General features: G+C 67.2%; 105 protein-coding genes. 53 read left to right on the top strand and 52 right to left on the bottom strand.

What is annotated here, in order from left to right; genetic code table 11:
* Positions 1-115 precede the first annotated feature (115 nt).
* Positions 116-1,987 (bottom strand): ABC-F family ATP-binding cassette domain-containing protein, encoded by a 1,872-nt coding sequence (locus ODR01_RS09555; RefSeq protein WP_316977467.1) that lies wholly within the window; start codon positions 1,985-1,987, stop codon positions 116-118.
* A 385-nt stretch (positions 1,988-2,372) separates the two neighbouring features.
* Between ODR01_RS09555 and ndk the strand changes: the two genes are divergently transcribed.
* Positions 2,373-2,795, top strand: a complete 423-nt coding sequence (gene ndk, locus ODR01_RS09550; RefSeq protein ID WP_316977410.1) for a nucleoside-diphosphate kinase — start codon at positions 2,373-2,375, stop codon at positions 2,793-2,795.
* A gap of 91 nt (positions 2,796-2,886) precedes the next feature.
* Here the strand turns inward: ndk and ODR01_RS09545 are convergent, their stop codons facing one another.
* Positions 2,887-3,912, bottom strand: a complete 1,026-nt coding sequence (locus ODR01_RS09545; protein WP_316977409.1) for a diguanylate cyclase — start codon at positions 3,910-3,912, stop codon at positions 2,887-2,889.
* 290 nt (positions 3,913-4,202) lie between these two features.
* On the bottom strand, positions 4,203-5,012 hold the full coding sequence (locus ODR01_RS09540; RefSeq protein ID WP_316977408.1) for a DUF2189 domain-containing protein: 810 nt from the start codon (positions 5,010-5,012) through the stop codon (positions 4,203-4,205).
* A 449-nt stretch (positions 5,013-5,461) separates the two neighbouring features.
* Here ODR01_RS09540 and ODR01_RS09535 point away from each other — a divergent pair, with 449 nt between their 5' ends.
* From ODR01_RS09535 to ODR01_RS09515, 5 genes are read left to right on the top strand one after another with little or no spacing between them, the layout of a single operon-like run.
* Positions 5,462-6,364 carry a cytochrome c oxidase subunit II gene (locus ODR01_RS09535; RefSeq protein ID WP_316977407.1) on the top strand — a complete coding sequence of 301 codons (903 nt, stop codon included), beginning with the start codon at positions 5,462-5,464 and terminating at the stop codon, positions 6,362-6,364.
* Positions 6,365-6,380: 16 nt separating this feature from the next.
* Positions 6,381-8,168: a cytochrome c oxidase subunit I gene (locus ODR01_RS09530; protein ID WP_316977406.1), complete on the top strand. Its 1,788-nt coding sequence runs from the start codon at positions 6,381-6,383 to the stop codon at positions 8,166-8,168.
* Positions 8,169-8,179: 11 nt separating this feature from the next.
* On the top strand, positions 8,180-8,839 hold the full coding sequence (locus ODR01_RS09525) for a cytochrome c oxidase subunit 3 (protein ID WP_316977405.1): 660 nt from the start codon (positions 8,180-8,182) through the stop codon (positions 8,837-8,839).
* A 13-nt stretch (positions 8,840-8,852) separates the two neighbouring features.
* Positions 8,853-9,578 (top strand): heme-copper oxidase subunit III family protein, encoded by a 726-nt coding sequence (locus ODR01_RS09520; RefSeq protein WP_316977404.1) that lies wholly within the window; start codon positions 8,853-8,855, stop codon positions 9,576-9,578.
* Positions 9,579-9,624: 46 nt separating this feature from the next.
* Positions 9,625-9,963, top strand: a complete 339-nt coding sequence (locus ODR01_RS09515; RefSeq protein WP_316977403.1) for a cytochrome C oxidase subunit IV family protein — start codon at positions 9,625-9,627, stop codon at positions 9,961-9,963.
* Between the two features lie 195 nt (positions 9,964-10,158).
* On the opposite strand, the gene purN is transcribed toward ODR01_RS09515, so the two are convergent.
* Both purN and purM read right to left on the bottom strand, forming a co-directional pair.
* Positions 10,159-10,809, bottom strand: a complete 651-nt coding sequence (gene purN, locus ODR01_RS09510; protein WP_316977402.1) for a phosphoribosylglycinamide formyltransferase — start codon at positions 10,807-10,809, stop codon at positions 10,159-10,161.
* Positions 10,782-11,873 (bottom strand): phosphoribosylformylglycinamidine cyclo-ligase, encoded by a 1,092-nt coding sequence (gene purM / locus ODR01_RS09505; RefSeq protein WP_316977401.1) that lies wholly within the window; start codon positions 11,871-11,873, stop codon positions 10,782-10,784. Before purM ends, purN begins: the two co-directional genes overlap by 28 nt.
* Positions 11,874-11,938: 65 nt before the next feature.
* On the opposite strand from purM, the gene ODR01_RS09500 reads away from it, so the two are divergent.
* The 4 genes from ODR01_RS09500 to ODR01_RS09485 are packed head-to-tail and all read left to right on the top strand — an operon-like array spanning position 11,939 to position 15,369.
* Positions 11,939-13,063, top strand: a complete 1,125-nt coding sequence (locus tag ODR01_RS09500) for a DUF2066 domain-containing protein (protein WP_316977400.1) — start codon at positions 11,939-11,941, stop codon at positions 13,061-13,063.
* A 4-nt stretch (positions 13,064-13,067) separates the two neighbouring features.
* Positions 13,068-13,613 carry a CDP-alcohol phosphatidyltransferase family protein gene (locus tag ODR01_RS09495; RefSeq protein WP_316977399.1) on the top strand — a complete coding sequence of 182 codons (546 nt, stop codon included), beginning with the start codon at positions 13,068-13,070 and terminating at the stop codon, positions 13,611-13,613.
* Complete coding sequence (locus tag ODR01_RS09490; RefSeq protein WP_316977398.1) at positions 13,613-14,680, top strand: AI-2E family transporter; 1,068 nt, start codon at positions 13,613-13,615, stop codon at positions 14,678-14,680. Before ODR01_RS09495 ends, ODR01_RS09490 begins: the two co-directional genes overlap by 1 nt.
* Positions 14,677-15,369, top strand: a complete 693-nt coding sequence (locus ODR01_RS09485; protein WP_316977397.1) for an HdaA/DnaA family protein — start codon at positions 14,677-14,679, stop codon at positions 15,367-15,369. The genes ODR01_RS09490 and ODR01_RS09485 overlap by 4 nt, the downstream gene beginning before the upstream one ends.
* Before the next feature lie 82 nt (positions 15,370-15,451).
* Here the strand turns inward: ODR01_RS09485 and ODR01_RS09480 are convergent, their stop codons facing one another.
* From ODR01_RS09480 to ODR01_RS09470, 3 genes are read right to left on the bottom strand one after another with little or no spacing between them, the layout of a single operon-like run.
* A complete protein-coding gene (locus tag ODR01_RS09480; protein WP_316977396.1) occupies positions 15,452-15,937 on the bottom strand; it encodes a periplasmic heavy metal sensor in 486 nt (161 codons plus the stop codon).
* Positions 15,937-16,380, bottom strand: a complete 444-nt coding sequence (locus ODR01_RS09475) for a hypothetical protein (RefSeq protein ID WP_316977395.1) — start codon at positions 16,378-16,380, stop codon at positions 15,937-15,939. The genes ODR01_RS09480 and ODR01_RS09475 overlap by 1 nt, the downstream gene beginning before the upstream one ends.
* A complete protein-coding gene (locus ODR01_RS09470) occupies positions 16,377-16,913 on the bottom strand; it encodes a sigma-70 family RNA polymerase sigma factor (RefSeq protein ID WP_316977394.1) in 537 nt (178 codons plus the stop codon). Before ODR01_RS09470 ends, ODR01_RS09475 begins: the two co-directional genes overlap by 4 nt.
* 401 nt (positions 16,914-17,314) lie before the next feature.
* Here ODR01_RS09470 and ODR01_RS09465 point away from each other — a divergent pair, with 401 nt between their 5' ends.
* The 3 genes from ODR01_RS09465 to ODR01_RS09455 are packed head-to-tail and all read left to right on the top strand — an operon-like array spanning position 17,315 to position 21,142.
* Positions 17,315-17,635 carry a cysteine rich repeat-containing protein gene (locus ODR01_RS09465; RefSeq protein WP_316977393.1) on the top strand — a complete coding sequence of 107 codons (321 nt, stop codon included), beginning with the start codon at positions 17,315-17,317 and terminating at the stop codon, positions 17,633-17,635.
* Positions 17,541-18,968, top strand: a complete 1,428-nt coding sequence (locus tag ODR01_RS09460) for an efflux RND transporter periplasmic adaptor subunit (protein WP_449441448.1) — start codon at positions 17,541-17,543, stop codon at positions 18,966-18,968. Before ODR01_RS09465 ends, ODR01_RS09460 begins: the two co-directional genes overlap by 95 nt.
* 56 nt (positions 18,969-19,024) lie before the next feature.
* Entirely contained in the window at positions 19,025-21,142 is a 2,118-nt protein-coding gene (locus ODR01_RS09455) for an ABC transporter permease (RefSeq protein ID WP_316977391.1), read from the top strand.
* Between the two features lie 112 nt (positions 21,143-21,254).
* Here the strand turns inward: ODR01_RS09455 and ODR01_RS09450 are convergent, their stop codons facing one another.
* The gene (locus ODR01_RS09450) at positions 21,255-21,347 is read right to left on the bottom strand and encodes a dodecin domain-containing protein (protein WP_316977466.1); all 93 of its coding nucleotides are present in this window, start codon (positions 21,345-21,347) and stop codon (positions 21,255-21,257) included.
* Between the two features lie 102 nt (positions 21,348-21,449).
* Between ODR01_RS09450 and ODR01_RS09445 the strand changes: the two genes are divergently transcribed.
* The 5 genes from ODR01_RS09445 to ODR01_RS09425 all read left to right on the top strand — a co-directional run bounded on the left by ODR01_RS09445 (position 21,450) and on the right by ODR01_RS09425 (position 26,276).
* Entirely contained in the window at positions 21,450-22,208 is a 759-nt protein-coding gene (locus ODR01_RS09445; RefSeq protein ID WP_316977390.1) for a FadR/GntR family transcriptional regulator, read from the top strand.
* A gap of 14 nt (positions 22,209-22,222) precedes the next feature.
* Entirely contained in the window at positions 22,223-23,050 is an 828-nt protein-coding gene (locus ODR01_RS09440) for an MBL fold metallo-hydrolase (RefSeq protein WP_316977389.1), read from the top strand.
* Between the two features lie 86 nt (positions 23,051-23,136).
* A complete protein-coding gene (gene dctP, locus ODR01_RS09435; RefSeq protein ID WP_316977388.1) occupies positions 23,137-24,186 on the top strand; it encodes a TRAP transporter substrate-binding protein DctP in 1,050 nt (349 codons plus the stop codon).
* Positions 24,187-24,418: 232 nt separating this feature from the next.
* A complete protein-coding gene (locus ODR01_RS09430) occupies positions 24,419-24,937 on the top strand; it encodes a TRAP transporter small permease subunit (protein ID WP_316977387.1) in 519 nt (172 codons plus the stop codon).
* Positions 24,930-26,276, top strand: coding sequence for a TRAP transporter large permease (locus ODR01_RS09425; RefSeq protein WP_316977386.1), 1,347 nt, complete (start codon positions 24,930-24,932; stop codon positions 26,274-26,276). The genes ODR01_RS09430 and ODR01_RS09425 overlap by 8 nt, the downstream gene beginning before the upstream one ends.
* A 51-nt stretch (positions 26,277-26,327) precedes the next feature.
* Here the strand turns inward: ODR01_RS09425 and ODR01_RS09420 are convergent, their stop codons facing one another.
* Positions 26,328-26,543, bottom strand: coding sequence for a dodecin family protein (locus ODR01_RS09420; RefSeq protein ID WP_316977385.1), 216 nt, complete (start codon positions 26,541-26,543; stop codon positions 26,328-26,330).
* A 322-nt stretch (positions 26,544-26,865) separates the two neighbouring features.
* Positions 26,866-27,702 carry an LD-carboxypeptidase gene (locus ODR01_RS09415; RefSeq protein WP_316977384.1) on the bottom strand — a complete coding sequence of 279 codons (837 nt, stop codon included), beginning with the start codon at positions 27,700-27,702 and terminating at the stop codon, positions 26,866-26,868.
* 78 nt (positions 27,703-27,780) lie between these two features.
* Between ODR01_RS09415 and ODR01_RS09410 the strand changes: the two genes are divergently transcribed.
* Positions 27,781-29,187 carry a UDP-N-acetylmuramate--L-alanine ligase gene (locus ODR01_RS09410; RefSeq protein ID WP_316977383.1) on the top strand — a complete coding sequence of 469 codons (1,407 nt, stop codon included), beginning with the start codon at positions 27,781-27,783 and terminating at the stop codon, positions 29,185-29,187.
* A gap of 210 nt (positions 29,188-29,397) precedes the next feature.
* A complete protein-coding gene (locus tag ODR01_RS09405; protein ID WP_316977382.1) occupies positions 29,398-30,027 on the top strand; it encodes a LysE family translocator in 630 nt (209 codons plus the stop codon).
* Positions 30,028-30,070: 43 nt separating this feature from the next.
* Here the strand turns inward: ODR01_RS09405 and ODR01_RS09400 are convergent, their stop codons facing one another.
* On the bottom strand, positions 30,071-30,700 hold the full coding sequence (locus ODR01_RS09400) for a TetR/AcrR family transcriptional regulator (protein ID WP_316977381.1): 630 nt from the start codon (positions 30,698-30,700) through the stop codon (positions 30,071-30,073).
* Between the two features lie 76 nt (positions 30,701-30,776).
* Between ODR01_RS09400 and ODR01_RS09395 the strand changes: the two genes are divergently transcribed.
* Positions 30,777-31,598 (top strand): MipA/OmpV family protein, encoded by an 822-nt coding sequence (locus ODR01_RS09395; protein WP_316977380.1) that lies wholly within the window; start codon positions 30,777-30,779, stop codon positions 31,596-31,598.
* Positions 31,599-31,812: 214 nt separating this feature from the next.
* On the opposite strand, the gene ODR01_RS09390 is transcribed toward ODR01_RS09395, so the two are convergent.
* The 5 genes from ODR01_RS09390 to ODR01_RS09370 form a co-directional block, all read right to left on the bottom strand.
* Positions 31,813-32,328, bottom strand: coding sequence for a SixA phosphatase family protein (locus tag ODR01_RS09390; RefSeq protein ID WP_316977379.1), 516 nt, complete (start codon positions 32,326-32,328; stop codon positions 31,813-31,815).
* Positions 32,329-32,359: 31 nt separating this feature from the next.
* Positions 32,360-34,678, bottom strand: coding sequence for a polyphosphate kinase 1 (gene ppk1 / locus ODR01_RS09385; RefSeq protein WP_316977378.1), 2,319 nt, complete (start codon positions 34,676-34,678; stop codon positions 32,360-32,362).
* The gene (locus ODR01_RS09380) at positions 34,675-36,300 is read right to left on the bottom strand and encodes a polyphosphate kinase (protein ID WP_316977377.1); all 1,626 of its coding nucleotides are present in this window, start codon (positions 36,298-36,300) and stop codon (positions 34,675-34,677) included. Before ODR01_RS09380 ends, ppk1 begins: the two co-directional genes overlap by 4 nt.
* A gap of 224 nt (positions 36,301-36,524) precedes the next feature.
* Positions 36,525-37,160 (bottom strand): ParA family protein, encoded by a 636-nt coding sequence (locus tag ODR01_RS09375; RefSeq protein ID WP_316977376.1) that lies wholly within the window; start codon positions 37,158-37,160, stop codon positions 36,525-36,527.
* Positions 37,154-38,743 carry a CYTH and CHAD domain-containing protein gene (locus tag ODR01_RS09370; protein WP_316977375.1) on the bottom strand — a complete coding sequence of 530 codons (1,590 nt, stop codon included), beginning with the start codon at positions 38,741-38,743 and terminating at the stop codon, positions 37,154-37,156. Before ODR01_RS09370 ends, ODR01_RS09375 begins: the two co-directional genes overlap by 7 nt.
* A gap of 130 nt (positions 38,744-38,873) precedes the next feature.
* Between ODR01_RS09370 and ODR01_RS09365 the strand changes: the two genes are divergently transcribed.
* Positions 38,874-40,394, top strand: coding sequence for a Ppx/GppA phosphatase family protein (locus ODR01_RS09365; protein ID WP_316977374.1), 1,521 nt, complete (start codon positions 38,874-38,876; stop codon positions 40,392-40,394).
* Positions 40,395-40,403: 9 nt separating this feature from the next.
* Here the strand turns inward: ODR01_RS09365 and rnd are convergent, their stop codons facing one another.
* Together rnd and ODR01_RS09355 are read right to left on the bottom strand one after the other, a co-directional pair.
* The gene (rnd, locus tag ODR01_RS09360) at positions 40,404-41,564 is read right to left on the bottom strand and encodes a ribonuclease D (RefSeq protein WP_316977373.1); all 1,161 of its coding nucleotides are present in this window, start codon (positions 41,562-41,564) and stop codon (positions 40,404-40,406) included.
* 537 nt (positions 41,565-42,101) lie between these two features.
* Complete coding sequence (locus tag ODR01_RS09355) at positions 42,102-43,007, bottom strand: LysR family transcriptional regulator (RefSeq protein ID WP_316977372.1); 906 nt, start codon at positions 43,005-43,007, stop codon at positions 42,102-42,104.
* A gap of 151 nt (positions 43,008-43,158) precedes the next feature.
* On the opposite strand from ODR01_RS09355, the gene gstA reads away from it, so the two are divergent.
* Entirely contained in the window at positions 43,159-43,800 is a 642-nt protein-coding gene (gene gstA / locus ODR01_RS09350; protein WP_316977371.1) for a glutathione transferase GstA, read from the top strand.
* Between the two features lie 33 nt (positions 43,801-43,833).
* A complete protein-coding gene (locus ODR01_RS09345; protein WP_316977370.1) occupies positions 43,834-44,259 on the top strand; it encodes a YybH family protein in 426 nt (141 codons plus the stop codon).
* A gap of 49 nt (positions 44,260-44,308) precedes the next feature.
* Here the strand turns inward: ODR01_RS09345 and ODR01_RS09340 are convergent, their stop codons facing one another.
* Positions 44,309-46,816 (bottom strand): PAS domain S-box protein, encoded by a 2,508-nt coding sequence (locus ODR01_RS09340; protein ID WP_316977369.1) that lies wholly within the window; start codon positions 46,814-46,816, stop codon positions 44,309-44,311.
* A 302-nt stretch (positions 46,817-47,118) separates the two neighbouring features.
* Between ODR01_RS09340 and aspS the strand changes: the two genes are divergently transcribed.
* The gene (gene aspS / locus ODR01_RS09335) at positions 47,119-48,921 is read left to right on the top strand and encodes an aspartate--tRNA ligase (RefSeq protein WP_316977368.1); all 1,803 of its coding nucleotides are present in this window, start codon (positions 47,119-47,121) and stop codon (positions 48,919-48,921) included.
* Between the two features lie 150 nt (positions 48,922-49,071).
* Here aspS and ODR01_RS09330 read toward each other — a convergent pair whose 3' ends face one another.
* Positions 49,072-49,557, bottom strand: coding sequence for a hypothetical protein (locus ODR01_RS09330; protein ID WP_316977367.1), 486 nt, complete (start codon positions 49,555-49,557; stop codon positions 49,072-49,074).
* Positions 49,558-49,590: 33 nt separating this feature from the next.
* A complete protein-coding gene (locus tag ODR01_RS09325) occupies positions 49,591-50,325 on the bottom strand; it encodes a GGDEF domain-containing protein (RefSeq protein ID WP_316977366.1) in 735 nt (244 codons plus the stop codon).
* Positions 50,326-50,559: 234 nt separating this feature from the next.
* Between ODR01_RS09325 and ODR01_RS09320 the strand changes: the two genes are divergently transcribed.
* The gene (locus ODR01_RS09320; protein ID WP_316977365.1) at positions 50,560-51,408 is read left to right on the top strand and encodes an EipB family protein; all 849 of its coding nucleotides are present in this window, start codon (positions 50,560-50,562) and stop codon (positions 51,406-51,408) included.
* Between the two features lie 152 nt (positions 51,409-51,560).
* On the opposite strand, the gene ODR01_RS09315 is transcribed toward ODR01_RS09320, so the two are convergent.
* The 4 genes from ODR01_RS09315 to ODR01_RS09300 all read right to left on the bottom strand — a co-directional run bounded on the left by ODR01_RS09315 (position 51,561) and on the right by ODR01_RS09300 (position 56,396).
* The gene (locus ODR01_RS09315) at positions 51,561-52,922 is read right to left on the bottom strand and encodes an alanine/glycine:cation symporter family protein (RefSeq protein WP_316977364.1); all 1,362 of its coding nucleotides are present in this window, start codon (positions 52,920-52,922) and stop codon (positions 51,561-51,563) included.
* Between the two features lie 179 nt (positions 52,923-53,101).
* Positions 53,102-54,547, bottom strand: coding sequence for an alanine/glycine:cation symporter family protein (locus ODR01_RS09310; protein ID WP_316977363.1), 1,446 nt, complete (start codon positions 54,545-54,547; stop codon positions 53,102-53,104).
* A 300-nt stretch (positions 54,548-54,847) separates the two neighbouring features.
* Positions 54,848-55,741, bottom strand: coding sequence for an ROK family protein (locus ODR01_RS09305; protein ID WP_316977362.1), 894 nt, complete (start codon positions 55,739-55,741; stop codon positions 54,848-54,850).
* 73 nt (positions 55,742-55,814) lie between these two features.
* A complete protein-coding gene (locus ODR01_RS09300; RefSeq protein ID WP_316977361.1) occupies positions 55,815-56,396 on the bottom strand; it encodes an SIS domain-containing protein in 582 nt (193 codons plus the stop codon).
* 163 nt (positions 56,397-56,559) lie between these two features.
* Between ODR01_RS09300 and ODR01_RS09295 the strand changes: the two genes are divergently transcribed.
* The 3 genes from ODR01_RS09295 to ODR01_RS09285 all read left to right on the top strand — a co-directional run bounded on the left by ODR01_RS09295 (position 56,560) and on the right by ODR01_RS09285 (position 58,236).
* Positions 56,560-57,393 (top strand): hypothetical protein, encoded by an 834-nt coding sequence (locus tag ODR01_RS09295; protein ID WP_316977360.1) that lies wholly within the window; start codon positions 56,560-56,562, stop codon positions 57,391-57,393.
* 25 nt (positions 57,394-57,418) lie between these two features.
* On the top strand, positions 57,419-57,799 hold the full coding sequence (locus ODR01_RS09290) for a VOC family protein (RefSeq protein WP_316977359.1): 381 nt from the start codon (positions 57,419-57,421) through the stop codon (positions 57,797-57,799).
* A 131-nt stretch (positions 57,800-57,930) separates the two neighbouring features.
* Positions 57,931-58,236, top strand: coding sequence for a GIY-YIG nuclease family protein (locus tag ODR01_RS09285; RefSeq protein WP_316977358.1), 306 nt, complete (start codon positions 57,931-57,933; stop codon positions 58,234-58,236).
* Between the two features lie 225 nt (positions 58,237-58,461).
* On the opposite strand, the gene ODR01_RS09280 is transcribed toward ODR01_RS09285, so the two are convergent.
* Entirely contained in the window at positions 58,462-58,809 is a 348-nt protein-coding gene (locus tag ODR01_RS09280; protein WP_316977357.1) for an ArsR/SmtB family transcription factor, read from the bottom strand.
* Positions 58,810-59,118: 309 nt separating this feature from the next.
* Here ODR01_RS09280 and ODR01_RS09275 point away from each other — a divergent pair, with 309 nt between their 5' ends.
* The 9 genes from ODR01_RS09275 to ODR01_RS09235 all read left to right on the top strand — a co-directional run bounded on the left by ODR01_RS09275 (position 59,119) and on the right by ODR01_RS09235 (position 68,505).
* Positions 59,119-60,045, top strand: coding sequence for a histone deacetylase family protein (locus ODR01_RS09275; protein WP_316977356.1), 927 nt, complete (start codon positions 59,119-59,121; stop codon positions 60,043-60,045).
* Positions 60,046-60,123: 78 nt separating this feature from the next.
* Positions 60,124-60,375: an exodeoxyribonuclease VII small subunit gene (locus tag ODR01_RS09270; RefSeq protein WP_316977355.1), complete on the top strand. Its 252-nt coding sequence runs from the start codon at positions 60,124-60,126 to the stop codon at positions 60,373-60,375.
* A gap of 8 nt (positions 60,376-60,383) precedes the next feature.
* Entirely contained in the window at positions 60,384-61,271 is an 888-nt protein-coding gene (locus tag ODR01_RS09265; RefSeq protein WP_394356815.1) for a polyprenyl synthetase family protein, read from the top strand.
* A gap of 39 nt (positions 61,272-61,310) precedes the next feature.
* Entirely contained in the window at positions 61,311-63,236 is a 1,926-nt protein-coding gene (gene dxs / locus ODR01_RS09260; RefSeq protein WP_316977354.1) for a 1-deoxy-D-xylulose-5-phosphate synthase, read from the top strand.
* A gap of 168 nt (positions 63,237-63,404) precedes the next feature.
* Positions 63,405-64,742: an MATE family efflux transporter gene (locus ODR01_RS09255; protein WP_316977353.1), complete on the top strand. Its 1,338-nt coding sequence runs from the start codon at positions 63,405-63,407 to the stop codon at positions 64,740-64,742.
* A gap of 23 nt (positions 64,743-64,765) precedes the next feature.
* The gene (locus tag ODR01_RS09250) at positions 64,766-65,182 is read left to right on the top strand and encodes a transketolase C-terminal domain-containing protein (RefSeq protein WP_316977352.1); all 417 of its coding nucleotides are present in this window, start codon (positions 64,766-64,768) and stop codon (positions 65,180-65,182) included.
* 168 nt (positions 65,183-65,350) lie between these two features.
* On the top strand, positions 65,351-66,688 hold the full coding sequence (locus ODR01_RS09245; RefSeq protein WP_316977351.1) for an MATE family efflux transporter: 1,338 nt from the start codon (positions 65,351-65,353) through the stop codon (positions 66,686-66,688).
* 66 nt (positions 66,689-66,754) lie between these two features.
* Positions 66,755-67,498: a TlyA family RNA methyltransferase gene (locus tag ODR01_RS09240; RefSeq protein WP_316977350.1), complete on the top strand. Its 744-nt coding sequence runs from the start codon at positions 66,755-66,757 to the stop codon at positions 67,496-67,498.
* A 137-nt stretch (positions 67,499-67,635) separates the two neighbouring features.
* Positions 67,636-68,505: a nucleoside deaminase gene (locus ODR01_RS09235; RefSeq protein ID WP_316977349.1), complete on the top strand. Its 870-nt coding sequence runs from the start codon at positions 67,636-67,638 to the stop codon at positions 68,503-68,505.
* Here the strand turns inward: ODR01_RS09235 and aroC are convergent.
* A complete protein-coding gene (aroC, locus tag ODR01_RS09230; RefSeq protein WP_316977348.1) occupies positions 68,502-69,578 on the bottom strand; it encodes a chorismate synthase in 1,077 nt (358 codons plus the stop codon). The two genes, ODR01_RS09235 and aroC, sit on opposite strands and share 4 nt — an antisense overlap.
* Before the next feature lie 181 nt (positions 69,579-69,759).
* Complete coding sequence (gene fabI / locus ODR01_RS09225) at positions 69,760-70,572, bottom strand: enoyl-ACP reductase FabI (RefSeq protein ID WP_316977347.1); 813 nt, start codon at positions 70,570-70,572, stop codon at positions 69,760-69,762.
* Between the two features lie 287 nt (positions 70,573-70,859).
* Here fabI and ODR01_RS09220 point away from each other — a divergent pair, with 287 nt between their 5' ends.
* On the top strand, positions 70,860-72,245 hold the full coding sequence (locus tag ODR01_RS09220) for a globin-coupled sensor protein (protein WP_316977346.1): 1,386 nt from the start codon (positions 70,860-70,862) through the stop codon (positions 72,243-72,245).
* A 245-nt stretch (positions 72,246-72,490) separates the two neighbouring features.
* Entirely contained in the window at positions 72,491-73,816 is a 1,326-nt protein-coding gene (locus tag ODR01_RS09215; protein WP_316977345.1) for a YihY family inner membrane protein, read from the top strand.
* A gap of 21 nt (positions 73,817-73,837) precedes the next feature.
* On the opposite strand, the gene ODR01_RS09210 is transcribed toward ODR01_RS09215, so the two are convergent.
* A complete protein-coding gene (locus ODR01_RS09210; RefSeq protein WP_316977344.1) occupies positions 73,838-74,314 on the bottom strand; it encodes an RT0821/Lpp0805 family surface protein in 477 nt (158 codons plus the stop codon).
* Between the two features lie 126 nt (positions 74,315-74,440).
* Here ODR01_RS09210 and pdxH point away from each other — a divergent pair, with 126 nt between their 5' ends.
* Together pdxH and ODR01_RS09200 are read left to right on the top strand one after the other, a co-directional pair.
* A complete protein-coding gene (pdxH, locus tag ODR01_RS09205) occupies positions 74,441-75,079 on the top strand; it encodes a pyridoxamine 5'-phosphate oxidase (protein WP_316977343.1) in 639 nt (212 codons plus the stop codon).
* A 7-nt stretch (positions 75,080-75,086) separates the two neighbouring features.
* Positions 75,087-76,025, top strand: coding sequence for a cation diffusion facilitator family transporter (locus ODR01_RS09200; RefSeq protein WP_316977342.1), 939 nt, complete (start codon positions 75,087-75,089; stop codon positions 76,023-76,025).
* A gap of 133 nt (positions 76,026-76,158) precedes the next feature.
* On the opposite strand, the gene ODR01_RS09195 is transcribed toward ODR01_RS09200, so the two are convergent.
* Both ODR01_RS09195 and ODR01_RS09190 read right to left on the bottom strand, forming a co-directional pair.
* Positions 76,159-76,962: a carbon-nitrogen hydrolase family protein gene (locus ODR01_RS09195; RefSeq protein ID WP_316977341.1), complete on the bottom strand. Its 804-nt coding sequence runs from the start codon at positions 76,960-76,962 to the stop codon at positions 76,159-76,161.
* 202 nt (positions 76,963-77,164) lie between these two features.
* Positions 77,165-77,368: a YgaP family membrane protein gene (locus ODR01_RS09190; RefSeq protein ID WP_316977340.1), complete on the bottom strand. Its 204-nt coding sequence runs from the start codon at positions 77,366-77,368 to the stop codon at positions 77,165-77,167.
* 126 nt (positions 77,369-77,494) lie between these two features.
* Here ODR01_RS09190 and ODR01_RS09185 point away from each other — a divergent pair, with 126 nt between their 5' ends.
* Both ODR01_RS09185 and ODR01_RS09180 read left to right on the top strand, forming a co-directional pair.
* Positions 77,495-78,511, top strand: a complete 1,017-nt coding sequence (locus tag ODR01_RS09185; RefSeq protein WP_316977339.1) for an efflux RND transporter periplasmic adaptor subunit — start codon at positions 77,495-77,497, stop codon at positions 78,509-78,511.
* A complete protein-coding gene (locus tag ODR01_RS09180) occupies positions 78,508-81,714 on the top strand; it encodes an efflux RND transporter permease subunit (protein WP_316977338.1) in 3,207 nt (1,068 codons plus the stop codon). The genes ODR01_RS09185 and ODR01_RS09180 overlap by 4 nt, the downstream gene beginning before the upstream one ends.
* Positions 81,715-81,837: 123 nt before the next feature.
* Here ODR01_RS09180 and ODR01_RS09175 read toward each other — a convergent pair whose 3' ends face one another.
* Both ODR01_RS09175 and ODR01_RS09170 read right to left on the bottom strand, forming a co-directional pair.
* The gene (locus ODR01_RS09175) at positions 81,838-82,380 is read right to left on the bottom strand and encodes an OmpA family protein (RefSeq protein WP_316977337.1); all 543 of its coding nucleotides are present in this window, start codon (positions 82,378-82,380) and stop codon (positions 81,838-81,840) included.
* A complete protein-coding gene (locus ODR01_RS09170; protein WP_316977336.1) occupies positions 82,377-82,832 on the bottom strand; it encodes a peptidoglycan-binding domain-containing protein in 456 nt (151 codons plus the stop codon). The genes ODR01_RS09175 and ODR01_RS09170 overlap by 4 nt, the downstream gene beginning before the upstream one ends.
* Positions 82,833-82,977: 145 nt before the next feature.
* Between ODR01_RS09170 and ODR01_RS09165 the strand changes: the two genes are divergently transcribed.
* A complete protein-coding gene (locus tag ODR01_RS09165; protein ID WP_316977335.1) occupies positions 82,978-83,193 on the top strand; it encodes a hypothetical protein in 216 nt (71 codons plus the stop codon).
* A gap of 89 nt (positions 83,194-83,282) precedes the next feature.
* On the opposite strand, the gene ODR01_RS09160 is transcribed toward ODR01_RS09165, so the two are convergent.
* Positions 83,283-84,143 (bottom strand): hypothetical protein, encoded by an 861-nt coding sequence (locus ODR01_RS09160; protein WP_316977334.1) that lies wholly within the window; start codon positions 84,141-84,143, stop codon positions 83,283-83,285.
* Between the two features lie 151 nt (positions 84,144-84,294).
* On the opposite strand from ODR01_RS09160, the gene ODR01_RS09155 reads away from it, so the two are divergent.
* From ODR01_RS09155 to ODR01_RS09130, 6 genes are all read left to right on the top strand, one after another.
* On the top strand, positions 84,295-84,726 hold the full coding sequence (locus ODR01_RS09155; protein ID WP_316977333.1) for a DUF488 domain-containing protein: 432 nt from the start codon (positions 84,295-84,297) through the stop codon (positions 84,724-84,726).
* 77 nt (positions 84,727-84,803) lie between these two features.
* On the top strand, positions 84,804-85,079 hold the full coding sequence (locus ODR01_RS09150; RefSeq protein WP_316977332.1) for a ribbon-helix-helix domain-containing protein: 276 nt from the start codon (positions 84,804-84,806) through the stop codon (positions 85,077-85,079).
* Positions 85,063-85,407, top strand: a complete 345-nt coding sequence (locus ODR01_RS09145) for a type II toxin-antitoxin system RelE/ParE family toxin (RefSeq protein WP_316977331.1) — start codon at positions 85,063-85,065, stop codon at positions 85,405-85,407. The genes ODR01_RS09150 and ODR01_RS09145 overlap by 17 nt, the downstream gene beginning before the upstream one ends.
* Positions 85,408-85,784: 377 nt before the next feature.
* Positions 85,785-86,705: a DMT family transporter gene (locus tag ODR01_RS09140; protein WP_316977330.1), complete on the top strand. Its 921-nt coding sequence runs from the start codon at positions 85,785-85,787 to the stop codon at positions 86,703-86,705.
* 217 nt (positions 86,706-86,922) lie between these two features.
* On the top strand, positions 86,923-88,461 hold the full coding sequence (locus ODR01_RS09135; RefSeq protein WP_316977329.1) for a bifunctional aminoglycoside phosphotransferase/ATP-binding protein: 1,539 nt from the start codon (positions 86,923-86,925) through the stop codon (positions 88,459-88,461).
* Positions 88,462-88,692: 231 nt separating this feature from the next.
* Entirely contained in the window at positions 88,693-89,559 is an 867-nt protein-coding gene (locus ODR01_RS09130; protein WP_316977328.1) for a universal stress protein, read from the top strand.
* Between the two features lie 132 nt (positions 89,560-89,691).
* Here ODR01_RS09130 and ODR01_RS09125 read toward each other — a convergent pair whose 3' ends face one another.
* Positions 89,692-90,270: an SOS response-associated peptidase gene (locus ODR01_RS09125; protein WP_316977327.1), complete on the bottom strand. Its 579-nt coding sequence runs from the start codon at positions 90,268-90,270 to the stop codon at positions 89,692-89,694.
* Between the two features lie 68 nt (positions 90,271-90,338).
* The gene (bfr, locus tag ODR01_RS09120) at positions 90,339-90,824 is read right to left on the bottom strand and encodes a bacterioferritin (RefSeq protein ID WP_316977326.1); all 486 of its coding nucleotides are present in this window, start codon (positions 90,822-90,824) and stop codon (positions 90,339-90,341) included.
* Positions 90,825-91,001: 177 nt separating this feature from the next.
* Here bfr and ODR01_RS09115 point away from each other — a divergent pair, with 177 nt between their 5' ends.
* Both ODR01_RS09115 and ODR01_RS09110 read left to right on the top strand, forming a co-directional pair.
* Positions 91,002-91,742, top strand: coding sequence for an SDR family NAD(P)-dependent oxidoreductase (locus ODR01_RS09115; protein ID WP_316977325.1), 741 nt, complete (start codon positions 91,002-91,004; stop codon positions 91,740-91,742).
* 261 nt (positions 91,743-92,003) lie between these two features.
* Complete coding sequence (locus ODR01_RS09110) at positions 92,004-97,934, top strand: hypothetical protein (protein WP_316977324.1); 5,931 nt, start codon at positions 92,004-92,006, stop codon at positions 97,932-97,934.
* A gap of 229 nt (positions 97,935-98,163) precedes the next feature.
* On the opposite strand, the gene ODR01_RS09105 is transcribed toward ODR01_RS09110, so the two are convergent.
* The 15 genes from ODR01_RS09105 to dsrA all read right to left on the bottom strand — a co-directional run bounded on the left by ODR01_RS09105 (position 98,164) and on the right by dsrA (position 112,008).
* Positions 98,164-98,967 carry a CbiX/SirB N-terminal domain-containing protein gene (locus ODR01_RS09105; protein WP_316977323.1) on the bottom strand — a complete coding sequence of 268 codons (804 nt, stop codon included), beginning with the start codon at positions 98,965-98,967 and terminating at the stop codon, positions 98,164-98,166.
* A complete protein-coding gene (gene cobA, locus ODR01_RS09100) occupies positions 98,960-99,742 on the bottom strand; it encodes a uroporphyrinogen-III C-methyltransferase (RefSeq protein ID WP_316977322.1) in 783 nt (260 codons plus the stop codon). Before cobA ends, ODR01_RS09105 begins: the two co-directional genes overlap by 8 nt.
* Before the next feature lie 15 nt (positions 99,743-99,757).
* Positions 99,758-101,146, bottom strand: a complete 1,389-nt coding sequence (locus ODR01_RS09095) for a cobyrinate a,c-diamide synthase (protein WP_316977321.1) — start codon at positions 101,144-101,146, stop codon at positions 99,758-99,760.
* Between the two features lie 124 nt (positions 101,147-101,270).
* Complete coding sequence (gene nrfD, locus ODR01_RS09090; RefSeq protein WP_316977320.1) at positions 101,271-102,521, bottom strand: NrfD/PsrC family molybdoenzyme membrane anchor subunit; 1,251 nt, start codon at positions 102,519-102,521, stop codon at positions 101,271-101,273.
* Positions 102,522-102,538: 17 nt separating this feature from the next.
* Positions 102,539-103,294, bottom strand: coding sequence for a sulfate reduction electron transfer complex DsrMKJOP subunit DsrO (gene dsrO / locus ODR01_RS09085; protein WP_316977319.1), 756 nt, complete (start codon positions 103,292-103,294; stop codon positions 102,539-102,541).
* Positions 103,291-103,791: a hypothetical protein gene (locus tag ODR01_RS09080; protein WP_316977318.1), complete on the bottom strand. Its 501-nt coding sequence runs from the start codon at positions 103,789-103,791 to the stop codon at positions 103,291-103,293. Before ODR01_RS09080 ends, dsrO begins: the two co-directional genes overlap by 4 nt.
* Positions 103,792-103,798: 7 nt before the next feature.
* Positions 103,799-105,730, bottom strand: coding sequence for an NAD(P)-binding protein (locus tag ODR01_RS09075; protein ID WP_316977317.1), 1,932 nt, complete (start codon positions 105,728-105,730; stop codon positions 103,799-103,801).
* Between the two features lie 69 nt (positions 105,731-105,799).
* Entirely contained in the window at positions 105,800-107,296 is a 1,497-nt protein-coding gene (gene dsrK, locus ODR01_RS09070; RefSeq protein ID WP_316977316.1) for a sulfate reduction electron transfer complex DsrMKJOP subunit DsrK, read from the bottom strand.
* A gap of 29 nt (positions 107,297-107,325) precedes the next feature.
* Positions 107,326-108,066, bottom strand: a complete 741-nt coding sequence (locus ODR01_RS09065) for a respiratory nitrate reductase subunit gamma (protein WP_316977315.1) — start codon at positions 108,064-108,066, stop codon at positions 107,326-107,328.
* 66 nt (positions 108,067-108,132) lie between these two features.
* On the bottom strand, positions 108,133-108,465 hold the full coding sequence (locus tag ODR01_RS09060) for a TusE/DsrC/DsvC family sulfur relay protein (RefSeq protein ID WP_316977314.1): 333 nt from the start codon (positions 108,463-108,465) through the stop codon (positions 108,133-108,135).
* A 64-nt stretch (positions 108,466-108,529) separates the two neighbouring features.
* A complete protein-coding gene (gene tusB, locus ODR01_RS09055) occupies positions 108,530-108,832 on the bottom strand; it encodes a sulfurtransferase complex subunit TusB (protein ID WP_316977313.1) in 303 nt (100 codons plus the stop codon).
* 17 nt (positions 108,833-108,849) lie between these two features.
* Positions 108,850-109,254 (bottom strand): sulfurtransferase complex subunit TusC, encoded by a 405-nt coding sequence (gene tusC / locus ODR01_RS09050; protein ID WP_316977312.1) that lies wholly within the window; start codon positions 109,252-109,254, stop codon positions 108,850-108,852.
* 15 nt (positions 109,255-109,269) lie between these two features.
* Complete coding sequence (gene tusD / locus ODR01_RS09045; RefSeq protein WP_316977311.1) at positions 109,270-109,629, bottom strand: sulfurtransferase complex subunit TusD; 360 nt, start codon at positions 109,627-109,629, stop codon at positions 109,270-109,272.
* Positions 109,630-109,641: 12 nt separating this feature from the next.
* Positions 109,642-110,712 carry a dissimilatory-type sulfite reductase subunit beta gene (gene dsrB, locus ODR01_RS09040; RefSeq protein ID WP_316977310.1) on the bottom strand — a complete coding sequence of 357 codons (1,071 nt, stop codon included), beginning with the start codon at positions 110,710-110,712 and terminating at the stop codon, positions 109,642-109,644.
* A 45-nt stretch (positions 110,713-110,757) separates the two neighbouring features.
* Positions 110,758-112,008: a dissimilatory-type sulfite reductase subunit alpha gene (dsrA, locus tag ODR01_RS09035; protein ID WP_316977309.1), complete on the bottom strand. Its 1,251-nt coding sequence runs from the start codon at positions 112,006-112,008 to the stop codon at positions 110,758-110,760.
* Positions 112,009-112,437: the final 429 nt, after the last annotated feature.

Genomic DNA, 112,437 nt, shown 5'->3' with positions numbered 1-112,437 from the left:
CTCCGCTTCTTTTGGATGATGCCCGACCCACGACAGGTCGAGCCCTCCGCACGGGTTGGGCCTTAAGCTAATCCCGCTCGCCCCCGGCTGGCAAACGGGGGAGAGGGAATCGCGCCTACTCTGCCTCGTCCAGCGCGGCGTGGGCGGCGAGCCAGGCTTCCTCGGCGGCCTCCAGCGCGCTTCGCGCCTCGGCCATGGCGATCTGCAGCGCGGTGACGCGCTCGGGCGCCCGCGCATAGGTGGCGGGGTCGGCCAGCTCGGCCTCGAGGCGCTTCTTGCACTCGGTCGCTTCAGCCAGGCGTTTTTCGGCCTGCTGGGCGGCCCGTCTTAGGGGGGCTGCGTCGGCGCGCGCCTGGGCGCGGTTGCGCCTCGCCTCCTTGCGGTCGTTGGCCCCGGCCTCGCCGTCGCCGCGCCGGTTGGCCCGGCGCTGTTCGGCAAGGTGGCGGGCGTAATCCTCGAGGCTGCCCTCGAAGGGGGCGCAGGTGCCGTCCGCCACCAGCCACAGGCGGTCGCACACCAAATCGATCAGGTGGGCATCGTGGCTGACCACGATGACGGCGCCGTCGAAGCCGTTCAGCGCCTCGACCAGGGCCTCCCGGGCGTCGACGTCCAGATGGTTGGTCGGCTCGTCCAAGAGCAGCATGTGCGGGTCGGCCCGGCTCATCATGGCGAACAGCAGGCGGGCCTTTTCGCCGCCGGAGAGCGAGGAAACCTTGACGTCGGCCTTGTCCTGGCCGAAGCCGAAGCGGCCGAGATGGGCGCGCACCGCCGATTCGCGGGCATCCGGCATGAGGGCGGCCAGATGGCTGAAGGCGGTGCCGCCCATGTCCAGCTCCTCGGCCTGGTGCTGGGCGAAATAGCCGATGCGCAGCTTGCCGGGCCGGCGCAGCGTCCCCTCCGTCACGTCGAGCCGGCCGCTCAACAGCTTGACCAGGGTCGACTTGCCGTTGCCGTTGGCGCCGATCAAGGCGATCCGGTCGTCCATGTCGATGCGCAGGTTGAGGCGGGAGAGCACCGGCTTTTCCGGCACGTAGCCGACGGAAACCCCGGTCAACGCGATCAGCGGCGGCGGCATCGGCTCGGGGGCCGGAAACTGGAAGGCGGTGGTGTGCTCCTCGATGACCGCGGCGATCGGCTCCATGCGGGCCAGCATCTTGAGCCGGCTTTGCGCCTGCCGGGCCTTGGTGGCCTTGGCCCGGAAGCGGTCGACGAAGGCCTGGATGCGCTTCTGCTCGGCGACCTGGCGGTCGCGCATCCGGGCCTCGCGCACCAGGTTTTCGCGGCGCACCCGCTCGAAGCGATCGTAGTTGCCGGCATAGCGGGTCAGCGTGCGCTCGCTCAAATGGGCGATTTCCTCGGCGACGCGGTTGAGCAGCCGGCGCTCATGGCTGATCACCAGAAGGGTTCCCGGCCAGGCGGCCAGATAACCCTCCAGCCACAGGGTGGCCTCGAGGTCGAGGTGGTTGGTGGGCTCGTCCAGCAGCAGCAGGTCGGGCCTGGCGAACAGCGCCCCGGCCAGCGCCACGCGCATGCGCCAGCCGCCCGAGAATTCCTGGCAGGGACGAGCCTGGGCCGCCTCGTCGAACCCCAGGCCGGACAGGATGGCGGCGGCCCGGGAGGGCGCGGAATGGGCCTCGATGTCGGTGAGCCGCGTGTGCACCTCGGCGATGCGCAGCGGATCGGCCGTCGTCTCCGCCTCGATCAGCAGGCGGGCCCGTTCCTCGTCGGCGGCCAGCACGGTTTCCAGCAGGCTCGACGGGCCGTCCGGCGCTTCCTGGGCGACGCGGCCCACCCGCGGCCGCCCGGCCAGGGTGACCGACCCGCTGTCGGGGGCCAACTCGCCGGAGATGACTCGAAACAGCGTCGTCTTGCCCGAACCGTTGCGTCCGACCAGGCCCACCTTGTGGCCGGCCGGCACGAACAGGCTGGCACCCTCGAAGAGGACGCGCCCGCCAAGGCGTAGCGTGAGGTCGTTGATCGTCAGCATGGCGGCGTCATAGCACGCCCCGGCCCGCCGGAAAACCACGCCTGTTTCGGCCTATTTTGGGGACACCATACTTAATTCGATTTCATCACTCGCCGCACGAGGGGTAACGTCTTTTGCGAATTAAGTATGGTGTCCCCAAAATAAAAGTATGGTGTCCCCAAAATAAACACCGGCTCCGCCCCACCGGCGGAGAGGGCAGGGTGGCCGCCTTTGCGCCCCCTCGGCGGCGGATGGGACACTTGCGTCGCGCCCACGATCTGTCTATAAGGCGCCGGCTCCGAGGGGAGCCCGATGCCCGCGCCCACGCAAAACGGGAAACCGTCGGGGGGCGGGTCTCTTGAGGGAATGTCAGAGAACAAACGAAGCTATTGGAGGATTTTAGGGCATGGCTGTCGAACGGACTTTGTCCATCATCAAGCCGGACGCCACCCGCCGGAACATCACGGGCCAGATCGTCGCCCGTTTCGAAGAGGCGGGGCTGCGCATCGTCGCCCAGAAGCGCATTCACCTGACCCGCAAGCAGGCGGAAGGCTTCTATGCCGTCCACGCCGAGCGGGCCTTCTTCAACGACCTGTGCGACTACATGTGCTCCGGCCCCATCGTGGTGCAGGTGCTCGAAGGCGACAACGCCATCCAGCGCAACCGCCAGGTGATGGGCGCCACCAACCCGGCCAACGCCGAGGCGGGGACCATCCGCAAGGATCTCGGCGTCAACGTGCAGGAGAATTCCGTGCACGGCTCCGACGCCCCGGAAACGGCGCGCGACGAAATCGCCTATTTCTTCGCGGCGACCGAGCTGGTCGGCTGACCTATTCCGCCGCCGCCCCTTCAAGCGGCACGGCACGTCATCGAAACCCCGTCCCGGGCAACCGGGGCGGGGTTTTCGTTCCCGCGCCACGTCACGCCGTCGCCGAACGCACGCAGTTGCGCCCTGACAGCTTGGCGCTGTAAAGCGCGGAGTCGGCCTGCTGCACCAGATCTTCCGGATTGAGTTGCGCTGACGGCACCAGGCTGGCCACGCCGAGGCTGACGGTGACGATGCCCGTGGGCGCATCCGCGTGCGGCAGGGCCAGCGCCCACACCCCCTGCTGGATGTGGTGGGCGGTTTCCAAGGCGTCGTGCCCGCCGGTATTGGGCAACAGCATGACGAATTCCTCGCCGCCGTAGCGCACCGCCAGTTCCCCGGCCCGCCGCCCCGCCTGGGCCAGCGCCCCGGCCAGCGCCTGCAGGCAGCGGTCACCGGCCGGATGGCCGTAGCGGTCGTTGAACTTCTTGAAGTGGTCGACGTCGAGCATGATCAGGGCCAGCGGCGTGCCGGCGCGTTGTCCGCGTTTCCATTCCTGGGCCAGCATGCCATCGAAGGCGCGGCGGTTGGCGATGCCGGTCAGTCCGTCCGTGTTGCTGAGCGCCTCCAGCCTGGTCTTGGCGTCTTCCAGGGCGGCGGTGCGCTCCTCGACGATGGCTTCAAGCTCGCGGTTGCGCTCGTGCAGGCAATTGATCGGGTAGACCTCGTCGTCGCCGCTTGCCAACAGCTGATAGGGGATGGAGATGCCGCTGTGCGCAATCTTCCACTCCCCGTCTTCACGGCGGAAAACCAGTACCAGCCGCGCCGTCTCCCTGGATAGAATGGAATCGGGGATGGGCAGGTGAATGTGGAAAAAGGCGGTGGTGACGACGACGTCCTCGCTCAAGTCCTGCGTCGAGAGGTCCAGCATCTCGATGCGCAGACGGCCGGGCACCTCTGCGAAGTCCTTGCGGGTGATTCGCGCCCAGTGCTCGCGGTCCTTGACGAGGAAATCGCCGCCGCCGGTGTAGCCGCTGAAATTTTCGCTGAAGCGTTCCGTCAAGAGATCGTCGCGCGCGGCGTACATCTCGATGTACTCATCGAACAGGGAACGGATGAGGTCCTGGCGTTTCTGGCGCATAGGATTGTGATTTAATCGGGATGACCAATAAAACAAACGACAATACTGCCTGAGAATAGCAGTTTTCGCGACGTGGCAGAATTCCAGATGACGCCGATGACGGCCGCCAGGGATCTGCGGCGATGGGATCAAAAGGGAATCGGCAAGCCGGAAGACGAAGATCGGGAACAGATAAAGAATCGAGCAGCCGAAAAACGGCATGGCCGAACGGCTGGTTTCGTCGCGCCAGACGCCGGTCACGGTTTCCGTCTTCCGAAGCCATGGAGACTCGCGCACGGCCTCGCGGCGGTTCAGTACGTCACGACCCGCCGGTAGAGATGCCAGGTCGCATGTCCCAGGACCGGCAAAACGACGGCGAGGCCGACAAAAAGCGGAAGCGCCCCGAGCAACAGGGCGGTCGCGACGACGAGGCCCCAAATCCCCATGGTCAGCGGATTCGCGAGAACGGCGCGGATCGACGTTCTGACCGCCACCGCGACCGGCACGTTGCGATCCAGGATCATCGGGAACGAGACCACGCTCAGCATGAAGACGATGGCGGCGAAGACGAAGCCCACCCCGCAGCCGACGACGATGAGCGCAAAGCCCGCCGGCGTGGTCAGGACGGTGTCGGCGAAGTCGGCCACCGAGTCGGGCAGGGTGCCGATGATCTCGGCATAGAGGACCCAGGCGGCGGCCAGCCAGACGAAATAGAAGAGCATCAGCAGCAGCCCGAGGGCGACGATGCCGCCGAACGCCGGGGAATGGACGACCTCGAGCGCATCCCAGCGCGACACCCGCAGCCCGGCCTCGCGCCGCCGGCTCAACTCGTAGGTGCCGACCGCGATCAGCGGGCCGATCAGCGTATAGCCGGCCAGCAGCGGGAAGACCAGCGGCAGCACCTCGTAGCCGGCATAGATCCTGGCGACGATCAGGGTGACGATGGGATAGGTCAGGCAGAGATAGAACAGGTGGGTCGGCATCGCATCGAAGTCGGCCCAACCCTTGAGCAGGGCGTCCTTCAAATCGGCCGGTCCGATGGTCAGCGCGAACGGCTGGCGGTGTTCTTCCAGCCTTTCGATCTTGGCGCCGGCACCGGCGACGGTGTTTCCTTGCATCATTGCCGTGTCTCCTCAACCGCTGCCGGCAACGGTCGCGAAGCCAGGGTGACGCAACCAAGATGACACAAGGGGCCGATCACGCTGTCGATCGCGCCGTACGGCAACCGACGTGTTCACGAAGCACTGTGCGGATCACCTAATACGGGCAATTATGCACGATTGGTACAAACGTGCAATTTATTATTAGTCGTGTTACAATACTTTTCAGAGAAGGCTTCACGGGAAGCCTATAGGGGAGGTTGTCTTTGTCGAATCCGGGGCCCGGGGTTCCGGAAGGGCGGCCGCAAAGGCCTTCGATCAGGGGAAGGCCGGCGGCACAGCCGGATCGCAAGGACGGCATTTCGGGAACGGCCGAGAGAGCGAGGTGAAGCGCCTGGCGGGCCACCGGATCGCGGCCCGGCTTCGCGCGAGTTCATGCCTGTGGACGCTGGACATGGGGGTGATTGCGGATGCTCGTCGCCGTCGTTCTTATCGTCATCGCGGTCGGCACCGTCGTATTCCACGTCGTGAGCCCGTGGTGGTGGACGCCCATCGCCTCGAATTGGCACAGCATCGATGACGCCACCCTCGTCACCTTCTGGATCACCGGCATCGCCTACGTCGCGGTCATCCTGTTCATGGCCTATTGCGCGGTCCGTTTCCGCTACCGGAAAGGCCGGCGGGCGGCGTACGAACCGGAAAACAAGCGCTTGGAGTGGGGGCTTACCGGGTTGACGTCGCTGGGTGTCATCGGCCTGCTGACGCCCGGCCTTATCGCGTGGAACGAATTCGTCACCGTCCCCGACGACGCGGCCGAGTTCGAGGTCGTCGGCCGCCAGTGGCAGTGGAGCTTTCGCCTGCCCGGCAAGGACGGGGTGTTGGGCGCCTCCGATCCCCGGCTGGTCGGCGGCGACAACACGTTCGGGCTCGATCCCAATGACCCCCGCGGCCAGGACGACGTTTTGATCGAGGGCGACGACCTGCACTTGCCGCTCGGCCGGCCGCTCAAGGTACTGATGCGCTCCGTCGACGTCATCCACGACTTCTACGTGCCTCACTTCCGGGCCAAGATGGACATCATTCCCGGCATGGTCACCCACTTCTGGTTCACCCCGACCCGGACCGGGACCTTCGACATCCTGTGCGCCGAGTTGTGCGGCCTCGGGCATCACACGATGCGCGGCATGGTCGTGGTGGAAGAGGAGACGGAGTATCGGGACTGGCTGCAAGGGCAGTCGACGTTTGCCGAACTGATGGCGCGGGCCGCGCCCGGCGACGCCGTGAAACTGGCCACCAATGACGGGCGGGAGGACGCCGCGGCGAATGGGGGTGCCCGGTCGGCTTCAAACCGACCGCACCCCCTCAACCGATAGCGGAAAGGGTGATCCCATGGCCTATGCCGAACCCGCAATCGTCGACCATGCTCCTCCAGCGGAAGTCCCGGAGGTCGAACTCTACCACGCCAAGACCTGGCTCACGAAATACGTCTTCTCGCAGGACGCCAAGGTCATCGCCATCCAGTACTCGCTGACCGCGATCGCCATCGGCCTGGTCGCCCTGGTGCTGTCGTGGCTGATGCGCCTGCAGCTCGGGTTCCCCGCGACCTTCTCGTTCATCGAGCCGTCGGACTACTACCAGTACGTGACCATGCACGGCATGATCATGGTCATCTACCTGTTGACCGCGCTGTTCCTGGGGGGCTTCGGAAACTATCTGATCCCGCTGATGGTCGGGGCGCGCGACATGGTGTTTCCCTACGTCAACATGCTGAGCTACTGGATCTACCTGGTGGCCGTGCTGGTCCTGGCGGCCAGTTTCCTTGTCCCCGGCGGCCCGAGCGGCGCCGGCTGGACCCTCTATCCGCCGCAGTCCATCCTCTCGGGAACCCCCGGGCAGGAATGGGGGATCATCCTGATGCTGGTCTCCCTCGCCCTCTTCATCATCGGGTTCACCATGGGCGGCCTGAACTATGTGGTGACCGTGCTCCAGGCCCGGGCGCGCGGCATGACGCTGATGCGCCTGCCGCTGACCGTATGGGGCATCTTCGTCGCCACCATCCTGGCCCTGCTGGCCTTTCCCGCGCTCTTCGTCGCCGTCGTCATGAGCCTGCTGGACCGCACCATCGGCACCAGCTTCTTCATGCCCCACATCGTCGAGATGGGGGAACAACTGCCGTATGGCGGGGGCAGCCCGATCCTGTTCCAGCACCTGTTCTGGTTTTTCGGCCATCCCGAGGTCTACATCGTCGCCCTGCCGGCTTTCGGCATCGTCTCCGACCTGATCAGCACGCATGCCAGAAGGAACATCTTCGGCTATCGGATGATGGTGTGGGCGATCATCGCCATCGGCGGCTTAAGCTTCGTGGTGTGGGCGCACCACATGTACGTCAGCGGGATGAACCCCTATTTCGGGTTCTTCTTCGCCACGACCACGCTGGTCATCGCCATCCCCACGGCGATCAAGCTTTACAACTGGGTGCTGACGCTGTGGCGCGGCAACATCCATTTCACCGTGCCGATGCTGTTTTGCATCGCCTTCATCGTGACGTTCCTGAATGGCGGCATCACCGGGCTTTTTCTCGGCAACGTCTCGGTCGACGTGCCGCTGTCCGACACCATGTTCGTGGTCGCCCACTTCCACATGGTGATGGGCGTGGCGCCGATCTTCGTCATCTTCGGGGCGATCTACCACTGGTATCCGCTGATCACCGGGCGGATGCTCAACCAGGCCTTGGGCCTGTTCCATTTCTGGGTCACCTTCATCGGCGCCTATCTGATCTTCCTGCCGCTGCACTATCTGGGCTTCGTGGGCGTGCCCAGGCGCTATTTCGAGATCGGCGAAACCGGCTTCGTCCCGGCATCGGCCGCCACGCTCAATGAATTCGTCACGGTCGTCGCCCTGATCGTCGGTTTCGCTCAGGTGGTGTTCATCGGCAACATGGCGTGGAGCGTCTTCGGCGGCCGTTTGGCCGGGCGCAACCCGTGGCGGGCGGCGACGCTGGAATGGCAGACGGCGGAGGTGCCGCCCGGACACGGCAACTGGGGCCCGGCGCTGCCGGTGGTCTATCGCTGGGCCTACGCCTACAGCGTGCCGGGCGTCGAGGACGACTTCGTGCCGCAAAACGTTCCGCCGAGCCAGGTCAAGGCCGCCGATCCCTCCGCCCGGGCGGCCGAGTAGGGGCGCGCGACATGGGTCTCCTGCGCCAGCTCACGGAAAAACCCTGGTTGCCGCAAGATGCGGTCGAACGACTGCATGCGGAACGCGCCATCGCCGCGCCGGCGGCCAAGATCGGCCTTCGGTTCTTTCTTGCCGTGGTGACCGTCCTCTTCTTTCTCCTGACCGTTGCCTATGCCGAGCGGATGCGGTTCGAGGCCTGGCGTCCGGGGCCGCAACCGGCGCTGCTGTGGCTGAACACGGTCCTGCTGATCCTGGGCAGCGTCGGGCTGCAATGGGCGCGGATGGCGGCGAGCCGAGGGCAGATCGACGGCGTGAGGAGGGGACTGATCGCCGGCGGCTTCTTCACGGTGGCCTTTCTGGCCGGGCAGATCGCGGCGTGGCGCCAGTTGGGCGGAATTCCCTTCTTCGACATGGCGAGCCCGGCCATCGCCTTCTTCTACCTGATTACCGCCATGCACGGCCTGCACATCCTGGGCGGTCTGGTGGCCTGGGGCCGAGCCACCGCCAGGGCGTGGCCGGCGACCGAGGTGGCGCGGGACCTGTACGCGAGCGTCGACCTCTGCGCCGTCTACTGGCATTTCCTGCTGCTGGTCTGGCTGGTTCTTTTCGGCCTGCTGTTCTCGGGGAACGGCAATATCGACCTTTTGTTGGCCCTTTGCGGGTTCAGGTAAGGGGGACGACGCGATGGCACCATCCGAACTTGCATCCACCACCGATCCCCTCGCCCAATCCGGGGGCTGGCCCGGCATCGTCGCCGACTGGTCTTCGGACCAGCGGGCCTTCAAGCAGGTGTCCTGGGGCAAGGCGATGATGTGGATCTTCCTCTTGAGCGACACCTTCGTGTTTGGCTGTTTCCTGCTGTCCTACATGACGGTGCGCATGTCGACGACGGTGCCGTGGCCCAATTCGAGCGAGATTTTCGCCCTGACCATCGCCGGCGAAAGCATCCCCCTCATCCTGATCGCCATCATGACCTTCATCCTGATCACCAGCAGCGGGACGATGGCCATGGCCGTCAACTTCGGCTACCGGCGCGACCGCGTGAAGTCGGCGGTACTGTTGCTGGTGACCGCCGTGTTCGGCGCCATGTTCGTCGGCATGCAGGCCTTCGAGTGGACCAAGCTGATCGTCGAGGAAGGCGTCCGCCCGTGGGGCAATCCCTTCGGCGCCGCCCAGTTCGGGTCGAGCTTTTTCATGATCACCGGCTTTCACGGCTTTCATGTCTCGGTCGGCGTGCTGTTCCTCGTCATCATCGCCCGCAAGGTGTGGCGGGGCGATTTCGACCACGCCCGGCCGGGCTTCTTCACCAGCCGCAAGGGCCACTACGAGGCGGTCGAGATCATGGGCCTCTACTGGCACTTCGTCGACCTGGTGTGGGTCTTCATCTTCGCGGTGTTCTATCTCTGGTAGGGACGAGGCCATGCAGCAAACCGCGCACCAAACCGTTCAGGAACCCATGCCGCAAACCACCCCGCATGCCGCGGGGCAGCAGCAGCACTCGATCGGCGTCTACTTCAAGATCTGGGGCCTGCTCTTCGTGCTGAGCACGTTCTCCTACCTGGTCGACTACTTCCACATCCAGGGCTACCTGCGCTGGACGCTTATCCTGGTGTTCATGGTGCTGAAGGCCGGGCTGATCGTCGCCGTCTTCATGCACATGGTGTGGGAGCGCCTCGCCCTGATCTATGCCATCCTGATCCCGCCGCTGCTGGTGCTGGTGTTTGTCGCCCTGATGGTCTTCGAGGCGGACTACACCTTCGCGACGCGAAACCTGTTCTTCGGCAACGGCAACTGAGGTAAAGCGCCGCACCCGCAGAATTAAGGGCCACCCGGGACTTCCCCACCTCACCTTGCCCCTCTCCGCCCCCAAGGGGTGGCGAGGGAATGTGCGGAATCAGCCCTCTCCGCCCTTCAAAGGGGGGAGAGGGTGGCGCGTCAGCGCCGGGAGAGGTGGGTGCTGCCGTAGCCCGGGATCTCCCAGGGGTGGAGTTCACCCCGCCGGGTTGATCAGCGTGCCTTCGGCTGGGGCGGCGCGTTCGATCAGCACGCGCTCGCCGACCACCCTGACCCGGCCGTCGGCGATCAGGCGGACGGCCAGCGGGTAGATCTTGTGCTCCTGTTCCAGCACGCGCGCCGCCAGCGTATCGGGGGTGTCGTCGGCCCGCACCGGCACGGCGGCCTGCACGATGATGGGGCCGTCGTCCATGGCCGGGCGCACGAAATGGATGGTGCAGCCGGCGAAGCGGGCGCCGGCTTCCAGCACCCGCTCGTGGGTGTGCAGGCCGCGGAAGGCCGGCAGCAGCGAGGGATGGATGTTGATCAGCCGGTTGTTCCAGCGCTTGATGAAGCCGTCGGTCAGGATGCGCATGAAGCCGGCCAGGCACACGAGGTCGGGCCGGGCCCCCAGGATGCGCTCGTGGATGGCGTCCTCGAAGCTTGCGCGGTCGGCGAAATCCCGGTGGCTGATCACCGACGTTTGGATCTTGGCCTTTCTGGCGCGCTCCAGGCCCTGGACGCCTTCCACGTTGGAAAGCACAAGGGCGATCTCGGCTGGAAAATCGGGCGCCGCGCAGGCGTCGATCAGGGATTGGAGATTGCTGCCCCTGCCCGAGATCAGAACCGCCAGTTTCTGGCGTGCCATGTTTCCTCCACGTTTTTGAGGATCACGCGCGGCTCTTCGTCCGCGCTTTCGATCAGGCGGCCGATCGGCGTTACCGTCTCGCCGTTGTCCGCCAGGGCCTGGCTCACCGCCCGCACCCGATCGGGTTCGACCAGGGCGACCATGCCGATGCCGCAGTTGAACGTGCGGGCCATTTCCCCCGTCGGCACTTCGCCCTTGGCGGCCAGCCAGGCGAAGACCGGCGGCAGCGTCCAATTGGCGACGTCGATCTCGACCGCCGTGCGCTTGGGCAGCACGCGCGGGATGTTCTCGACAAGCCCGCCGCCGGTGATGTGGGCGAAGGCCTTGACGCCGCCCGTCGCGATGGCGGCGAGGCAGCTTTTGACGTAGATGCGGGTCGGCCTCAGCAGCGCCTGGCCCAAGGCGGTGCCCGGCTCGAACTCGGCCTCGGCGGCATAGTCGAGGCCGCTCTTCTCGACGATGCGCCTGACCAGCGAGAAGCCGTTGGAATGCAGCCCGTGCGAGGCGATGCCGAGCAGCACGTCGCCGGCCTTGGCCCGGCCGTTGGGCAGGATGGCGTCGCGCTCCACGGCGCCGACGGCGAATCCGGCGAGGTCGTAATCCTCGCGGGCGTACATGCCGGGCATTTCGGCGGTTTCGCCACCGATCAGCGCGCAGTTGGACTGCCGGCAGCCCTCGGCGACGCCGCCGATGACGATGGTGCCGGTCGCCACCTCGAGCCGGCCCATGGCGTAGTAGTCGAGGAAGAACAGCGGCTCGGCGCCCTGGACCACCAGGTCGTTGACGCTCATCGCCACCAGGTCGATGCCGACCGTGTCGTGGATGCCGGCGGCAATCGCGATCTTGAGCTTGGTGCCCACGCCGTCGGTGGCGGCGACCAGCACCGGGTCCCTGTAGCCGCAGGCCTTCAGGTCGAACAGGGCGCCGAACCCGCCCAGGTCCGAAGCGACGCCCGTGCGCGCGGTCGAGGCGGCCAGCGGCCTGATGGCATCCACCAGCGCATCGCCGGCAACGATGTCGACGCCCGCGTCTTTATACGTGAGACCGCTAATGGCTTCCTCCACCCATCCAACGTGCTAACATGCGCGTCCAAATCGAGCGTAACATACCGGATCGGAGACGCTTTGCAATGTTCGATCACCGCCGATGGCGTGCCTGGGGGCACCGCGCCGTTCTTGCCCTCGCCATCTCGCTGGGAGGCGGCGCAGCCCCCCTTCTGGCGGCGATGCCGGACGTCTACGAGGTCGCCGGCGTTGCCGTCGACGTCACTGCCGAAACGGCGGCCAAGGCCCGTGATACCGCCATCGGCGAAGGCCACGCCAAGGCCTTCCGCCAGTTGCTGGCGCGCCTGACGCTCAAGGCCGACCGCGGTCGCCTGCCGGAGCTGACGGTGAATGGAATCGCCGCCTACGTGACCGACTTCTCGGTGGCCAACGAGAAGACCTCGGCGACCCGCTACCTGGCCAGCCTGACCTTCCGCTTCAAGCGCGAGGCCATTCGCCGGCTGCTCACCGATTATCGCCTGCCGTTCGCCGAAACGCCGAGCAAGCCGGTGCTGGTGCTGCCGGTCTTCGAAGAGGCCGGCGCGGTGCTGTTGTGGGACACCCCCAATCCCTGGCGGACCGCCTGGGAGGAGACGCCGGCGCCCGACGGCCTGGTGCCGCTGGCGCTGCCGCTGGGCGACCTTTCCGACATCGCGGCCATCGGGGCCGAACAGGCGGTGCGCGGCGACGCGCAGCGGCTGGCGGCCATCGCCTCGCGCTACGGGGCTGGCGATTCGCTGGTGGCCCACGCCATCAAGACCGTCGAGCCCCGGGCCAACACCATCCGGATCGACGTCTCGACCACCCGCTACGGCCCGACCGGCGGCGGCCAGACGCTGGTCCGCGCCTATGCCTCGGCGGCCGGCGAGACGACGGAGGCCCTGCTGCGACGGGCCGCCGCCGAGATCGCGGTGGAGGTCGAGGACGACTGGAAGCGCGACAACCTGTTGCAGTTCGGCAGGCCCGGCGTCATCGCCGTGACCATTCCCATCGGCGCCTTGAGCGAATGGCTGGCGATCCGCGACCGGATGGCCGGGATGGCGGTGATCCGCTCCACCGACGTGGTTTTTCTGTCGCGGACGGAAGTGCGGGCCAACCTTCAATTCGTCGGCACGACGGAGCAGTTGACCCTGGCGCTGGCCCAGGCCGACCTCGCGCTCGCCCAGGAAGGCGCGGCGTGGGTCCTGCGCTCGCTGCGGAAAGGATCGTAAGGGTTTGAGCCTGCCCAACTTCATTTCCCTCGGCCGGCTGCTGGCGGTGCCGGTGGCGGTGTGGCTGATTCTCTCCGGCAAGTTCGGCTTCGCCTTCTGGGTCTTCATCGCCGCCGGCATCAGCGACGCCGTCGACGGCTTCCTGGCCAAGCGGATGAACGCCCAGACCGAGCTGGGCAAGGTGCTGGACCCGCTGGCCGACAAGGCGCTGCTGGTGGCGGTCTACGTCACCCTGGGCCAGGCCGGGCACCTGCCGGTCTGGCTGGTCATCCTGGTGGTGTTCCGCGACCTTCTGATCGTCGGCGGCATCATCCTTTCCCACACCCTGGGCCGGCCGGTGCGCATGCGCCCGCTGCTGGTCAGCAAGCTCAACACCGGGGCCCAGATCGTGCTGGCGGGCGGTATCCTGGCCGTGCTGGGCTTGGGTCTCAGGGTCGACCAGTTGATCCTGCCGATGGTCTGGCTGGTGGCGGCGACGACGGCGGTTTCGGGCGGCGCCTACTTGGTCACCTGGGCCCGGTTCGTCACCTCGGCGGGGGACGGAAACTGATGCAAAACGCCAAGATTTTGGCCGGCCTGGCCGGAGTGGCCGTCGTCTGCGTCCTCATCTACATGCTGAGCGGCATGCTGACGCCGTTCCTGGCCGGCGCGGCCATCGCCTATTTCCTCGACCCCCTGGCCGACCGCCTGGAACGGCTGGGCTGCTCGCGCACGCTGGCCGTCACCCTCATCATCGCCGCCTTCTTCCTCGTCGTCATCCTGCTCCTGGCGCTCCTGATTCCGATCGTCCAGGTGCAGGTGGCCGGTTTCCTGGAGCGCTTGCCCGGCTATATCGAGGCCCTGCGCGTCCAGGCCGCGCCCCTCATCGACCGCCTGCGCTATGCGTTGCCGGAAGGCCAGATGCAGGAACTGCGCTCGGCCGCCGGCCAGCAGGCCGGCACGGCCATCAAGTGGGTGGGCGGGCTCTTCACCGGCATGCTGACGGGGGGCGTGGCGCTCATCAACCTGATCTCGCTCGTCATCGTCATGCCGCTGGTCGCCTTCTACATGCTGCGCGACTGGGACCGCATGGTGCGGCGCATCGACGAACTGGTGCCCGGCGCCATTCACCAAACGGTGCGCGAACAGGCCGCCGAGATCGACCGCACGCTGTCGGCCTTCGTGCGCGGCCAGGCCCTGGTCTGCCTGCTGCTGGGAACCTTCTACGCCGTCGGGCTTTCCCTGGTCGGGCTGGAATTCGGCATCGTGGTCGGCTTCGGCACCGGGCTGATGTCGTTCATCCCCTATTTCGGCATGGGATTGGGCCTCGTCGTCGGCATGGGCATCGCGGTTGCCCAGTTCTCGGACTGGGTGCCCATCGCGCTCACCGCTGCGGTCTTTGCCGTCGGCCAGTTCATCGAGGGCAACTTCCTCACCCCCCGCCTGGTCGGCGACCGCGTCGGCCTGCACCCGGTGTGGGTGATCTTCGCGGTGATGGCGGGCGGCGCGCTGTTGGGCTTCACCGGGGTGATCCTGGCCATTCCGGTGGCCGCCACCCTCGGCGTGCTGGTGCGCTTCGCGGTGGAACGCTATCGCCAGAGCCAGGTCTACGCCTTGGGCGGAGATGCCGACAGGTGACGCCGCCGGCCCAGCTTCCCCTCGAATTCGGCCACCGGCCGGCGCTTGGCGGCGACGATTTCCTGGTCGCCGCCCCCAACGCCGACGCCGTGGCCTGGCTCGACCGCTGGCCCGACTGGCCGGCCCCGGCGCTGGTCATCCACGGGGCGCCGGGCTGCGGCAAGTCGCACCTCTGCCAGGTGTTCTTGAGCGCCAGCGGCGGCCGCGCGGTTTCCATCGACGCGCTCGGCGCCGCCACGCCGCCCGAAATCGTCGGCACGGCGCCCGCGCTTGTCATCGACGACGTCGACGCGGTGCTGGCCCACGGCCTCGAACGCGAACTCTTCCACCTTTACAATTTCGTCGCCGAAAGCCGCCGCCACCTGCTGATGACGGCCGCCGCCGCGCCTTCCCGCTGGGACGTGAAGCTTCCCGACCTGCGCTCGCGCCTGAATGCCGCCATGGCCTGCGAAATCGGCCCGCCCGACGACCCCCTGATGGCGGCCGTGCTGGTGAAACTGTTCGCCGACCGCCAGCTCAAGATCGACGACGGGGTGCTGGCCTTCCTGCTGGCCCGCATGGAACGCTCCTTCGACGCCGCCCGCCGCGCCGTCGCCGCGCTCGACGCCGCCGCGCTCGCCGAGCGCCGCAACATCACCGTGCCGCTGGCGCGCGAGGTGTTGGGAAGGATGGAGGGGGCGGCTTCTTAGTTGGGTTAAGGTTACGATTACGATCCTGAATTGATTCCTATGAGCGGCTGCAAGAATCCAAAACCGACATCAAGGTTCAACGTCATCGCTGGGGAAGCAGCCGGTACTGGCTGAGGGCAAGCCGCCCTTCGTCGGACATCCGGGGCAGGGCGTCCAACAGGATGCCTTCGATGAGTGGGCTGACCTGCTGGCGTGCCTCGCGGGCCGCCAGCATGTCGGTACGGGTCTTGTCCCCGTCGAACGGCCGTTCCGCGATGTCGGCACGCACCCGTTCCACCGCCTGGAACGATTGCCGCCACAAGGGAACCAACTCCGGGAACTTCCTGGCGAACGCGCCGCGGAGGATGTGGCCGTCGGCGGGCGGCAGTTTCTCCGCTATTTGCCGGAGAATGGCCTGGACGACGACACCCCCGACCGGGCCATCGGCAATGACCTCCGAGAGAAGGCTCTCCGGATGCCGGTGGCGCCAAGCCTGGGCCCCGATGAAGCCGGCGAAGAACAGATTGAAGGCGATCGACAGGCCCACGGCCCAATACGTCCAGCGGAAGCGTCCGTCCTGCCCGCGCATCACAGCCACTCCTCGATGCCCGCCGCGCCATACCCCAGCAGGAGGGCGACGGCCGGCACCCCTAGCTGTGGCGAAGACTGCCAGGCGGGGCTGATGACGACACCCGCAAGCCAACCGGCCAGAGCCGTGGCCGCCAGGATGGCGCCGACGGGCTTCGAGAACAGCCAGCGCCAATCCCAGGATCGCGTTGGCCGGGCGCGGATTTGGCGAAGCGCGGCATCGGTGATTGCGGCGGTCCTGCCGGAATCGGCCCGAACAGTTTGCTCCAGGCGCCTGCGGTCCAACGTGAACAGCGCGTCCAGGCGTTGAGCCGCCTCCCATTTCTCGCGAGCCGCGGGCGATGCGTCGAGCAAGGCCTCGCCGGCCACGCGTTGGGCATCCGGCCAACGCCGGAAATCGGCGCCGAAGGTGTCGAGCAGGCGAATGAACTGTTCAAGATTCATGGGTCGACCTTCATGGATGGACTGAGAGATTCCTGCAAATGCTGCTGCACCGTCTGCCGGGCCCGATGCAGAAGGGACCAGAACGCCCGCAGGCTGACGTGCATGACCGCGGCGGCGTCCTCGCCGCTCAGTTCCTCGTAGTAGAAAAGCGTGACGGCCGCCCGCTGCCGGGGTTGCAGCAACTGCACGGCGGCCGCCAGCCGGCGGGCATCATCCTGCCGCGACAGGGTTTCAAGCGCGCCCGGCGCGGGATCCTCGGCCTCCATGACCAAGTCCAGCGAGACGGTCCGCGACGCGCGCAAACGGTCGAGGCAAAGCCTATAGACGATCGTGTAGATCCAGGTCGTCAGCCGCGAGAGGTCCGCCCGCCAGCTTCCGGCGTTCATCCAAATGCGCAACAGCGCCTCCTGTGCCACGTCGTCCACCTCCGCCGTGGGGCCGAGCATTTTCCGGCCAAGCCTCAAAATCCGCCCCAGATGACGATCCGCCAGAAGCCGGAAGGCCCTTTCGTCTCCGTCCGCGATGCGCTCCATAAGCGCCTCGTCGCCCGTCTCTTCCCCGGTTGTCATCAAGAGACCCTGATTCCATCGCAAGGCGGCTCGCGATGACAGAGAACCCGGCGTGCCACCACCCGCCGCAACGCAGCGGGGAACGGCGCCGCGCCTCGTCTCCGCGTTTTTTCGAAAGCCCCCATCATCCTGAACTGGATCCAGCGTCTCCTTCTCTTCGGTCCGGGCCGCCTGGGACGCCCCCGACCACATCGCCAACGACCATGATACGGCCTAACCCGCGAAAGTTTTCGCGACAACGACAAGGTCGCCGCCGATGCGAAATTCAGGGGCGCGTCGCGGAAACTTGGCAAGCCTTCGCCGTATCAATCCTCGAAGGGCCGTGATGCGGCCGGCTTTTGTTGAGCCCGAATAAGGAGACTACGATGTTTGTTGCCGTTCCGGAAAAGCGCAATCGGTGGGAAGGAAAATTCGCCGCGGCCATTCTTGCCGCCGGCGTCGGCCTATCCGTCTGCACTCCCGTTGCGTGGGCCCAACAGCAGGACGCACCGGCCGAGAAGGCCGTTCGGCAGGCCTGCACCTCCGACTTCCGCTCCCTATGCTCCGGCGTGCGGCCCGGCGGCGGCCGCATCCTCGCCTGTCTCCAGAAAAATGAGGCGAAGCTGTCATCCGGCTGCCGGCAGGCGCTGGCCAACGCCAAGGCGGCGAAATCAAACGACACGGAGAGCGCCACCCAACCGAAGTGAGCCGAAGGAGGGCCGAGACGCGCGGGCTGCCTTTGATCGCGGGAACGAGGCGTGGGTTGCCTGCGGGAAGGACTGGTTGATGAACACCCCGGACGGAATTGGGACGATCGTGCAGGAAATTTCCCCGCCGCTCCCTCGCGCGGCGCCGATGTCCAGGCGTCGATTGCCAAGGGTGCGCGGCCGCTGGCTAGCATTGGTTGTTTTTCTTTCCCTCGCTGGCGCGAGCGGGACGGCATGGTGGAGCGCGCGCGGTCCGGCGCCCGTATCCTATGTCACGATGCCGATAACGCGGGGACCCGTGGTCCGCACGGTGACGGCCAGTGGAACCGTCAATCCGGAGTTGACAGTCCTTGTCGGGACCTATGTCTCCGGGGTCATCCAGCAGTTGAATTGCGATTACAACACCAAGGTCGTAGCCGGCCAGGTCTGCGCCAAGATCGACCCGCGGCCCTATCAGACGGCGGTCGATCAGGATCGGGCCAACGTGGCGGTGGCCAGGGCCCAGTTCGAGAAGGACCAAGCGAACCTCACCTACGCGAAGCGCGATTTCGAGCGCAAGCAGATGCTGGTCGCGCGCCAGTCGGTTTCCCAGGATGCGGCCGACATGGCGAAAAACGCCTATGACCAGGCCGTCGCCCAGATCGCTCTCGACCGGGCGACGATCGCCCAGCGCCAGGCCGCGCTGGACGCCGCCATAGTCAATCTCGGGTATACCGACATCGTATCCCCTGTAGATGGCACGGTGGTGTCGCGCAACGTGACCCAGGGCCAGACCGTAGCCGCCAGTTTCCAGACTCCGACCCTGTTCCTGATCGCCACCGATCTGACAAGGATGCAAGTCGACACCAACGTCAGCGAAAGCGATATCGGCGACATCAAGGAGGGCGACAAGGCGACCTTTACGGTCGACGCCTTCCCCAACCGGATATTCGCGGGGCGGGTGATCCAGGTCCGCCAATCACCCCAAACAGTGCAGAACGTCGTCACCTACGATGCAGTGATCGGCGTCGGCAACCGCGACTACGCGCTGAAGCCGGGGATGACCGCGTCCATGCACATCGTCGTCGAGCAGAAGGACGACGTGCTGCGCGTTCCCAATCAAGCCCTGCGGTATGCGCCCAGTGCCCCGACGGACGCCGCCGCCACCAAGGTAGCAGCCGCCGGTTCCGGCGAAACGGCCGCCCTGTGGATCCTGCGCGATCGTCGGCCCGTTCGACTCTCGGTCGTTCGCGGCCTGGCAGACGAAGCCTTCACCGAAATCGCCGAGGGCGGCCTCGGTCCCGGTGACCCAGTCGTCGTCGGCGAGGAAAGCGGTCCCGACCGGGGCCGATAGAAATTGCCCGCGGCTGCGTTTCCGTGCGGGTCGTTGATATGCGCATAGGTATTGGCATGCCGGAACCCGTCCTCAAGGTCGAGAATGTGACGCGTGCCTTCATGGTCGGCGACCAGGAGGTGCAGGCGCTGGCCGGCGTCAGCCTGGTGGTCGAGAAAGGCGAGTTCGTGGCCATCATGGGGGCCTCGGGGTCCGGCAAGTCGACGCTAATGGCGATCCTCGGCTGTCTCGATCAGCCGACCAGCGGCCATTATTTCTTCGAGGGCATCGACGTGGCGGCGCTCCGCGAACCGGACTTGGCGCGTATCCGGGGCGAACGCCTCGGCTTCGTGTTCCAAAGCTTCAACCTACTCGCCAGGGCCAGCGCCGTCGAGAACGTCGGCCTGCCGCTCTATTATGCGGTTTCAGGACCGGTCCGCCGGCGGGCGCGCCTGGAGCGGGCACGTGCGATGCTGGGGTTCCTCGGCCTTGGCGGGCGCGAGCGCAACACGCCGGGCCAACTCTCGGGCGGCCAGCAACAGCGCGTCGCCATCGCGCGCGCGCTGATCAACGGGCCGGGCCTGTTGCTTGCCGATGAACCGACCGGCAACCTCGACACCAGGACATCCCATGAAATCATGGAAACGCTGGTTTCCCTCAACCGCGAGCACGGTGTTACCGTCGTCCTCGTCACACACGAGGCCGATATCGCCGCCTATGCCGATCGCATCGTGACCATGCGCGACGGCAATGTCGTCTCCGACGAACGGATCGCCGAGCCCGGGCGCCCGCTGGTCGCGCCGATGCCCCCGGCGGGTCCTGGGCGTGTTCCGCTCCTTGGGATGTCCGAAGAAGATGGGCCTCCGGTGGTTCCCGCGGCAGGCTTGTGGGCCTTCGGATCGATGATTCTCGCCACCGCCGCCCAGGCGCTCGGCCGCAACAAGATGCGCTCGGCGCTTACCATGCTGGGCGTTTTCATCGGCGTCGCCGCCCTGATCGTCATGGTCGCCGTGGGGGAAGGCGCCAACGAGGCGGTGCGCGAGCAAATCGAGAGCCTCGGCACCAACGTCGTGGTGATCCTGCCTGGCGCTTCCACGCTGGGCGGCGTCCGTGGAGGCTTCGGCAGTGCCAGCACGTTGACGGTCGGAGATGCGCTGGCGATCCGCCGGGAGGCTCCCGCGGTCGGCCAGGTCGGTTACGTCATCCGGCAGCAGGGGCAGGTCCAGTACGCGGGCCGCAACTGGACGACCAGCATTCAAGGCGTCAGCAACGACTATCCGCGGATCACCAACTGGCGGATCGCCGCCGGCCGCGGTCTTACGGCCGAGGACGACCGCAGGGCGGATCTCATCGCCGTTATCGGGGAGACGGTGTACCGCCAGCTTTTCCGGGTTGGCGAGAATCCGCTCGGCACTGTCATCCAGGTCAAGGGCGTGCCGCTGCGCGTGGTCGGCGTTCTCGCCGCCAAGGGCCAATCGCCTCTTGGCCAGGATCAGGACGACCTTGTCATGACGCCGTTCGCGACGGCTGAACGCAAGGTTCTGGGTGTCGCGGCACCAAACCGGCAGGAGACGCCCCTCAACTGGCCCTATCTGCCGCCGCCCAATCCGTACGATCTGCAGGCGCGCCTCACCGGCTTTGCCAACATGATCTTTGTCCAGGCGGCGAGTCCGCAGCAGGTTCAAGCAGCCATTTCACAAGTGATCGAGATGCTGGAACGCCGCCATCGCATCGCAGCAGGCGGTGTCAGGGACTTCGACGTGCGCAACCTCAGTCAGTTCGTCGAGACGGCCGAGAGGAGCGGACGGATCATGGCGCTTCTGCTGGCCGCCGTGGCCTCGATCTCGCTCCTGGTCGGCGGCATCGGCATCATGAACATCCTGCTCGTCTCGGTCACCGAGCGAACGCGCGAGATCGGCCTTCGGATGGCTATCGGCGCCAGACGGCGGCACGTCCTTCTCCAGTTCCTTGCGGAAGCCGTTTTTCTCAGCGTCAGCGGCGGGATTGCTGGAATCGCCATGGGGATCGCATTTGCCGCCGCCATCTCGGCCATTTCTAGCTGGTCCACGCCTGTCTCGCCGACTGCCATCGCCGGGGGGTTCCTGTTTGCCGCCGCCATAGGCGTCTTCTTCGGCTATTATCCGGCCCGCAAGGCAGCCGGGCTCAATCCCATCGAGGCGCTACGCTACGAGTAAGCTGTATTTGTGCCAACGATCAGTATCGCCGCATGATGCGAGCCGACGGCACTATGGCCACACGCAGCCAATTTTTGCGGCTTCCCGTTTCGGGCTCCCTCGCCTCCGTCCCCTACTTCCCGCCTTCGAGCTTGAAGGAGAGTTTCAGGCGTACCCGGTAGGCGGTGATCTTGCCGTCCTCGATTTTCATGTCCTGCTCGTCCATCGTCGCCACGGCCTGTTGCCGACGTCGAGCCGAGACGCTCCGTTGACGGAAACGTTATCGTATATCATAATCAACTTGTCTGATGAGTAGGCAAGTTGGCGGATGGCTGCCGCGGGCGCGGCGCGCGCGGCGGGAAAGCCAGGGGGAGACGGCGTGGGGCCGGTCAAGAAGGTCAGACTCTCCGAAAGCGTGGTGGACGCCATCAAGCAGATGATCGTCGACGACGGTTTTGCGCCGGGCGCCAAGTTCTATTCGGAAAACGAGCTCACCGCCAAGCTCGGGATCAGCCGCTCCTCGGTGCGCGAGGCCGTGCGCATCCTCGAAGTCATCGGCCAGCTGTCGGTCGCCCACGGCAAGGGCATCTTCATCGTCAAGACCGACGCCCATCCCTTCGAGGGCTTCGTCGATTGGCTCAGGAACAACGACCAATCGTTGCAGGAGCATTTCGAGGTCCGCCTGATCGTCGAGCCGCAGGCGGCCCGCCTGGCCGCCCTGGCCGCCACGCCCGAGGACGTCGCCCAGCTTGAGAAGGCGCACGCCGGCTTCGTACGCAACGCCCGCCTCGGGCTCACCGCCGAAACCATCCAGTGCGACCGCGACTTTCACAAGCTGCTGGCCCGGGCCACCCACAACAAGGTGCTGGCCGCCCTGATCCGCACGATGACCACGTCCCTGATCGACGACTGGATCTCCAGCTTCCACACCCCCGGCCGCATGGAAAAGACGGTCGGCGAGCACGGCCTGGTGCTGGAAGCGGTCAAGTCCGGCGATGCCGAAGCGGCCAGGGAGCACATGGCCACCCACCTGCGCAACGCCATCCGCGACATCAAGAAATCGTCCGCCACCGACGGTCGGCGGTAAACCCCGGAGCCATCATGCTGCGCATCACCACCCTGGTCGAAGATTCATTGGGAGAGCACAAGGGCCTCGTCCACGAGCACGGCCTTTCTTTCCACATCGACACCGGCCGGGACCGCCTGTTGTTCGACACCGGGCAGAGCGATGCCATCGTGCTGAACGCCGCCAAGCTGCGCATCGACCTTTCGGAGGTGCGCCTGGTGGTGCTGAGCCACGGCCACTACGACCACTCCGGCGGGCTGCGCGCGCTGGCGGCCTGTGCCTCGGGGTTCGGGGTGGCGACCGGCCCGGGATTCTTCGACGACAAGTACGGCGACCTCGGTGCCGCCTGCGAGTTCCTGGGCAATGATTTCGACGCCCAATGGCTGGCCGAGAACGGGATCGCCCACACGACGCTGACCGAGCCGGTCCGCGAGGTGGCGCCCGGTGTTCATGCGCTTACCGATTTTCCGCGCCGCCATCCCGACGAGCGGGTGAACCCGCGCTTCAAGGTGCGGGTGGGGGGCGTCTTCGTCGAGGATACCTTCGCCGACGAGGTGATGCTGGCCGTCGATACGCCCAGGGGGCTGATCGCCGTGCTCGGCTGTTCGCACCCGGGCGTCAAGAACATGCTGGACGCCGCCGCCGAGCGGCTGGGCCGGCCGATCCATGCGGTGATCGGGGGCACCCACCTCGTCGAGGCCTCGCCCGACAGCCTGGCGCTGACCATCCAGTACCTGAAGCAGAAGGAGATTGCCGTCATCGGGGCTTCCCACTGCACCGGTGCCGCCGCCATGGACCGCCTGGCGGCCTTCGACAACCGCTACTACCGCAACGGGACGGGAACCGCCCTCATCCTCGACTAGGGGCGGCCACGCGCGTGCTTGCCGCGGGACATCCACCCCCCGGCAGGAAAGAAACGTAGAACAGGCACACAAGGAGGAAATGCAAGATGTTGACGCGAAAGAAATTTCTGGGTCTGACCGCCGCCGCCGTGGCCGTTCCGCTGGCCGCGCCGTTCATCGGCTCGGCCAAGGCGGCCGAAAAGACGATCACCTGGAAGTCGTCGGGCCACGGCCCGGCCTCCGATCCCTCGCAGATCTACCATGACAAGTGCTGCCAGGCGATCACCAAGGCCTCGGGCGGCCGCCTGACGGTGAAGCCCTTCGTCGGCGGCTCGATCGTTCCCGCCTACAAGGAAGTGGACGCCATTCACGACAACGTCCTGCAGATGGCCTACACCTGCCCGATGTACAACCTGGACAAGTGGAAGTCCGCCGGCCTCATCAGCTCGCGGCCGGGCGCGTTGCCGGGCGAGGCGCTGCGCAGCTGGTTCGATTTCGCCGGCGGTGCCGACCTCATGAACAAGATGATGGAAGGCTACAACGTCATGACCTTCCCCGGCGCCCTGTCGCCGCTGCCGGAAGAGGTCTTCTTCCATTCCAAGGTCAAGCTCGAAGGCATGCAGAGCATCAAGGGGCTGAAGGCCCGCTGCATGGGCGACGGCGGCGAAATCTTCAAGCGCCTGGGCGCCGCCACCGTCATCATCCCCGGCGGCGAGCTGTTCGAGGCGATGCAGCGCGGCACCATCGACGCCTTCGAATATTCCACGCTGGCGTCGAACTGGACCATGCACTTCAACGAGGTGGCGAAGTACGTCTACCTGTCTTCGACCCGCGCGCCCAGCGATCCGCAGGTCTTCTACGTCAACAAGGACGCCTGGGCCAAGCTGCCCGAAGACCTTCGGGAAATCGTCGCCGCCGAGGTCGCCAAGCACACCCAGGACCAGCACGAGTATCTGGTCGTCGAGTCGCTGAAGGCGGTCGAGAAGTTCCGCGCCGCCGGCAACGAGGTGCTGCGCGTGCCCAAGGACATCGACGAGGCGCTGCTGGCCGAGGCCGACAAGTTCTACGCCGAGAAATCGAAGTCCGAGAAGCCGATCTTCAAGGAGATCTACGACTCCATGAAGACCTTCGGCGTGGCGTACAACGCGATCAAGTAAGCCGAGTCAGCAAGACATGGCGTGATGACATCGGTGCGTTCGGGCGCAGGAGACCCTCTCCGCCCCATCGGGGGGAGAGGGCCGGGGTGAGGTGGGGAAGCCTGAGGCCAGCCCACCTTACCCGGCGCTTTGCGCCACCCTCTCCCCCCTCCAGGGCGGAGAGGGAAACTTTGCTCGGTTCGATGACGTCATGCCGCCAAGAAAAGAAAGCCGGGACGGCAAGGAGAGAAGCATGTCCACCTTACTGAAACTGCCACGATACATAGACCGCCTGAGCGAAGCCTCGGGCGCTTTCGGAAAGTGGTTTGCTTTTCTCCTTGTCCTCATCGGATCGTATGAGACGATCTCGCGCCATTTCTTCGGCGCCCCCACCATCTGGGCCTATGATTCGCTGTGCATGGCGGGCGGTGCCGTCTACCTGCTCGGCGCCTCCTACACCTACCTCAAGGACTCCCACATCCGCGTCGACCTCCTCTACAGCCGCCTTTCGCCGCGGCGGCAGGCGGCGCTCAACATCGTCTGCTCGCTCGTCTTCTTCTTCCCGCTGATGGGCGTGCTGCTGTGGGAGGCTATCCGCTGGTCGATCCGGGCGTGGCGCATCGACGAGGTGATGTTCAACAGCTTCTGGTATCCGCCGGCCGCCCCCTACCGCACGCTGGTCGCCGTCGGCCTGCTGCTGCTGGTTCTCCAGGGCGTCGCCCGCTTCATCCGCGACGTCAACCTCCTGGCCGGAGGGGACGCCCATGATTGAGTTCAGCCCGGAAACCGTCGCCGTCCTCATGCTGGGCGGCGTCTTCGTCCTCGTGCTGACCGGCTTCCCGATCGCCTTCGTCATCGGTTCCGTCGCCTTCTTCGTCGGCATCCTGCAATTCGGCACGAACACCACCTTCCACATCCTCTACGGCCGCTTCTACGACCTGTCGCTCAATTATCCCTACCTGGCGGTGCCGCTGTTCACCTTCATGGGCGTCGTGCTGCAACATTCCGGCATCACCAAGGACCTTTACCAAAGCCTCTACGAGGCCCTGGGACGGCTCAGGGGCGGGCTGCTGCTGGTCACCATCATCTTCGGCACCATTTTGGCCGCCTGCCTGGGCGTCATTGCCGCCTCGGTGACCATCCTGACGCTCGTCGCCCTCGCCCCCATGGTCCAGCGCGGCTACGACAAGTCGCTGGCCGCCGGTACCATCGTCGCCACCGGCACGCTGGGCATCCTGATTCCGCCTTCCATCATGCTGGTGGTCTACGGGCCGCAGGCCGGCCTGTCGATCGGCCAGATGTTCATGGCAGCCGTGTTCCCGGGGCTCCTGCTGTCGGCCTTCTACATGATCTACGTGACGGCCCGCTGCTGGCTCAACCCGGCGCTCGGCCCGGCCATCCCGGAAGTCCAGATGACCCCCTTCAGCGCCGGCAAGTTGATCGGCCTGCTGAAGTCGCTGGTGCCGCCGGTCGCCCTCATGGTGGCGGTGCTGGGTACCATCTTCCTTGGCATCGCGCCGCCCACCGAGGCCGCCGCCGTCGGCTGCCTGGCCTCCATCCTGCTCGCCGTGTTCTATGGAAAGTTCAGCTGGGACCTGATCAAGCACGCCTCCATCGAGACGCTTCGCGTTTCCGCGTTCGTGGTGATGATCGCCGCGCTCTGCTACGCCTTCGTCGGCATCTTCATGAACGCCGGCTCGGGCGACGTGGTGGCCGACATGATCATGGCGGTGCCGGGTGGCAAGTGGGGCGCCTTCGCGATGATCATGGGCATCGTCTTCGCACTCGGCATGTTCATCGAGTGGATCGGCATCGTCTTCATCATCGTGCCGATCTTCACGCCCATCCTCGAACAGCTGGGCTTCGACCCGCTGTGGGCGGGCATGATGATCTGCCTCAACCTGCAGATGGCCTTTCAGACGCCGCCGATGGCGATGTCGATCTTCGTGCTCAAGGGCACGGCGCCCAAGGAGTTGGGCCTGACCATGGCCGAGATCATCAGGGGTGTCCTTCCGTTTGTCGGCATCATCATGGTGACGCTGGTGCTGTGCACGATCTTCCCCGAGATCATCACCTGGCTGCCGGCCCAGATGAACGGTCCTGCGAAGTAGGCCGACGCCACGGCGGAGGGCGGTCCCCGGGCGCGCGCTTTGCGCCTGGCGCTACTTGCCGCCTTCGAGCTTGAAGGAGAGTTTCAGGCGCACCCGGTAGGCGGTGATCTTGCCGTCCTCGATCTTCATGTCCTGCTCGTCCACCGTCGCCACGCGCAGGTCGCGCAGGCTTTGGCCGGCCTGGGCGATGGCGGCCTTGGCGGCCTTTTCCCAGGATTCGGTGCTGGAGCCGACGAGCTCCACGACCTTGTAGACGCTTTCCGTCATGGCCTTCTCCTTCGCTTGCGATGCCTCGATGCTTGCTTGACGCCGCGCCCCGTCGCGCGGCCCCGCCTCCGCCGGTGATGCCCGGCTGTTCTCGTTTCAGGAAGGGTTCAAGGATAGCACAACCGCCGACCGCCGCCGACGGTTCCCGGCGTCGTGTTCGCGATGACAAGAGAGACGGCGTGGCTTCCGAACTCTTCGTCATTCCCGCGAATGCGGGAATCCAGGATAACCGCTCCGTCACTCGCACTGGATTCCGGGTTCGCGCGATGCGCGCCCCGGAATGACGATGAAGAAAGAGCGAGGGAAGGGGGCTGCACGCAACCTACGGCCGCCACAGCCCGAAGGGGACCACCTTGTTGGCGGTGTCGTGGCCGATGTCGGCGCGGCCCAGGTAGGGGATGCCGGCGCGGTCGCACCAGAAGCGGGCGACCTCTTCCTCGCCCTGGCCGAAGTCGGGATCGTTGGCCGGGATGCCGCCGCAGCGGCCGAGCCGGATGCCGGCCAGCCGCCCGATGGCCGGCGCGCTGGCGATCTGCCCGAGCGCCCGGTCGATGCGATACATCGGCTCGGCCACCTCTTCCAGCATCAGCACGTGATGGGCGAGGTCGGGAAGGTAGGGCGTACCGACGAGATGGGCGAGGATGGTGATGTTGAAGGCCGCCGTCGGCGTGCCTGGCGCCACGCTGGGCTCCAGCGCGCCCGCGTCGCCGTCGATCAGGAAGGCCAGTGCCCGGCGCACCGCCGCCTCGCCGCCGTCGCGGCCGAGGTCGGCCGGCATCGGCCCGTGAGCCACGCGGCCGATGCCGGCGCCATAAAGCGCCCCGAGCAGGGCGCCGGCGTCGCTGTAGCCCATGAAGATCTTGGCCTTGGCGGCGGCCGTCAGGCGGGGCAGCACCGTCTCGATGAGGCGGAACGCGCCATAGCCGCCGCGCCCCATCCACACCGCGTCGATCCCCTCGTCATTGGCGATTTCCAGGAAAGCCCGCGCCCGTGCGGCGTCGTTGCCGGCGAAATGGCCCGAAGTTTCGAAGCACTGCGGATGAAAGACGATGTCCGGCCGCCGGCCGGGGTCGGGGTACATCGCGGCGGCGAGCGCCAGCACCTTGTCGGGGATCTCGGGCGACAGACGGCCGCCCGGCGCCACGATGCCGATTTTCATCCGCGAAACCCGGGACAACGCTCGTCCCCTCCCATTCCCTGCTTGCCACGCGCGGCGCCCGGATTGTAGCTTCCGCCCATGCGCCGGGACAGGCTCTATTTCTTTTGCGGCATCGGCGGCAGCGGCATGCTGCCCCTGGCCCTCATCGTCCAGAGCCGCGGCCATGTCGTGGCCGGCTCGGACCGCGCGCTCGACCAGGGCCGCACGGCAGCCAAGTTCGACTTTTTGCGCGCGCGCGGCATCGCCCTCTATCCCCAGGACGGCAGCGGCCCGATCGGGCAAGACACCATCGTCGTCACCTCGGCCGCGGTGGAAGAAACCGTGCCCGACGTCCAGGCCGCGCGCCGGGAGGGTGCCGCCCTGATGACGCGGGCCGAGCTGCTGGCCGAACTCTTCAATTCGGCGCCGCTTTCCATCGGCATCGCCGGCACCAGCGGCAAGTCTACGACGACGGGAATGGTCGGCTGGCTGCTGCACCGGGCCGGGCGCCGGCCGACGGTGATGAACGGCGCCGTGATGCGCAATTTCGTCACCCCCGACCTGCCGTTCGCCAGCGCCCTGGTGGGGGACGGCGAGCCCTTCGTCGCCGAAGTGGACGAAAGCGACGGCTCCATCGCCCGCTATACGCCGAAGATCGCCGCCATCAACAACATCGCCCTCGACCACAAGTCGATGGAGGAACTGCGCCGGCTGTTTTCCGACTTCACCGCCAAGGCCGGCATGGCCGTGCTCAACCTCGACAACGACGAGACGGCCCGGCTGGCGGCCGACGTGCCGGCCTCCCGCCGGCTCACCTATTCGCTCGGCAACCCCGCCGCCGACCTGGTGGCCGCCGACATCCGGCCGGCCCCCGAGGGCATCGGCTTCACCGTGCGCGAGGCGGGCGGTTCGCCGGTGCCGGTGTCGCTTAAGGTGCCGGGCCGCCACAACGTCGCCAACGCGCTGGCCGCGCTGGCCACCGCCAAGGCCTGCGGCATGGCGCTTTCGGAGGCGGCGGCCGGGATGGCCGAGTTCGCCGGCATCCGCCGCAGGCTGGAAATCGTCGGACGGGCCGGCGGCGTCACCGTCATCGACGACTTCGGCCACAACCCCGACAAGATCGCCGCCACGCTCGAAACGCTGCACGAATTCCCCGGCCGGCTGCTGGTCCTCTTCCAGCCGCACGGCTTCGGGCCGCTCAGGCTGATGAAGGACGGCTTCATTTCCTGCTTCGCCGGGCATCTCAATCCCGGGGACGTGCTGATCATGCCCGACCCCGTCTATTACGGCGGCACGGTGGAACGGGCCGTGACCAGCACCGACATCGTCGAGGGCGTGAAGGCGCGCGGCCGCGACGCCCGTTTCTTTCCGGCCCGCCAAGCCTGCGGCGAGGAACTGCTGGCCCTGGCCCGGCCGGGCGATCGCATGGTCGTCATGGGGGCCAGGGACGACACCCTCGCCACCTTCGCCCAGGGCCTGCTCGCCCAACTCGCCCCGGCCGCCTGACCCTCTCCGCCCTAAAGGGGGGAGAGGGTGGCGCGAAGCGCCGGGTGAGGTGGGCCTTGCCGCCGCCGTGGAGTTCCCCACCTCTCCCCGGCCCTCTCCCCCCCAAGGGGGCGGAGAGGGGGAGACCATGCGGAGAGACAACCCCATCCCCTGTTGCCTTTGCGCCGCCGCTGTGGATTGATCGAAGCGCAACCGCCCAGGAGCCCGCCCATGTCGTTTGACCTGTGGATCGCCTTCGCCTCCGCCTCCGCCGTCATGCTGGCCATTCCCGGGCCGACGGTGCTGCTGGTTGTCTCCTACGCGCTGGGCCACGGCCGGCGGACCGCGCTGGCCACGGTGGCCGGCGTTGTGCTCGGCGACGGCGTGGCGATGACCGCCTCGCTGCTGGGCATGGGCGTGCTGCTGGCGGCTTCCGCCGCCCTCTTCACCGCGCTCAAGTGGGTGGGCGCGGCCTATCTGGTCTATCTTGGCGTCAGGCTGTGGCGGGCCCCGGTCGCCGACGGGGCGGCGGCGTCGACCCGACCGGCGGCGCGCCCGCTGCGTATGTTCGCCCACGCCTTCGCGGTGACCGCGACGAACCCCAAGAGCATCGTCTTTTACGTGGCCTTCCTGCCGCAGTTCGTGGATGCCGCCCGGCCGTTCGCCCCCCAGGTGGCGATCATGGGGGCGAGCCTGCTGGTGCTGGCGGGCTTGAACGCCACCGCCTACGCGCTCATGGCCTCGGCGGCCGGGGGCGCCGTCCGCAAGCCGTCGATCCGTCGCGCCGTCAACCGCGTCGGCGGCGGCTTCCTGATCGGCGCCGGCCTGCTGGCGGCGCTGTGGCGCAAGGGGACGGCTTAAGGGGCCGAAACAAGCACAATGATCGCCACAGAGACGAAGCCACTCAGTCGCGGTCAGGCGAGCGGCCGCTCAGGTAGCGCACGATGAGCGCGGTCAGTTCGGCCGCGACGGTTTCGGGCGGGGCGGTTATCCTGCGCTGGCGGGCGGCGACCAGCACGCCTCGCGTGGCGGCGGTGCAGACCACGGCGGCGAGCGCCGGGTCGGCGACGGCGACCTCCTTGGGGCGAGCCTCGATGACGCGGCGGATCTCGGCCTCGACGGTGCTGAGGATGGGGCCCACGAGTTCCTTCGGCGGCGGGCCGAAAGTCTCGAGCCCGGTCGGGAAGTCCTCCATGGCGATCCTCACCAGGATGGCGACCCGTTCGGCGATCAGCCCGGCCAGCGGGGCGTCGCCGCCGATGGCCGGAAGGGCGCCGAAGGCGGTGCTGACGACATCGGACAGCCGCTCCATCAGCGCGGTCACGATGGCCTCCCTGTTCGGGAAGTACTGATAGAGCGAGCCGACGCTGACCCCCGCCACCTCGGCGATGCGGTTGGTGGAAAGGGCGTCGGCTCCCTCCCTGAACAGAATGCGAGTGGCGGCCTCGACGATCACGTCCACCGTGTTGCGGGACCGCTCCTGGAGCGGGATTTTCCGGGGCCGGGCGGGGAGCTTGGCTTTGCGAGGGGGCATGGTCCGTATGCGAGTTGTGGCGGCGTCGCGCCGAAGACTATCTTTTCCACCATTGAGCGCAAGGAGAATGAACGAGATGCCCCATTACGTGAACCCGACCCCGATCCTGGCCGCCGTCCTGGCCGCCGCCACCCTCGGTTATGCTTTCCCCGCCGCCGCCGAGGACGGCGCACCCGCCGCCGCCGGTTCGGATTGGAAGGTTTCGGTGGGGCTGGGGACCGGATTCAAGCCGGATTACGAAGGGTCGGACGATTACGACGTCGACGTGATGCCGGATCTCAGCGTCAGCTACCGCGACCTGGTGTACTTCCGCCGCATGGAACTGGGCGCCAACGTGCTCACCGTGAAGGGGCCGCGCGAGGGCGACAGGCTGCAATTGGGCCCGCTGGTGCGCTTCGGGCCCGGCCGCGACCAGGACGACAACGAGGCGCTGCGCGGCCTGGGCGACGTCGATTACAGCATCGAGGCGGGGGCGTTCCTGCGCTACGGCGCCGGGCCGTGGTCGGCCGGGCTGACCCTCGCCCAGGACGTGGCCGACGGCCACGACGGCGCGCTGGCTGAGGCCTCCGTCGGCTATGGCTTGGCCATTGCCCCCGGCCTCAAGGCCAGCCTCACGGCGTCCACGACCTGGGCCAGCGACGACTATATGCAGAGCTTCTTCGGCATCTCGGCGGCCCAGGCGGCCCGCAGCGGGCGGGCCGCGTACGAGGCCGAAGCGGGCATCAAGAACGTCGGGCTGACGCTGGGCCTCGAATACGAGGTGATGAAGGACGTCGGCCTCGGCGGGCGCATCGGCTATTCCCGCCTGCTCGGCGATGCCGCCGACAGCCCGCTGGTCGATGGCGACGGCTCGGCCGACCAGGTCTCGGTGGGCGTGTCGCTCAGCTACCGGTTCTGAGTCTCGCGCTTCGTGCGCCCCGGAATAATAAGGATTCACCTCAGAGACACAGAGAAAAAAGATTCAACACCGAGATTTACGGAAAAAAAATGAAAGCGCTGTTGGCGCCAGCTCAAAATTCTATTTCTCTGTGTATTTCTCTGTGTTCTCTGTGGTTCAGTATTTTTTCTTTTTCTTCTCTGTGTCTCTGTGCCTCTGTGGTTGACCACCGCGGCTAATCCAAATCGCGCGGGCAGACGAAGGCGGTGAGGAGAGCCCGGCCCGACTTGATGTCGCGCCAGGCGGCGGCGTCGGTTTCCAGCACCGCCAAGGCCCCGGTCGGGAACTTGGCGGTCAGGCGCTCCAAGGCCACCGGGTCGCCGCCGTCGGCAAGCTTGCGGGCCAGGTCCTCCATGGCCGGGTTGTGGCCGACCAGCATGACCGAGGGGATGGCGTCGTCGACCTCCGAGAGGCGGCGCAGGAGGCCGCTGGCGTCGGCATGATAGAGGCCGTCCTCGAGGATGGGGACCGGCTTGCGGCCGAGGCCGGGAAGCACGCCGTCCAGGGTGTCGCGGGCCCGCCTCGCCGACGAGCACAGCACCAGGGCGGGTGCGATTCCCGCCTGGGCCAGGTAGTCGGCCATGGCCTTGGCGTCGGCCTCGCCGCGCTCGGAGAGCGGGCGGTCGATGTCGGCCAAGGGCGCGTCCTTGGCGGTCGACTTGGCGTGACGCAGCAGATAGATCGTCTTCATCTCCGCGGTCCTTTCGGGCCGGCGGCAGCGCTCACGAAGCGGCGCGCCTGGCGATCCCCTTCAGTTTGCGCTTGCGCAGGCGGTTGGCTTCGGTGTGGCGCTTTTCGGCGGCGGCGATCAGGGCCTGTTGGCAGCCGACGACGCGCTGGCGCGATTCGGGGCGCCGTTGCACATAGCCGCCGTCGGGCCGCATGTCCCAGGCGCTGCGCTGGTCGGCCAACTGCACGTCGAGGATGGCCTGCAGTTCGCGCTGATGGGCCGGCACCTCGATGGGGATCAGGATCTCGACCCGGCTTTTGAGGTTGCGCCGCATGAGGTCGGCCGAGCCGATGAAGAATTCCTCCGCGCCGCCGTTCCTGAAGTAGTAGATGCGGGCGTGCTCCAGGAAGCGGCCGACGATGGAAACCACGCTGATGTTTTCCGAAAGTCCCGGCACGCCGGGCACCAGCCGGCAGGTGTCGCGCACCAGAAGCTCGCACTTCACCCCGGCCTGCGAGGCCTTGTAGAGCGCCTGGACGATCTGCACGTCCTCCAGCGCGTTGGTCTTGAGGCGAATGAGCCCGCCGCCGCCTTGCGCCTGATGCACCGCGATCTCGCGGTGGATGCGATCGAGCAAGCCCTTCTTCATCATCTTCGGCGCCGTCAGGATGCGGCGGTACTGGCGGGCCGGCTTGCAGCCGGTGGTGAGATAATTGAACAGCTCGGTCAGGTCGTGCCCCGCGTTCTCCTCGGCCGTCAGCAGGCCCAAATCGGCGTAAACCCGCGCGTTGCCGGCGTGATAGTTGCCGGTGCCGATGTGGGCATAGCGCCGGAGGCCGTTGTAATCGCGGCGCACCACCAGGATGGCCTTGGCGTGGGTCTTGAGCCCCACCACGCCGTACGTCACATGGACGCCCACTTCTTCGAGCTGGCTGGCCCAGCGGATGTTGGCGGCCTCGTCGAAGCGGGCCTTGAGTTCGACCACCACCGCCACCTGCTTGCCGTTGCGCGCGGCGTCGGCCAGGTAGTCGATGATCGAGGTGCCGGCCGAGGTGCGATAGAGCGTCATCTTGATGGCCAGCACCTTGGGGTCGCGGCTGGCTTCGCGCATGAAGCGCTCGACCGAGGTCGAGAACGATTCGTAGGGGTGATGGAGCAGGATCGATCCGTTCTCGCGGATGATGTGGAAGATGTTGCGCGGCTCCTGGAGGAAGACGTTGTCGATGGGCCGGTGCACGGGATCGCGCAGTTCCGGGATGTCGAGCGTCGCCAGTTCCATCAGGTCGCGCAGGCCGATCATGACGTCGGACTCGGACACGTCCTTGTCCTCGTCGAGGCCCAGTTCGGCGGCCAGCATGCCCTTGTGCACCGGGTCGATGCCCTTCTGCGTCTGTAGCCTGACGATGGGGGCGAACTTGCGGTCGCGCAGTTCGGTCTCGATCAGGTCCAAAAGGTCGTCGGCGTGCTCCTCGTTCTTTTCGGTGTTGGCGTTCCTGATGACGCGGAAGATCTCGCAGCTCTCGATCTTGCGGTCCGGGAACAGGAGGTCGAGGTTGTGCGCCATCACCTCCTCGAGGGGCACGAACCGGGTGTCGTCGCCGATCCGCAGGAAGCGCGGCACGCCCGAGCCCACCGGCACCTTGACGCGGGCCATGATGGATTCGTTCTCGGCGTCCTGATGCAGCTTGGCCAGCAGGTTCAGGGACAGGTTGGAGAGGTGCGGGAAGGGGTGGGCCGGGTCCATGGCCAGCGGCGTCACCAGCGGGAAGATGTTCTTCAGATAGTATTCGCGCACCTGGCGGCGCTCGGTCCGCGTCAGCTTGTTGTAGCCGAGGATGCGGATGCCGTGGCGCCACAGGTCGTTGACCAGTTCGAGATAGATGGCGCGCTTCTCGACCTCGATCCTGGCGATCTCGGCCAGGCATTCGTCGATCTGCTGGTGCGGCGTGCGGCCGTCCATGGTGCGACGGTGCAGGCCGGCGCCCACCTGCTGCTTCAAGCCGCCGATCCGCTTCATGATGAACTCGTCGGTCGTCATGTCGGCGATGGCCAGGAACTTGACCCGCTCCAGCAGCGGCGTCCTCGGGTCGCGGGCCTCGTTGAGGACGCGGCGATTGAAGGTCAGCCACGTCAACTCGCGGTTCAAAAACAGCTTCGGCGAGCGCAGGTTGCGGGGAATGGCGAACTCCGCGGACGCCAGGTCGGGTCCGGTGCCGGGGACGGCGGCGGGGGTGTCGTCCAGCGGCAACGGCGGCGGCGCCTCCTCGGGCGCGGCGTCCTGCGGGTCGAGGACGGCGTCGTCGAACTCGTCGAGATCGTCGAGATCCATCACGTCGGCGGCTGCCGCCTTCGTGTTCGATGGCAGGCTCATCGGCTCCTCATCTTCCGGGGCAGGGCCGCCGGCTCCTCGTTGTCCCCGCGGGCACGGCCCAACGCTTCCTCGAGTTTGTCGCAATAGGTGGCGATCGTCTTGATCCGGGAGAACCGCTTGCTGTTGGCCTCGACCAGCGTCCACGGCGAAACGGAGGTGCTGGTGCGGGCGATCATGTCATTGACGGCCTGCTCGTAAAGATCCCACTTTTCGCGGTTGCGCCAGTCTTCGTCGGTCAGCTTCCACTGCTTATATGAGATCTTTTGCCGCCTTTTGAAGCGCCGAAGCTGTTCGTCCTTGGTGATGTGCATCCAGTATTTGACCAGAACAATGCCGTGTCCGACCAATTGTTCCTCGAAATCGTTAATTTCCGCATAACCGCGCATCCATTCGGCTTCGGTGGCGAAGCCCTCGATCCGCTCCACCAGCACGCGGCCGTACCAGCTGCGATCGAAGATGGTCTGGCGGCCGGCTCGGGACAGGTGGCGCCAGAAGCGCCACAGGTGGTGATGGGCCTTTTCCTCGTCGCTGGGAACCGCGATGGGGATGACCTGGGTGTTGCGGGCATCGAGCGCCGCGGTGATGCGCCGGATCGCGCCGCCTTTGCCGGCGGCGTCCCATCCCTCGAAGACCAGGATGGAGGAAACGCCGCGCTGGTGGGCCTCGCGCGACAGCCGGTTCAGCCGGCCCTGATAGGTTTCGAGCTTTTCGTCGTATTCCTTGCGGCTCAAGGCCTGGTTCATGTCGAGCTTCGAGAGGATCGACACGCTGGGCGCCAGCACGATGGTGTCCCTGCCGTTGGCGGCGGCCGGCTTTTTCTCCTTGCCGTTTCCCTTGCGGGGCGCTTTGTCGGGCTTGCGGGCCGAGGTTTCCTCCAGCGCGATTTCCGCCGCCACCCGCTGGGCCATCTCGAATTCCGCCATCCGCCGTTCGATTCCGTCCTTGATGAGCTTGCCCACCGTCAGGCTGCGATAGCGGAAATCGGCCCCTTCGACGATCTGCCACGGCGCCTGGCCGACGCTGGTGCGCATGATGGTGTGCTCGGCGGTGGCGATGAACTGGTCGTACATCCGCCAGTGGTCCCAGTCGGCCTTGGTGACCCGCCAGCGGGTCAACGGATCGGCTTCGAGCGCCTCGAATCGCTGTTTCTGTGCTTCGCGGCCGAGGTGCATCCAGAATTTCAGGATCAGCGCGCCGTCGTTGGCCAGCCCGCGTTCGAAGTTGACGATGCGATCGAGGTCGGCATCCAGCTCGGCGTCCGAGCGGCGGCCGTGTACGTGGTCCAGCACCGGCTGGGAATACCACGACGACAGGAAGCAGCCGATGACGCCGCGCGGCGGCAGGTCCCGCCAATAGCGCCAGAAGGCCGGCCGCTCCTTCTCCTCGTCGGAGGGCTCGCCATAGGCCCGCGTGATGATCCAGCGCGGGTCCATCCACTCGTTGACCAGGTTGGCGGTTTCGCTCTTGCCGGCGCCGTCGACCCCGGCGAAGACCAGCAGCACCGGGAAATTGGCATGGCGCAGCCGCTGCTGGACCTCCAGCAACTGGGTGCGCAGCAGCGGCACCTGCTCCTGGAAGGTGGCCTTGTCGATGGTATTGCCCAGTTCCGCCGCTTCGAACATGCCAGGTTCCTGGTTCAGCCGGTCCCGTCTCTTACATCGTCATCGGCAACTGCTTTTTCCCTGTCGTCATTTTTCCCTTCTTCCGTCATTCCCGCGAACGCGGGAATCCAGGGACCACAGGCTGCGGCGCTTCCGTCTGGATTCCGGGTTCGTCCTGCGGACGCCCCGGAATGACGGAATTAGAAACCTTTCCCCCCAAAAGGGGCGGAGAGGGAACGAATAACCTACCTTCCGCGCGCCTGATCGACGATGAACCGCAACAGCGGCTGCCACTCCGCGATCAGCGGCTCGAAGCGGCGGGCGGTCATATCGAAAACGCTCGTTCCCGCCGCCGCTGCCGCCGGGTACGCCTGGGTGTCGCGAAGACGGGTCACGACGTCGTGGCGCAGGGTGGCGAGGAACTCGTCCAGTTGCCCGGCCGCCGCCGTCCGCGCCCGCACGCGGTTGCCGACGACGGCGACCGCCCGCTTATTGTTGCGGATCGGCTTCAATTTGTCGAGAACCGCCAGGAACTTGCGGCTCGTCGCCTCGTCGAACGACGACGGCAGGACGGGCACGACGATGACGTTGGCTTCGGCGATCAGTTCGCGCACGTCGCGCCGCCGGATGGCGGCCGGGGCGTCGATGACCAGGCGCTCGATGGCGTCGGGCACGCCCGTCACCTCCTTGGTCCAGTCGAGCCCGGTGACGTCGGGCACGCCCGATGGCCGGCGGGCCACCCAGTGGCAGGCCGATTTCTGGCGGTCGCAGTCGGCCAAGGCGGTGACGAAGCCCATGTGGGCGAAGGCGGCGGCCAGGTTGGTGGCTATCGTCGTCTTGCCGCAGCCGCCTTTCGGATTGCACACCAGCACGCTCAGCATGGCGTCTCCTCGTCACGAGCGGTCAGCCAGAACGGCTTGCCGGCGAGCAGGTTTTCGACGTCGGCGCCCAGCGTCACGGCGGCCCCGGCGGCGGCATGGGTATGCCAGCCCAAAAGGATGGCCCCGGCCTGGCGGATCGCCGGCGCCGCCTCGCCGGCATCCTTCTCCAGCCGCTCGATCAGGGTGCGGGCCACCGTCACGTCGTTCATGTAGCCCAGGCCGTCCTGCAGCTTCTGGAGCGTCGAGATGAAGGCGCGCACCCGCTTGCGGCCGTAAAGCGAGCTGAAGAAGTCGGTGGCGTAGCGCAGCTTCTTGACCGCGATGCGCAGCCTGTGGCGTTCGGCGGCCGTGAGGGAGGCGAACCGCCGGCCCTTCTTGCGCACCTTCTTGAAGCGGGCCGACAACAGGGGGGTAGCCAGTCCGGTGATCGGCTGGAAAAGTTGGGACGCCGTTTCGCTGACCGGCTGGTTGCGCCAGGCCCGCGCCGCCATCCACGCCCCGACGTCGAGAAGCAGGCGGGTGAAGCGCCCGCTTTCGATGGCCTGGCGCGCGGCGGCGCGGGCCTGCCGGCGGCGGGTGGCAAGGCGGGCGGACAGGGCGGCGAAGGCCGGTTCGTCGGGGAAGGCGGCGGCGACCGGACCGACGATCTCGTCCTCGAAGACGTCGAGGTCGCGGGCATCGCCCAGGCTCTGGGTCAGCCAGCGCGTCTCCTCGTCGAGCCAGCGGTACTGGTCGGCGGGCAGGATCGGGCGGAAGACGCGCAGCGCCGAGCGCAGGCGGCGCAACGCGACGCGCATCTGGTGCACGCCCTCCGGGTGGTCGCCCAACCGCGTCGCCGGTTCGTTGTCGGTCAGGTGGTCGAGGCAATGGCCGAAAATGAGCGCGAGGGCCTCTTCGACGGACGCCTCGGCCGGCAGGTCGAGCGGCACGGCCTTGCGCCACGCCGGCGTTTCGCCCGCCGCCTGGCGCAGGAGCCGCGTTTCCAGGGCCTCGGTCGTCACCCGCAGCGGCACGTCGGCCAGGATAGCCCGGGCCAGGTCGAAGAGGCGGGACGGCGGACCGGCCTTCTGGGAAAGCTCCACCTCGCAGACCGGTTGGTCGGCCGCGCCGCCCGACGCCCGGCCGTTGCGGACGGCGAGCAGGATTTCCTGGCCGTCCTCGGGCACCAGGCGGCGGGTGGTGCGGCGAAAGTCGAGGCTGAGGATGGGTTCCAGGCGCATGCCCGGCAGCGGCGTGACCAGCCGGCGCAGGTCGGTGTCGGCGATGGCGGACGGATCGGGCTCGGCGGACGGCAGCGGGTTCTCCCAGGCGCGGTTGGCGCGCGCGCCGTCGATCGTCGCGCCCTCTGCTCGCACGACCTGGACATGGCGCCGTCCGGCCGACCGCACTTCCAGCGTGACCCCGGCCGACCCCAATTGGCGGTCCGCGGTGTCGAAAAAGACGCCGCCCGTCCGGCGGGTGGCCGGCCGGGCCGGGGACGGGCCGGCGACGGCGGGATGATGGAGCAGGCGGGCCGCGTCGTCGGGGCTGATTTCCAAGCGGAGGGTGGTCGGCTGCTCCATCGCGGGATCCTGGCGGGTCACGGCTGCTGCCTGCCGGAGGGCTTCCGGCCATGCCCGGTCTCGCGGCAAGAATGCCCGCGACAGGGTCGACATCCACCCCCAGGCCAAGTACACCATAGGGGGAATTTGCGACACGTGCAAAGGACGGAATGTGACGAAATCGCGTAAGGCGCGGGCCAAGGCGGCGGCCGCCGGGAAGGCGGGCGCGGCCGGGCGGATCGGGGTCATCGACATCGGCTCCAACACCATCCGCCTGGTCGTCTACGAGGTGCCGGCCCGGCTGCCGTTCCCCTTGTTCAACGAAAAGGCCCAGTGCGAGCTGGGGCGCGGGCTGAACGAGAGCGGGCGGCTCTACCCCAAGGGCGTCGAGGCGGCGTTCCGGGCCCTGGGGCGGTTCATTCCGCTGGCCCACGCCATGGGCGTGGAGCGCCTCGAACTGGTGGCGACGGCGGCAGTCCGCGAGGCCGCCGACGGGGCCAGGTTCGCAGCCGAGATCGAGCGGCGTTTCAGCCATCCGGTCGACGTCATTGACGGCGCCAAGGAGGCCCAGCTGGCGGCGCTGGGCGTGCTGAGCGGCGTTCCCGACGCCGACGGCATTCTGGGCGACCTGGGCGGCGGCAGCCTGGACCTGGTGGCGCTGGACAAGGGCTCCTTCGGGGCGACGGCGACGCTGCCGCTCGGCCACCTGCGCCTGTCGCAGGCGGGGGGCGGCCGCGGCAAGACGGCCGATCTGGTGGCTTCCCATCTGGAGACGGCGCCCTGGCTGAAGGAGGGGCGGGGAAGGGATCTTTACGCCGGCGGCGGCGCCTGGCGCAGCGTCGCGCGCGTCTTCCTTCACCAGCTCGATTGGCCGCTCCACGTCATCGACAATTTCGCGGTCGACGGCGCCGAGGCGGGGCGGCTGCTGGACGTCGTGGCGCACCAGAGCGCCGGTTCGGTCGGGCGCATGTCCTTCGTGTCGCGCCGCCGCCTGGAGGCCCTGCCGCTGGCTGCCCTGGTTTTGGAAAAGCTGATCGCCATGGTGCGGCCGGCCCGGCTGGTGTTCTCGGGGTTCGGCATGCGCGAGGGCCGCATGCTGGAGTGCCTGCCGAAAGACATGCGCCATCAGGACCCCTTGATCGCGGGATGCCTGGGGCACGCCGAACGCAACGGGCGGTTCAGCGCCCACGGCGAGGAGATTCTGGCTTGGATGGCGCCGCTTTTCGACGACGACTCGCCCCGCCACGCCCGGCTGCGCCTGGCCGCCTGCCTGGTCAGCGACATCGCCTGGAGCGTGCACCCCGATTACAGGCCGGAGAACGCCTTCCATCGCGTCCTGCGTCTGCCCTTCGCCGGACTGACCCACAACGACCGCGCCTGGCTGGCGCTGGCCATCTATGCGCGCTATGGCGGCATCGTCGGCGATCCGCTGGTCGCCCCCGTGCTTCCCCTGGTCGGCGAGGCGGCGCAGGCGGCGGCGGTGACGACCGGCCTTGCCCTTCTGCTTGCCCATACGTTGTCGGGCGGCGCGCCCGGCCTGCTGGGGCAGACGCGCCTCAGGCGCACAAAGGACGATCTCGTCCTCGCGCTGCCGAAGGACGACGCCATTTTCCAGAGCGAAGCCATCGAGCGCCGATTGGCGCAACTGGCCAAGACGGCGGGATTGAAGGCCAGGATCGCGACGGGGGATTAATCCCCGAAATCACTCCGGCTCGACGACGATGACGTCCAGGCGCTTGCCCCTGACCGCCAGGCCGATCTCGCCGTGGCACAGCTTCAGGGCGTCCTTGCCGAAGACTTCGCGGCGCCAGCCGCGCAGCGCCGGAACGTCCGCCTCCTCGCCGAAGGCGGCGATCAGGTCGAGATCGTCCGACGAGGCCACAAGCCTTTGCGCGGCGCCCGATTCCTCGGCCTTCATCTTCAGCAGCACCTTCAGAAGATCGGTCACCGGGCCGAGGCCGTTCGGCATGGCCGGCCGGTCGATGGGTTGCGGGCAGTCCTTTTCCGCCAAGGCCTTGCCGCGGGCCAGCGCCGCCAGCAGGGCGGCCCCGGCCGATCCCTCGGCCAGACGGCGGCCGACCCCCCGGGTCCGGGCCAGCTCGGCCGGCGTCGTCGGCATATGGTGGGCAATCTCGACCATGGATTCGTCGCGCAGCACGTGGCTGCGCGGCAGGTCCAGCCTTTGCGCCTCGAGTTCCCGCCAGGCGGCGATCTCGCGCAGCACGGCCAAATACCGCGGGCTGGCCGAACGCGTCTTGATGCGGCGGAACACCTCCTCGGGATTGGGGTCGTAGGTCTCGGGCGAGGTCAGCGTGACGATTTCCTCGGCCAGCCACTCGGCGCGGCCGTTCTGGGCCAGCTTCTTGCCCAGCTTCTCGTAAACCTTGCGCAGATAGGTGACGTCGTCCAGCGCATAGGCGATCTGGCGCTCGGTCAGCGGCCGGGCCGACCAGTCGGTGAACCGCGAGGCCTTGTCCAGATGCGCCCGCGTCAGCTTGGTGACCAGGGTCTCGTAGCCGGCGGCGTCGCCGAAGCCGCACACCATGGCGGCGATCTGGGTGTCGAAGATGGGCTCCGGCAGCTTGCCGGTCAGGTGGTAGAAGATTTCCAGGTCCTGGCGGCCGGCGTGAAAGACCTTGAGGAGCTGGCGATCGTCCATCAACGCGAACACCGGGGCCAGATCGATGCCGTCGGCCAGGGCGTCGATGGCCGCGGCCTCCTCGGCGCCGCCCAGCTGAACGACGCACAGCTTCGGCCAGTACGTCCGTTCGCGCATGAACTCGGTGTCGACGGTAACGAAGGGGGATTTGGCGATGCGCTCGCAGAAGGCGGCGAGCTCGCGGGTATCGGATATCAGGGTCATGAATCGGAGCTATACACGGTTTCTTGGCGCCGGCAAAGAGCGCGACGCGGCTGATGTCGAAATCTCAGCAAGGGGCTTTGCGGGAACCGCGCTGTTGGTGATGCCTTTGTTAAGAATTCATCCAATTGATAAATTGATCCCAAGTCACCGACGTCCCATTTGTACGACTGGTTTTGCCCTCACACCAAATTAGACCAGTTTTAGTTATGTAACAGTCGCCACGGAAGTTACCGTCATTATCACGGACTTCAAACTCAATACCATTAGTCTTGACGTCCATGTTGATGGTAAAGTCTTTAATGTTAACTTTCATGATACTCTCCCTATACTTAGGATAAACATACAGGAATTTGGAGGGTGGCGCTACGAAAGTTAATGCCACCTGATTTCAAGTTGGGCCTACCGTTAAGCGGTCACGACGCCGCCGGGTCTTGGGTCAGGGGCAGGGTGAAGCGGAAGGTCGTGCCGCGCCGTCGATTGATTCGGCGGCTAGGTTTCCGTCGTGGGCGGCGGCACGCGAGCAGCGTCCATCACCGCTCAACGCCGGCCTTCGAACAGGTCGCGCTCGCGGGCGAGGCCTTCGCCGACGAGATCGAAGAAGGCGCGCACGCGGGCCGTGGCCTTGAGGTCGGCATGTGTCACGATCCACAGTTCGCCCGCCAGTTCCGCCACCGGCTTTGGCAGCGCGCGGGCGAGGTCGGGGTCGCCATCGCCCAGATAGCACGGAAGAAGGGCGAGGCCGATGCCGGCTCTGGCGGCGCCAAGCTGGTTGACCAGGCTGTTCGTCCGATAGACGAAGGCCGCGTCCGTCGCGGCGCGGCCAAGCCAGTCGGCGGCCCCGATTCCCGTGGCCGCCTCCTCCCACCCGATCAGGGCATGGCGGCCAAGCTCGCCGGGGCCGGCGACGGGACCGCCGTGGGCCTCCAAATACGCGGGTGCGCCATAAAGGGTCCACGCTACGCGGGCCAGCTTGCGGCCCCACAGGTCGCCTTCCTTCGGCCGGATCGGCCTCAGCGCGATGTCGGCCTCGCGGCGCGAAAGGCTGAGCACGCGATTGTCGATGATGAGCTCGACCGCGATGCCGGGATGGGCCTGCCGGAAGAGGGCGAGGTGCCGCGTCAGCACGCGATAGGCCAGCGTTTCCGATGACGTGATCCTGAGGCGCCCGGAAAGCCGATGGTCGCCTCCGGCGATGTCGCGATCGAGTGCAAGGACCTCGTCCTCCATGCGCTCGGCCGCCGCCGCCATCCGCTGGCCGGCCGATGTCGGCGGATAGGTTCCCCCGGGCAGCCGTTCGAACAGGCGCACGCCAAGGTGGGCCTCAAGCGCGTTCAGCCGCCGGAAGGCGGTCGAATGATCGACGCCGAGTGCCTTCGCGGCGGCGGTCAGGCCGCCGGCCCGCCGGATGGCCAGAACCAGCCGCAGTTCGTTCCAATCGTCCATGACCCGTTTGTAGCACCTTTGGCGTTTGCAGTCATGCAAGCGCCGCTGGCGAAATCGCACATCGCATTGCGGTTGCGCTAAGCCAAACTTTTCTCCCACGACCGGGGCCCGATGCCCCGTCGCCCCTCTTCTCCATCGGAAAGGACATGACATGAAGCTCTACTACGCCACCGGCACCTGCTCGCTTTCGCCGCATATCGTGGCCAGCGAGGCGGGCATCGCGCTCGAGCTGGAGCGGGTCGATATCGGCCATACGCCCCCCGTCACCGAAACCGGCGCCGATTACAGCGCCATCAACCCCAATGGCTATGTGCCGGCGCTGCGGCTTGACGACGGTTCGGTCCTCACCGAGGGGGCAGCGATCGTGCAATACCTCGCCGACCTGAAGCCGGAGACCGGACTGGCGCCGCCGGCGGGGACGCCGGCCCGTCCTCGTCTGCAATCCTGGCTCAACTTCATCGCCACCGAACTGCACAAGATGTACAGCCCCTGGCTTTTCCACCCGGAATACGGTGAGCCGCTCCAGGCCGTCGCCCGCGAGAAGATCGGGCGGCGCCTGGCCTTTGTCGAGGCCCATCTCGCCACGTCCGGCCCCTTCCTGATGGGCGAGCGATTCACCGCCGCCGACGCCTATCTCTTCACCATCGTCGGCTGGTCGGGCTACGCCAAAGTCGATCTCTCGGCCTTTCCGCAGGTGCGCGGTTTCATGGATCGGGTTGCCGCCCGGCCGAAAGTGCATGACGCGGTGGCGGCCCATAGCCGAGCCTCTCGCCGCACTCTGCAGAATGCCTAGACCTCTCCACCCCCAACCCGAGGAGACCTGATCATGGGCGCTCCATCTCCCGAACTGTGCAACCTGTGGCTGGCCCGGGCCTTCAACGCCCAGGACGTCGAGGCGGCGTCGGCGATGTACCATCCCGACGCCTCCATCGTGCGGGTCGGCGATGTCCACCGCGAAACCACGGTTTCCCGCGGTGCCCAGGGCATTCGCGAGACCATGGCCGCCTACATCGGCATGAAGCCGCACATGGATGTCGTCACCCATCACACGACCGTTGCCGACGACTTTGCCATGACCCGCTCGCAATGGCTGATCACCGGTGTCGACAAGAACGGCAGGAGGGTCGAGGTGCATCACCACGGCATGGAGGTGCATCGCCGCCTGCCCGACGGCACTTGGGTCTTCTTCATGGATCACCCCTTCGGGGCGGACCCGAGTTGGGCCGTCGGCCGCCCGCCTCATACCGAATGAACGAGACGGCGAAGAGGCGGCGTCTTTCCCCGGGGGGCGCCCCTTCCCGTCACGCCGCCGCCGTCGCCGGGTGGTCGGCCAGGGGCAGGGTGAAGCGGAAGGTCGTGCCCACGCCGTCGGCCGATTCGGCGGTCAGGTTTCCGCCGTGGGCGGCGACGATCGAGCGGCAGATCGAAAGCCCGATCCCCATGCCGTCGGGCTTGGTGGTGACGAAGGGTTCGAACAGGTCGTCGCGTATCTCGGGCGGCAGGCCGGGGCCGGTGTCGGCCACCGTGACCTCGACCCGGCTGCCTGGGCGCACCGCGGTTCGGATGGCCAGTTTGCGCCCGTCGGGGGCGCAGCTTTCCATGGCTTCCATGGCGTTGCGGGCGAGGTTGATCACGACCTGCTGGATCTGGATGCCGTCGGCCAGCACGGGGGGAAGGGCGGGGCCGAGGTCCAGTTCCAAAAGGACCTGGTGGCGAAGCGTGTCGTCGTTGAACAGTTCGGTCGCTTCGCAAATCGTCTGGTTGAGGTCGATGGCGGTGGCCTGCGGGGCATTCTTCTGGACGAACCAGCGGATGCGCCGGATGACGTTGCCGGCCCGTTCGGCCTGCTCGGACAGCTTTTCGAGCGCCATCACCAGGCTTTCCATGTCGGGCGCCGGGCTTTTTTTCAGCACGCGCAGGGCGCCGCGCGCATAGTTGTTGATGGCCGCCAGCGGCTGGTTCAGTTCGTGGGCGAAGCCGGTGGCCATTTCGCCCATCGTGCTCAGGCGCGCCACGCGGGCCAGCCTGTCGCGCAGATCCGCGGCCTCCTTCTCGGCGCGGCGCTGTTCGGTGACGTCGATGCCGGCCGACAGGGTGCCGGTGACGGCGCCGGTTTCGCCGCGGGCATAGCTGGCGTGCCAGGCAATCAGGCGGCGGCGGCCGGACTTCGTCACCACCTCGTTCTCGAAATATTCGACCGGGGCGTGCCGGCCTTCGACGACGCCCAGGTAAACGGCACGGGACCGTTCGCGCGACTCCGCCGGAAGCAGCGCGTCGAACCAGTTCCGCCCGGCCAGTTCCGTCGGGCCGAATTCCAGAACCTCGCAGCCCTTGCCGTTGATGAGCGTGACCGCGCCGGTGGCATCGAGGGCCACGATGATGGTGCCGGCGATCGACAGGTATTGCTCGGCCCGCTCCTTTTCCATGCGGATGGCGGCGATCGCGCGGCGCCGCTCGGTGATGTCGACGCCGACGCAGACCACTCCCTTGATCTCGCCCTCCGGCCCGCAGGTCAGCACGTTGTCCCACGCGATGGTCCGGTGCTCGTCCCCCTTCGCCAGGATGTCGTTCTCGAAATGGGGGGGCATGGGGATGCGGCCTTCGACCACCGTGTGCTCGAACAACTGGCGCAGCACCGCGCGTTCGTCGGCCGGGATGAACATGTCCCACCACACCGCTCCCATGACGTCCGCCCGCTTGTGTCCGGTCAGGCGCAGCAGGAAATCGTTGCAGGCGATGACGCGTCCCCCGGTATCGAGGGTGACGAAGACCAACTCGGCGCTCTCGAAGAATTCGCGAAACAGGGCTTCGCTGCGGCGGGCGTTTTCCTCGGCCCGCTTCCAGTCGGTGATGTCGGCGTTGATGCCGCCGATGCCGGTAATGGCCCCGTCGGCGTCGAGGACCGGGAACTTGACCATGATCTGCCGGCGGACGGTGCCGTCCGGGTAGGTGGCCTCGAATTCCATCGTCACGTTCTTGCTGTTTTCGATCACCTCCCGGTCCTGTATGGCGACCCGTTCGGCGATCTTCGGGGACATGAAGCTGTCGGCCTTCTTTCCGATGATGCTGTCTTCGGCAAGGGCGAAGCGCCTGAGGAACTCGTCGTTGGCAAGGATATAGCGTCCTTGCGTATCCTTGAGGTAGATGCCGGCCGGCGAGTTGTCGATGATGGCTCGAAGGCGGGCTTCGCTTTGCTGGAGCGCGGTTTCCGCGTGCCGGCGCCCGGCCTCGTGCATCAGAAGAAGCCCCAGCACCACGACGCCTATCGGATGCGAGATGAGGACGGGCAGGGTGAAGGTCTTGAGCGCGATCGGCACCAGATCGGCGGGCAGAAGAAGGGTCCAGCCGAGGGTGGCGGCAACCAGGCTGAGGCCGAGCATCAGCAGATGCCGGACGCCGATGCGCTGGGCCTTCTCCTCCCACCGGCGGCCGATTATGGCGCCGATGCAGGCCACCGTCACGATCGCCCCGGTGCCGGCGATGATCCCGGCGCCGCCCAGATAGAGGCGGTATCCGGCGACGATGGCGCCGGCGATCAGGGCGGCGCCGGGGCCGCCGAACGGCCCCGCCAGCACCACCGGAACGACCCGGACGTCCAGCGCGGCCCCGGGCGCGATGGGAAAGGGAAAGAACATGACGGCGATGCCGATGGCGCCGAACACCGCGCCGTCGAAAGTCATCGCCAGGGTGGCGGATGCGATCTGCAGCTTGTTGCGAAAGACGATGGCGACGAAGGCCAGGACGAGCGCGACCGCAAGGCCATTGGCGAACTGCAGGAAAACGTCGAGGGGCTGGCTGATGGCGGTCATGGGGACAACATCGGCTCCCGGGATCGGAGACCGGTGACGCGCGTCTCCCCCGGCGGGCATTCTATCATTGAAACTCTAATATATCCACGCGACGCTGAGATACCATGACGTGTCCGATCGAGACAGCGTACTATCTTGGATAGAGAATACAAACGCGGCGCGCCCCGCCGACGGACGGAACGGCCGGTGGACGGCCGCCGGATGTGCCACGACACCGCTTGACAAAGCGCGCGCTTCGTTGTGCTTTGTCGCGCCGGGCGGCCCGCCTTCCGACCCACCAACGACGACAGGAGCACTTCCCCATGCATCCCTATCGCACCCACACCTGCGGCGAACTGAGGCTGGACCATGCCGGCCAGCCGGCCCGGCTGTCGGGATGGATCAACCGCAAGCGCGATCATGGGAATCTGTTGTTCGTCGACCTGCGCGACCATTACGGGCTGACCCAGTGCGTCATCGACGTGTCGAGCCCGCTGTTCGCCAAGGTCGAGAAGGTGCGCCCGGAGTCGGTGGTCACCGTGACGGGGCGCGTGGTGAAGCGCTCCGAGGATACCATCAATCCCAACCTGCCGACCGGGCAGGTCGAACTGGCGGTCGACGACTTCCAGGTGGAATCGGCGGCCGAGCAGTTGCCGATGCAGGTCTATGGCGACACCGAATACCCCGACGACATCCGCCTGCGCTATCGCTTCCTGGATCTGCGCCGCGAGCGGCTGCACAACAACATCATCCTGCGCAACAGGATCATTTCCTCCATCCGCCGGCGCATGATCGACCAGGGCTTCATGGAGTTCCAGACGCCGATCCTGACCGCCAGCTCGCCCGAAGGCGCGCGCGACTTCCTGGTGCCCTCGCGCATCCATCCCGGAAAGTTCTATGCCCTGCCGCAGGCGCCCCAGCAGTTCAAGCAGCTGATCATGGTGTCGGGGTTCGATCGCTATTTCCAGATCGCGCCCTGCTTCCGCGACGAGGACGCGCGGGCCGACCGCACGCCGGGCGAGTTCTACCAGCTCGACTTCGAGATGGCCTACGTCACCCAGGAAGACGTCTTCGCCGCCATCGAGCCGGTGCTGGGCGGCATCTTCGAGGAATTCGCCAACGGCCGCACCGTGACGCCGCCGCCGTTCCCGCACATCACCTATGCCGACGCGCTGCTCAAGTACGGCGTCGACAAGCCGGACCTGCGCAACCCGCTGGTCATCGCCGACGTCACCCAGGAGTTCAAGGGCGGCGGCTTCGGCCTGTTCTCGCGCAACATCGAAACGGGTTCCATCGTGCGCGCCATTCCCGGCCCCGGCGCCGCCGCCAAGCCGCGCAGCTTCTTCGACAAGCTGAACGAATGGGCGCGCGAGGAAGGGCACGGCGGGCTTGGCTATGCCGTCTTCGCCGACGGCGGCGCCAAGGGGGCGATTGCCAACAACCTCGAAGCCGACCGTCTGGCCGCCGTGCGCCAGAAGGTGGGGGTGGGCGAGGGCGATGCCGTCTTCTTCGTCTGCGCCGAGAGGAAGGTGGCCGAGAAGTTCGCGGGTCAGGTGCGCGAGCGGATCTGCGACGAGTTGGGTCTGCGCGAGAAGGACACCTTCAAGTTCTGCTGGGTGGTCGACTTCCCGATGTACGAGCGCAACGAGGAGACGGGGCAGATCGAGTTCTCCCACAACCCGTTCTCGATGCCGCAGGGCGGGCTGGAGGCCTTGAACACCAAGGACCCGCTCGACATCCTGGCCTTCCAGTACGACATCGTGTGCAACGGCATCGAGCTTTCCAGCGGCGCCATCCGCAACCATCGCCCCGAGATCATGTACAAGGCCTTCGAGATCGCCGGCTATGGCCCCGAGGTGGTGGAAACCAAGTTCGGCGGCATGCTGCGCGCCTTCCAGTATGGCGCCCCGCCGCATGGCGGCTCGGCCCCCGGCATCGATCGCATCGTCATGCTGCTGGCCGACGAGGCGAACTTGCGCGAGGTCATCATGTTCCCGATGAACCAGCAGGCCCAGGACCTGCTGATGGGCGCCCCCTCCGAGGTGCGCCCCGAACAGCTGCGCGAGCTGCACATCAAGATCGAACTGCCGAAGGCCAAGGCGAAGACCCCGAAGGCGGCCTCGTAACTTTCTTAACCCTCTCCGCCCTTCGAGGGGGGAGAGGGTGGCGCGTCAGCGCCGGGTGAGGTGGGCTGGCCGCGGCGTTCCCCACCTCACCCCGCCCTCTCCCCCCCAAAAGGGGCGGAGAGGGGGAAACGCCGCGAGGCGTAGCTCCCCTCAGGCCATCAGGTCGGTGGGCGAGGCGATCTGGCGGAAGACCTGGACGATGCGGCGGGTGCGGGCCACCAGGTGGGGATTCCCGGCGTTGTGTTCTTCCTCGAATCGCAGCCGTTCCTCCCACATGCCCAGGAAGTCGCGCGGGCGGTCGGGGGCGGCGGGTTCGCCGGTGAGCGCCCCGATCGTCCTGTTGTAGTCGGGGTGGAGTTCCGCCTGGAACGCCAGCATGGCGTATTCCTCCCACGGCAGGACTCCCGCGACGTAAAGGTCCAGGCTGGTTTCCGCCATCTGCCGGGGCGAAAGGCGACGGATGTCGATGTCGCCGATCAGCCGGCGCAGCGAAAGATTGCCGTCGGGGGCCGTCGCCGGCGCGGGCTCCCCGCTCGGGGCCGGAGCGGCGCCCGCCCGCAAAGTCGGATCGGCCCGCAGGACCGGCGCCATACGCAGGGCCGGGCCGTCGGAGGCGATGGTCAGGTCGATCCTCATGTCCGCTGGTCCTGTTCGGGACCGGCCTTCCCGTCAGTTGTTGTTGGCCGGGATTCCGTCAGGCTGGCCCGACTTCGTCCGCTTGCGGCGGTACATCTCGTTGTCGGCGCGATCGAGCAGGGTGGGGGCGTCGTCGTCGCTGCCGTAGGTCTGGGTTCCGCAGCTGGCGCGCACCATGATCGTCCGCCCGTCGATATTGACGGCGGTGCTGTTCAGTTGGCTTTCCAGGATGCCGGCCCGCCTGAGCCCGTCTTCCCATGGGGCGCGGGTCAGGATGACGACGAATTCGTCGCCGCCGACGCGCCCGACACAATCGGTTTCGCGGACTCCCTCGCTGAGGATTCGCGCGACCTGCTTCAAGACCTTGTCGCCGACCGCGTGGCCGTAGGTGTCGTTGACGAATTTGAAGCCGTCGAGGTCGATGGATATCACCACACCCTGCTCGCCGTAACGCCGGGCCGCCGACAGGGTCCCCTGCAAGGCCCGCCGGACGCCGCGGCGGTTGAGCAGGCCGGTCAACGGGTCCGTCACGGCCAGGCGCTCCAGGGCGACGATGCGCCGTTCCAGCTCGCGCAGCTTGGTTTCGGTGTCGACGGCGGCGGCGACGGCAAGCTCGGCGACTTCGCGCCGCGCGGGGGAAGCGGCGGGGATTGGGTGGCTGTGCGACTTTTCCACAAGATCCGCCAGCAGGGCCACGGTTGCCACAAGGCTGCTGTCCCGCCGGGCGGGCGCCGACTGAATCCGGCTGATGGTCTTATGGAGGGTCACGATTTGGCCTTCACGGTTGGCTCCCGAGACAAAGGGCTCTGTCTCTGGGACTCGCCTCGCAACCTTCATGCCACCGGAGGGGTGGGCTCAAACCCCGGGTCTGCCTGGGTTGCCGGCCGAAGGGGCCGGCCGCGCTCGGCAGTTTTTGCCGGGGGGCCAATACGAAATTGCCGCGATGGGTTCGCCGTTACAGCCAGTGGACAGGGCGGACCGCGTGGACGTATGGTTCGCGCCATGATCGCTCGCGTTCACGCTTCCCCGTTCCTGACCATGCGCCAACGGCCGGCAAGGCTTGGCCTCGTCCTGGTCATGCTTGCCGGACTGGCCTGGCCCACCGCGGCCGCGGCCGCCGACTTCGTCGGCCATCGGGCCCTTTACCGCGTCTCGCTCAACTCGGCCGAGGCGAGATCCGGGGTCGCCTCGGTGCGCGGTGCCGTGCTGTACCGGTTCGCCGACGCCTGCGATGGCTGGACGGCGGAAAACCGGACCTTGCTGCGCCTGGGCTACGGCGAAGGAGAGGAAAGCGAGACCGAATGGAGCCACCTGAGCTGGGAATCCAAGGACGGCCTGCGCTTCCGCTTCCACGTCCGCGATATCCGTGACGGCGAACTGAGCGAGGAACTGGAAGGGCAGGCCTCCCTGACCGGCCCGCGCGGACCGGGCCTCGCCCATTTCGTCCTGCCCGAGGAGAGCGACCTGAAGTTGCCGCCGGGAACGCAGTTTCCAACCCGGCACCTGATGGCGCTGCTGGACGCGGCGAGGTCGGGCAGGCACCATGAAAGCGGCATCGTTTTCGATGGCTCCAGCCTGGACAATCCCTATTCGGTCGGCGCCGCCGTCCGCCCGGCCTCCGAAAGCGCCAGGCGCGGCCTGGCCCGGCGGGCCAAGCTGGCCGAATTGCCGGTGTGGTCCCTGCGGCTGGCCTTTTTTCCCGTCGCGGCGAGCGAGGCGACGCCGAAATTCGAGATCGGCATCACCCTGCGAGAGGACGGCATCGCCGATTCCATCGTCCAGGACTTCGGGGATTTCGTCCTGCTGCTGACCCTCCAGCACGTCGAACTGCTGCCGAAGCCGGACTGCTGAGCCAACCTTTCCTCCCTATTTCGGGGACGCCATACTTAATTCCCAGGACGTGCACCGGCAACGCCACGGGGGGAATTAAGTATGGTGTCCCCGAAATAAGCCCAGCCACCCTCTCCGCCCCCCGGGAGGAGGCGGAGAGGGTTGGCGTGCCGCTACTTCTTCTTCTCGTTCTCGAAGTATTCCTGGGTGATCCGGAAGATGACCGGGCTCAGCAGCAGCAGGGCCACGATGTTGGGCAGCGCCATCAGGCCGTTGAGCGCGTCCGAGATGTCCCACAGCAGGGCCAACTGGTCCTTGGCCAGGGCGCCGATGAAGATCATGGCGATCCAGGCGTAACGGTACGGCTTGATGATCCCGACGCCGAAGATGTACTCGGCGCAGCGCTCGCCGTAGTAGCTCCAGCCCAACAGCGTCGTGTAGGCGAAGATCAGCAGGCCGAAGACGACCACGATCTTGCCGAAGCCGGGCAGGCCGGTGTCGTAGGCCAGCGTCGAGAGCGTGGCGCTGGTTTCGCCGCTGTTCCACACGCCGGTCATGATGATGACCAGCGCGGTCATCGAGCAAATGACGATGGTGTCGATGAAGGTGCCCAGCATGCCGATGGTGCCCTGGCGGACCGGATTGTCGGTCTGCGCCGCGGCGTGGGCAATCGGCGCCGAACCGAGGCCGGCCTCGTTGGAGAAGATGCCGCGGGCGACGCCGAAGCGCACCGCCATCATGATGGTCGAGCCGGCGAAGCCGCCGGTCGCCGCGGTGCCGGTGAAGGCGTCGGTGAAGATGAGCGCGACGGCGGCAGGCAATTGATCGACGTGGAGGGCGATGATGACCAGCGAGCCGGCGATGTAGAGGATCGCCATCAGCGGCACCAGCTTGCCGGCGACCTCGCCCAAGCGCTTGATGCCGCCGATGACGACCAGGAAGGTGAGCACGGCCAGCACGACGGCGGTGGCCCACAGCGGGACGCCAAAGTGGTCGAACGCCGCCTGCGCCACCGAATTCGCCTGGATGGCGTTGCCGATGCCGAAGGCCGCGAAGGTGCCGAAGAAGGCGAACAGCATGCCCAGCCACTTCCAGTTCTCGCCGAGGCCGTTCTTGATGTAGTACATCGGGCCGCCGACGTGGTTGCCCAGTTCGTCGACCTCGCGGTATTTCACGGCCAGCACGGCTTCGCCGTACTTGCTGGCCATGCCGACCAGCGCGGTCATCCACATCCAGAAGATGGCGCCGGGCCCGCCCAGGTAGATGGCGGTGGCGACGCCGGCGATGTTGCCGGTGCCGACCGTGGCGGCCAAGGCGGTGGACAGCGCGTTGAAGGGCGTGATCTGGCCTTCGTGGCCTTCCTTGGCGACGCGGCCCTGCCACAGCATGCGAAAGCCGTAGCCGATGCGCCGGAGCGTCATGAAGCGCAGGCCGACGGTCAGGTAAAGGCCGGTCAGAAGAAGCAGTGGAATGAGAAGGTACGGCCCCCAGATGAAGCTGTCGACCATACCGACGAAACTCTGCAATGCGTCCATGGAACTCCCCCTTTGCAGCCGGTGCGCGATCGGCTTCCCCCAGTCCCAGTCGGCGGGCGCGATCGCACGGACCTCTATGAGAGGTTCAACCGCGATTGATAATCAAGCATTAATGCACGCAGGGGCGAATTTCCCCGCCTGAATGCGCGAAAAAAGGGCAATTGCCGCGATCGATGGCTTCATTCCGGGCGCAGCAGGGCCGCCGGCTGCGGTTTTTCGGGCGGCGGGGCGATGTTGCCCTGGGGGTCGGGCCAGGGGATGTCGGGCTGGCCGTTCCTGGCGAGCGCGAAGTAGTCGATGGTCATGCGAAAGACCACCGGGCTTAAGAGCAAAAGCGCAATCAGGTTGGGAAAGGCCATCAGGCCGTTGAGCCCGGTCGACACCAGCCACAGAAGGTCGAGCCGTTCTTTCGCCAGCACGCCGACGAAGATCATGGCGAGGAAGAGCGTCCGGTAGGGCAGCACCGCCCGCGGCCCCCACAGATAGCCGGCCAGCCGCTCGCCATAGAAGCTCCAGCCCAGCAGCGTCGTATAGGTGAACAGGATGAGCCCGAAGCCGATCACGGCCGGTCCCGCTCCCGGCAGCCCCGTCGCGAAGGCGCGGCCGGCCAGCGGGGCGCCGGTGACACCCACCTGCCACGCCCCGGTCATGACGATGACGAGCCCGGTCGTCGTGCAGACGATCAGCGTGTCGATGAACGGGCCCAGCATGCCGATGGCGGCCTGGCGCACCGGGTGGCGGGTTTGGGCGATGGCGTGGGCCATGGGGATGGTGCCCAATCCCGCCTCGTTCGAGAAAATGCCGCGCGCCACCCCGAAGTGCACGGCCGCCATCACGGTGGAGCCGGCGAAGCCGCCTGCCGCCGCGGTGCCGGTGAAGGCATCCGACAGGATCAGGCCGATGGCGCCGGGCAGCTTCTCGACGTTGAGCGCGATGACGGCAAGTCCGCCACCCACGAAGCCCACCACCATGACCGGAACCAGGATGCCGACGACGCGCGCGAGGCGCGCCGTGCCCCCCGCCATGACCAAGAGCGTGAGCGCCGCCAGCAGGCAGGCGGTGGCCCAGGCCGGCATCCCCAAATAGACCGCCGCCGCGTCGGCCAGCGTGCTCGCCTGCAACGCGTTGCCGCCGCCGAACGAGGACACCACGCCGAAGAAGGCGAAGAGGGCGGCCAGCCACCGCCAGCGGCGGCCGAGGCCGTTCTTGATGTAATACATCGGCCCGCCCACCCACTCGCCGCGGCCGTCGACCTCGCGGTACGTCACGGCGAGCGCGGTTTCGGCAAAGTTCATGGCCATGCCGACCCAGGCGGTGAGCCACATCCAGAAGACGGCGCCGGGGCCGCCCAGCGCGATGGCGGTGGCGACGCCGGCGATGTTGCCGGTGCCGATGGTGGCGGCCAAGGCGATGGAAAGCGCCGCAAAGGGGGTGGCCTGCCCTTGCGCTCCCGGCTCGGCCGCCCGGCCGCGCCACAGCGCTGCCAGCCCATAGACGATGCGCGAGAACGAACGGCCGCGCAGGCCGAGCGTCAGGTAGAGCCCGGTCCCCATGAGGAAGACCAGCGTGACCGGGCCCCAGATGAAGGCGTCCGCAGCGCCGAGGAATTCCTTGAGGTTTTCCACCTGAAGCCTCCCTGCCGGTCGGCGAACGGCCCGTCCAGTTCCCGAGTGCCTTCAGAAAGACGGACTTGCCGGGGACGCGCAACAAGAATCGGCGGCGCCGGCGCCGGGTATTTCGGGGACACCAGGTATTTCGGGGACGCCATATTTAATTCGAGGTCTCGGGGTATTTCGGGGACGGGGGTATTTCGGGGACGCCATACTTAATTCGAGGTCTCGGGATGCCATGGATGGACGTAGAATCGAATTAAGTATGGCGTCCCCGAAATACGAAGTATGGCGTCCCCGAAATACGAAATACGCTTACGGCCACAGCCAAGCGGCGCCGCGCACCCCGCTCGAGTCGCCGTGCCGGTTGCGCTTGAGCGCCGTGTCGACCCGGTCCGAGAAGACCCAGCGTTCCCACAGGCGGGGAACGGTCTCGTAAAGGCGGCCCAGGTTCGACAACCCGCCGCCCAGCACGATGACGTCGGGGTCGAGCACGTTGATGACGCCGGCCAGGGCGCGGGCCAGGCGGCGTTCGTAGCGCTCCAGTGCGGCGGCGGCGGCGCCGTCTCCCGCCGCCGCCCGCTCGACGATTTCGGTGGGCGCCAAGGCCTTCCCGGTGGCGCCCAGAAAGTCGCGGGCCAGTCCCGGCCCCGACAGGAAGGTCTCGATGCACCCCTTGAGCCCGCAGTAGCAGGCCGGGCCGGGCCGTTCGTCGTCCTCCGGCCAGGGCAGGGGGTTGTGGCCCCATTCCCCGGCGATGGCGTTGCGGCCCCTGAGCGGCCGGCCGTCGATCACGATGCCGCCGCCGACGCCGGTGCCCAGGATGACGCCGAACACCACGGCGGCGCCGGCGGCCGCGCCATCCGCCGCCTCGGAGACGGCAAAGCAGTTGGCGTCGTTTTCCAGGCGGATCGGCCGCCCCAACGCGGCCTGAAGATCGCGATCCAGCGGCTTGCCGATCAGCCAGGTCGAGTTGGCGTTCTTGACCAGTCCGCTGGCCGGCGAAACGATGCCGGGAATGCCTACGCCCACCGAGGCGGCGGCCCCCGCCTGCGTTTCCAGGTCGTCGACCAGCGCGGCGATGGCGGCCAGCGTGGCGGCATAGTCGCCGAGGGGCGTGGGAACGCGAAGGCGGGCCCGTTCGCGGCCGTCGCCGTCCAGCACGATCCCCTCGATCTTGGTGCCGCCCAGGTCGATGCCGATGCGCATGCTCGAAACTCCGCCCCTTGATCCCAAGACATTCGGGCAAGTGGGGGCGGCACGTCAACCGCGCGGCGGGATTTCAGGCGGGGGTGGGCCAGCCCTGGCGGCTATCGAGGACGGCGTGCAGCAGGGCCAGATGGGTGATCTCGACGAAGCCGTAGGCCGAGGCCGGCACGTAAAAGTTGACGTCGCCCAGGGCGCGCAGCGGGTTGTCCGGCGCGAAGCCGGACAGCGTCAGCACCTTGCAACCCTTTTGGCGGCCGGCCTTCGCCGCGTTGAGGATGTTGGCCGAACGGCCGGAACTGGAAATCGCGATCAAGAGGTCGCCGGGCCGTCCGTGCATGGCGACCGGATGGGCGAAGACCTGCTCGTAGCCGAGGTCGTTGCCCAGGCAGGTCAGCGACGAGGCGTCGTTGAAGGTGATGGCCCTGACCCCTCCCACCTTGCTGAAGTCGGTGGCCATGTGGCCGGCGATGCCGGCGCTGCCGCCGTTGCCGACGAAGATCACGGTGTTGCCGGCGGCATGGGCGCCCCGTGCCGTATCGTTGACCCAGGCGAGGGCCTCGGCCAGCGGCACCTGGCGGCCGTCCGCGGCCGTGGCCTGGGTGGCCGGCCCCATGGCGCCGAGGGTGGAGAAGTAGCGATCCAGGTATGTGGGCATCGGATGAAAGACCTTCCCATGGAGCGAATGGCGACGGCTCGAATATAGGCAAAGACCTATTAAGCCGGTGTTAAGCGTTTGCGGGCAGAGTCCGTGACGGCGGAAACGGGCGGTACGCACGCCCCCAAGGTTCTATCGGCAACCGTACCGGGGGACAACGACCGTGGGCTGGAAACAGACGTCGATCAGCGACCGCAGAAAATTCGACGAAAGGGACATCCTGACGGCCGGCCGGGAAACCGCCGGCGTGTCGGAGGGGCTGGGCATCAGCCACGAGGGTCTCAAGGTGGCCCTCAGGATCAAGGAGCACTATCGCGACAAGACCCCGATCTGCGTCCCCGGCGAGGACGACCGCATCCTGATTCCCGAACACCTGCTGAACCGCAGCCTGGATCTGCAGGATCTGGACGATCCCCTGGCGCTGGCCATGCTGGCGACCCGCGACCCCGAATCCTCGATGGCGATCGCGGCAGCGGCCCGATTCGGCCCCGTCGCCAACAAGACGCCGCTGGTTTCGGAACTGTTCGGGATCGTCGGCCAGACGTCGCGCCATCCGCTGGTGCGCCGGGCCGTCGAACTGGTGACGGAAAACGCCTTCGATCCGCACGCCATCGCCCACGTGCAACGCCATGCCTCGCGTTTCGTCCTGCGGACGCGGTCGCAATACACGGCGGCGCTGCGCCAGAACCTGTCGGCGCTGATCGAGGGCGTCATCGCGCCGCGCGAATTCGTCCACGAATTCTTCGAACTGACCGAAGCCGGCAACGTTCGCCACGACATCCGCAAGAAGTTGGTCCTGAGCCTGCTGGTGTCGCCGACGATCAGGCCCAGCATCAAGTTCCTGGTCCTGGAGAATTTTCACCGCTTGCCCCATCCGGTGCGCCTTGCCATCATTTCGGGCGTCCTGCAGGCCGAACCGACGCGCCATACGGACGTCATCAAGGAAGAACTGCACTGGATCGTCACCCACGAAAGGCCGGCGGCCGGCGTCCACTGATCGCCGGTGGCGACGGAGGCAGCCCATGCAAGGATTGGCCCTCGATCATCTGGTCCTGACGGTTGCCGACATCGAGCGAACCTGCCGCTTCTACGTCGACGGACTGGGGATGGAACGCCGCGCGTTCGCCAAGGAACGGGTGGCGCTGCATTTCGGCGGCCAGAAGATCAACCTTCATCCGGCATCGGCGCCCATCGCGCCCCACGCCCGCCGGCCGACCCCCGGCTCCGCCGATCTGTGCTTCCTGACGGCGACGCCCGTCGCCGACGTCGCGGCGGAACTGGCCGGCCGCGGCATCGACATCGTCGAAGGCCCGGTCGACCGCAGCGGAGCCCAGGGCCCCCTGCGTTCCATCTACTGTTACGATCCCGACGGCAACCTCATCGAAATCGCCAACCGGCGGTAACCCAAGGCCGGGTTATCCGGACGGAGCCCAACCCCTGGACTGCCGCCTTCGCGGGAGTGACGGGAGAGAGGGGGCTGGTCCCTTCCCCCTTCGTCATTCCCGCGAACGCGGGAATCCAGATAGGATAGGGCATGGACAAGCGGGGCTATGTCTATCTGCTCGCCAATCGCCGGAACGGCACCCTTTACATCGGCGTGACGTCCGACCTGACGCGCCGGGTCTGGCAACACTGTACCGAGGCCGTCGATGGCTTCTCGGCCCGCTACGGCACCAAGACGCTGGTGTACTTCGAGGTTTTCGACGACATTGAAACCGCCATCGCTCGCGAGAAGGCTCTCAAGAAGTGGCGGCGCAAATGGAAACTGGACCTGGTCGAAAAGAACAATCCCGACTGGCGCGACCTTTATCCCGACATCACCGGAGCCGAGCAGGAGTAAGGGGAAGTCAAGACGGCTTCCCCTTCGTCATTCCCGCGAACGCGGGAATCCAGGCGGAGCCGGGCCCTGGACTCCCGCCTTCGCGGGAGTGACGGGAAAGAGGGGGGGGGCGCGTCCCTTCCCCCTTCGTCATTCCCGCGCACGCGGGAATCCAGGGGAAGCCGGGCCCTGGACTGCCGTCTTCGCGGGAGTGATGGGAGAGAGGGGGCTTGTTTGGACTGGCGGCTAGAGGCTGGCGGCGATTTTGGCGCTTTCCTGGCGCGCCACGGCGCCGCCGCCGCAATAGAGGCCATAGAGCGTTTCGATGACCGAGCGCGCCTCGGGCCCGACCAGCGAATAGAAGATGGTCTGGGCCTCGCGGCGGGTCCTGACCAGGTTGTCGCGCCGCAACCGGGCCAGGTGCTGGGACAGGGCGGACTGGCTTAGGCCGATGATTTCCTCCAGCTCGCCGACCCGCTTCTCGCCGCTGGCCAACTGGCAGAGGATCATCAGCCGGTGCTGGTTGCTCATCGCTTTGAGCAACGTGCTCGCGCGCAGCGCATTCTGCTCCAGGGTCTCGAAATCCGTTTCCATGGCATATCCCCCGTCGATCGGGGTTCCGCTTGGGGCGGTGGCGTCGAGCGCCACCTTAGGAGGCGACCTTAACGAGCGGTCGGCATCCGATCAAGGAACGCTTTGTATGCGCAAAACTTAATATATCCGCTGGCCGACAGGCGGGCCAGACAAATTTTCTATCGCCGCGGCCGGCCGGAATCAATGACTTTGGCCCCGCGGCGGCGACCCCGGCGACCCTCGAGAAAGAATCCTGGTCACGGCGCCGGGTTTTGGTGACAATGGGCGACTCGCGAAAAAACGGAAAAAAATCGGTCCTCCCCACACACCATGACCACCCTGCTGTTTTCGCATCCGATTTGTCTCGAGCACAGCAATTTCCCGGGACATCCCGAACAGCCGGAACGGTTGCGGGTGATCGATGGGGGGCTGGAGAACCCGGCGTTCTTCCTGCTGGACCGCCGCGAGGCGCCGGAAGGCGACGTCAGGGACATCAAGCGGGTTCACGCGCCCTATTACGTCGAGTCGATCCTCGAGAGCGTGCCGAAGGAAGGCTACGTCGCCCTCGATCCGGATACCGGCCTCTGCCCGGCGTCGGGTCAGGCGGCGCTCCGGGCGGTGGGGGCCGCCTGCGCGGCGGTCGATGCGGTGGTCGCCGGCGAGGCCCGCAACGCCTTCTGCGCGATCCGGCCGCCCGGCCATCACGCCGAGGCGGCGCAGGCCATGGGTTTCTGCCTGTTCAACAACGCCGCCGTGGCGGCCAGGCATGGCCGCGCCGCGTGCGGCCTGGAACGCGTGGCGGTGGTCGATTTCGACGTCCACCACGGCAACGGAACGCAGTCGGCCTTCGAGGAGGACCCGACGCTGTTCTATGCCTCCAGCCATCAATGGCCGGCCTTTCCGGGAACGGGCATGGAGCACGAGACGGGGGTCGGCAACATCGTCAACGTGCCCCTGGCGCCGGGCTCGGGCAGCGACGAGTTCCGCCAGGGATACATCCAGCGCATCCTGCCCGAGCTCAGGAAATTCAGGCCGGACCTGCTCATCATCTCGGCCGGCTTCGACGCCCACGCCCGCGATCCGCTGGCCCAGTTGCGCCTGCAGACCGAGGATTTCGCCTGGGTGACCCGCGAACTGCTCACGGTGGCGGACGAGTGTTGCCGGGGCCGGGTGGTCTCGGTTCTCGAGGGGGGGTACGACCTGTCGGCGTTGACCGCCAGCGTCGCCGTCCACGTTCGCGAACTGATGGGCATCTGACGGCTGCCGCCGTGGCCGTTTTCCTTGCCCTGGATGACGGCCCCGCATAGACTGCCGGTCCCCGGAACGAGGATCGGCATGGTTGAAAAAGCCATTCCCGCGGACGTGGCGCGGATGAGTTTCGAAGAGGCGTTGGCCGAACTGGAAGGAATCGTGCGCCAGCTCGAGGCGGGAACGGGCAAACTGGACGATGCCATCAAGGCCTACGAGCGGGGCGCCGTCCTGAAGCGCCATTGCGAGTCGAAACTGCAAGAGGCCCAGGCGCGGGTCGAGAAGGTCGTGTTGGGGCCGGACGGCCCGGCGGGAACCGATCCCATGGATATCGATTGAGGCATTCTTTGACGGATTTCAAAGCGGAACTGACCGAAAACGCCCAGGCGATCGAAGAGGAACTGGACCATCTGCTGATGATGGACGACCGCCCGGAGTCCCGGCTGGTCGAGGCCATGCGCTATTCGACGCTGGGCGGCGGCAAGCGGGTGCGCCCGTTCCTGGTGATGGCCAGTTCCCAGTTGTTCAACGTCGCCCGAAGCTGCGCGCTCCGGGTCGCCTCGGCGGTCGAGATGGTGCACTGCTATTCGCTCATTCACGACGACCTGCCGGCCATGGACAACGACGACCTGCGCCGCGGCCGTCCGACCTGCCACGTCGAATACGACGAGGCGACGGCGATTCTGGCCGGGGACGCGCTGTTGACCCGGGCGTTCGAGGTGCTGGGACATCCGGCCACCCATTCCGATCCCCAGGTGCGCTGCGACCTGGTGACCGAACTGGCCCGGGCCATCGGCGTCGACGGCATGGTCGGCGGCCAGGTGCTGGACCTGATGGCCGAACACGCGGCGCTGACGATTCCCGAGATCACCCGGTTGCAGCGCCTCAAGACCGGCAAACTGATCGGCTTCTCGTGCGAGGCCGGGGCCATTCTCGGCAAGGCGCCCGAGGCGGCGCGCGCTGCGCTCCACGCCTACGCCCACGACCTGGGGCTGTCGTTTCAGATCGTCGACGACCTGCTGGACGTCGAAGGCGACGCCGCCGAGGTCGGCAAGAAGACGCATAAGGACGGTACCGCCGGCAAGGCGACGTTCGTTTCGCTGCTCGGCATCGAACGGGCCCGGTCCCAGGCCAATATGCTGGCCGAACAGGCGGTGCAGCACCTTGAATTGTTCAAAGAGAAGGCCGACCCTTTACGGGACCTCGCGCGCTTCGTGGTCAACCGGCGCGCCTGAACCGGGTTGGGCATTTCATCGGAAGACGCAGAAGGATAGATGGTGGAAGACAAACCAACGACGCTTCTCGCCGGGGTCGGCTGCCCTGCCGATATTCGAGGCTTCACCACGGATGAACTGAAGCGGCTCGCCCAAGAGGTCCGCGACGAGACCATCCGGGTGGTGTCGATCGCCGGCGGCCACCTGGGGGCCAGCCTGGGGGTGGTCGAGCTTTCCGTGGCGCTGCATCACGTCTTCGACACCCCCAACGACCGCCTGATCTGGGATGTCGGCCACCAGTGCTACCCGCACAAGATCCTGACCGGACGGCGCGAGATGATGCGCACGCTCCGCCAGGGCGAGGGCGTCTCCGGCTTCACCAAGCGCTCGGAAAGCCCCTACGATCCCTTCGGGGCCGGCCACAGTTCGACCTCGATCTCGGCCGGGCTGGGCATGGCGGTGGCCCGCGACCTGACCGGCGAAAAGCGCAACGTGATCGCCGTCATCGGCGACGGCGCGATGAGCGCCGGCATGGCCTACGAGGCGATGAACAACGCCGGTTCCTCGGATGCCCGCCTCATCGTCGTTCTCAACGACAACGACATGTCGATCGCGCCGCCGGTCGGCGCCATGAGCGCCTATCTGTCGCGCCTGATTTCGTCGCGCTCCTATCGCTCCATCCGCCAGTTCGGCATGGAGGTGGCCAAGAAATTTCCGCGCAGCCTGGAGAAGGCGGCGCTGAAGGCCGAGGAATACGCCCGCGGACTGGTCACCGGCGGCACGCTGTTCGAGGAAATGGGCTTTTTCTACGTCGGGCCCATCGATGGCCACAATCTCGACCACCTGCTGCCGATCTTCAAGAACATCCGCGACCATCGGGAAGAGGGGCCGATCCTGATCCACGTGGTGACGCGCAAGGGCCACGGCTATGCGCCGGCCGAAGCCTCGCCCGACAAGTACCACGGGGTCGGCAAGTTCGACGTGGTGACCGGCGAGCTTTACAAGACCAAGAGCAACGCCCCCAGCTACACCAAGATCTTTTCCCGTGCCATCGTCGAGCAGGCCGAGAAGGACGACAAGATCGTCGCGGTGACGGCGGCGATGCCGTCCGGAACCGGCCTCGACGAGTTCGCCAAGCGGTTTCCGCGGCGGTTCTTCGACGTCGGCATCGCCGAGCAGCATGCCGTGACGTTCGCCGCCGGCATGGCCTGCGACGGCCTGAAGCCGTTTGCCGCCCTCTATTCGACCTTCCTGCAGCGGGCCTATGACCAGGTGGTGCACGACGTCGCCATCCAAAGCCTGCCGGTGCGCTTCGCCATCGACAGGGCCGGCTACGTCGGGGCCGACGGGGCCACCCACTGCGGGGCCTACGACCTCGCTTATCTCTGCTGCCTGCCGGGGTTCGTCGTCATGGCGGCGGCCGACGAGGCCGAGTTGATCCATATGGTGGCCACCGCGGCCGCCATCGACGACAGGCCGTGCGCTTTCCGCTATCCGCGCGGCGACGGCGTCGGGGTCGAACTGCCGGCGGCGGGCGTTGCGCTCGAGATCGGCAAGGGGCGGATCGTGCGCGAGGGCACCAAGGTCGCCGTGCTCAGCCTGGGCACCCGCTTGGCCGATGCCCAGAAGGCGGCCGAGGAACTGGCCGCCCGGGGGCTGCCGACGACCGTCGCCGACGCCCGCTTCGCCAAGCCGTTCGACCAGGACCTGGTGCGCCGGCTGGCTCGCGAGCACGAGGTGCTGATCACCATCGAGGAGGGGGCGACCGGCGGCTTCGGCTCGCACGTCACGCACTTCCTGGCCGGCGAGGGGCTGCTGGACGGCGGGCTGAAGTTCCGCACCATGACCATGCCCGACTCCTTCCTCGAACAGGACTCGGTGCCCAACCAGTACGAAAAGGCCGGCTTGACCGCGCGGCATATCGTCGGCGTCGCGCTGACGGCCCTGGGCCGCGCCAACGAAGCCGCCGCCGCCCGGAGGGCCTGACCGGCAGGGGCATCGTCGCCGGACGTCCGTTGCGGAGCGGATTTTGTGCGTGCGGTCCGGGGCGGGCCGACGTATAACCGCGCCCCCATGACATACGAACCCATTGATCATCATGCCGCATCCGGCGGTGCGGCCACCCTTTCGCCCTGGCGGAACGAAGCCGGGGCGATGACGGCCCTGGCGTGGCCGTTGGTCCTGGCCTTCCTCAGCGAGACGGCGATCGACGTGGTCGACATCATCGTCATCGGCCTGCTGGGAGCCGAAGCGGTGGCCGCCGCCGCGCTCGGCACCATGTCGTTCTTCATGATGCTGATCGTCATCCTGGGGGTGACGCTGGCGACGGCGCCGCTGGCCGCCCAGGCGATGGGCGCGCGCCAGCCCCGCCAGGTCCGGCGTGTCATCCGGCAGGGGCTTTGGGTCACTCTGCTGCTCAGCCTGCCGGCCAGTGCCGTTCTGTTCACGGCGGACAGCGTGCTGATCGCCCTCGACCAGCCGGCGGTGGCCTCGCACGCGGCGCAGGAATACCTGGCCTATCGGGCCTGGGCGTTGGCGCCGGCCGTCGCTTTCGTGGTGCTGCGCAACTTCGCCGCCGTACTCAACCGGCCGCGTCTGGGGCTGTGGGTGATCCTCGCCGCCATCCCCTTGAACGGATTCCTCGACTACGGGCTGGTCCTGGGCCGTTTCGGCCTGCCGCGCATGGGCATTGCCGGTGCCGGGCTGGCCAGCCTGATCGCCAGCACGGTCTCGTTCCTGATCATGCTGTGGATCGCGCTGACCGTCCGTCCGCTCAGCCGCTACACCGTCCTGGGCAGGTTCTGGCGGCCGGACTGGTCGGTGTTCCTGCGAATCTTCCGGGTCGGCCTGCCGATTGCCGGCATTATGCTGGTCGAGTTCGGCTTGGTCGGCGGGTCGTTGCTGATGATCGGATGGATCGGGCCGAACGCCCTGGCCGCCCATCAGATCGCGATCATGCTGGCCTCGGTGACATTCAAGGTGCCGTTGGGGATTTCCCAGGCGGCGACCGTGCGTGTCGGTCACGCGGCGGGGCGCCGCGACGTTGCCGGGGTGGCGCGGGCCGGTTGGGTTGCCTTCGCGATGGGACTCGCCTTCATGGGCCTGGCCTCCATCGTCATGTGGGCCTGGCCCGATGCCCTGGTCGGGATCTTTCTCGACAAGTCCGACGCGGGGAACGTTGAGGTCATGGCCCTGGCCGCCTCTCTGATCATGGTCGCCGCGGTTTTCCAGATCTGGGACGGGGCGCAGACCATCGGCGCCGGCGTCCTGCGCGGGCTGAGCGATACCGCCATCCCGATGTCCTTTGCCGCCTTCGGGTTCTGGGGACTGGGCCTGCCCTGCGGTTATCTGCTGGGGATCGCCATGGGGCTGGGGGCCGTCGGCATCTGGATCGGCATGACCATCGGCCTATTCGGCGTCGCCGTGTTCCATGTCGTGCGTTTCCGACTGCTGACCCGCCGGGGCTATCTGCCGAGGCTTGCGCCGGACTGACCCTCGGCCCAGATTGACCGGCCATGAGCTCCAAGACACGCCTCGATCACCTGCTCGTCGAACGCGGCTTGGCCGAAAGCCGCACCCGTGCCCAGGCCCTGGTCATGGCCGGCCTCGTCTATTCCCAGGAACGACGGCTGGCCAAGCCGTTCGACCGGGACCTGGTGCGCCGGCTGGCTCGCGAGCACGAGGTGCTGATCACCATCGAGGAGGGGGCGACCGGCGGCTTCGGCTCGCACGTCACGCACTTCCTGGCCGGCGAGGGGCTGCTGGACGGCGGGCTGAAGTTCCGCACCATGACCATGCCCGACTCCTTCCTCGAACAGGACACGGTGCCCAACCAGTACGAAAAGGCCGGCTTGACCGCGCGGCACATCGTCGGCGTCGCGCTGACGGCCCTGGGCCGCGCCAACGAAGCCGCCGCCGCCCGGAGGGCCTGACCGGCAGGGGCATCGTCGCCGGACGTCCGTTGCGGAGCGGATTTTGTGCGTGCTGTCCGGGGCGGGCCGACGTATAACCGCGCCCCCATGACATACGAACCCATTGATCATCATGCCGCATCCGGCGGTGCGGCCACCTTTTCACCCTGGCGGAACGAAGCCGGGGCGATGACGGCCCTGGCGTGGCCGTTGGCCCTGACGTTCCTCTGCGAGTCGGCGATTTCGGCGGTCGACGTCGCCTTCATCGGACGGCTGGGCGGCGACTCGCTGGCCGGCGTCTCGTTGGCCGCGACGGCCTACTTCGTCTTCTACCTGCTCGCCATCGGCATCGTCCTCGCCTCCGCGCCGCTGGCCGCCCAGGCGATGGGGGCCCGGCTTCCCCGCCAGGTCCGCCGGGTGGTGCGCCAGGGCCTGTGGATCGCCATCCTGCTCGGCGTGCCGTCGAGCTTCGCCTTGATGGGGGTGGAGCCGGTTCTCAGGGCCCTTGGCCAGCCGCATGAGGCGGCGCGGCTGGCCGACGACTATCTGGATTTCTTCGGATGGTCGCTGCCTTGGGGCCTCGGCCTCGTGGTTTTGCGCAACTTCGCCGCCGTGCTCGGCCGGCCGAGGCTGGGCTTATGGATCATTGCCGCCGGCATTCCCCTCAACGCCGTGCTGGATTACGGGCTGATCTTCGGGCACCTCGGCATGCCGCGCCTGGAACTGGCCGGCGCCGGCATCGCCAGCGTCATCGCCCAGGCGGCCATGTTCGGTGCCATGCTGACGGTCGTCCTCGTGGTGCGGCCGTTGTCGCGCTATCAAATTCTCGGCCGGTTCTGGCGGCCCGACTGGACGGTCTTCCTGCGGATCTTCCGCCTGGGCTTGCCGATCGCCGGCATCATGATGCTGGAATTCGGCCTGTTCTTCGTTTCGTCGATAATGATCGGCTGGATGGGGTCGACCGCGCTCGCCGCCCACCAGATCGCCATGACCCTGGCGACGCTGACCTTCAGGGTTCCCATGGGCATCGCCCAGGCGGCCACCGTCAGGGTCGGCCACGCGGCGGGGCGGCGGGACGCGGGCGGGGTGATGCGGGCGGGCTGGACGGCCCTTGCCATGGGCGTGGCGTTCATGGTGCTGGCCAGCTGCGCCATGTGGGGTTGGCCGCAAGCCCTGGTGGCCGTCTTCCTCGATTCGTCCCAGCCCGGCAACGCCGAGGTGGCCGTCCTGGCCGCCGCCCTGGTCTTGGTGGCGGCGGTCTTCCAGGTGGCCGACGGCGCCCAGAACATCGGCGCCGGCGTGCTGCGGGGCCTCAGCGACACGACGGTTCCCATGGCTCTCGCCGCGGTCGGCTACATCGCCATCGGCATTCCCGCCGCCTACCTGCTGGCCTTCCCCGGGAACCTGGGCGCCGTCGGGGTGTGGATGGGCATGGCCATCGCCTTGTTCGGCGTCGCCGCCTGCCACGTGGTCCGCTTCGCCTGGCTGGTGCGGCGGCGTCGCCTCCCCCGGCAACCGCCCGCCTGATGGCCGGGGGTTGCGCGGGAACGGCGCTTGCCCCACCATCGCGGCCGTCCCGCAGGCGAAGGCGCCATGGATAAGAAGACTCGCCTCGATCAACTGCTCGTCGAACGCGGCCTGGCCGAAAGCCGCACCCGCGCCCAGGCCCTGGTCATGGCCGGCCTCGTCTATTCCCAGGAGCGCCGCCTGGACAAGCCTGGCATGGCGGTGGCCGCCGATCTGCCGCTGGAGGTGCGCGGGCGCGACCACCCGTGGGTGTCGCGCGGCGGCGTCAAGCTGGCCCATGGGCTGGACCACTTCGCCGTCGATCCGAAGGGCTGGATCTGCCTCGATATCGGGGCCTCGACCGGCGGCTTCACCGACGTGCTCCTCAGCCGCGGCGCCGCCAAGGTCTATGCGGTCGACGTCGGGCAGGGCCAGCTGGCCTGGAAGCTGCGCCAGGACGCGCGCGTGGTGGTGCTGGAAAAGACCAATGCCCGCCACCTGACGGCCGAACAGGTGCCCGATCCGATCGACCTGGTGGTGTGCGATGCCAGCTTTATCGGGCTGCAAACCCTGCTGCCGGCGCCTCTCGCCCTGGCCAGGCCGGGCGCCATGTTGATTTCCCTGATCAAGCCGCAGTTCGAGGTCGGCAAGGGCAACGTGGGCAAGGGCGGCGTGGTGCGCGACCCGGCGCTGCACGAGGACGTCTGCGAGCGCATCTCGGCCTGGCTGGCGGGGCTGCCCGGATGGTCGGTCCTGGACCTCACCGCAAGCCCCATCCTCGGCCCCGACGGCAACAAGGAATTCCTGATCGCGGCGGCGAAGGCGCGCTAACTCCGTCGTCATTCCCGCGCACGCGGGTGTCCGAAGGTGACGCGCAGCGTCAATCCAGGCGGAGCCGGGCCCTGGACTCCCGCCTTCGCGGGAGTGACGATGAAGGGGTCAGCGGCGGCCAAGTCGGAGGAGGAGCCATGACGTTCGAACAGCACGTCGAGCGCCAGATCGTCGACCTGCGCGACCGGCCATGGCCGGCGCTCGAACGGGCGGTCGCGGCCCGCCGGCTGGCCTGGGCCGATGCCCATCGGCAGCGGTTCACCGGAACCTCGGCGCCGACCCCGCGGCAGGCGTTCGATCTGTTGTTCCTCGACTACATGGGGCTCGACGCCCGCGACCTTCCCATCGTCGCCGAAAGCGACGACGAGATCGTCTGGGAATCGCGCAACCCGTGTCCGACGGTCGAGGCCTGCCGGGCGCTGGGGCTCGACACCCGCAAGGTCTGCCGGGCAGTTTACGAGAAATCGACCCAGGCGCTGGTCTCGCGCCTCGACCCCCGGCTGCGTTTCCTCAGGGACTACACCCGCATCCGCCCGCACGCCGATCATTGCCGGGAGCGTATCGTGCGCCTCGATTTCGATGAACTGATGGGCATGGCGCTGGAGGAGGCCCGGTTGTCGCGGGCCGGGGGCAACAAGGGCTATGGCGCCGTCGTCGCGCTGGGACGCGACGTGGTTGCGCGGGCCCACGACACGGCCGCCACCGAGGGGGACCCGAGCCTGCACGCCGAGGTCAACGCGATACGCGCCGCCGTTCGCCGGCTGGGCGATGCGAACTTGGGCGGCTGCGTCCTGGTTTCGACCTGCGAGCCCTGCCCGATGTGCGCCTCGCTCGCCGTGTGGGCCAGCGTCTCGGCCGTCGTCTTCGGCGCCTCCATCGCGGAAACCATGGCGCTGGGCCGCACGCGCATCGACCTCGGCTGCGAGGAGATTATCGCCAAATCGCCCGTGATCATGGAAGTGATCGGCGGCGTGCGGGCGGAGGAATGCCTGGCGCTTTATGCCTAGGCCCCGCACTGTCCCCGCTGGCGCAGCAGGTGGTCGGCCAGCACCATGGCCAGCATGGCCTCGCCGACCGGGACCGCGCGGATGCCGACGCAGGGGTCGTGGCGGCCCTTGGTGACGATCTCGGTGTCTTCGCCGGCAACCGTGACGGTGCGGCGCGGCGTCAGGATCGAGCTGGTTGGCTTGACGGTGAAGCGCGCCACGATGTCCTGGCCCGAGGAGATGCCGCCCAGGATGCCGCCGGCGTTGTTGGAAAGGAACATCGGGCGGCCGTCCGTGCCCATGCGCATCTCGTCGGCGTTCTCCGGGCCGGTCAGGGTGGCAGAGGCCATGCCGGCCCCGATCTCGACGGCCTTGACGGCCGGGATGCTCATCAGGGCCTTGGCGATGTCGGCGTCCAGCTTGTCGAACACCGGCTCGCCCAGCCCGGCCGGCACGCCCGAGGCGATCACCTCGATGACGGCGCCGACGCTGGAGCCGGCCTTGCGCACCTCGTCAAGGTAGCCCTCCCACCGCTCGGCCATGGCGGCATCGGGGCACGAGAAGGGGTTGGCCGAAACCGCCGCCCAGTCCCAGCGGGTCCGCTCGATGGCATGCGGGCCGATCTGCACCAATGCGCCGCGCACCTGGACGGTTTCGCCCAGCACCTTCCTGGCGATGGCGCCGGCCGCCACCCTGACGGCGGTTTCGCGCGCACTGGAGCGGCCGCCGCCGCGATAGTCGCGCAGGCCGTACTTCTTGAGGTAGGCGTAATCGGCGTGCCCCGGGCGGAACTTGTCCTTGATCTCGGAATAGTCCCTGGAACGGGCGTCCTGGTTGCGGATCAGAAGGCCGATCGGCGTGCCGGTGGTCAGCCCCTCGAAGACGCCCGACAGGATCTCGACGGTGTCGGGCTCGCGGCGCTGGCTGGTGTGGCGGCTTTGCCCGGTGCGCCGGCGCTCCAGGTCGGCCTGGATGTCGGCTTCGGCGAGCGGAATGCCCGGCGGCACGCCGTCGACGACGCCGCCGATGGCCGGCCCGTGGCTTTCGCCGAAGGTCATCACCCGAAAGAGCTGGCCGAAGGTGTTACCGGGCATGGTGGTTACGCCTTTTTTCCCTCTCCGCCCGCGAGGGGGGCGGGGGTCGGGTATCGCGCGCTCTTTTTCGTCACTCCCGCGAACGCGGGAGTCCAGGATTTGGCGCCCGTCTGGATTCCCGCTTCCGCGGGAATGACGAACGGTGAAAAGAGCGCGTGGGGCCTGCCCATCGAATCGCCGCCTAAATCGTCGCGATGTCGGGCGCGTCCACCGCCTTCATGCCGACGATGTGGTATCCGCAGTCGACATGATGGGTTTCGCCGGTGACGCCGGAAGAAAGCGGACTCAGCAGGTAAAGCCCCGAGCCGCCGATGTCTTCCAGCGTCACGTTGCGGCGCAGGGGCGAATTGTATTCGTTCCACTTGAGGATATAGCGGAAGTCGCCGATTCCCGAGGCGGCCAGCGTCTTCATCGGTCCGGCCGAAAGCGCGTTGACGCGGATCTTCTGCTTGCCCAGGTCCTCGGCCAGGTAGCGCACGGAAGCTTCCAGCGCCGCCTTGGCGACGCCCATGACGTTGTAGTGCGGCGTCACCCGCTCGGCCCCCAGGTAGGTCAGCGTCAGCAGCGTCCCGCCGTCGGCCATCAGGGCGGCGGCGCGCTGGCAGACGGCGGTGAACGAGAAGACCGAGATGTGCATCGTCTTCGTGAAGTTCTCCAGCGTCGTGTTGAGGTAGCGGCCCTTCAGCTCCTCCTTGTCGGAGTAGGCGATGGCGTGCACCACGAAATCGAGCTTGCCCCAGGTCTTCTTCAGGCTTTCGAAAACGGCGTCGACGGAGGCCATGTCCATGACGTCGCAGGGCAGCACGATCTGCGATCCGACCGATGCGGCCAGCGGTTGCACCCGCTTCTGAAGGGCCTCGCCCTGGTAGGTGAAGGCCAGTTCGGCGCCCTGGGCATGGGTGGCGCGGGCGATTGCCCAGGCGATCGACCGATCATTGGCGACGCCCATGATCAGTCCCTTCTTGCCGGCCATCAACGGTGTGGAATCAATCATGAATCCCCCTAGAGATCGAACAACGTGCCAGGGCATGCCCCCGAAGCACGGGCATCCTACACGATACATTAGAAAAAAAGCAAAAGGCGACGGACGCCTCTCGTTTTCGCCGGTTTCGCAGCCGGCGATCCAGGCAACCGGGGGTTATTACTAGATTGCCGGGGGGTTGGGGAAGAGGCAGAATCCTTTCTGCATGGCATCTTGCTTGCCGTGCGCAAAAGCCATGACCCGAACCGTCCATGCGGACGGGGGAAGGGCAGGCCGACCTTGCGGAGGAGACCGAGATCGTGAATCAGATATCTGGAGGGCGTCGGCCCTCGCGGACGCCGGCCGTCGAGCGCGACAACGCGGCGTTCCGGGAGCGGCTGGCCTTCCTGCGTTTGGACGCGGCGGCGCTGGCCGAACTGCGCGAACTCTGGCCCGTCGTCGAGCCCCATATCGGCTCCATCCTCCAGGGGTTCTACGACCACCTGTTCAAGATCAGGCACCTGGCGGCGATGATCGGCGACCGCAAGCGGGTCCCCGGCATCATCGAAAGCCAGCGCAAGCACTGGTCCCACCTGTTCAACGGGTTGACCGACGACGTGTTCTTCGAGGAAGCGAAGGCCATCGGCCACGCCCACCATCGCATCGGCCTCGAACAGCAGTGGTACATGGGCGGCTACGCCTACATCCTGGGTCGCCTGGCCGAGGCGGTGGTGCAGAAATTCCGCCTGCGCCCGGCCCGCCAGGCCGCCGCCATCAACGTCATCCAACGGGCGGTCTTCCTCGACATGGACGTGGCCCTTTCGGTCTATCACGACCTGGTCGAGCAGGGGCATACGACCGAACACAAGCGCCGTGCCGCCCTGATCGGCGATTTCAACACGGCGGCGTCGGGCCTGCTGCAAAGCGTCGCCTCCGCCGCCGACCAGATGGAGGGCTCCTCCAAGGTCATGAGCTCGAACGCGACGGACACCATCCAGAAAGCGAGCGCCGTCGTCGCCGCCGCCGAGGAGATGTCGGCCAGCGTCGAAACGGTCGCCGCCGCCACCGAGGAACTGTCCAGTTCGGTCAACGAGATCGGCCGCCAGGTCAACCATTCCGCCAAGATCGCCACCGAGGCCGTCGAAGAGGCGCAGCGCGTCAGCGGCATGGTCGACGGCCTGGCCGCGGCCGTCGAGAAGATCGGCAAGGTGGTCGAACTGATCACCGACATCGCCGACCAGACCAACCTGCTGGCGCTCAATGCCACCATCGAGGCGGCGCGGGCCGGCGAGGCGGGCAAGGGCTTCGCGGTGGTGGCTTCCGAGGTCAAGAACCTGGCCAATCAGACGGCCAAGGCGACCGACGAGATCGGCGCCCAGATCACCGACATCCAGTCGGCCACCGCGCTGGCCGTGGAGTCCATCGGGGGCATCCAGAAGACCATCCACAACATCAACGGCATCACCAGCGGCATCGCCTCGGCCGTCGAGGAACAAAGCGCCGCGACGAAGGAAATCGCCCACAACATCACGCAGACGTCGCGGGCCGCGCAGGAGGTGTCCGGCAACATCGTCGCGGTGACGGCGGCGGCGAACCGCACCGGCTCGGAGTCGGCCCAGGTCCTGACAGCCGCCCAGTCGGTGAACGCCCAGGCGGCGACCCTGCGCGACAGGACCGTCGAATTCCTCGACGGGATCGACGCCTGATCCATAATTTCGGGGACAGCATATTTAACTCAGGGTATTTCGGGGACACCATACTTAATTCACAAGAGTTTCGTCGCTGCCCAGGGCGAAGAAAGAAGGTGAATTAAGTATGGTGTCCCCGAAATAAACTGCTGTCCCCGAAATTGCCCCGAAATAAACGATCCCGTTTCCCCGGTTTCCGGCGCGTCACCGTTTCGGCGTATACTCGGTGAACGCGTCGTGCATTCGCGGAAATGGAGAGGGGGATGAAGGAGCCGGCCCCGGAAGATTTCGCCAATCGCAGGCCGGGCCGCGTCCCGGCGATGGCCGGCGGGGCCGCGCGCCTGGCCGCCCTGGTGTGGCGACGGTTCGACGAGGAGGGATGCTTTCGGATGTCGGCATCCTTGAGCTACACGTCGCTGCTGGCGGTCGTGCCCTTGACCGCCATCGGCTTTTCGATGCTGGCGGCCTTCCCGGTGTTCGAGGGCATCCGTTACCAGTTCCAGGACGTCCTTTTTTCCAATTTCCTGCCGCAGTCGGCCGATACCCTCAAGGACTATTTCGACAAGTTTGTCGAGAACGCCGCCCGCCTGACCGCCTTCGGCATCGTCGGCCTGGCGGTGACCGCCATTCTGCTGCTGGGAACCATCGAGGCCGACCTCAACGCCATTTTCCGGGTCGGCAGAACCCGCGCGCTGGCGCCTCGCCTGCTGGTGTTCTGGGCGCTGATCACCCTGGGGCCCCTGTTGCTGGGGGCCAGCCTCTCGCTCAGCACCTACTTTTTCGCCCTGACCCGATGGGTGGGAGCGGACGCCGTGCCCGACTCCGTCGCCATCCTGAGCAGCACCGTGCCGACCGTCATCATGGTCGTGGCATTGACGCTCTGCTATTGGGTCGTTCCCAATCGCCGAGTCCGCCTGTGCGATGCCTTCATGGGCGGACTCGTCGCCGGCGTGCTGTTCTCCGCCCTGCGCGCGGGCTTTGGCTTCTACGTCGCCAACTTTCCGACCTATCAGCATGTTTACGGGGCGGTCTCGGCCGTGCCGATCTTCCTGGTCTGGATGTACCTGTCGTGGGTCGTCGTCCTCATGGGGGCCAGTCTGGTGGCGGTCTCCGGAGAATGGCGCGTGGGCGTCCGCGAGGCGACCGGGCCGGTCGATTGCGGGCGGCGGCTGATCGCCGGGCTGGAAGTGCTGTCGATGCTGCGCAACGCGGGCAACGCGGGGCGGGGGATGTCGCGCAACGACATCCTCGAGGCCAGCGGCCTCGACGGCGCCACCGTCGACCGGCTGCTTCTGGCCTTCCAGCGCCACGGCTACGCCGATCGCACCGAGCGCCACGGCTGGGTGCTGGTCGGCGACCTGTCGGGCGTCACGCTCTACGATTTCATGCTGTTCCTGGACGTGGCGATCCAGCCGGCGAACGCCGAATCGCGCCCGCCGGCCTGGCGGGCGCGATTGGCGGACGAACTGGCCGTCATGGCCCAGGCGCAAAAAGAGGCCGCCAGCACATCCCTGCGGGATCTGCTCGGCGGTTCGGATGCGGCGAAGGGCGAGGGACCTCGGCCGGCGGTCAAGCGGGACGTCGAATGACGGGCGGACGCGGCCGCCCGATCAGTTGACGACCTTCCACGAGCCGTCGGCCTGCCGGCAGGCGGTTCCGTAAGCCTGTTCCTGTTTGCCGCCGACGGTGACCGTCTGCTGGTACTCGCGGCACAGCGCGCCGGTCTGCGTGTCGGTGCCGCTGCGCACCGGGATGACCGCGCCGGAATTGCCGGTGTTGGCGTTCTCCCAGCGAATCGTCTGCCCGGTGTTGAGCGCCTGCTCGCTGGCCTGCGTGGCGCGGATGCGGTCCACGTCGTCCATGCTTTTGCCGACTTCGCTGCCGAGCAGGCCGCCAAGCAGAACGCCGACCGCCGTCGCCGCCAGCTGTCCCGAACCGCCGCCGAATTGCGATCCGGCCAAACCGCCGGCTGCGGCGCCGATCAGCGCGCCGCCGGTCTGCCTGGGACGGTTCTGGTAGTCGGCACAGCCCGAAGCCGCCACCATCACGGTGGCAAGCGCCAGAACCAAAACCTTTTTCGACGTCATGTCATTCCTCCGGTCGAACATTTGCCAATCTGGCACCAACAGAACTTCCCCGTCTCCCACCGGCCCCTATAGATATGTCAGGGCATGCGGCCGGCACAATAGTCTGCGGGGCACAGATCCATTGGCATGCCATCATGGCAGCTTTATGGTGGCGCGCATCGCACCGTTGATGGAGATACCGCCGCCGTGACGAACGATCCCTTCGGCCTGTTCAGGCAGTGGCTGGCCGACGCCGAGAAGAGCGAACCCAACGATCCCAACGCCATGGCGCTCGCCACCGCCGACGCCGAGGGCCGGCCCAGCGTGCGCATGGTCCTTCTGAAGGGCGTCGACGAGCGCGGATTCGTCTTCTACACCAACCTCACCAGCCGCAAGGGCCAACAGCTGGCGGCCAACCCGCGGGTCGGCCTCTGTTTCCACTGGAAGACGCTGCGCAAGCAGGTCAACGTCGAGGGGCCGGTTTCCCCGGTCGACGCCGCCGAGGCCGATGCCTATTTCGCGTCGCGCGATCGCGGCAGCCAGATCGGCGCCTGGGCGTCCAAGCAGTCCCAGCCGCTGGACGGTCGCTTCGCCCTGGAAGGCCGGGTGGCGCAGTTCGCCGCCAAGTTCCACGTCGGCACGGTGCCGCGGCCGGAATTCTGGTCGGGCTTCCGGGTGGTGCCGGAACGGATCGAATTCTGGGAGGATCGGCCGTTCCGCCTGCACAATCGCCTGGTGTTCCAGCGAACCGACGGGGCTTGGCAAACCCAAAACCTGTTTCCGTGAGGAGGCCATGGCGGCGCCAGCGAAAGATGTCGGCAACGGCGGATCGGGTTTGATCCAGCGATCCGGGACATTGATGCGGTGGGCGACCTATGCATCGCTGTCGGTGGCCGGCATCCTGACGTTCGCCAAGCTGGGGGCCTGGCTGGCCACCGATTCGGTCAGCCTGCTGTCCACGCTGGTCGACTCGATGCTCGACGTCGGCGCTTCGGGCTTAAGCTTCCTGGCCGTCCGCCACGCCACGCAGCCGGCCGACCACGACCATCGCTTCGGACACGGCAAGGCCGAATCCCTAGGGGGATTGGGCCAGTCCGCCTTCGTTTTCGGATCGGGCGTCTTCGTCCTGGTCCAGGCCGTCCAGCGGCTGCTGTTTCCGGTCGAACTCGCCAACACCGAGGTCGGCTACGCCGTCATGACCATGGGCATGGTTCTCAGCGGCGCCCTCGTCCTTTTCCAGCGCTTTGTCGTGCGCAGGACGGGATCGGTGGCCATCGGCGCCGAGTCGCTCAATTACCAGAACGACATCCTGGTCAACGGCAGCGTCATGGTGTCGCTGGCGGTGACCACCGGCTTCGGCTGGCCGGCCGCCGATCCGCTGTTCGCCATCGGCATCGCCGCCTACATCATGTGGGGGGCGTGGCGGATCGGAACGCGGGCGCTCGACATCCTGATGGACAAGGAACTTCCCGACGACGACCGCGAGCGCATCCGCGGCCTGGCCTGCGACTGCAAGGGCGTGCGCGGCGTGCACGCCATCCGCACCCGCTCCTCGGGGCTCAGCCTCTTCATGCAGCTTCACGTCGAACTGGCCGACGACCTGCCGCTCAAGGAGGCCCACGACGTCGTCGAGGCCGTCGAGCGGGCCCTGGCGGGGGCCTATCCCAACGCCGACATCCTGATCCACGCCGACCCCGAAAGCGTGGTCCCGGCCGAACGGGCGGAACGGTAGAAAGAACAAACCCTCTCCGCCCTTTGAGGGGGGAGAGGGTGGCGCGAAGCGCCGGGTGAGGTGGGCAGGCCGTGGAGTTCCCCACCTCACCCCGGCCCTCTCCGCCCCCACGGAGCGGCGAGGGAGAGGGGCCCTACAGCACCTTGTGGTGGGCGACGGGGATGCGGCGCCGCACGGTGTCGAGGTAGACGGGGTCGAGACGGGCGGTGGCGAAGCCGTCGCCCTCGGGGATGCGGCAGAGAACCTGGCCCCACGGATCGACGATCATCGAATGGCCGTAGCTCGCCCCCTTGTCGTTGGGGTACGGCCCCCACTGGGCGGGGGCCACGACGTAGCATTCGGTCTCGATGGCCCGGGCCCTGAGCAGCACCTCCCAATGATCCTTGCCGGTCAAAAGCGTGAAGGCGGCCGGCACCATCAGCACCTGGGCGGCGGCCTGGGCGAGCGCCTGGTAAAGCTCGGGGAAGCGCAGGTCGTAGCAGATCGAGCAGCCGATCCTCAAGCCCCCGGCGTCATAGGCGACGACGGTGCCGCCCGGCGAGTAGACGGCGGATTCCCTGTATTCCCGGCCGTCCTGGGTGGTGACGTCGAAGAGATGGATCTTGCGATAGCAGGCCAGTTCCTCGCCGGTGCGCCCGAAGGCGACGGTGGTGTTGAAGATGCGCTCGCCGTCCTGCTCGATGAAGCTGCCGCCATGCACCAGGATGCCGTGGCCCACCGCCTGCTCGCGCAGGAAGGTGTAGGTTTCGCCGCCGGGGATGGGCTCGGCGGCGGCGCGGCGGCCCTGGCTGGTCATGCCGTGATAGGCGAACATCTCGGGCAGGACCACCATGTCCGGCCTGTCGGAAGCCACCGCCTCGGCGATCAGCTGGGCGGCCTTCTTGTGGTTGGCCGCCTTGTCGTCGCCGGCGTTCATCTGGATCAGCGAAACCCGCATCGCGTTCGGCCCTTATCCTGCATCCGCATGATGTAAGGGCTTCTTGGTGCGATGTCACGCCCCCGTCCAATTGGGGGCGGGGGGTCTATCGTCATTCCGGGGCGCCCGCAGGGCGAACCCGGAATCCAGGGCCGCCGTCTCGTCGCTGGCCCTGGATTCCCGCATTCGCGGGAATGACGAAAAAGAACAGAGGCGTTCGCCCTCAGGAAAATGCCTGTCCCGGCCGGGCGCCGATTTTCTTGAGGACGATGGCCAGCGGGCAGAAGCCGGTGAAGGCGGCCTGGAACAGGTTGGCGCCGACGAAGGCGGTCAGCCACAGCCAGTTCTGATGGTGGACCAGGGCAAGGCCCAGGCTTGCCAAAACGACGAAACCGGCGAAAGCTAGAACGATGCGGTCGATCGACATGGTTTCCTCCATGGGGTCGGGTTGCAATGCGGACTCGCGGCCCTAAATATGTGTGGGCTTTCTAAATTAGCAAATACTAATATTTTGCGGGTCGCATTCGGGAAGCGCCTGAGAAAGGGGTCTGCCATGCTGCGCCAATCGTTTTTCCGTCTTCTGGTCCTTGCCGCGGCCGGCGGCCTTCTGGCTTGGCCGGCGCGCGCCCAGTCGTCGCCCTCGGAGTTCACGGCGAAGCTTGGTCCCGTCGAGGATCTGAAGGCGGTGTTCGCGACGGTGGAAAGCGTGCGCGTCGCCTCGGCGCGCACCCGCATCGGCGGCACGATTTCCGAACTTCTCGTCACCGAGGGCACGCCGGTCGAGCGCGGCCAGAGGATCGCGCTGGTCACCGACCCCAAGCTTAATCTGCAGATCGAGGCGCTGGAATCGCGCATCCAGTCGCTCGAGGCCCAGCGGGTCAACGCCAAGGCGGTCTTCGATCGGGTGCGCGAACTGTGGCAGAACGGCACGGTGGCCAAGGCCCGCTACGACGAGGCGGAAACCAATCTCAATGTCGCCACCCGCCAGCTCGCCGCCATGCGCTCGGAACGCGACGTCGTTTCCCAGCAGCAGGTCGAAGGCGCCGTCCTGGCGCCGTCCGAGGGCCGCGTGCTCAAGGTCAACGTGACGCGCGGCACCAACGTGCAGGCCGGCGACGTGGTGGCCACCCTGACCGCCGAGGCCTACATCCTGCGCATGCAGCTTCCCGAGCGCCACGCCCGCTACATCCACGAGGGCCAAGCCGTGCTGGTCGGCCATCGCGGGCTGGGGGCGACCGCCCAGCCGTCCGCCGACCCGACGCGCGCCGGGCGCATCCGCCAAGTCTATCCCGAGATGGAGCAGGGCCGCGTGATGGCCGACGTCGAGGTCGCGGGACTCGGCAACTATTTCGTCGGCGAACGGGTGCCCGTCTACGTCTCGACCGGCACCCGCCAGACCTTCACCGTGCCGGCCAACCTGTTGTTCCAGCGCTACGGCGTCACCTATGCGCGGCTGAAAGACGTCGGCGACACCGTGGTGCAGGTCGGCCAGGCCATCGCCGGCAACGTCGAGGTCCTCTCGGGCCTCAAGGACGGCGACGTGCTGGTCGGGCCGGAGGCGGGGCGATGAGGCTGGGCGTTTCCGGGGTCCTGACGCGATCCTTCATCGGCTCGCCGCTGACGCCGCTGCTGCTGCTGGCGGCGCTGGCCTTGGGCACCATGGCGCTGCTGCTGCTGCCCCGCGAGGAGGAGCCGCAGATCAGCGTGCCGATGGTCGACGTGCTGGTCCGCACCGACGGGCTGAAGGCCCCCGACGCGGTGGAGTTGGTGACCAAGCCCTTGGAGGACATCGTCAAGGGCATCGACGAGGTCGAGCACGTCTATTCGCAGACGGTCGACGACCGCGTCATGGTCACGGCGCGCTTCTTCGTCGGCACCGACGCCGACCGCGCCATCCTGCGCGTCCACCAGGAAATCCGCGCCCATCTCGACCAGATCCCGATCGGCATCCCCGAGCCCCTCATCGTCGGGCGCGGCATCAACGACGTGCCCATCGTCACTCTCACGCTGGCGCCGAAGCCCGAGGCGGCCGCCCGCTGGACCGACAACGGCCTCTATCACGTCGCCGAGGAACTGAAGCACGAACTGATCAAGATCGAGGACGTCGGGCGCTCCTTCATCGTCGGCGGCCGCCCCGACCAGATCCGCGTCGAGCCCGACCCCGAGCGGCTGGCGCTCTACGGCGTCACCCTCAATCAACTGGTCGGGAAGGTGAAGAACGCCAACCGCTCCTTCGTCGTCGGCCGCCTGCGCGACGCCGACCGCTCCATCGAGGCGGTGGCGGGGCAGACGCTGCAGGGCATCCCCGACATCGGGCTTTTGCTGATCACCACCCGCGACGGCCGCCCGGTCTACGTCAAGGACGTCGCCGACGTCGTCATCGGCGGCCGGCCGGACGAGCACCGGGCCTGGCACATGGTCAAGGGGGCGGACGGCACCCTGGTCCCGCTGCCCGCCGTGACGCTGGCGTTGGCCAAGCGCAAGGGCGCCAACGCGGTGATCGTCGCCGAGCAGATCCTGGAGCGCCTGGAACTGGTGCGCGGTTCCCTGATCCCCGCCGACGTCACCGTCACGGTGACGCGCGACTATGGCGAAACCGCCAGCGAGAAGGCCGACGAGCTGCTTTTCCACTTGGGGCTCGCCACCGTCTCCATCGTGCTGCTGATCACGCTGGTGCTGGGCTGGCGGGCCGGCTCGGTGGTTCTTGTCGTCATCCCGACCACCATCCTGCTCACCCTCTTCGCCTCCTGGCTGATGGGCTACACCATCAACCGGGTCAGCCTGTTCGCGCTGATCTTCTCCATCGGCATCCTGGTCGACGACGCCATCGTGGTGGTCGAGAACATCGTGCGCCATTGGGCCATGCCCGGCCGCAAGAGCCTGATCGAGGGCGCCATCGAGGGGGTGGCCGAGGTCGGCAACCCGACCATCGTGGCGACGCTGACCATCGTCGCCGCCCTGCTGCCGATGATGTTCGTCTCCGGCCTGATGGGCCCCTACATGAGCCCGATCCCGGCCAACGCCTCGGCCGCCATGGTCTTTTCCTTCTTCGTCGCCGTCGTCATCACGCCGTGGCTGCTGTTGAAGGTGTCGCGCCGCCGGGCGGCCGCCCATCACGAAGAAACCGTCGGCGTCATGGGCCGGTTCTACCGCCTGGTCGCGGCGCCGATGCTGAAGGGCCGCAAGCGCTCGATCCTCTTCCTCGGCCTCACCGGGGCGGCGACCGCGCTGGTGTGCTTGGCCTTCCTCACCCAGCACGTGACGGTGAAGCTGCTGCCCTTCGACAACAAGTCCGAGGTGCAGGTGGTGGTCGACCTGCCCGAGGGATCGAGCCTCGAGGCCACCGAACGCGTCCTGATGGCCGCCGCCTCGCGCCTCGGGGACCTGCCCGAACTGACCGGCATCCAGGCCTACGTCGGCACCTCGATGCCGTTCAACTTCAACGGCCTGGTCCGCCACTACTACATCCGCGAAGGGGCCGAGCAGGGCGACCTTCAGATCAACCTCGCCCCCAAGGCGGCGCGCGATCGGGCCAGCCACGCCGTGGCGCTCGACGTGCGCGGGCGCCTGGCCGGCTTGGCCGTCCCCCCCGGCACCACGGTCAAGGTGGTCGAGGTGCCGCCGGGGCCGCCGGTGCTCGCAACCCTTTTGGCCGAGATCTACGGCCCCGACCCCGAAACGCGGCGCCAGGTGGCCGCCAAGGTGCGCCAGGCCTTCGAGAAGGTCGACTTCGTGGTCGACGCCGACGATTCCTTCGGCGTGCCGCCCGAACGGCTGCATTTCCGCATCGACGAGGAGAACCTGGAATTCCACGGCGCCCAGGAAGAGGACGTCTACGACACCCTGGACGCCCTGCTGTCCGGCGTCTCGGTCGGCTATTCCCATCGCGGCGACGGCCGCAACCCGGTCGAGATCGCCGTCCGGCTGCCGAAATCCGGCCTCGCCCCCGGCGAGCGCATCCTCTCCACCCCCGTCGAGGCGCCGGGACCGGCGGCCGACACCGGCGCCAACGTGGAACTGGGCGACGTCGTGCGCATGAGCCGCGAGCGGGCCAGCTATCCGATCTTCCGCCACAACGGCCACTTCGCCGAGATGGTGACCGCGGAACTGGCCGGCCGCTTCGAGGCCCCCATCTACGGCATGCTGGCCGTCGAGGACGAAATCGCCAAGATGGACTGGGGTCCGGGCGGCCCGCCCGCCGTCGCCTATCACGGCCAGCCGGCCGACGAGTCCACCTCCACGCTGCTGTGGGACGGCGAGTGGGAAATCACCTATGTCACCTTCCGCGACATGGGGGCGGCCTTCGGCGTGGCCATCCTCGCCATCTACCTGCTGGTGGTGGCGCAGTTCGGCAGCTTCAAGCTGCCGCTCGTCATCCTGGCCCCGGTGCCGCTGACCCTGATCGGCATCGTCTTCGGCCACTGGCTGTTCTCGGCGCCCTTCTCCGCCCCCTCGATGATCGGCTTCATCGCGCTGGCCGGCATCATCGTCAGGAACTCGATCCTGCTGGTCGATTTCATCCGCGGTCGCCAGGGCTCGGGCGCCCCCTTGCGCGACGTGCTGCTGGAAGCGGGCGCCATCCGCTTCAAGCCGATCTTCCTCACCGCCGTTGCCGCCATGATCGGTGCCGCCTTCATCCTGGCCGACCCCATCTTCCAGGGCCTCGCCATCTCGCTGGTCTTCGGCCTCGCGTCCTCGACGGCGCTGACCCTGCTGGTCATCCCGGCCCTCTACGTGTGGCTGAGGGACGACGGGCGGCCGATGACGGCGTAGGGGGGAGAAGGCGGCGGAAAGTGCCGTAAGGCTGCCGTCTTTCCCTCCCGTCTCTCCGCGGGGGCTTTGCTCATTGGCGCTTCGAGCCCGTGGGCGGTGTCGAAGGCTCCGGCTTCCAAGGCCTTAGCGGTCCGACGTTTTGGTCCGGACGTAGCGCATGGCGGCAAGCACTTTGTCGTCGATCCGGCGGGCAAAGATCGGCGCATAGGGATAGCCGGCGGCGGTGATGCGGCCGGCCTCGACGCCCTTTTCGATCAGGTATGTGCCCACGGCAGCCGCCCGCTTCTGCCCCAGGTCTTCCATCTCCGAACTGGACGGCGCTTCCCTGGTGTCCGCAAAGCCGATCAGTTCGATCTTCAGGGCGGGGAACTGTCGCAGTGTCGCGACTTGCCGATCGAGGGTCGCCTTCGCCTCCCCGGACAAATCGAAAGAGCCGGACCCAAAATAGACCCTGCTGTCCGCCTCCGGGATCGGCGGGAGCAGCCAGCAGGGAAGGGAAAAATCCAGGCCTCCCTTCGCCGGTGGGGGCGGGCATTCCTGTCCGTCGGCGACGGACGGGCCAGCCAGCGTCGCAACGACAATGGCGACGACGAGTGGAAATCGCATTGTCGCCCCTCCTTCCTTTCGATCATGCCACCCTGCGGCCCAACGAACGACCTTCGTCATGTCCTTTTGTGAGGGCGAACCCAAGCCCCGGTTTTGGGATGCTTCCCCTCCAAGATGATGTGGCCGTTCTCGTCGACATAGGGCGGGATCTTGTCGTCCGGCCCAAAGGGCTTTGTGAGGATCGGCATCCCAGGATCGACGTTCGGCGGAACGATGACCGGCATCTTGTCCCCGGGCTCGGCGAGCGTTCCCCTTGTCTCCGCGAGGCGCCGGTTGACTTCCGCCTCCGTCGGTCCGCCGGGGCGCATCATGCCGTCGACATCGAGGCCGTTGTCTTGCTGGAAATTGCGGATGGCGTCGAACATGGCGGAGTCGACCCAGCCGCCGAGCTTGCCGCCTGATGGATGCCGGTAGTAGCCGAGGCTGTTCAATGCCGTCTTGGTGCCGATGATGTCTTTCGCGTCGCCGGTGACGTTCGGCGCCACCGGCCCTTTCAGTTTGAAGCGCGACATCAACGGTCCTCCTTCGACCCACGGCGGAATGTCTGTATTTCACGACGATAGGTATATATACCGAAAAATAAGGATTGGATCAAGAACAAAAATAGAACATTGAAAAGGGGCGGGAGACGGATCGCCGGGCGGCGCGGATCGCGACGTGCTGCTGGAAGCCGGCGCCATCCGCTTCAAGCCGATCTTCCTCACCGCGGTGGCCGCCATGATCGGCGCCGCCTTCATCCTGGCCGACCCCATCTTCCAGGGCCTCGCCATCTCGCTGGTCTTCGGGCTGGCCTCCTCGACGGCGCTGACGCTCCTCGTCATCCCGGCCCTTTACGTCTGGCTGAGGGACGACGGGCGGCCGATGACGGAGTAGGAACCGGGAAAGGCGCCGACTTCTCTCTTCTCGTCACTCCCGCGAACGCGGGAGTGACGAAAGAAGAAGCCACGCGTCGAAAGGGGCGGTTACCGCGGGCCTTTTTTCCGCTTTGCCGCCCGGCGGGACCCGGCGGGGGTGGCGGGCGGCGCCGGCGCGTCCGGGGCCGCCGTCCTGTCCAGGGACGCCGCCGGCGCCGGCTGCGCCGCGTGCCCGGCGTTGCGTTCGTTGGCCGGGTACATCGGCGGCATGCGCTTCTTGTCGATGAAGAACACCTTCACCGCCTCCTCGGTCTTCCGCGCGCCGATGCGCACGACGATGCGGCTGACGTTGTCGGTCCAGGCGTCGGGGTTGGCCGGCAGCGCGGCGACGTCGAGGAAGGCCAGGGCGCCGGGGTCGAGGTCGAGGGTCGTCCCGCGCGTCTGGGTGAAGCGCAGGGCCACCGGATGGGGCCGCTTCACGATGGCCCCCTCGAGGGTGCCGGCGACGTCCAGCATCGGCCTCGCCCCGTTGTTGCGCACGCCGATGCGCAGCACGAAGGCGGTGACGGCGGGCGCATCGTCCTCGGCCCCATAGGGGACCCAGGGGCCGACGCCGCCGAACTGCCCGTCGGGGTCGGCCGGGTCGTAGACGATTTCCAGGTCCTTGCGCCGCCACGACCGATAGACCCGCGGCCCGCCATAAAGGGCCAGCGGCACGGCGACGCCGCCGATCATCAGGCTCCAGGCGACGATGTCGGCGGCGGCCTCCGGGTGGTTCAGCAGCCACACCTGCATGTCGATCACCGCGTCGCCCAGGCCGACGGCGTCGAACAGCGGGCCCATCCAATCCAGGATCGTCATGCCGAATTGCCAGGCGACGCCCATCAGGGTGACCAGAACCGGTAGGACGGCGTTCTTCATGGCGATGTCGGCCCTCCCCGTCTGGCCGTTGCGCGAGCGGACGATCATGACGCCGCCGGCCCGCCAAGGGAACCCCCGGATGCGCGTCTTGGCGTTTCCGCCACAGGGGGTAGGTGGGGAAGGGGGCAAAAAGGGAGCTTTTTGCCTCCGGGGCCGTTTCGGCTATGGTCGGGGGGACGGGATTGCGGAGGAGGGCGGCATGCGCATCTTCACCATCGGCTTCACCAAATCCTCGGCCGAGCATTTTTTCGCGCGCCTGAAAAAGGCCGGCGTCCGCAAGATGCTCGACGTGCGCCTGAACAACGTCTCGCAGCTCGCCGGCTTCGCCAAGCGCGACGATCTCGCCTATTTCGCCAAGGCCGTCGCCGGCATCGGCTACGAGCACGTGGCCGCCCTGGCCCCCACCCAGGACATCCTCGATTTCTACAAGAAGGAACGCGGCGCCTGGGCCGACTACGAACGGCGGTTCCTCGCCCTCATGGCCAGCCGGCGCATCGAGGAGATGGCGCCCGAGACGCTGGACGGCGGCTGCCTTCTGTGCAGCGAGGACAAGCCCCACCACTGCCACCGCCGGCTGGTGGCGGAATACCTCGCCGGGAAGTGGGGGAACGTCGACATCGTGCATCTGTGAGGGCGGGGCGCGGCAACATCTCTTGAACGTTGACGTGGGTGCTACCAAGTCATACCGTAGGCAAGGGAGGATACGCTATGACCGCCAAATCGTCCTTTTCGTTGACCGATCGGCAGAACGCCTTTGCCCGCGCCCTTGTGGACTCTGGGCGCTATCCCAGCATGAGCGCGGTGGTCCAGCAGGGGTTGGAACTCCTCCGCCAGCGGACCGAGGCGGAGGAAGCGGATGTACTGGCCCTTCGGGACCTGGTCGAACGACGCCGGAACGGACGGTTCGTCTCCGCCGACGACATGAAGGATCGGGTCGCAACCATGCTCGAACGAAAGCGGAAAGAGCATGGCCTGGGCCGTTGAGTTCTCCGAAGAAGCCGAGAACGATTTCGCACTCATCCTTGACCACCTGTTCGGCTCGTATGTCGACTTCGGCGAGACACGGGAGGAGGGGTTCGAAAGGGCGGCCCGGCGGGTGATGGAGATCCGGAAAGCGGGCGAGGACATCGCCAAGGCACCGCACCGAGGCACGATACGGGACGATATCGTGCCGGGTCTCAGAAACGTCACCGTGGACCGGGCAATTTTCTGGTTCGACCTGGACGACGACCGTCGGATCGTGCGCATCCTTGGGGTGTTTTTCGGCGGCCAGGATCACGTCCGGCATATGCTGGTCCGGTTGCTGGGATAGCGGCGCGAAGCCCTCGCGGCCGCCGTCCATTATTTGGTTGCAAATTCCTTTAAAAGGTGATATATTCCTATATTCCTTTTCCCGCGACGGAAACGGGGCGGCGGGCGCCATGGGGGGCGCCCGGCGGGGTTCTGCGGGTTCGGCGTGCCGGAAACGCCTCCGTCGAGACCCCTTAAGTTCCTGAAAACAAAAACGAAAATGGCAAAATGACGAGAAATGACGATGTTTTTTTTCGCTAATCCGGGAATTCCTTTGCGTTTTCAATCGCTTAGCCCCAATCGCCGAAACCGGATTCTCGTCATTTCGCTCTTCCGCCGTCTCCCATTGCAAAGGATGCCGTCCCCCTCCATGATCCGCCGAAGCCTCGTGACAGGATCATGACGAACCCCCTCTCCACGCCCCCGCCCCCCGCCGCGCCGCCGATGGCCATCCCCGATCCGCTGAAGGGCATTCTCCTCATGGTCTTCGCCATGCTGGTGATCCCCGTCAACGACGGCATCGCCAAGGCGCTGACGGCGCGCTATCCGGTCGCCGAGATCGTGTGGTTCCGCTACACCTTCCACTTCCTGCTGCTGCTGCCCCTCATCGTGCCGCGCCACGGCTGGGGCTCGCTGATCCCGGCGCGCGGCCTCTGGCACGTGGCGCGCGGCGCCTTCACCGTCGCCTGTACCTTCTTCTTCTTCCTGTCGCTGGCCCGCATGCCGATGGCCAACACGCTGGCCCTCATCTTCGCCTATCCGCTCATCGTCACCGCGCTGTCGCCCTGGGTTCTGGGCGAGACGGTGGGGCTCCGGCGCTGGCTGGCCGTCATCGCCGGCATGGCCGGCACCGCCATCATCGTGCGCCCCGGCACCGACGTGTTTCAGTGGTGGTCGCTGCTGGGCCTGGCCGCGGCGCTGTGCAACGCGCTTTACTGGGTCATCACGCGCAAGGTCACCGGCAGCGCGCCGCCCCTGGTCGGCGCCGCCTATGCGGCGCTTACCGGCGCCGTGGTGGTGCCGTTCGTGCTGCCGCTCGGCTGGGCGATGCCGACGCTGGTCGATGTCGCGCTGCTGGGGGTCATGGGGGCGATCGCGGCGGGCTATCACATCCTGATGGTCAAGGCGCTGGACTACACGCCGGCCTCGACGCTGGCCCCCTTCGCCTACGCCGAGATGATCAACGCCACCACCATCGGCTATTTCGTGTTCGGCGACTTCCCCGACGCCTGGACCTGGACCGGCATCGCCATCGTGATTGGCGCCGGCATCTACATCTCGCTGCGCGAACGGCGCAAGCGCGGGCCGGCCGCGGGGTAGGGAAGGGTTGACCCTCTCCACCCTTCAGGGGGGAGAGGGTGGCCCAGCGAAGCCGGGCCGGGAGAGGTGGGTCGCGCTGCGGCCCCACCTCTCCCCGGCCCTCTCCCCCCAGGGGGGCGGAGAGGGAGCAAAAAACCCCCGTTTCCCGCTTTTCTGGCGGGCGGGCGGCGTGTAGGTTGGCCGGGCCAGCCATTGGTATGTTTGGGAGACCGTCCACGTGAGCGCCGAAGACCAGTCCGAAGTCATCGCCTTCCTGTCCAGCCCCGCGGTGTTCGACGACGGCACCAAGACCGTCGAGCGCATCGAAACCCACATGTCGGCCATCTTCATCGGCCGCACCCGGGCCTTCAAGCTGAAGCGCGCCATCAAGTATCCCTACGTCGATTTCTCGACGGCGGATCGGCGCCACCGCTCGTGTTCCGAGGAGGTCAGGATCAACCGGCGCACCGCGCCCGACCTCTATCACGGCGTCATCGCCGTGACGCGCGAGGCCGACGGCGCCCTGACGCTGGGCGGCGCCGGCCAGCCCGTCGACTGGGTGGTCGACATGAGCCGCTTCGAGCAGGATTCGCTGTTCGACCGCAAGGCCAGCCTGGGCGAGCTCGACCGGCGCGTCATGGAGGACCTGGCCGAGGCCATCGCCCGCTTCCACCTGGCGGCCGAATCGCGCACCGATTTCGGCGGCCGCGAATGGGTCGGCCGCACGCTGGAGCTGAACGAGGCCTCCTACGCCCGCTTTTCCGAGGGCACGCTGGACGCCCAGGCGGTCGAGCGGCTGAACCGCCGGGAGCGCGCGCTGTTCGAGCGCCACGGCGACCTGCTGGACGCGCGGCGCGACGGCGGCCTGCTGAAGCTCTGCCACGGCGACCTGCACCTGCGGAACATCTTTCTCGCCGAGCGCGGGCCGACCATCTTCGACGCCATCGAGTTCAACGACACCTTCGCCGTCATCGACGTCTTCTACGATCTCGCCTTCCTGCTGATGGATCTCGACCGCTTCGACATGCGCCGGCTGGGCAGTTTCGTGCTCAACCACTACCTCGACGTCACCTGGGACACGGCGGGGCTGACCCTGCTGCCGCTGTTTCTTTCCATGCGCGCCTCGGTCCGGGCCTTCGTCGCCGCCACCGTCGCCGCCGGGGCCACGGACGCCGAGGCCGCGGGGCGCCAGCGCGCCGAGGCCCGCGAGTACCACCAGATGGCGCTCGATTACCTCGACGTGGCGCCGACCCGCCTCATCGCGGTGGGCGGCCTGTCGGGCAGCGGCAAGTCGCGCATGGCCCGCGAACTGGCCCCCTTCGTCGGCTCGCGCCCGGGGGCCCGGGTCATCCGCTCCGACGTCCTGCGCAAGCGGATCGCCGGCGTCGACCCGTTGATCCACCTGGGGCCGCGCGGCTATACGCCGGAAATGACCGAGAAGACCTATCAAGCCCTCTTCGACGAGGTGCTGGCCGCGCTCAAGACCGGCCACTGCGTGGTCGCCGACGCGGTGTTCGCCAGGCCCGAGCAGCGCGAGACGGTCGAGCGCATCGCCAAGGAGGCGGGCGTGCCCTTCCAGGGCATCTGGATGGAGGCGCCGCCCGAGGTGATGGAGCATCGCGTCATCAAGCGCCAGCGCAACGTTTCCGACGCCGACGCCGCGGTGGTCAGAAAGCAGCTGCACTACGACCTGGGCGACATCTCGTGGCGGCGCATCGACAGCTCGGGCCCGCGCAACCAGACCCTGGAACTGGGCCTCGCCGTCATCCGCCGATGAACCCTCTCCGCCCTACAGGGGGGAGAGGGTGGCGCGTAGCGCCGGGTGAGGTGGGCCTTGCGGCCGCCGGGAAGTTCCCCACCTCTCCCCGGCCCTCTCCCCCCCAATGGGGCGGAGAGGGAGCGTCACACCGGTTCCGCCAACCCCCGGCAACGCTTCAATTTTCCGTCGCCGGCGAGTATCATGAGGCAAGAGGGGCCCATCCGGTAACAGCCGGGTAAGGAGGGAAAGATGCCGATCAAGACGATTCTCGTTCCGCTCGATGGTACGGAAGGCGCGCAACTAGTGCTGGATGCGGCGTGCGCCGTGGCCCAGCACCTGGCGGCGCATATCGAGGTCCTCCACGTGCGGGCCGATTCCAAGAACGCGGTGCCGCTGCTGGGCGAGGGCATGTCGGGGGCGATGATCGAGGAGATGATCGACCTCGCCGAGAAGGAGGCCATGAGCCGCGCCCAGAAGGCGCGCGCCATGTTCGAGGAAGCCTGCCAGCGCCTCTCGCTTCCGGTGGTCGACAACCCGCCCGGCCCCAACGGCCCGTCGGCCGCCTGGGTGGACGAAACCGGCCGCGAGGACGAGGTCACCGCCAAGCGCGGGCGCCTGGCCGACCTCATCGTGGTGGCCCGGCCGACCCCCGACAGCGACGTCACCTTCCGCATGACGCTGAATGCCGCCATCCGCGAGACCGGCCGCCCCGTCCTGGTGATCCCGCCGGGCGGCGCCAAGGTGGCCGGCCACAAGGTGGCCATCGCCTGGAACGGCAGCCACGAATCCTCGCGCGCCGTGCGCCTGGCCATGACCTTCGTGGAATCGGCCGAGGAGGTCTTCATCCTCACCGCCGAGGGCGGCGGCACCCGGGCGTGCGCCGCCTCGCAGCTTGCCAGGTACCTGTCCTGGCACGGCATCGCCGCCAAGACCCGCACCTTCGAGATCGCGGATCGGGCCGGCGGCGAGGACCTGCTCAAGGAATGCAAGGAAGTGGGCGCCGACCTTCTGATCATGGGCGCCTACACGCAAAGCCGCGTGCGCACCCTCATCCTGGGCGGCGTCACCAGCCACGTGCTGGGCCACGCCGACCTGCCGGTGGTCATGGCGCGCTGATATTTCGGTGACAGGATAATTTCGGATAATTTCGGTGACAGTGCACTAAATTCGACGGCATTTCCCGTTCCAGGTGGGCACAGTTGTTGGCGCGAATTTAGTGCACTGTCACCGAAATTCTGTCACCGAAATTCAGAACAGGCTCGGCTGGAAGTGGCGCGGCGTCTCCTCGACGAAGGCCAGCGGCCGGCCGGCCTGGGGCAGGAGCAGGGAGGCGACGTCCTCGAAGTGCAGGGCGGGGCTGATCCAGTCCGCCTCGTCCTTCTCCGCCAGGATGACCGGCATGCGGTCGTGGATGTGGGCGATGGCCGGGGCGGCGGCGCGGGTGACGATGGTGAAATGGGTGCCGTCGGTCAGGCCGGCGAAGGCGAAGGTCGCGCCGTCGGCGGCGGCGATGCGGTTGCGCAGCCGGGCCCGGCCGTCGCGCCGCCACTCGAAATAGGCGGTCGCCGGCACCAGGCAGCGGCGTTCGAGGAGGCCCCGGAAGGTCGGGCGCTCGCGCAGGGTTTCGGCCCTGGCGTTGATCAGCGGCTTGCCGTCGAAGGCCGGCAGCCCCCAGGTCATGAGCGCGAGGCGGCCGTCGCCGGTGACGACCGGGGCGGCGTCGGTCGGGCGGATCTCGTCCTTCTCCTCGACCGGCGGCACCGCGGAGAGCCGGAAACGGCCGGCGAGGTCGCGTGGCCTGGCCACGAGTTCATAGCGCGAGCACATGGCTTGATGATAGGGCGGTATCGGACGATGTCCAGGGCCCGCCGGGCGGCGGAAAGGGTTTCGGCGGTTCAGCCCGCTTCGTCGGCCGGCCCCGCGTTCAGCTGCCCGTAGTTCTGGACGCCGACGTTCTCGATCAACTGCAGCTGGCTTTCGATGAAGTCGATGTGGTGCTCCTCGTCCTTGAGGAGGTCTTCGAACAGCTTCATCGACACGACATCGCCCTCGTCATGGCAGATGCCGCGCGACTTGGTATAGGCCTCGCGGGCCTCGTGTTCGCCCTTGAGGTCGTTCTCCAGCACCCGCTTGATGTCCTGGCCGATGCGCAGCTTGGCCACCGTCTGCATCTTCGGCCGCCCCTCGAGGAAGACGATGCGCGCGATCAGCCTGTCGGCGTGATGCATTTCTTCGATGGATTCGGCGCGCTCCTGCTTGGCGATCTTGGTGTATCCCCAGTCCTCCAGCAGGCGGTAATGCAGCCAGTACTGGTTGACGGCGCCGAGTTCCAGGAACAGGGCCTCGTTGAGACATTCGATGACTTTCGGACTTCCCTTCATGATTTCACCTCTCAGCGCATGAACCGGCTGGACTGCCCCCTCGGGGGAGCCGAGGACAGGGGGCATCGCCTTCCCCTTGGGACGGCAATCGATGGTTCAACAAGCGAAGGGCGTTTCGGTTCCGCAGAACGGGCTTGGCCTTTGCAGAAGGCGATGCGGACCTGTAATGTTCGCTCCATGGACGAAGCGCGCAAAACCGTCGTCATCACCGGCGCCAGCCGCGGCATCGGGCATGCCATCGCCAAGCTGTTCCTGGCGCGCGGCTGGCGCATCCTGACCTGTTCGCGCGGCGACGTGCCGAAGGAATGCAAGCTGGACCCCAACTGGACCCGCCACATCCCGACCGACCTTGCCGATCCCCAAAGCGTCGCCCGCTTCGTCGAGGAGGCCAACGCGCTTCTCGCCGGCGGGGCGCTGCATGCGCTCGTCAACAACGCCGGCATGTCGCCGAAGACGCCCTACAAGGAACGCCTGGGCTGCCTCAACGGCGACCTCGACGCGTGGCGCGAGGTCTTCGAGATCAACTTCTTCGCGGCGCTGCGCCTGTCGCGCGGCTTCGCGACCGCGCTGCACAAGGGCAAGGGGGCCATCGTCAACGTCACCTCCATCGCCGGCCACTACGTGCATCCCTTCGCCGGCTCGGCCTATTCCATTTCCAAGGCGGCGCTCTCGGCGCTGACCCGCCAGATGGCCCACGAGTTCGCCGAGCTGGGGGTGCGCGTCAACGCGGTGGCGCCGGGCGAGATCGAAACCGCCATGATCCAGCCCGAATACGAGATGTTGGTGCCGCGCATCGCGCTCAACCGCATGGGCGCGCCCGAGGACGTGGCCTCGACGGTCTATTACCTCGCCTCGGAGGAGGCCGGCTACGTGACCGGCACCGAAGTGTGGGTGACCGGCGGCCAGCACCTATATTAAGGGTATTAAAGGAATTTTCAGGATATCCGCCGTATAAGTCGGCCCGACGGAAAGCGTCGTGTCGCTTCCCGTCGCTCCCGCGAAGGCGGAAGTCCAGGGCCCGGCTCCGGCCGGATTCCCGCTTGCGCGGGAATGACGAACGGAAAAATCCGTGAACCCCCGACAGGTTGTTGTGTTGGGCAAATTGATATCAAGATATGGATCGTATAAGATCGAAGTCGCCTTCCGGCCGGGCTCGTAACGCGGGGAGGGGGAGAGCGCGTGGTTGAAGGTCGCCCAAAGAGCAAGAAATCGAAAGAGCCGGCCAGCGATTCGGCCGTCGAGCCGGTAGCCGAGGCGGCGCCGGCCCCGGCGTTGGCCGGCCCCCAGGATGACGCGCCGGTCGTTCCCGGCGCCGCGGGCGATTTCGCCGCCGGCGGCCTGATGGCGGACGACTCGCCCGTTCCCTTCCATCTGCGGTTCCGGCTGGCGGCCCTTGGCGGGGCGGTTTTTTCGGTCGTCTGGCTGGCCTTCGCCATCTACGTCATCACCGAACAGCTGCCGTGGTCCGACCTGTTGTCGCTGTTGCCGCACGAGTTGGGCGGCATGGCGGCCGGCGTGCTGACGCCGGTGGCCCTGGTGTGGATGGTCGTCGCCTTCTACGAACGCGGCGGTCAGCTGCGCCGCGAGACCCAGGCGCTGCGCTGGCACCTGCAGCGGCTGGCCTATCCGTCGGACCGCGCGGAGCAGCGGGTGTCCGAGATCACCGAGATGCTGCGCAAGCAGGCCCGCGACCTGACCCGCGCCTCCGAGGAGGCGGCGTCCCGCGCCCAGGCGGTGAACGACCTGGTGCGCCAGCGCACGCTCGAACTGGCCCGGGTGTCCGAGGACGCCGATCTGCGGGCCCAGGCCATCGCCGAGACGCTGCGCCGCCAGACCGACGACCTGCAATTGGTGTCCGAGAAGGCGACCGTGCGGGCCCGCGAGGTCGGCGATCTGCTGTTCCGCCAGTCGCACGAACTGGCGGCGGTTTCGGAGCGGGCGTCGAGCCAGGCCGACGACGCCAGCGAGGCCTTGAGGCGGCGCAGCGAGGAACTGGCCGGAGCCTCCGAGACCTCGTCGACCAAGGCCAACGAATCCGCCCGCGTCTTCCATGCCAGCGCCATCGAGATGACGGCGGCGGCCGCCCAGGCGGCGGCCCGCACCGAGGCGGCCTATGAGGCTTTGCAGGAACGCGTCCAGACGCTGCTGAAGGCCTCCGCCGAGGCCGGCCAGCAGATGCGCACCGGCGCCGAGATCCTCCAGGACCGCTCGCAGGACCTCTCGCAACGCTCCGATCGGGCGGCCACCCAGGCCGAGCGTATGCGCGACATCCTGCAGCGCCAGGCCGGCGATCTCGACCAGGTGGCCCAGCGGGTCGCCGACCAGTCGACGCGCATCGAGGACAACCTGGCCCGACAGTCCAAGGTCCTCACCGAGACCTCCGATCAGGTGGCGGAACGCGCGCGGACGATCGGCGAGGGGCTGGAGGATCAGGCCCGCAATCTGGTCGCCACTTCCGAGCGGGTGGCCATGAGCGTGCGCCAGAGCGGCGACGCCTTCCGCCAGCAGGCGCGCGAGATGATCGAGACCTCCGATACCTCGGCGGCGCGCACGGATGCCGTCGGCACGGCGCTGCGCCAAGTGGCGGCGGAGCTGACCGACGTCGCCGGCCGCGTCCTGGCCCAGGTGGAGAAGGTCGGCGACGGGCTGAAGGGGCGGACGGGCGATCTTTCCGACACCGCCCGCGAAACCCTGGCCCGCATCGGCGAGGTGGGGGAAGCCGTCATGGGCCGGGCCGACGATCTTGGCCGGCTGGCCGATCAGAGCGTGGAGCGGGTGGGGGCCGTCGGCGATGCCCTGCGCCATCGTTCGCTGGATCTGGCGGCGGCCTCCGAGAAGGCCGGCGCCCACGTGCTGGCGATTGCCGAGGGGCTGGACAAGAGCGTCCGTTCCGTCGAAGCGGCGAGCGAGCGGAGCGCCTCGGAAATCGCCAAGGTGACGACGGCGCTACGCCAGAGCCAGGGCGCGGTGGACGCCTCGGCCGAACGGACGGGCGCGCTCACCGACGCCTTCCGCCGCCAGCTGATGGACGTCACGGAAGTATCCGAGGCCACGCTGTCGAGAATGCAGGAGGTCGGCGAGGCCGTCGGCGAGCGCTCGAAGCAAGTTTCGGCGACCTCGGCCAAGGCCGCCGGCGACATCGAGACCGTCGGTGCCACGCTGCACCAGGTTGCGGCGGAACTGGCCGATGCCGCCGGGCGGGTCATGGCCCAGGTGGAACTGGTCGGCGAAGGCTTGAAGGGGCGGACGGGCGATCTTTCCGACACCGCCCGCGAAACCCTGGCCCGCATCGGCGAGGTGGGCGAGGCCCTCAAGGGCCGGGCCGACGATCTCGGCCGGCTGGCCGATCAAAGCGTCCTGCGGGTGGGGGCGGTCGGCGAGGCGTTGCGCCATCGCTCGCTGGACCTGGCGGCGGCCTCCGAGAAGGCCAGCACCCATGTGCTGACCATCGCCGAAGGATTGGACAAGAGCGCCCGTTCCGTCGAGGCGGCCGCGGATCGGGGCACGACGGAGATTACCAGGATGACGGCGGCGCTGCGCCAGAGCCAGGGTGCGGTGGACGCTTCGGCCGAACGGACCGGCGCCCTCACCGAGGCATTCCGCCAGCGGTTGGTGGATGTCACCGGGGTTTCCGAGGCCGCGCTGTCGAAGATCCAGGACGTCAGCCAATCCATCGGCGAGCGCTCGCAGGAAGTTTCCGCGACCTCGGCCAAGGCGGCCGGCGACATCGAGACCGTCGGCGCCACGCTGCACCAGGTGGCGGCGGAGCTGGCCGACGCCTCGGGGCGGGTCATGGCCCAGGTGGAACTGGTCGGCGAGGGGTTGAGGGGCCGCACCGGCGATCTTTCCGACACCGCCCGCGAAACCCTGGCCCGCATCGGCGAGGTGGGGGAGACTCTCAAGGGCCGGACCGACGACCTTGCCCGGCTGGCCGAACAGACCGTCGTGCGGGTGGGGGCGGTCGGCGAGGCGTTGCGCCATCGTTCGCTGGATCTGGCGGCAGCCTCCGAGAAGGCCAGCGCCAATGTGCTGGCGATCGCCGAAGGGCTGGACAAGAGTGCCCGTTCCGTCGAGGCGGCGAGTGACCGGGGTGCCGGCGAAATCGCCAAGGTGACGGCGGCCCTGCGCCAGAGCCAGGGCGCGGTGGATGCCTCTGCCGAGCGGGCCGGCGCGCTGACCGATGGCTTCCGCCGGCAGTTGACCGAGGTGAGCGAGACTTCCGCGGTCGCGCTGTCGAAAATCCAGGAAGCCGGCCACGCCATGGGCGAGCGCTCGCAGGAGGTTTCGCAAACCTCGGCCCGCGCGGTCGGCGACATCGAGACGGTCGGCGGCGCGCTGCACCAGGTGGCGGCGGAGCTGGCCGATGCCGCCGGACGGGTCATGGCCCAGGTGGAGAAGGTCGGCGAGGGCTTGAAGGGGCGAACCGCCGATCTTTCCGAAACGGCCCGCGAAACCCTGGACCGCATCGGCGAGGTGGGGGAGAGCGTCAAGGGGCGGGCCGACGATCTTGGCCGGCTGGCCGAGCAGACTGTCGTGCGGGTGGAGGCTGTCAGCGAGGCGCTGCGCCATCGTTCGCTGGATCTGGCGGCGGCCTCCGAGAAGGCCAGCACCCATGTGCTGGCCATTGCCGATGGACTGGACAAGAGCGCCCAGAACGTCGAGGCGGCGGCCGACCGGGGTGTGACAGGCCTCACCCACGTTACCGCGGCGCTGCGCCAGAGCCAGGGCGCGGTGGACGCCTCCGCCGAGCGGGCGGGCACGCTCGCCGACGCCTTCCGGCAACGGCTGACCGACGTCACCGCGGTTTCCGAGGCGGCGCTGGCGAAGATGCTGGAAATCAGCCAGTCCATCGGCGAGCGCTCGCAGGAGGTGTCGCTGACCTCGGCCCGCGCGGTCGGCAACATCGACACCGTCGCCCGGGCGCTCGACGATCAGGTGGAGAAGCTTTCCAGCGTGTCGTCGCGCTCGGCCAAGCTGATGGCCGGGGCCGGCGAAATCCTGAGCCGGCATACCCAGGAACTGGATGTCATTTCCGGGAAGGCGGAACAGCGCCTCCAGGGCGTCGGCGAGGAAATGCGCCGCTGCCTGCGCGATCTGGTGGCGACCTCGGACGACGCGGCGGCCCGCGTGCAGGCGGTGGCCGAGGCGCTGGAGAAGGAATCGGACGGCCTGGCCGGCGTGTCGACGCGCGCCATCGACGATGTCGCCAAGGCGGGCGACGCCCTGCACGAGCGCGCGCGGGAAGTTGCCCAGGCCTCGGGACGGGCGGCCAAGCTGGTGTCGCTGGTCAACGACGCGCTGTCGCGCCAGGCCGAGGACCTGTCCGCGACTTCCGATCAGGCGGTCGATCGCATCGCGATCGTCGGCGACGCCATCGAGCACCGGGCCGGCGTGCTGGCCCGGGCGGCCGACGAAGCGGTCCGCCAGTTGGGCGAGACCGGCGACCTGCTGCGCGACCGTTCGCGCGATCTGACTGCGGTGTCCCAGGATGCCGTGACCCGGGTTCAAGACGTGACCGGCAGCTTGCGCGACGGGCAGCGCGACGTCACCGAGAGCGCGACCGCCATCGAAAGCCGTCTCAAGGCGGTCGGCGATCTTGTCCAGGAGCAGGCGAGGACGGCGGCCGAGGCGTCCGACCGGGCGGCTGGGAAGCTGGAGGACGTGGCCGGTGCCCTGGGCCGCCACACCGAGGCCCTGGACGGCACGTTGGAGCGTTCCTCGTCGCGGTTGCGCGAAATCGGCGACATGCTGCGCCAGCGCTCGACCGAACTGACCGCCGCCTACGAGGAAGCCTCCCAGCACGTGCACGCCTTCGGCGATGCGCTGCGCGGCGAGGCGAACGGCCTCGCCAGCGCCTCGGGCGAGGCCCTGGACAGGGTCGGGCACTTGACCGAGGGCCTGCACGAGCAGTCGCACGAGGTCGCCCACGCGGTGGACCGCGCGGCCAAGCTGATGGCGCTGGTCACCAACGCGCTGCGTCAGCATTCGAACGACCTGGCGACGGCCTCAGAAAAGGCGGCGGGGCAGGTCGAGGAGGTCAGCGGCGCGCTCCGCCAGCGGACCGCCGACATGGAAGACATTTCCGGCCGCACGGTCACCCAACTGCTGGACGCCAGCGAACGGTTACGCGAACGGCTCCATGCCCTGGGCCGGGAGTCGCTGGCCACCCGCGAGGAGATCGGACGTTCGACGACCGAGATCGCGACCACCGCCGACACGGTGGCCCGCCGGGCCGACGAGGCGGTGTCGCGCCTCAACGGCGTCGGCGAGGCCCTTACCCGGCGGGCGGACGACGCCTCGGCCGCCGCCGATGGCGCGTCGGCCAAGCTGACCCGCATCGGCGACGTCATCGGCGGGCAGTCGATCGATCTCGGCGCGCGCACCCAGGATATCGCCGCCAAGACCGAGGCCGCCACCGAGGCCCTGACCCGGCGCCTGCAATCGCTGAGCACCGTCTACGAGAAGGCCGAACGGGGCATGCAGGCCCTGGGCGAGGCGCTGGCCCAGCGCACCAAGCAGATTTCCAGCGTGTCGGAACTGGCGCTCACCAAGGTGGGCGCCTGGGACCGCACCTTGAAGGACCGCTCCGAGGATCTCGGGCGGACCTCCACCGCGGTGGCCGAACAGGCGCGCGAGCTGACGCGGGCCATCGACCGCCAGACTACCGAACTGCAGGCGGCCTCGCAGGAGGCCCGCGAAATTACCGACGCGCTGCGGGCGCGGGCCGGCCAGATGGCGGTGGACGACTTCCTCAGGCGCGCCACCTTCATTTCCGAACGCCTGCAATCCATCGCCGTGGACATGAGCCGGCTGATGGAGACGCCCATCACCGACGAGGATTGGCGCCGCTTCAACAAGGGCGAGAAGGGCATCTTCGTTCACAAGCTGCTGGGCTACCGCGAGAAGGCGAAGCTGGCGGAGATCCGCGAGATGCACCGCCGGGACGGCGAGTTCCGGAACTACGTCGGGCGCTACCTGACCCAGTTCGAGGCCCTGTTGCAGGACGCCAAGAAGGCCGACCACCAGGGCGTGCTTTCCACCACCTTCCTGGCCTCCGACATGGGCAAGCTCTACATGCTGCTGAGCCGCGCGCTCGATCGCGAGATGTAGGAGAGCCGCCCTCTTTCGTCATTTCGGACGCTGGGGAGTTTTCCGCTCAGGCGGGATCATTCTTCATCGTCACCCCCGCGAACGCGGGGGTCCAGGGCGAGTGACGGAGCGGTTGCCCTGGATTCCCGCGTGCGCGGGAATGACGGAAAAGGAAACGGCTCGACCGCCAGGAAAAGCGAACCTTAGCGTCCGGAATGATCAGAAAGGTATCCCCGACGGAAAGGCCGCGCTACATCGCCCGTTCGGCGTCGAATTTCTCGACCATGGCCAGCGCGAGATCGGCGATCTCCGGTTCCTCTCCGAGCGGGCTCATATACCACAGCCGCCGTCCGTCGATCAGGCTCGGGGCCGCCTCGCCGGCCTGCGTGAGGAGCCCGAGGCGGCCGGGCAGATCCTGCGAGCCGTGATACCAGTTGGCGATGAGGAAGGGCGCGACGATGACGTTGCCGGCTTGGCTCTGTTCCTTCCAGCCATCGATGCGCGGCTCTTCATCCAGGAACATGGCGCGGACCCGGGCGGCGATCCCGGTTTTCGCGATCATGTCAGCGACCTCGCGGGTGCGTTCGGAGGAACTGGGATGGCGCGGCGTGCCGTGGCCGACCAGGATGACCTCGGTGGCGGCGGGCGCCAGCTTTTGGCGCCGGCAGAGGGCGGCGACGCGCTCGCCCAAGAGCGCGGGAATGCGGGGATGGGCGCCGACCGGCTCGCAGAAGCAAAGCTCCTGCCCGCCGCCCGCCGCAGGCCGCCAAGTGACGGGGCCTTCCAGGTTCAGCCGCCTGGCCATGACGACGTCGGCGATGTAGCCCTTGCTGGCCAGCATCGGCACCACGTAGACGCGGGGCTGGGTCAATTCGGCCAGCGTCGCCGCCAGTTCGGGTTCCTGGCGCAGGAAGCCGGCCCGCACGTCGGCGAACAATCCCCGGGCCCTTAAGGCTTCGGCGTGACGCAGCGTGGAAAGCGCCCCCTCCGGTCGCGCCGCCAAGCCGTGGCCGGCCAGCAGGAGCGCCGCCTGGGGCCAGGTCGGTTCAGCCATGGGCCTCGCGCTCGGCCATCGCCGCCGGACGGAACCAGTCCAGTTCGCGCGCCAGCTCGGCCACCGGGCCGATGACCATCAGGGTCGGTGGCTTCAATCCTTCCTGGCGGGCCCGCGCCGGCAGGTCGGCCAGCGTGGTCAGGACGGTGCGTTGCGACGCGGTGGTGCCGCTCTGGATGGCGGCGGCCGGGGTGGCCGGCGACAGCCCGGCCTCGATCAGCCTGGCGCTGATGGTGTCCAAGTTCGCGAGACCCATGTAGACGACCAGCGTGGTGTCGGGATCGGCGAGGCTCTTCCAGTTGAGATCGAGGGCCTCGTCGGGGCCCTGGCAATGGCCGGTGACGAAGCGCACACCCAGGGACTTGCCGCGGTGGGTTAGCGGAATGCCGGCATAGGCCGAGCAACTGGTGGCCGCCGTGATGCCGGGGACGATCTCGAAGGGGATGCCGTTTTTCGCCAGGTGCAGCGCCTCTTCGCCGCCGCGCGCGAACGTGAACGGATCGCCGCCCTTGAGGCGCACAACGGTTCGCCCGGCGGTCGCCAGCTTGACCAGAAGCTCGTTGATCTCCTCCTGGCGCATGTGGTGGTTATGGGCGGTCTTGCCGGCATAGATGCGGGTGGTTCCCGGCGGGACGAGGGCCATGATGTCGTCGGAAATCAGCCGGTCGAAGACGACCACGTCGGCTTCCTTGAGCAGGCGGGCCGCCTTGACCGTCAGCAGGTCGGGGTCCCCGGGGCCGGCGCCCACGATGTACACCGGATGGATTGCCTTCATCGGTCTTTCTCTATCCTAATACCGGTTTCCCGCCTTACAGGATCGCACGAAATCGACGAACCGGCGGGTCCAGGGGTTGCCCGCCGTATGGCGGAGGTGGGCATACCCGGCCAGCAGGTTCTTCACCACCAGGCCGTCATGGTTGCCGTCGATGCCATGGCCGCGCAGCACATCGTAGGCAAAGACGGCCTCGCCTTCCAGGGGGCCCAGGTCTGAATAATGGAACTCGTGGGCGGGGATTTCCACTGGAACCGATGCCGAGCCTTCCCGTGGCCACGGCGCGGCGGCGGTTTCGCGCAGCCGGACATAGCCGTGGCCGCGCGGCTTTTCGTGCACCATGACGTCGGCCGGGATGACGCCGACCATGCGGGCGCTCTCGCCGCGCCAGGCGATACGGCGGGCCAGGTACATCAGGCCCCCGCATTCGGCATAGGCGGGCAGGCCGCCCTCGATGGCTTCGCGGATGCTTTCCTGAAGGGCGGCGTTGGCTTCAAGCGCCGCCAGGTGGGTTTCGGGAAAGCCGCCGCCGATGACAAGGCCGTCGGCGGGGGGAAGCACCTGGTCCCTGAGGGTGTCGAAGAAGACCACCTCGGCGCCGGCTGCCCTGAGCGCGTCGAGGTCGGAGGCGTAATAGAACCCGAAGGCCGAATCGCGGGCCACCGCGATGGTGACGCCGGCCGGGCGTGGCCCCGGCGCAACGGCCGCCGGGGCGGCGATTGCCGGCGCCTGGCCGGCCAGTTCGAGGAGGGCGTCGAGGTCGATGGCCTTCTCGACGGCATCGGCCGCCGCCGCCAGCTTGGCCGCCGCCACCCCGGATTCCACCGTCGGCACCAGCCCGAGATGGCGCTCGGCGATGGAAAGGTCGGCGGCGCGAGGAACGGCGCCCAAGACGCGAACGTCGGTGTAGCGCTCGATGGCGGCCCTGAGCTTCGATTCGTGGCGGGGGTTGGCGACGTTGTTCAGCACCACGCCGGCGAACGTCACCCTGGGGTCGAAGGCGACGTAGCCCATGAGCAGGGGCGCGACGCCGCGCGCCATGCCGGCGCAATCGATGACCAGCACCACCGGCGCTTCCAGCAGCTTGGCCAGGGCGGCGTTGCTGTTGGAGCCTTCGAGGTCGGTCCCGTCATAGAGGCCGTTGTTGCCCTCGATGACGGCGATGTCGGCGCCGGCAGCGTGGCGGGCGAAGGTTTCCCGGATCTCTTCCGGCGGCATGGTGTTGAAGTCGAGGTTGTGACAGGGCCCACCGGCGGCGGCGGCGAGCCACATGGGGTCGATATAGTCGGGCCCCTTCTTGAACGGCTGCACGGCCAGGCCGCGCCTTTTCAGCGCGGCGCACAGCCCCAGCGCGATGGTCGTCTTGCCCGACGACTTGTGGGTCGCCGATATCAGGATGTGGGCCATGCACCGTCCCGCGCCATTGGGACTTATTTCGGGACTTATTTCGGGGACACCATACTTAATTCGTGAGTGGCCCGAATTAAGTATGGTGTCCCCGAAATAAGAGGAACTGCCGTCGAAACGGATATTACGCGGCTTCGGCGGCTCCCGCCACCTTCGCCGAGGCCTCGGCCGGCCGATGGTGCGGGTCGGCCACGGCGTCGCCCAGGCTTTCGGGCAGGAAGCGCAGGAACTTGACGGCGATGGTCACCATCAGAAGGGCGATGGCGATGCCGCCAATGCCGAGAATGACCTCGGGCGCGCTCGGCGCATAGCCGTTGACGATGCCGTCGAAGAAGCTGCTGGAAACCTCCATGCCGGGGAACAGGATCTGCGGATAGGCAAGGCCGCCGATGATGGTGACGAACATCTGGGCCAATCCGCCCAGGATGACCAGCAGCGAAGCCAGCCCGGCCGCCTGCCTGGAATTGGCGGTCTTGGGGTACCACACCAGGATCATCGGCAGGACGCCGCCGATCAGCACCTGGCCGACCCAGAAGAGGACCGTGAAGATGCCGCCATCCAAGAGGATGAAGCGCACGATGCCATGGTGCTCGGTGGCGTACATGTTGGTGAGCTGCTGGACCACCGTGAAATAGAGCGAGCCGGCGACGAAGACGCCCAGCAGGTTCTTGAGCCGCCGGATGATGGCGTCGCCCAGCGGCCGCTGCGTCCAGCCGTAGGCGGCCATCAGCACCAGAAGGAAGATGGCCAGCCCATAGGCAAACGAATAGACGATGAACATGGGCGCCATCACCGCGGCATCCCAGCCCTGGCGGGCGACGATGAAGCCGAACACCCAGCCGGTGCACGAAGTCAGCGCCAGTCGCCACAGGAAGGCGAGGATGCCCACCGATTTGGACACTCCGGCCAGGCGCCAGTCCATGGCAGTCCACAGATAGGCGGCGACGATGGCGAAGAAGCCCATGTAGAAATTGATGTTCCACACGAAGATGGACTTGAAGTTGAAGTGGGTCATCGAAATGACCAGGCGGTCGGGCCGGCCGAGGTCGAGGACCAGGATCGACAGGCCGCCGGCCATCAGCGCGAAGGCCAGGAGCCCGGACAGGCGGGCCAGCGGCTTATACAGAAGCTTACCGAAGACGGTGCCGATCGAGGCCACGTTGAGGGCGCCGGAGGCGGCGACGATCAGGAAGATGGCGAAGACGTGCGGCACCGCCCACGGGATCTGGTTGCTCATGCCGGTGACGACATGGCCGACATGGTCGGTATAGGCGGCGGCGCCGAGACCGAGGACGGCGAGAACGGCGAGACCGCCCAGCAGCGTGTAGTACTCGCCGCTGCGGCCTTCGATTTCGCGGAATTCGACCTTGCTCATCGCGCTTCCGTCCTTCCCTAGAGCCCGCTGTAGAGGACGCCGGGCTCGACGCCCAGGTCCGCCCGGATGCGGGTGACCGTCAACTTGGAAACCTGTTTGGCGATGGCGCTGTTGGGATCTTTGAGATCGCCGAACAGCACGGCGCCGGGCGCCGCCTTCTGGGCGGCCTCGACGCAGGCCGGCAGGCGCCCCGCGTCGATGCGATGGACGCACAGCGTGCAGGCCGACACGGTGCCCTTGCCGCGCGGCGAATAGGCCTTCTGGTCGGTGACGTCCTCGTAGCCGAAGGAGCGCGCCTTGTAGGGGCAGGCCAGCATGCAGTAGCGGCAGCCGATGCAGATGTGCTTGTCGACCAGCACAATGCCGTCGGCCCGGCGGAACGAGGCCCCGGTCGGGCAGACGTCGGCGCACGGCGGGAATTCGCAGTGCTGGCACATGACCGGCAGCGACTTGGCGGCGCCGGTGCGCTTGTCCTTGAGGTCGACGCGGCGGATCCATTGCGCCGTCACCTCGGGCCGGCTTCCCGGCTTCAGGCCGTTTTCGGCGTTGCAGGCGGCGACCATGGCATCGCAGGCCGCCTTGGGAAGCTTGTTGGTATCGATCAGCAGGCCCCAACGGACCTTGTCGCTGACCGCTTCGCCGGCGGCCCTGGCGCGGGCGGCGGGCGCCGTCATCAGCAGGATGCCGGGGGCCAGGGTCAATCCGGCGACGGTGGCGGCCCCGGCCAGCAGCCGGCGGCGGGCGGGATCGACGGCGGGTGAACGCTTGCTCATCGGCTCGCCCCCTTCTCGATTGTGGCCTTCAGCTGGTCGATCAGGTTGGTCACGCTGGTCGCCAGCGACTGGCCGATTGCCGGCGACGGCTGAGTGCCGACCTTGACGGGCGTCTCGGTAAGCTTGGGGTTGTGGCAGGTCCAGCAGTCGACCTTGACCGCCGCATAGGTGTGGCAGGACTCGCAGAAAGCGTCGATCGACTTCACCTTGGGGTCCGTCGCCTTGGGATCGGGCGCGGCGTGGCACTCGATGCAGCCGGTCAGGCTGTACTTCCCCGAGCGGATGCCGAGATGCATGGTGTCGTCGCGCTGGGCCTTCAGCAGATCCGGATGGTCGCGCCGCATGACGTCGGCCGGCTCGACGCAGGCCTCGCCCTTGGCCTTGGCCAGCGTCGGCAGCGGCACGCCCCCCTCGGCGGCCCCGGCGGGGCCTCCGCCGAGCGCCAGGACGGCCAGTGCCGCCGCGGTCGCGCCGATCAGCCTGAACGAACGGATCATGGCGCCCTCACTTCCCCAGGCCCATGTGGATGTACCCCGTCGGGCAAACGTCCTTGCAGATGTGGCAGCCGATGCACTTGTCGTAGTCGGTTTCCACATAGCGGCCGGGCGTGCGCTGGTCCTTGGCGACCCTTGAGACCGCCTTCTGCGGGCAATAGATCACGCAGTTGTCGCATTCGAGGCAGAGGCCGCAGCTCATGCAGCGCTTGGCCTCGGCGAGGACTTGCTCCTCGGTCAGCGCGTTGAGCCGGGTGCGGCGGTCGCCCACGCAATCGGGGCCGATCTTGTTGATCGAGCGCACCTGGCGCGGCATCGGCAGGAAGTGGCCGACGAACATCTGGCTCGAGGAGATGACCTCGACTTCCGAGCGGTCGGCGTAGTTGTGGATGGCGAAGGCTGCGGCGTCGGTTCCGCGGGTCGGCACGTGGCCATAGGCCGTCGGAGCCTGTCCGCGTTCCGCCAAGTCCTTTTCCAGGTCGAAGCGATGGGCGTCGACCTTGGCGCGCTTGTCCATGTCGAGCGAGCGCACGTACTTGTCGATGCCTTCCGCCGCCTTCCAGCCATGGCCGACGGCGGTGGTCAGAAGATCAGGATAGATGGCGTCGCCGCCGACGAAATGGCCGGGTTTGCCCGCCACCTGGTAGTAGCCGTCGGCCGTCACCAGACCCTTGCCGTTGTCCAGCGCCTCGATGCCGGTGAAGATCGAGCTCTGTCCGGTCGCCGCGACGATGAGGTCGCATTCGATCTCGAACTCGGAACCGGGGATGGTCACCATCTTGCCGGTCGACCAGTCGGCCTTGATCACCTTGAAGGCCTTGGCCCGCCCATCGGCGCCCAGGATTACCTCGACCGGGGCCAGGCTCTCGTGGATCTCGACGCCCTCGTCGATCACCGCGTCCTTCTCGTGCTGGTCGGCCGGCGCCGCCGCGAACGGCCGCCGATAGACGATCCACACGTCGGCCGCGCCGCGCCCCGAAACCGGCGTCTCGGGATGCTCGACCTGGCCCGCCACCACCTTCTCCGGCAACAGCTTGGGATCGGCCTTGCCCTTGAGCAGGCCCAGCCGGCGGCTGACGCCGGCGCAGTCCATCGCCGTGTTGCCGCCGCCGATGATCAGCGTGCGCCCGGTCAGGTATTGCAGCCGGCCCTCGTTGTAGGCCCTGAGGTACGCCAGGCCGTCGATGCAGTTGGCCGCCTTGTCCCAACCGGGAACCGGTACCGGGTTGCCCGACCACGCGCCGATACCCCAAAAGATCGCGTCGAATTCTTTCTCGAGCGCCTCCAGCGTCACGTCCTTGCCGACCCGCGTGTTGGCCCGAACCTCGATCCCCATCTCCAGCAGCCGCCCGATCTCGGCGTCCACCAGGTCGCGCGGGCAGCGATGCGCCGAAAGGCCGTAGCGCAGCATGCCGCCCAACTGGGCGTTGGCCTCGAACACCACCGTCTTGTGCCCGCGCTTGCGCAGCTGATAGGCACACGACAGCCCGGCCGGGCCGCCACCCACCACCGCCACCTTCTTGCCCGTCTCATGGGCCGGTTTCGGGAACTTCAATCCCTTAGCCAGGGCCCAGTCGCCCACGTAGTGCTCGATCGAATTGATCCCCACGTGGTCGTCGACGTCGTTGCGATTGCACTTCGTCTCGCACAGCGCCGGGCAGGTGCGGCCCATCAGCGCCGGAAACGGGTTGGCCTCGACCATCTTCCAGAAGACCGCTTCCTGCCAGCTCTGCCCCGCCGCCGGCTTCTCGATCCCGCGGATGATGTTCATCCAGCCGCGCACATCGTGGCCCGACGGGCACGCCCCCTGGCACGGCGGCGTCCGGTGAACGTAGGTCGGGCACTTGCCGGTCTTGCCGGCCTTGAAGATGAGGTCGGTCAGATCGTCGTAACGGTGGTCGCCTTGCTTGAAGCGGCGATAGGTGAGGGCGGTCTCGTTCATCGCATCCTTCCCAATCTCACTTTGCGGCCCTTGCCGGGCCGGCTTTGTCGGCGTCGCGTCGGTGCGACATCATTCCTTGGTTCCCAGTTGGATGGCGTTGTTCACCAACTGATGGAGGCTGACGATCATGTAAGGGTCCATGCCGTAGCGGGGCATGACCCCTGTGAACTGGCTTTTGCAGATGGCGCAGATGGCGGCCATGTGGGTCACGCCCTTCTCGTCCATCACCTGTTTCAGGGCCTGCATGCGCGGCTTCATGCCGGCGATGCGCACCGGCATCAGCTCCTCGGTCAGAAGGCCGCCCCCGCCGCCACAGCAGAAGGTCTTTTCGCGGATGGTGTCGGGGTGCATGTCGACGAACTTGTTGCAGACCGTCTTGAGGATGTTGCGCGGGATGTCGAACTGGCCGCCCGGATAGCCGCCCATGCCGGCGGCGCGTGCCGGATTGCAGGAATCGTGGAAGGTGACCACCTTGTCGTCGTTGGCGGTGGCGTCCAGGTTCAGCCCGCCCTTCTGGATCAGGTCCCAGGTGTACTCGCAGATGTGCTGAGGATGCGGATACTTGGGATCGAGGAAATTCCACGGCCCGCTGGTGGTGTTGAGGAAGCTGTAGGCGGCCCTCCAGGCATGGCCGCACTCGCCGATGATGATGCGCTTGACGCCCAAGTCCAGCGCCGCCTTGCGGATGCGCGCCGAAAGTTTCTGCATGTGGTCGTAGGATCCGATGAACATGCCGAAGTTGCCGGCTTCCGAGGCGTAGCTGGAAAGCGTCCAGCTCAGTCCCGCCTGATGGAATACCTTGGCATATCCGATCAGCCCGTCGACCTGCGGTTCGGCGAAGAAATCGGCCGAGGGCGTGACCAGCAGCACGTCGGCGCCCTTCTCGTCGACCGGCAGGCGCACCGGCACCCCGGTGTCATCCAGGATGTCCTCTTCCAGCCCCTCGACGGTGTTCCTCAGCGCGGCCGGGTTGAGGCCCAGGTTGTTGCCGAGCTGATGGCACTTGAGGATCACTTCGTTGGTGTACTTCTGGCCCATGCCGATGTGATCGAGGATTTCGCGGGCCGCCATCGAGATTTCGGCGGTATCGATCCCGTAGGGGCAGAACAGGGAACAGCGCCGGCATTGCGAGCACTGGTGGTAGTAGACATACCACTCGTCCAGCATCTCGCGGGTCAGCGGCTTGGCGCCGACCAGGTCGGGCGCGATCTTGCCGGCCGCCGTGAAGTACTTGCGATAGACCTGGCGCAGCAGGTCCTGGCGGGCCACCGGCATGTTCTTGGGATCGCCGGAGCCCAGGAAGAACTGGCACTTGTCGGCGCAGGCGCCGCACTTCACGCAGGCGTCCAAGTAGACGCGCAGCGAGCGATGCTTCTGGAGCAGTTCGCCCAGCTTCGCCACCGCCTTGGCTTCCCAGTCCTCGACGAGTTCACCGGGGAAGCCCAGGGCCTTCTGCAATTCCGGCTTGGCGGGATGGCTGCGCACGTGGGCCAGCGCGTCCCTTTGCAGGTGCGGAGTCGGCAGGTGGTCTTCGAGGACCGGAACGTCATATTCTTTCTGTGCCACGATCGGCTCCTAATCGCAAAGCGACGGCATCAGCGCTCGCGCGTCGCGTCGAGGGCCGCGTTCCATGCGGCGATCTGGCGGCGCTCGCGGGCATCGTCCACTTGGCTGTGGGCCGGGCTGATGAAAACGCCCGGAATGTGCAGAAGCTTGCTGAACGGCAGCACGATCATCAGGGCCGCCACCAGCGCCAGATGGACAAGCAGGAAGGGATCGGCGGGCAGGGGCTGCCAGTCGAAATAGACGAGCCCCAGGGCGAAGGCCTTGACCGCGATGATGTCGGTATGGGCGACGTACTTCATGCCCAGGCCGGCCAGGCCGATGCCGGCCAGCAGCGCCAGCATGAGGTGATCCGACAGGCCGGAAATGTAGCGGCTGCGCTCCTCGACGAAGCGCCGGGCCCATAGGCCGCCCAGGCCGGCGATCAGCCCGAAGCCGGCATAGGTGCCGATCGGCTGGATGAGCGCCACCCATCCCCATACCGGCTCGGTGAAATAGCGCAGGTGAGCGGCCAGCACGGCGGCCAGCGAGGCATGGAAGAGCGCGCCGAAGATCCAGATCCACTTGTTGGAATGGAACAGGCTTTCGAAGAACACCACCTCGCGGGCGACCCGCAAGACGGCGCCAGAACGGGTCCGGGGCGCCGGCGCGGTGAACACCTTCATGGGCACCGGCAGCGCGAAATAGGACCAGATCTTGAAGCCGAGCCCGCCGATCAGAACGGCGGCCGCCCCGTAAAACAACAGCGCGTAGGCAACGCTCAGGAAAGACATATCAGCCGGACTCCCTGCCACGGGCGGAAGCGGGCGGGGGAAAGAGAGCCCCCGCCGGTTCCGAAATCAGATGCAGCCCGTCGGCTTCGGCAGGCCGGCGATCTTGCAGGCCTGCTTGGCCGGGCCATACGGGAAAAGCTCGTAGAGGTACTTGTTGTTGCCCTTCTCGGGGCCGAAGGCGTTCTTCATCTGCTTGACGAGGACGCGAATGGCCGGCGCGATCTGGTATTCGTTGTAATAGCCGCGCAGGAAGTTGACGACTTCCCAGTGCTCGGGCGTCATGTTGATGTTTTCTTTCTCGGCCAGGTAATCGGCGAGTTCCTTGGTCCACTGGCTGACGTCGGTGATGAAGCCTTCCTCGTCATGCTCGATGGTCTGTCCGTTGATTTCATAGGCCATTTGCATTCTCTCCTTCAGTCAATTCAGCGACCGGGGCGACGGGGCCGCCGCTGCCCGGTCTTTCTCACAACCACGCCTGGACGGGCCCGTTTTCGGCCACCAGGTCGACAAACCCCTCGTAATCGACGATGCGGATGCCGTCGATCACCTGATCGGCGGCGACGCCGCGCGCCTCCAGATCGGGGCCGAGGACGAACAGCTTGAATTTCGCGGCCGCCGCGACGACGTCGGCCGTCGTCGTCTGGGCCTTGCGCGCCGCGTAGACGCCGTCCTCGTAAAGCAGGATGGCGTCGCCGCTGCGGGCATAGCGCAGGCAGGTGGCAAGCGCGGTCCGTTCGAACGGCGACTTGTTGACGGTGTGAAGCATAGCCGGCTCTCCTCCTGTCACGCCGAGACGATGACGTGCTGTTCGGCCATCAGGCCGGCCAGCTCGGCGGCGCTCACCACCTTCACCGGCACCACGAAGTCCGCTGCCGTCAGGCCGCGGGCCTCGATCGACTCCTTCTCGACGTAGAGCTTGTCGATGTCGTAGCCCTCCAGCGCCCGGTAGGTCGGCGAGAAGTTCTTCATGTTGACGGCCTTGGTGTCCTGGCCCTTGACGATCTGGAAGACGCCGTCGTCCATGAAGACGACGGAAACGTCCTGATCGAAGGCGCCGGTGATCAGCACCATCTCCAGCCCTTCCAGCGCGTAGATGGTGCCATAGGGCGCCCGCCGGTTGACGAACATGAACTTCTTGACGTCCTCGCCCGGCTCGTCGTCTTCGGGGATGTCGACAGGTTCAGCCATTTTTTCCCTCTCCCGTCAGTCGCCGAAAACGACCAGGCGGTCGGATTCCATGCCGGCTTCGATGAGCTGGCCGAGCCCGGAAATGCGGAACCCCTCGGCCAGCACGTCGTCCTTGATGCCGCGCCGAAGCGCCGCGGCGACGCAGATCACCAGGTCCAGGCCGTGCTCCTTGCCCAGCTGGCTCCACAGCTTGACGATGTTGCGGTCGTCCTGCTGGGGCGATGACAGCTTGGCCCCGTTGTTGACGCCGTCGTGGTAGAAGAACACGCGCATCACCTCGTGGCCCTTGCCGATGGCCGCCTTGACGAAGTGATAGGCGGAATCGGAGGCCTGGTGCGTGAACGGCCCCTCGTTGACGAGCACGCTGAACTTCATGGCCTGCGCCTCCTAGAAGCGAAGGTGCGCCGACGTGTTCCAGGTCGCACGCGCCCACCGCCAATCGTCGATGTGGTGGCGGGTGAACGGCAGCCCGGTCAGGGCGAAGAAGCGCGCCCAGCCGATTCTCTCCACCCACTCGCCGACCCGCTCGTACGGCCGGCCGTCCTTGCGGTAGGCTTCGAGGATCGTCTTGACGGCGGCCGAAACCTCGGGCCAGCGCGGCGGATTGTTGGGCAGACCCGAAATCACCAGCTTGTGGTGGGTCGGCTTGCTGCGCGCGTTGGAGTTCTTGCCGCCGATCCAGATGGCGATCTTGGTGTTGACCGGATCGTTGATCTGCATGGGCGGGCAGGGCGGATAGCAGGCGCCGCAGCACATGCACTTCTTCTCGTCGATCTCGAGCGAGGGCAGGCCGTTGACCACCGCCGGGCGGATGGCCGCCACCGGGCAGCGGGCGATGACCGTCGGGCGCTCGCAGATCTTGTGCACCAGGTCGTGGTTGATCACCGGCGGCTTGGTGTGCTGGACGTTGATGTCGATGTCGCCGTGGCCGCCGCAGTTGATCTCGCAGCACAGCGTATTGATCTTGACCTTGGCCGGGAAGCGCTCGTTGACGAAGTCGTCGTAGAGCGAATCCATGACCGCCTTGACCACGCCCGAGGCATCGGTACCGGGGATGTCGCAGTGCAGCCAGCCCTGGGTGTGGGCAAGCTGGGAAATCGACGTTCCGGTGCCGCCGACTGGGAAGCCGTCCTTCTTCAGGCGCTCGATCAGCGGCGCGACCTGCTTCTCGTCGGTCACCATGAATTCCGCGTTGGAACGGGTGGTGAAGCGGATGAAGCCGCTGCAGTACTCGTCGGCGATGTCGCACAGCTTGCGGATGGTATAGACGTCGAGCTGCCGGCAGGTGCCGGCCTTGACCGTCCACACCTCGTCGCCGCTTTCGGCGACATGATGCAGCACGCCGGTGCGCGGGCGGTCATGGTACTTCCACTTGCCGTAGTTCTTGCGCAGCGCCGGGTACATCCACGGGAACGGGTCCGGCACGCCGCTTTCGATGGGTTGACGGGCTTCAGCCATACTGTCCTCCACAAACCTTCTTTTTGTCGCGAGCGATGCGGCGGATTACTCCGCCGCGACCGCCTTGCGCTGGTTCCACTTCTTGGCCTGATCTTCCCAGTCGTCCATGCGGACGTATGGGTTGGAACGCGGCTGGACCACCATGTTGAGGTCGATGTCGAGACCGAGCCCCTCGACGACGTTGGCCACGCCGATGCGTTCGAGCATCTCGCCGAAGCGTTCGTGCTCGAGGGCGTTCTCGGCGAAGAATTCGACGATCCTCGTCGCGAATTCCTTGAGCTTCTCGTAGTCCTCGTCGGTTTCGAGCCGCATGAACGGCACCACGGGGACGCCCATCAGGTCGCCGATCTGCAGCGTATGCTTGCCGCCCAGCAGGATGGCGCAGCCCCTGACCTTGCCCGGGCGCAAGGCCTTGGGCAGGACATTGATGCAGTGCATGCAGCGCACGCACGACTTGTTGTCGACTTCGACGGTGTCGTTGTCGTTGAGGCTCATCGCCTTGGTCGGGCAGCGGGTGATCACGTTGTCGATGATGTCCTTGCGGCCACGCTCGGCGACGTAGGTCTTGAACTCCTGCTGGTCGACCCGGATGTCGTCCTTCCAGGTGCCGATGACGGCGCCGTCCGAACGGTGGATGGCGTCGGCGCAGTCGTTGGGGCAGCCCGAGAACTTGAACTTGAACTTGTAGGGCAGCGACGGACGGTGCAGATCGTCGATCTGGTTGTTGATGATCGTGCGCATCGCCCGGCCCTCGTCATAGCACGAGAACTCGCAGCGGGCCGCTCCGACGCAGGCTTGGGAACTGCGCAGGCAGGGGCCGGCGCCGCCCATGTCGAAGCCGTACTCGTTCAAGGCGTCGAAGGCCTTCTGGACCTGCTCGGTCGAGCAGCCCTGCATCATGATGTCGCCGCTCTGGCCGTGCAGCGCGATCAGGCCGGTGCCGTGCTCTTCCCAGATGTCGCACATCTTGCGCAGCGCCTCGGTGCTGTAATGGTAGCCGGGCGAGGGCATGATGCGCAGCGTATGGAACTCGGCGGACAGGGGGAACTTGTCGGCCACCTCGGAGAAGCGGGGAATGACGCCGCCGCCGTAGCCGCGCACGCCGACGGTGCCGCCCTTCCAGTAGCCCTTGATGTTCTTGTAGGAATATTCGAGCTGACCAAGGAGGTCTTTCATCCGGTCGGCGTACTGCTTGTCGTCCGTCTGAGCGAGCCTCTTGAGGTTGGTGACGAAGCTCGGCCACGGGCCAGACTCAAGCTGGTCGAGCATCGGCGTTTCCGGCATCTTTTTCGCCATGGACTGTCCTCCAAGACCTTCGAACCGTTATCGTTCTTTGTTGCCGACCCCGGCCCTGTTCGGGTTGTCGTTCGGGCGTGGGGCGGCTCTATGTTCCTTCACGTGTCCCGCGGGCGGTCTCGCCGGCGGCTCGAAAATTCGGCTCCGAAAACGCCTCCATCGCCCGGCGTTCGGCGCATCCCCGCCGGGCATTGCCAAAACCGCCATCAAGGCAAGACGGAATCGGGGCGTATTCTCGGAATGGATTTTGGTGCTCCGTGTTTCCTCCGCTGTTAACCGGCCTGCCAGGAGGCTTCGGCTACAGCCTTGCGATTTTGAACGCTTAGAATTTGTAATATTTTATACGCGAGCGGTCGGCGAAGAATCCAGTCCTTTTTGAGGTTTCGTCAATTTTTTTTTGAAAATATGTTGCAGTTTCAGATCCTTTCA

This window comes from Shumkonia mesophila, from assembly GCF_026163695.1.
Lineage (GTDB): Bacteria > Pseudomonadota > Alphaproteobacteria > Rhodospirillales > Shumkoniaceae > Shumkonia > Shumkonia mesophila.
The sequence above is the reverse complement of the archived record's forward strand: the minus strand, read 5'-3'. Positions and strand labels throughout refer to the sequence as shown.

What these genes read in the sequence shown, in the direction of transcription:
- ODR01_RS09190 (WP_316977340.1), bottom strand. Translation starts at nt 77,368, where the DNA reads ATGTCGATCGACCGCATCGTTCTAGCTTTCGCCGGTTTCGTCGTTTTG.
- ODR01_RS09375 (WP_316977376.1), bottom strand. Translation starts at nt 37,160, where the DNA reads ATGCTGAGCGTGCTGGTGTGCAATCCGAAAGGCGGCTGCGGCAAGACG.
- bfr (WP_316977326.1), bottom strand. Translation starts at nt 90,824, where the DNA reads ATGAAGGGAAGTCCGAAAGTCATCGAATGTCTCAACGAGGCCCTGTTC.
- ODR01_RS09545 (WP_316977409.1), bottom strand. Translation starts at nt 3,912, where the DNA reads ATGCGCCAGAAACGCCAGGACCTCATCCGTTCCCTGTTCGATGAGTAC.
- ODR01_RS09525 (WP_316977405.1), top strand. Translation starts at nt 8,180, where the DNA reads ATGGGTCTCCTGCGCCAGCTCACGGAAAAACCCTGGTTGCCGCAAGAT.
- ODR01_RS09480 (WP_316977396.1), bottom strand. Translation starts at nt 15,937, where the DNA reads ATGCGCGGGCAGGACGGACGCTTCCGCTGGACGTATTGGGCCGTGGGC.
- ODR01_RS09515 (WP_316977403.1), top strand. Translation starts at nt 9,625, where the DNA reads ATGCCGCAAACCACCCCGCATGCCGCGGGGCAGCAGCAGCACTCGATC.
- ODR01_RS09465 (WP_316977393.1), top strand. Translation starts at nt 17,315, where the DNA reads ATGTTTGTTGCCGTTCCGGAAAAGCGCAATCGGTGGGAAGGAAAATTC.
- gstA (WP_316977371.1), top strand. Translation starts at nt 43,159, where the DNA reads ATGAAGCTCTACTACGCCACCGGCACCTGCTCGCTTTCGCCGCATATC.
- ODR01_RS09210 (WP_316977344.1), bottom strand. Translation starts at nt 74,314, where the DNA reads ATGACGTCGAAAAAGGTTTTGGTTCTGGCGCTTGCCACCGTGATGGTG.
- ODR01_RS09195 (WP_316977341.1), bottom strand. Translation starts at nt 76,962, where the DNA reads ATGCGGGTTTCGCTGATCCAGATGAACGCCGGCGACGACAAGGCGGCC.
- ndk (WP_316977410.1), top strand. Translation starts at nt 2,373, where the DNA reads ATGGCTGTCGAACGGACTTTGTCCATCATCAAGCCGGACGCCACCCGC.
- ppk1 (WP_316977378.1), bottom strand. Translation starts at nt 34,678, where the DNA reads ATGAGCCTGCCATCGAACACGAAGGCGGCAGCCGCCGACGTGATGGAT.
- ODR01_RS09405 (WP_316977382.1), top strand. Translation starts at nt 29,398, where the DNA reads ATGTCGTTTGACCTGTGGATCGCCTTCGCCTCCGCCTCCGCCGTCATG.
- ODR01_RS09255 (WP_316977353.1), top strand. Translation starts at nt 63,405, where the DNA reads ATGACGGCCCTGGCGTGGCCGTTGGTCCTGGCCTTCCTCAGCGAGACG.
- ODR01_RS09400 (WP_316977381.1), bottom strand. Translation starts at nt 30,700, where the DNA reads ATGCCCCCTCGCAAAGCCAAGCTCCCCGCCCGGCCCCGGAAAATCCCG.
- ODR01_RS09440 (WP_316977389.1), top strand. Translation starts at nt 22,223, where the DNA reads ATGCTGCGCATCACCACCCTGGTCGAAGATTCATTGGGAGAGCACAAG.
- ODR01_RS09390 (WP_316977379.1), bottom strand. Translation starts at nt 32,328, where the DNA reads ATGAAGACGATCTATCTGCTGCGTCACGCCAAGTCGACCGCCAAGGAC.
- pdxH (WP_316977343.1), top strand. Translation starts at nt 74,441, where the DNA reads ATGCCATCATGGCAGCTTTATGGTGGCGCGCATCGCACCGTTGATGGA.
- ODR01_RS09410 (WP_316977383.1), top strand. Translation starts at nt 27,781, where the DNA reads ATGCGCCGGGACAGGCTCTATTTCTTTTGCGGCATCGGCGGCAGCGGC.
- tusB (WP_316977313.1), bottom strand. Translation starts at nt 108,832, where the DNA reads ATGCTTCACACCGTCAACAAGTCGCCGTTCGAACGGACCGCGCTTGCC.
- ODR01_RS09240 (WP_316977350.1), top strand. Translation starts at nt 66,755, where the DNA reads ATGGATAAGAAGACTCGCCTCGATCAACTGCTCGTCGAACGCGGCCTG.
- rnd (WP_316977373.1), bottom strand. Translation starts at nt 41,564, where the DNA reads ATGACCCTGATATCCGATACCCGCGAGCTCGCCGCCTTCTGCGAGCGC.
- ODR01_RS09140 (WP_316977330.1), top strand. Translation starts at nt 85,785, where the DNA reads ATGACGAACCCCCTCTCCACGCCCCCGCCCCCCGCCGCGCCGCCGATG.
- ODR01_RS09280 (WP_316977357.1), bottom strand. Translation starts at nt 58,809, where the DNA reads ATGGAAACGGATTTCGAGACCCTGGAGCAGAATGCGCTGCGCGCGAGC.
- ODR01_RS09535 (WP_316977407.1), top strand. Translation starts at nt 5,462, where the DNA reads ATGCTCGTCGCCGTCGTTCTTATCGTCATCGCGGTCGGCACCGTCGTA.
- ODR01_RS09105 (WP_316977323.1), bottom strand. Translation starts at nt 98,967, where the DNA reads ATGGCTGAACCGACCTGGCCCCAGGCGGCGCTCCTGCTGGCCGGCCAC.
- ODR01_RS09215 (WP_316977345.1), top strand. Translation starts at nt 72,491, where the DNA reads ATGAAGGAGCCGGCCCCGGAAGATTTCGCCAATCGCAGGCCGGGCCGC.
- ODR01_RS09415 (WP_316977384.1), bottom strand. Translation starts at nt 27,702, where the DNA reads ATGAAAATCGGCATCGTGGCGCCGGGCGGCCGTCTGTCGCCCGAGATC.
- ODR01_RS09155 (WP_316977333.1), top strand. Translation starts at nt 84,295, where the DNA reads ATGCGCATCTTCACCATCGGCTTCACCAAATCCTCGGCCGAGCATTTT.
- ODR01_RS09290 (WP_316977359.1), top strand. Translation starts at nt 57,419, where the DNA reads ATGCAAGGATTGGCCCTCGATCATCTGGTCCTGACGGTTGCCGACATC.
- dsrA (WP_316977309.1), bottom strand. Translation starts at nt 112,008, where the DNA reads ATGGCGAAAAAGATGCCGGAAACGCCGATGCTCGACCAGCTTGAGTCT.
- ODR01_RS09060 (WP_316977314.1), bottom strand. Translation starts at nt 108,465, where the DNA reads ATGGCCTATGAAATCAACGGACAGACCATCGAGCATGACGAGGAAGGC.
- ODR01_RS09130 (WP_316977328.1), top strand. Translation starts at nt 88,693, where the DNA reads ATGCCGATCAAGACGATTCTCGTTCCGCTCGATGGTACGGAAGGCGCG.
- ODR01_RS09270 (WP_316977355.1), top strand. Translation starts at nt 60,124, where the DNA reads ATGGTTGAAAAAGCCATTCCCGCGGACGTGGCGCGGATGAGTTTCGAA.
- dctP (WP_316977388.1), top strand. Translation starts at nt 23,137, where the DNA reads ATGTTGACGCGAAAGAAATTTCTGGGTCTGACCGCCGCCGCCGTGGCC.
- ODR01_RS09235 (WP_316977349.1), top strand. Translation starts at nt 67,636, where the DNA reads ATGACGTTCGAACAGCACGTCGAGCGCCAGATCGTCGACCTGCGCGAC.
- ODR01_RS09305 (WP_316977362.1), bottom strand. Translation starts at nt 55,741, where the DNA reads ATGCGCATCGGCATCGACCTGGGCGGCACCAAGATCGAGGGGATCGTG.
- ODR01_RS09275 (WP_316977356.1), top strand. Translation starts at nt 59,119, where the DNA reads ATGACCACCCTGCTGTTTTCGCATCCGATTTGTCTCGAGCACAGCAAT.
- ODR01_RS09315 (WP_316977364.1), bottom strand. Translation starts at nt 52,922, where the DNA reads ATGGACGCATTGCAGAGTTTCGTCGGTATGGTCGACAGCTTCATCTGG.
- cobA (WP_316977322.1), bottom strand. Translation starts at nt 99,742, where the DNA reads ATGAAGGCAATCCATCCGGTGTACATCGTGGGCGCCGGCCCCGGGGAC.
- ODR01_RS09170 (WP_316977336.1), bottom strand. Translation starts at nt 82,832, where the DNA reads ATGTCGCGCTTCAAACTGAAAGGGCCGGTGGCGCCGAACGTCACCGGC.
- ODR01_RS09150 (WP_316977332.1), top strand. Translation starts at nt 84,804, where the DNA reads ATGACCGCCAAATCGTCCTTTTCGTTGACCGATCGGCAGAACGCCTTT.
- ODR01_RS09450 (WP_316977466.1), bottom strand. Translation starts at nt 21,347, where the DNA reads ATGGACGAGCAGGACATGAAAATCGAGGACGGCAAGATCACCGCCTAC.
- ODR01_RS09180 (WP_316977338.1), top strand. Translation starts at nt 78,508, where the DNA reads ATGAGGCTGGGCGTTTCCGGGGTCCTGACGCGATCCTTCATCGGCTCG.
- ODR01_RS09330 (WP_316977367.1), bottom strand. Translation starts at nt 49,557, where the DNA reads ATGAGGATCGACCTGACCATCGCCTCCGACGGCCCGGCCCTGCGTATG.
- ODR01_RS09250 (WP_316977352.1), top strand. Translation starts at nt 64,766, where the DNA reads ATGAGCTCCAAGACACGCCTCGATCACCTGCTCGTCGAACGCGGCTTG.
- ODR01_RS09345 (WP_316977370.1), top strand. Translation starts at nt 43,834, where the DNA reads ATGGGCGCTCCATCTCCCGAACTGTGCAACCTGTGGCTGGCCCGGGCC.
- ODR01_RS09420 (WP_316977385.1), bottom strand. Translation starts at nt 26,543, where the DNA reads ATGACGGAAAGCGTCTACAAGGTCGTGGAGCTCGTCGGCTCCAGCACC.
- dxs (WP_316977354.1), top strand. Translation starts at nt 61,311, where the DNA reads ATGGTGGAAGACAAACCAACGACGCTTCTCGCCGGGGTCGGCTGCCCT.
- ODR01_RS09430 (WP_316977387.1), top strand. Translation starts at nt 24,419, where the DNA reads ATGTCCACCTTACTGAAACTGCCACGATACATAGACCGCCTGAGCGAA.
- dsrO (WP_316977319.1), bottom strand. Translation starts at nt 103,294, where the DNA reads ATGAGCAAGCGTTCACCCGCCGTCGATCCCGCCCGCCGCCGGCTGCTG.
- ODR01_RS09555 (WP_316977467.1), bottom strand. Translation starts at nt 1,987, where the DNA reads ATGCTGACGATCAACGACCTCACGCTACGCCTTGGCGGGCGCGTCCTC.
- ODR01_RS09395 (WP_316977380.1), top strand. Translation starts at nt 30,777, where the DNA reads ATGCCCCATTACGTGAACCCGACCCCGATCCTGGCCGCCGTCCTGGCC.
- ODR01_RS09320 (WP_316977365.1), top strand. Translation starts at nt 50,560, where the DNA reads ATGATCGCTCGCGTTCACGCTTCCCCGTTCCTGACCATGCGCCAACGG.
- ODR01_RS09200 (WP_316977342.1), top strand. Translation starts at nt 75,087, where the DNA reads ATGGCGGCGCCAGCGAAAGATGTCGGCAACGGCGGATCGGGTTTGATC.
- ODR01_RS09425 (WP_316977386.1), top strand. Translation starts at nt 24,930, where the DNA reads ATGATTGAGTTCAGCCCGGAAACCGTCGCCGTCCTCATGCTGGGCGGC.
- ODR01_RS09065 (WP_316977315.1), bottom strand. Translation starts at nt 108,066, where the DNA reads ATGTCTTTCCTGAGCGTTGCCTACGCGCTGTTGTTTTACGGGGCGGCC.
- ODR01_RS09470 (WP_316977394.1), bottom strand. Translation starts at nt 16,913, where the DNA reads ATGGAGCGCATCGCGGACGGAGACGAAAGGGCCTTCCGGCTTCTGGCG.
- ODR01_RS09145 (WP_316977331.1), top strand. Translation starts at nt 85,063, where the DNA reads ATGGCCTGGGCCGTTGAGTTCTCCGAAGAAGCCGAGAACGATTTCGCA.
- ODR01_RS09380 (WP_316977377.1), bottom strand. Translation starts at nt 36,300, where the DNA reads ATGTTCGAAGCGGCGGAACTGGGCAATACCATCGACAAGGCCACCTTC.
- ODR01_RS09460 (WP_449441448.1), top strand. Translation starts at nt 17,541, where the DNA reads ATGAGGCGAAGCTGTCATCCGGCTGCCGGCAGGCGCTGGCCAACGCCA.
- ODR01_RS09355 (WP_316977372.1), bottom strand. Translation starts at nt 43,007, where the DNA reads ATGGACGATTGGAACGAACTGCGGCTGGTTCTGGCCATCCGGCGGGCC.
- dsrB (WP_316977310.1), bottom strand. Translation starts at nt 110,712, where the DNA reads ATGGCTGAAGCCCGTCAACCCATCGAAAGCGGCGTGCCGGACCCGTTC.
- ODR01_RS09115 (WP_316977325.1), top strand. Translation starts at nt 91,002, where the DNA reads ATGGACGAAGCGCGCAAAACCGTCGTCATCACCGGCGCCAGCCGCGGC.
- ODR01_RS09125 (WP_316977327.1), bottom strand. Translation starts at nt 90,270, where the DNA reads ATGTGCTCGCGCTATGAACTCGTGGCCAGGCCACGCGACCTCGCCGGC.
- ODR01_RS09160 (WP_316977334.1), bottom strand. Translation starts at nt 84,143, where the DNA reads ATGATCGTCCGCTCGCGCAACGGCCAGACGGGGAGGGCCGACATCGCC.
- ODR01_RS09445 (WP_316977390.1), top strand. Translation starts at nt 21,450, where the DNA reads ATGGCTGCCGCGGGCGCGGCGCGCGCGGCGGGAAAGCCAGGGGGAGAC.
- ODR01_RS09520 (WP_316977404.1), top strand. Translation starts at nt 8,853, where the DNA reads ATGGCACCATCCGAACTTGCATCCACCACCGATCCCCTCGCCCAATCC.
- ODR01_RS09455 (WP_316977391.1), top strand. Translation starts at nt 19,025, where the DNA reads ATGCCGGAACCCGTCCTCAAGGTCGAGAATGTGACGCGTGCCTTCATG.
- ODR01_RS09490 (WP_316977398.1), top strand. Translation starts at nt 13,613, where the DNA reads ATGCAAAACGCCAAGATTTTGGCCGGCCTGGCCGGAGTGGCCGTCGTC.
- ODR01_RS09175 (WP_316977337.1), bottom strand. Translation starts at nt 82,380, where the DNA reads ATGACGAAGGTCGTTCGTTGGGCCGCAGGGTGGCATGATCGAAAGGAA.
- ODR01_RS09075 (WP_316977317.1), bottom strand. Translation starts at nt 105,730, where the DNA reads ATGAACGAGACCGCCCTCACCTATCGCCGCTTCAAGCAAGGCGACCAC.
- ODR01_RS09095 (WP_316977321.1), bottom strand. Translation starts at nt 101,146, where the DNA reads ATGGCCCACATCCTGATATCGGCGACCCACAAGTCGTCGGGCAAGACG.
- ODR01_RS09340 (WP_316977369.1), bottom strand. Translation starts at nt 46,816, where the DNA reads ATGACCGCCATCAGCCAGCCCCTCGACGTTTTCCTGCAGTTCGCCAAT.
- fabI (WP_316977347.1), bottom strand. Translation starts at nt 70,572, where the DNA reads ATGATTGATTCCACACCGTTGATGGCCGGCAAGAAGGGACTGATCATG.
- ODR01_RS09500 (WP_316977400.1), top strand. Translation starts at nt 11,939, where the DNA reads ATGTTCGATCACCGCCGATGGCGTGCCTGGGGGCACCGCGCCGTTCTT.
- ODR01_RS09300 (WP_316977361.1), bottom strand. Translation starts at nt 56,396, where the DNA reads ATGCCCACATACCTGGATCGCTACTTCTCCACCCTCGGCGCCATGGGG.
- purN (WP_316977402.1), bottom strand. Translation starts at nt 10,809, where the DNA reads ATGGCACGCCAGAAACTGGCGGTTCTGATCTCGGGCAGGGGCAGCAAT.
- ODR01_RS09185 (WP_316977339.1), top strand. Translation starts at nt 77,495, where the DNA reads ATGCTGCGCCAATCGTTTTTCCGTCTTCTGGTCCTTGCCGCGGCCGGC.
- ODR01_RS09080 (WP_316977318.1), bottom strand. Translation starts at nt 103,791, where the DNA reads ATGATCCGTTCGTTCAGGCTGATCGGCGCGACCGCGGCGGCACTGGCC.
- ODR01_RS09285 (WP_316977358.1), top strand. Translation starts at nt 57,931, where the DNA reads ATGGACAAGCGGGGCTATGTCTATCTGCTCGCCAATCGCCGGAACGGC.
- tusC (WP_316977312.1), bottom strand. Translation starts at nt 109,254, where the DNA reads ATGGCTGAACCTGTCGACATCCCCGAAGACGACGAGCCGGGCGAGGAC.
- ODR01_RS09245 (WP_316977351.1), top strand. Translation starts at nt 65,351, where the DNA reads ATGACGGCCCTGGCGTGGCCGTTGGCCCTGACGTTCCTCTGCGAGTCG.
- ODR01_RS09530 (WP_316977406.1), top strand. Translation starts at nt 6,381, where the DNA reads ATGGCCTATGCCGAACCCGCAATCGTCGACCATGCTCCTCCAGCGGAA.
- aroC (WP_316977348.1), bottom strand. Translation starts at nt 69,578, where the DNA reads ATGCCCGGTAACACCTTCGGCCAGCTCTTTCGGGTGATGACCTTCGGC.
- ODR01_RS09540 (WP_316977408.1), bottom strand. Translation starts at nt 5,012, where the DNA reads ATGATGCAAGGAAACACCGTCGCCGGTGCCGGCGCCAAGATCGAAAGG.
- ODR01_RS09475 (WP_316977395.1), bottom strand. Translation starts at nt 16,380, where the DNA reads ATGAATCTTGAACAGTTCATTCGCCTGCTCGACACCTTCGGCGCCGAT.
- nrfD (WP_316977320.1), bottom strand. Translation starts at nt 102,521, where the DNA reads ATGAGCAAGGTCGAATTCCGCGAAATCGAAGGCCGCAGCGGCGAGTAC.
- tusD (WP_316977311.1), bottom strand. Translation starts at nt 109,629, where the DNA reads ATGAAGTTCAGCGTGCTCGTCAACGAGGGGCCGTTCACGCACCAGGCC.
- aspS (WP_316977368.1), top strand. Translation starts at nt 47,119, where the DNA reads ATGCATCCCTATCGCACCCACACCTGCGGCGAACTGAGGCTGGACCAT.